A 111,352-nucleotide genomic window follows, 5' to 3' on the forward strand; every position below is an offset into this window, starting at 1 on the left:
CAGCCTGCTATCGGATGGGCCAGCCCGGCTCTACCTGATGAAGCACGACGACAACATGCATTCGGCCGGCGGCATGTTCTCCAGCGCCAACGACATGGTTCGCTGGCTGCAGCTGAACCTCGCCGCCGCCCGCGGCGCTCGCTCCGCTCTGCCCGCCGAAATCGTCGCTGCCACTCACCGTCCGATCGCCCAAGTCGGCAGCCGCTTCGAGGGTTTCCAGCGCAGCGGCTACGGTCTCGGCTGGTATTCGGGCGATTATGGCGGCGAGACTCTCTACCACAGCTTCGGAAGCTATGTCGGCGCGCGCGCCCATGTCTCCTTCATGCCCGCCCGCGACTTGGGCGTTGCCGTTCTGGTCAACGACCAGGGTGCAGGCTTCGTTCTTGCCGACGTGCTCGCGGCCTATGTCTATGACTGGTTCGGGCTTGGCGCGGAAGCGGCCGACCGGTCGGCGCGGGCCAAGATCGAACGGATCGCCGCCGAGGTCCCGCGCCGTCGCGCACGCCTGGCCGCCGTCCGGGCGGAGCGGGCTTCGCGTCCGTCGACGCTGACTCTTCCGACTGCCGCTTATGCCGCCCGCTATTGCAATGCCGATCTGGGCACGATCGCCGTCGCCGAACGCAACGGCCGACTGACGATGACCATGGGGCGGTTGAGCGCCGACCTCGAAGCCTCGACGGCCGCCGACGCCGTTCGGGTGGAACCGATCCCCGGCAATGGCGAGGAACTGCGGTTCCGGGTCGAGAACGACCAGGTGACCGGCCTCGAACTTCGAAACGAGGCTTTCACTCGCTGCGGATGAGGTTGGAGATGCGGGGAAACAAGACGATCGAAACCGAGGCCAGCGTCGACGCCTTTCTCGACTCGATCGCCGATCCCCGGCAGCGCGAGGAGGCGAGGGAGGTGCGGGCGCTGATGGAGCGGGTTTCCGGCTATCCGGCGCGAATGTGGGGCCCCAGCATCGTCGGCTTCGGAAGCTATCGCTACCGTCACGAGAGCGGCCGCGAAGGCAGCATGAGCCGGATCGGCTTCTCGCCCCGCTCGAAGGAGCTGGTGCTGTACATTTTCGGCGGCTTTCCTCGCTACCAGCCCCTGCTCGACCGGCTCGGCAAGGTGAGGACCGGCAAGTCCTGCCTGTACGTCAAGCGCCTGGCCGACATCGACCGGGACGTTCTCGAGGCGCTCGTCCGGGAATCGCTCGACCATATGCGCGAAGCCTATCCCGAAGACGCCTGATCATTCATCGCGCCTTCAGCTTTCGGGGCCGACAGCTTGATTGCGACCGGCCGAGCGTTCCGAGCGACAGTTAAAGCTTGCATCCTGCTACAAACGTGGCATGCTACAGGAGTAGCAAGGTGAGCAAGATGATCGATTCCCTTCCAAGACGCGAACGCGAGATATTCGAGATTTTGTGCAGCGCCGGCGAGGCGACCGCCGCCGAAGTGCGCTCGGCAATGGCCGATCCGCCCAGCTATTCGGCGGTCCGGACGCTTCTGGCGCGGCTCGAGGGGCGGGGCCTGGTCAAGCATCGAACCGTCGACCAGGCCTATGTCTACCAGAGCGTCCCGCAGCCGGCGAAGGTGCGCGAATCGGCCTTGAAGCAGATGGTGAAGACCTTCTTCGACGGTTCCGCCGCAAGCGCCGCCACGGCTCTGCTCGGGCTCACCAAGAGCCTTTCGCCCGAGGAAGCGGCGGCGCTCAAGCGGGCGATCGACGAAGCCAAGGCCAAGGATCCCGGGGAATGACCGCCGACTTCTTCCTGGAAATGGCGTGGAAGTCGTCGCTGATCGCCGCCGCGGCGCTCGCTCTCGCCTGGGCGCTTCGGTCGCGTTCGCCCGCCGACCGGGCGATGGTGCTTCGCGCCGGAGTCGGTGCTTTGCTCCTGCTTCCGCTGATCGCCTATGGCGTTCCGGCGCTGGAGATCGAAGCCTGGGCCGCGCGCGAGCTCCCGGCCGCCGCCGCCGCCCGGACTCCGCAGACCGAATTCGCCCTGCCGATGCTTGCCAGCCTTCAGCCGGCGGACACCAGCATCTGGGACGATCCGACGCCGCTGATCCTGATCGCCTATTTCGCCGGCCTGGGCATGGCCGCCGCCCATCTCTTCGCGGGCGTCCTGACGCTTCGCCGCTGGACCGCGGCGTCGAGGGAGGTCAGCTGCCCGGAATGGCTCGCCGCCTTCGACAAGGTGCGCTGGGCGGCGCCGCGCGGCGAGAAGATCCGGCTGCTGGTGTCGGAGGAGCTCGGCTCTCCGGTCAGCTGGGGATGGTTCAACCCGGTGATCCTGATCGATCCCGACACGCTCGATCAGCCGGAGGACGCCCAGGCCATTCTCGCCCATGAAGTGGCTCATGTCGCCCGCCGCGACTGGCCGGCGCTGATCCTGTCGCGCCTGGTCGCGGCCTTGTTCTGGTTCAATCCGCTCGTCTGGAAACTGGAACGGGAAGCGGTTCAGCAGGCGGAGGAAGCGGCCGACTGCCACGCGCTCGATTGCGTCGAGCCGTGCCGCTACGCCGAAACCCTGCTGGGCTGGGCCAAGACCCATGGCGCCCTTCCGGCGAACAGCATCGCGCCGAGCGGAAGCGCGCTTGCCCGGCGGCTGCGCTCGATCCTGGACGGCAGCCTTCGCAGCCGTCCATCGGGCTCCGCCTGGACGGCCTTCGCCATGCTCGCCTGCCTCGGCCTTGCCGCTCCGGTGGCGGCGCTGGAGCTGGTCGAAGCGCGGCCCGCCGCGCCCCAGGCTCCGGCCGCGCCCGTCGCGCCCCCGGCTCCGGTCGCGCCCTCGGCGCCCGCCGTTCCGACGGCACCGGCCGCGCCCTCGGCCCCGGCCGTGCCGGCAACTCCGGTTGCGGCCTTCACCGTCACCGCTTCGGCTCCGACCGCTCCACCGGCTCCGGTCGCGCCGGTTGTGCCGGACTCGGTCCGGCCGCCGCTGCCGCCCGCTCCGCCGGCTCCGCCGGCCCCGCCGGCGCCGCCCGCGCCTCCGGCCCCGAGCGCCGAAGCCCGGCCGACCATCCCTGTCGACGCTCTGGTGGCGATGCGGATCCACGGAGTCGAGGCCGGCGACCGAGCCCGGCTGGCGCGGATCGGCCCGCAATTCGCCCGGCTGTCGGCCGACCAGATGGTGGCGATGCGGATGCACGGAGTCACTCCGGAATTCGTCCGCGGAATGGTCGAGGCCGGCTATCGCAACGTCAGCCCCGACCAGCTCGTCGCCCTGCGGATCCACGGCGTGAGCGTCCGGCGGGCCCGCAAGGCAGGCGAGCGGGGCGCTCGGCCGTCGGTGGATCGCCTCGTCGAAATGGCCATTCACGGCGAGCCTTGAGGGGGAAGACGGGGATGCTCGGCAAGCTTCTGTTCGCAGGCGTGACGGCGGCGGCTCTGGCGCAGAGCCAGCCGGCGCCTTCCGCCCCTGCCGAAACGCTGCCAGTCCAGTGGGAGGTCGAGCCTTCCGACAGCGCCGGCAAGATCCAGCTCAGCCTTCGCCAGCGAAGCGGCAACGGCTTCAGCCACATGTCGTCGGACTATCCTCCGGACCAGCTCGATGGGCTCGATCCGGGCCGGGACGGGCCGGCGCGATTCCGGATCGTCCGCGAAGCCGGAACGCTCGATTGCGAGGGTCGTCTCCGCGGCGGACGCGGCTCGGGCGAATGCCGGTTCGCCGCGGACTCCGGCTATGCCGCGGCTCTCGAACGGCGGGGGATCGGCCGGCCGACGCTTCGCGAGCAATATCAGCTGGCCCTGCACGATGTCCGGATCGCCCTGATCGACGAACTCGAGCGGCAGGCCTATCGCGACCCGAGCGTCGACGAGCTGGTCGCGCTCGCGATCCACGGCGCCACTGCCGACTATCTGAGGGCGCTCGATTCGGCCGGCTTTCGAGCCGGAGATCCGGACCAGCTCGTCGCGATGCGGATCCATCGGGTGACCCCCGAATTCGTCGCCGGCCTGAGCGCGCTCGGCGGCGACTATGCCCGGCTCGGCGCCGACGATCTCGTCAACCTCCGGATCCACGCCGTCGGGCTCGACTTCATCCGCGAACTCGCCGCGCTCGGCTATCCGGCGCCGTCGGCGGAAGAGCTGGTGTCGATGCGAATCCACGGAGTCACTCCGGAATTCATCCGCGGCATGGCCGAGGCGGGCTATCGCGGGATCAGCCCCGAGCAGCTGATCAGCCTGCGGATTCACGGAGTGACGCCGGAATATGCGCGGCAGGCGAACCTGCGCACCGGAAACTGATCGATTCGAAGGGGAAGGGTGATGGACGTCGGATTCTTCGCGGAAATGGCCTGGAAGTCTGCCCTGATCAGCGGCGCCGCCCTTCTGCTCGCTTATGTTCTGAGATCCCGCTCCGCCGCCGACCGGGCGCTGGTGCTCCGGATCGGAGTCGCCATGCTCCTGCTGCTTCCGCCGATCGCCCTCGCTCTTCCGGCGCTCGAGATCGCCGCCTTCGCGCCCGACTCGCCGCCGCCGATCCCGCTCACCGCTTCCGAACTCGAGCTTCTGGCGCTCGCCGCCTCGCTTCCCCCGGCGCCCGAGCCGACCCTTTGGGATGATCCCGAGTCGCTCATCCTCCTCGCCTATGTGGCTGGGCTGGCGCTGGTCGGCTCGCGGCTGCTGGCGGGATTGTGGACCCTGCGCCGCTGGACGGCCGCGGCGAGACCGGTGAACTGCCCCGAATGGCTCCTCGCCTTCGAACGGGTGCGCTGGGCCGCTCCGAACCCCGACTCGGTCCGGCTTCTTGTCGCCGACGGGGTCAGGTCGCCGCTGAGCTGGGGCTGGCGCCGTCCGGTGATCCTGATCGATCCGGGCACACTCGCCGATCCCGCGGATTCCGAGGCCATCCTTGCCCACGAAATCGCCCATGTCGCCCGCCGCGACTGGCCGATGCTGATGCTTTCGCGGATCGCCGCGGCCCTGTTCTGGTTCAACCCTCTTGTCTGGCTGCTGGAGCGCGAAGTCGTCCAGCAGGCGGAGGAAGCGGCCGATTGCGAGGCGGCGCAGCGGGTCGAGCCGATCCGCTATGCCGAAACGCTTCTCAGCCTGGCCCAGGTCAACGGCGCCGTCCCCGCCAACAGCATCACGCCTTCGGCCCGGGCCCTGGCGCGCCGGGTGAAGGCGATCCTCGACCGGCGGCTTCGCGAGCGGCCTTCGGGATCGGCCTGGACCGCGCTCGCCATCCTTCTTTGCCTCGGAATCGCCGCTCCGGTGGCGGCGATGAAGCTGGTGGCGCAGGCCCAGGATTCGCCTTTGCCTGCCCCGAGCCCCGCGGCGGAAGCGGCGCCGGGCGTGCCCGAAACGCCCGCTCCGCCGGCCGAACCGCAGCCGCTGGAACATGTCGTCGTCGCCGTTCCCGAGATTCCGGACGTCGCGCCGATCGTGAACGAGACGCTCGCGGCCGTGATTCCCCAGATCCCTGCGATCGTCGCCTCGGCGACGGCGGCGATCCATCCCCATGCCGCCGAGGAAGCGCTCCGCTCCGCCGAGGAGGAGATGCGCCGGACTCGTCGCCTCAGTGAGCGCGAGATCGAGGCGGCGATGCGCGAGGCCCGGCGGGGAATGGCGCAGGCGCGGATAGAGATGCGCTCGATCGATCGCGCCGAGATCGAACGGGCCATGCGCGACGCCCAGCGCGAGCTGGCCCGCGCCCGGATCCAGGCCCGGACCGTCGATCGTGCGGAAGTGGAACGAGCGTTGAGCGACGCTCGCCGGCAAGCCGCTCGGGCGCAGGTGCAGGTTCGGACGGTGGATCGGGCTCGGATCGATCGGGCGATGCGCGAAGCGCAGCGGTCCGCGCAGCATGCGCGAGTCTCGATGGCCCATGGGGCCGAGGGGATGAGGCGCGGTGCCGAAAGCATGGAAGACAATGCCCGGCGGATGGACGAGCAAGCCGATCGGCTGAGCCGCGACCCGGCCTTTCGCGAAAGGGCGATCGCCGAGGCCCGGCAACGGGGCGAGACCGTGACTCACGAGGATCTGATCGAGGCCGCCGAAGGCCTTCGCCGAGGGGCCGAGGGGATGCGCGAAGGCGCCCGCGAAATGCGCCAGGCCGCCGAGCGGATGGGCAGCGGCCGGAGCTGAAGCCCCGGCCAAGGCGCCCTCTCCACCCGCTACTCCGTCGTTGCCACGGACCCTCCGTCGGCCCTAGCCGTTGATCCAGCGGAGGGGGGCCGTCCGAAGGGAGTTGCAGTGACCGAGAAGCGGGCCTTTATCAACGCCGTGGCCGGCGCCGTGCCGGAGAATGACGTCCACCGGCTGTTCGTCGACTGGGCCGAGGGCCAGATCGAGGATCCGCGCCTGCGCAAGCTGTTCCTGCGCATGGCCGACCGTTCCGGAATCGAGCATCGCTGGTCGGTGCTTCCGCCGGCCCCGGGCGGACTGCCGCACAACCAGCCGGGCGGTTTCTATCATGGATCATCCCCCGCCACCTCCACCCGGATGGTTCGCTATGCCGAAGAGGCGCCGAAGCTTGCGCTTCGCGCCATCGACAGGCTCGCCGAGGAAGTTTCGCTGGACGGCGTCACCCATCTCGTCGTCGCCAGCTGCACCGGCTTCGTCGCTCCGGGAATCGACCAGATCATCGCCCGGCGGCTCGGCCTCGACCATGTCGAACGGACTTTGGTCGGCTTCATGGGCTGCTATGCCGCCGTCTGCGCGCTTCGGACGGCCTATCATATCGCCCGCTCGGATCCCTCGGCCCGGGTGCTGGCGGTGACGGTCGAGCTCTGCTCGCTCCATCTCCAGGAAACGCAGCAACTGGAATCCCTTCTCGCCATGCTCCAGTTCAGCGATGGGGCGGCGGCCGCCCTGGTCACGTCCGAGCCAGGCGGGTTCGAGATGAGCCACCTTTTCTCCAACGCGCTCGAGGATTCGGCCGAGCTGATCCAGTGGAAGATCGGCGATACCGGGTTCGAGATGACCCTGTCCGGCGAAGTTCCGGCCCGGATCCAGCACGCGCTCGAGGATGAGGGAGTGCGGGCGAAGCTGTTCAACGGCTGGTCCCCCGACCAGGTCGACAGCTGGGCGGTGCATGCGGGCGGCCGATCGATCCTCGATGCCGTGGAAAAGGGGCTGGAGCTGCGCCAGGGCGCGCTGTTCGCGTCCCGCGATGTCCTCGCCCGCTTCGGCAACATGTCCTCGTCGACCCTGATGTTCGTCCTGGCCCAATTGCTGGAGCAGCCGGACGTCAGGCGCGGAGTCGCGATCGCCTTCGGGCCCGGGCTTTCCGCGGAGGGTTTTCATTTCGAGCGGTCCGGTCCGGGTCCGGCCGGGCTGGCCCAGGGAACGGCGTGACCCTGAAGCAGAGGGTCCATCGTGCCGAGCAGATGGACGATCCCTCGCTCGACCCCGCCACCTACGGCCGGGTGCTGGCCGACCTGGCCAGGGTCAACAGCTGGACCTTCGGACGGCTTCCGACCCTGGCCTTCCTTCGCCGGGCTGCCGCCGGAATGACGGCGTTCCGACTGCTCGATGTCGGCTTCGGCCAGGGCGACATGCTTCGCGCCATCGCCCGCCGGGCGCTTCGGGAGGGCCTGGCCGTCGAGCTGATCGGAGTCGATCTCAACCCTCGAAGCGCCGCGATCGCCCGTTCGGCGACTCCGCACGACTGGCCGATCGACTATCGGACCGGCGACTATCGCGACGTCGCCGGACCGATCGACTTCGTCATTTCGAGCGCGGTCGCCCATCATATGACCGATCCCGAGATCCACGATTTTCTTCGATTCATGGAGTCGAGGGCCGAGCGCGGCTGGATCATCAACGACCTGCATCGCGGCGCCCTGGCCTATCATGGCTATCCGCTGCTCGCCCGACTGATGCGGTGGCACCGGATCGTCCGCGAAGATGGCCGGCTGTCGATCGCCCGCGGCTTCCGGCGACCCGACTGGCAGCGGCTGATCGAGGAATCCGGGATCGATCCGGCGGCGCCGAAGATCGTCCGCCGGGCCCTGTTCAGGCTGTGCGTCGAACGGCTGCGCTGATCGTCGGCGGCGGGCCGGCCGGCTGCGCGGCGGCGATCACGCTCGCGCGCGGCTACGCCAAGCCCCTGCTGGTCGAACGGAGCACGAGCGAGCGCGACATCGTCTGTGGCGGCTTCCTCGGCTGGGATTCGCTGGCGGCCCTGCGCCGGCTCGGGATCGACGTGGAGGCGCTTGGCGCCCGCCCGATCCGCCGCCTGCGGCTGGTCGCCGGAAACCGGATCGTCGAAGCCGATCTGCCGGAACCGGCGGCGGGGCTTTCGCGCCGCCGGCTCGACCAGGCCCTGCTTCGCGTGGCCGAAGAGGCGGGCGCCTGCGTCCTTCGCGGGCGCTCGGCACGAAGCGTTGAGGGTGGCATCGTCCGGCTCGACGACGGCGAGCGGATCCAGCCGGACGCTCTGTTCCTCGCCACCGGCAAGCATGAGCTTCGCGGCGTCGCCCGCGAGATCGGCCGCCGGCCGGTATCGGTCGGGCTTCGCGCAACCCTGCAAGGTCGGGCCGATCTGACCGAGGCGCTGGACGGGACGATCGAGCTCCACCTTTATGACGGCGGCTATGCCGGCCTGCTCCTCCAGGAGGACGGATCGGCCAACCTCTGCCTCACCGTCGACCGAAAGCGGATGGCGGGTGGCCCGGACGCCCTGCTCGAACGACTCGCAGCGGAATCGACGCTGCTCAGGGAAAGGCTCGGAGGCGCCGGGCCGGACTGGGACGCGGTCTCGGGCGTGCCTTATGGCTGGCGGGCAAGCCGCACCCGGCCGGGTCTTTACCGGGTCGGAGACCAGGCGGCGGTGATTGCCAGCCTCGCCGGCGACGGAATCGCGGTTGCGCTCGCCAGCGGGGTCAAGGCGGCCCAAGCCTGGCTGGTCGGCGGCGCTTCCGGCGCGGGCGCCTTCCAGACCGGCTTCGCCGCCGAGGCGCGTCGGCCGGTTCTGGTGGCCGAGCTCCTTCGCCACATGGCGGCCCGAAAGCCCTTCCGGGAAATCATGATTCGTCTGGCGGGGGTTCCGGGCCTCGCCGCCGCCGCGGCGCGGCTGACCCGGATCGGCTAGCGGCCGGTAATCGCCGCCGGCGCGTCGGAGCGCCATTGGCCCGACTGGCGATATTCCTCGCGGACGGTGGATTCGGGCAGGTTGTTGATGGCCCAGCGCGGGTCCTGCGGAATGTCCGAAGGCAGAGCGACGCTCGCCCGGACCGCCGCCGCACTGGTCGGCGGAGCGAGCCGTTCGGCGATGGCGGTGGGGATGTCCGTTCGGCGCGGAAGAAGCATGGTCGGCCGAGGCATCGGCTCCCTTCCGGCATAAGCGTCGGTGAAGGCGCCCTGTTCGCCGCCGGGGCCGGGAAGCCGGTAGAAATTATGGGCTCCGATGACGACCGTCCTGGCGAGGCGCGGGGCCCAGGAAGGCGAGACGGCATGGGTATGATAATGGGTCGAAAGCCCCACCGGAGCGAAGCTTCGCCCGGAAAGGGCTTCGGCGGCGAACTGGCGGGCGCGGGCCCAGGCGATCCCGACCGGGCGGCGAGCCAGCGATCCGTCGCAGGTGAAGGTGAACTGGCAGCCGCCTCCCGGCCTCATCGGGCCCTGGTAGACGACTCCGCAAATGCTGTCGGGCCAGGCCGGGTGGCGGACCCGGTTGAGGACGACCTGGGCGACCGCGCGCTGGCCGGACTCGCTCTCGGAAGCGGCTTCGTAATAGATGGCCTGGGCGAGGCAGTCGAGCGAACGCAAGCGGTCCAGCGCCGTCCGTCCTTCGAAAGCGAGCCCCGGCGCGGATGGACCGGGCTCGGCAAGGATCGACTGGACGGTGTTCAGGGGCTGCGCCGGTGGCCGTTCAAGGCCGGCGGGTTCGACGAGGCCGAGGGCGAGAGGGAGCCGTGCTTCCGGTCCGATATCGCTCGCCGAAGGAACGCAGGACGTGCTGCCCAGAGCGAGCCCAAGGCAAACGAGCGGCAGGGCGCCGCCGCCGAGACGGCGATAGGCTTTCTTCCACCTGTGAACGCCCAACTGCATGCCTGCTTCCGTCCTCGGGACGAGGCTTCGGACAGGCAAATAATCCCAGTGATCCGCCCGCGCGCGCCTTGATTTCGACGCGTCCCACTAAGGCACAGAAGTGCAGGAAATGTTGATGACCGGGGCTGCACCCGGATCAGGAGGCGCGGGTGGTGCTCTGCCGGCTGGGAGTGCTCGCTTTCTTCTGCTCGCCGTGAATGGCTTCGCCGCTCACGCCCTTGTCGCGCTCCGAATCCCGAAGCGTCGGATTGCGGTTGTTGTTCTTTCCTTCGGCGCCGCTGTGTTCGCGCATGGCTGATCTCCCATGTGATTCGTCGGACCAACGCCTCCCTGGCGAATGCGTTGCGTCGTCCGCCCCGCTGGTCGAGCCGTGAACGCGCTTCGTCGACGCGCACGTGCCTTTGCCGAAACGATCCCCAGGATCATCGAAATCGAGACGCGTGGGCGGACGGACCAGGCGAAGGAGGATCCAGCGGTTCGCGGAAGGAACAAAACGCCCCCCGTTCCTGCCGCGGCCGCGAAACCTCGAACGGCCCTCGCAAGGCCAGATTTTGGAGTGATGGAAATGTTTGTTCGTCCGATCCTCGCCGCCGCAGCTGTTTCTGCCGCCTTCGCCATGACCAGCCTCGCCGCCGGTCCGGCCAGTGCCCAGTCGATCACCTCTGTTCCGGTCGCCATCGGCGATCTCAACCTCGCCACCGCCGCCGGGCGCGAGGCGCTCGACGGCCGAATCGCCTTTGCCGCCCGCCGCCTGTGCGGCGATTATTCGCACCTCGAACTCAAATGGGCGTCGATGAGCCGATCCTGCCAAGCCGAGGTCATCGCCGCGGCGCGGGCACTGCGCGACACCGTGGCCGAAGGCCAGGGTTTCGCCAGCAATGGAGTAAGCCGAGCTGCCAACTGAGCCCACCGCGCAGCAAGGCTTGCTGGGAGGTGACGGTGCCCCGCCGTCACCTCCCTTTTTGTTCGGTTTCAGGAAGGCGACGGGTCAGGCGCGGCCGGCGAACCGCTTGACCTCCTCGACATAGGAGCGGCCGATCCGCTGTTCGCCGCCATCCTTCAGCCGAGCGGTCCAGTGTCCGGCCTCGTCGCGGTAGAGCCCGACGATCGTGTCGCGCCGGAGGATCACCGAGCGATGCACTCGGATGAACCGGGCCGGATCGAGGTCCACTTCCAGCTTGGCGATCGTCCGGTGGATGAGCCAGCTGCGCCCTCCGACATGAAGACGCATATAATCGCGCTCGGCAGTGATCCGCTCGATGTCCGAGGCGGCAATCCGGACGAGACCGCTATGGTCCGGTACCCAGAACTCCTCCACATAGGCTGAAGGGGACGAGCCGCCGGAGCGATCCCCGGAGGCATGGACGCGAACCCGATCGAGCGCTCGAGCGAGGCGATCGAGCTGAACCGGCTTCATCAGATAGTCGATCGCGGCGACATCGAAGGCCGCAACGGCGAAATTGTCGAACGCAGTCACGAACACGACGGCGGGATGGACGCTCGAGGCGGACAAGGCGCGTGCCACGTCGATCCCGTCCATTCCCGGCATGGCGATGTCGAGAAGGACGACGTCGGGAGCCACGGCCTCGGCGATCCGGAGGGCGGCCTCGCCTTCATTGGCGGTTCCCACCACCGTGACCTCCGGACAGCGGGCGAGGAGAAGCTGGAGCCGCTCCACCGCGAGCGGCTCGTCGTCGACGACCATGACCCGCAGCGGCGCCTGAAGGGCTTCAGCCATTTCTCGTCACCGGCATGTAGAGATGGACGGTAAAGCCGCCGTCCGGATCGGCTCCGGCCAGGCAGCCGGCGCGCGAGCCGTAGCGGGCGGTCAGGCGATCGCAGACGTTCCTGAGGCCGACTCCGGTGCCGCACCCTTCGCCATCGCCGGCCTTCCACTCGCCATCATCCTTGACCTTGATGTGCAGCCGGCCCGCCTCCTCATAAGCGGAAATGCGCACCGTGACCGCCTTGCGCGACCGGGCGACGCCATATTTGACGGCATTCTCGACCACCGGCTGGAGGATGAGGACCGGCACCCGAGCCGAAAGCAGCGGATCGGGAACCTCGACTTCGACATGGAGCCGATCGGGAAAACGGATCTGCTCGATGTCGAGATAGAGACGCTGCAGCTTGATCTCCTCTTCCAGCGCAAGGTCGGCGGTGGGATCGGCCGAAAGCGTCGCCCGGAAGAAGGTGGACAGGTTCATCAGCATCCGCTCGGCGACGTCGGTCTTCTGGCTGAGGATCAGCGACGACAGCGAGTTCAGCGTATTGAACAGGAAGTGCGGGTTGATCTGGTAGCGAAGCGCCCGAAGCTGGGCTTCCTGGGCCTCCTGGGCGAAGACGGAAGCGCGCCGGTCGGCGGCGCGGAGCTGGCTCGCATAGCTCATCGCGACATAGAAGGCGGCCCAGGCGGCGAACAGAAAGTACCAGGAAAGGGAGGTTTCGAGGACCGACCGAGCCGCCATTTCCAGCGGGCTCCAGCCCATGGCGTGGCGCTCCTGTTCCATCTTCACCGCGTCGAGCGGCGCATAGACATAGAAGGCGAAATAGTTCGCCGACGAGAAAAGGAGCGAAGCGGGCAGGCACAGCAAGGCGGCAGCGACGATCTTCGAATTGAGGCTCCGTCTCGCCACCAGCCGCATCGCCAGGTAAACCAGCAGGGTCAGAACCACTCCGACCGCCACCACCGCCGAGCGCCTGGCGAGCATCGCCCAGAAATCGGGATATTGAAGCACCAAAGCGCGAAGCGTGATCAGCGCCATGTAGAGCAGCCAGAAAGCGAGGATCGACTTCAGCGCGATGCCGAGGTCCGGCAGGCGGCGAGTGTCGCTTTCGGCAAGCAGTCTGTCCATGCCGTCTGTTAACCGAGGAGCAATGGAAAAGCCTTCCTGCCCCGGGTCGTTTGCAGAATTGCCCGACGAGTTGGTCGAAAAACTCCTGAGTCGGCGGCGGTAGCCGAACGCATCGGCCTCACCGAGCGCCGGCTCCATTTCCGGTTCCTGTCGATTCCCACCCACCGATTCTCGCATAGCATGGCGAGTGCAGCCGCGTCAGCAGGCCCGCCCAGATGCTTATCCACAGCTAATTTCCTCCCGTTCGAAACGTTGCGCCGGCGAAAGAACCCTCGAATGTCCGCGATTCGCGCTGCTGCGCCTGTTGCGTTGGTGGACAGCGGCCGATCGTTCCGGCGCAACTCCGTAGTTTTCACGGTTGCGAGCGAAGTCGAACTCTGATTCAATTCTGAACGGGGAGCGAGGTCTTGGTTAACGGCTTTGAAAGCCGTTTTGGGGCATGATCCTCGCAAGGGCAAAAGGAGTGGGATCATGAGTACGAGAACTCGGCCCGCCAGCGGAGCGGTGGCACTGGCTGAGATGAAAGAGTTTGCGGGCTTTTCCAAGGGCACGCAGCGTTACATCCGTCGTTCGCTCGATGTCGGGCTCGACCGGCGCGATGCCGTGAAGCGCTGGTCGCGCGATCCGGCCGAGGCCGCGGGGATCCGGGCGCAGGAGCGCGTCTACCGCCGGCTCGACCATATTCGGGCCTATGTTCCGGACGATAGCGGCCTTGATGCGATGGAGCCGCTGATGGCGCCGCTCGTCACCATGACCGCCTTCGATCTCGGACAGGACCGGCTGACCTGCTTCGCTTCCTACCGCTTTCTTTACGAGCGGCTGATCGGCGCGAGCGTCCGTCCCTGGCTTCCCGCCGCCTTCTGCGCCGCTGCGGCCCTTCCGCATCTTCATCCGGATCGCCGGCGAATCCTGCTCCAGTCGATCAGCGAGGCGGCCGCGACCGCTCCGGGCTGGTCGAATCGCGAGCCTGTCTTCTTCCCCGAATGGGTGGAAAAGGTCGACATGACCGTCGCCGGCTGACGCCGTTCCTCCCGTTCCACTTCCAGCGGCGGGCTTCGTGCCCGCCGCTTTTCTTTTGCGAGCCGGCCCGGCCCTCGACCATGGTTCGGAAAGGCCGGCGCCCTTTCCGGCTCAGCCGAGCCTCGCCAGCACTTCCTCGGCGAACTGGGTGAGGGTGTCGTCGCGGGCGCCCATGATGACGATCCGGTCACCGGGCTCGGCGAGCTCGAGCAGCCGCTCGCCGCAGGCCTGGCGCTTCGGAAGATGTTCGGCGCGATGGCCGAAGGCGCAGACTCCGTCGACGATCTGCGCGGTGCCGACGCTCCGGTCGGTCGTTCCGCCATAATAGACCGGGTCCGGCATCACGAGCACGTCGTCGATCCGCATTTCCCGGGCGAAGGTGGCGATCAACGCCTCCTTCATCGTCCGAAGCGGGCCATAGCCGTGCGGCTGGAAGAAGAGCAGCAACCGGCCGGGAAAGCCGTGAAGGGTCCGGAGCGTGGCGGCGATCTTGTCCGGATTGTGCCCGAAATCGTCGATCACGCTGATCCCGTTGGCGGTGCCGACCAGTTCGAAGCGTCGGCGAAGTCCGGCAAAGCCGGTCAGGGCCTCGGCCGCCTCGGCCACTTCGAGTCCGGCGGAATGGCAGGCGGCGAGGGCGGCGAGCGCATTTTCGACATTGTGCCGGCCCGGCACCTGAAGCCGGACCGGAACGCTTCGGCCCCGATTCACGAGCGTGAACGAAACCGCGAAAGGCTCCTCCTTCAGCTCGGCCCCGAAGAAATCCGCCGAATCGTCGACCAGCGAATAAGTGCGAAGCCGCTCCGCCGGCAGAGTCGCGGCGAGGAAGCGGGTCTCGTCATCGTCGAGGTTCAGAACCACCGTTCCCGCCTTGCCGGCAAAGTCCCGGAACAGTCGGCGAAGCTCGTCGAGCGACTTGTGATCGAGCGTGATATTGTTGAGCACCGCCACTTCCGGCCGGTAGAGGGCGATCGATCCGTCGCTTTCGTCGACCTCGCTCACGAAGACGTCGCCGGCCCCGACCAGGGCGCTTGCGAACGGCACCTCGGGGCTGACGAAATTCTTCATCACGGCGCCGTTCATCACCGTCGGCGAGCGGCCGGCGGCGTGGAGGATCCAGCCGATCATTCCGGTGACCGTCGACTTGCCGCTGGTTCCGCCGACGGCGATCCCGGTCGAGGCGGCGTTGAACAGCTCGGCAAGCAGTTCCGGGCGCGACAGCCGCGCAGCTCCCAATTGCTTGGCCTTGACCACGTCGGGCACGCTTTCCTCGATCGCCGCCGACGTCACCAGGATCTGGTCGCGGCTCGTCAGGCCGCTGCCATCCTGCGGGAAAAGCGCGATTCCGCGCTTCTCGAGAAACTCGAACTTCGGCGCCAGCCGGCCCTGGTCCAGGGTCCGGTCGGAGCCTGCCACCTGATGGCCGCGCCCGCGTACGATCATCGCCAGCGGAAGCATGCCGCTGCCGCCGATCCCGCAGAAGAAATAGGATTTTGCCTCGCCCATCGCGCTGCCCTATTGGCCTTTGCGGGGCTTTTCAAACAGGTTGGCCAAGCGCATGAGAATTGGGGTGGTGGCGCCGAGCTCGCGCTTCGAGAAGGAAGCGGCGAAGCGCGTGAGTGCGCTTGCGGCCAGGCATTTCCCGAAGGCCGAAATCGTCTTCCACCCCAATTGCTTTCTCGCCCACAATCATTTCGCCGGCCCCGACGCCGCCCGAACCGCCGCCCTGGTCGATTTCGCCAACGATCCCGGCTTCGATGCCGTCTGGTTCGCCCGAGGCGGCTATGGTGCCTGCAGGATCGCCGAAGAGGCGCTCGCCCAGCTCGGCACCGAAGCCCGCGACAAGACCTATCTCGGCTACAGCGATGCCGGATTCCTTCTCGCCGGCCTTTACCGAGCCGGCTTTCCCCACCTCGCGCACGGGCCGATGGCTCAGGACGTGATGCGCCCAGGAGGCGAGGCGGCGATCCTTCGAGCGCTGGCCTGGCTCGTCGATCGCTCGCCGAGGGCGCTCGAGCCGGAGCTGGAAAGCGATCGGCCCCATGCCGCCTTCAACATCACCGTGCTCAGCCAGCTGCTCGGCACCGGGCTCGAGCCCGACCTTTCCGGCCACATATTGCTGCTGGAGGAGGTGGCCGAGCAGATGTACCGAACCGACCGGGCCCTGTTCCACATCACCGCCAACGCCTCGATCCGTCGAGTCGCGGGAATCCGCCTCGGCCGGTGCAGCAACGTGCTTCCGAACGAGCCGGATTTCGGCGAGAGCGAGGAGGAGGTCGTCCGGCACTGGTGCCGGGCCTCGGCAATCCCCTATCTTGGCCGCGCCGATATCGGGCATGACGTCGGCAACCGGATCGTTCCCTTCGGGCGGCCTTGATCATTCGTTCCAGGGATTTGCACCCGCCACGGGCTTTCGGCACCCTTTCTCTCTCATGGCCATTGCAAAGCGGTCGCCTTTGCCTCTATCGCAGGGCAGGACTCACAGGGAGGGAAGTATGGCACAAGGAAGGCAGAGCGGTTTGCAGCGGCCGGTGACCCCGTCGAAAGAGCTTGCCGAGATTACGGGACCCGACCCGCTTCCGCGCAGCCAGGTCGTCAGCAAGATCTGGGACCATATCAAGAAGAACGATCTTCAGGACCCCAAGAACAAGCGCGAGATCGTCGCCGACGACAAGCTCCGCGCCATTTTCGGCAAGGACCGAGTGTCCATGTTCGAGATGAACAAGCACATCTCGCGGCACGTCAGCTGAAGTAGAATGACTGTGGGCGGCTGCGACGCCGCTCGCATCTCCACCAAAAGGCGATTGCTGGACGCTCTCGTGGCGCTGGGTATTAGGCCCGGCGACCTCGTCATGGTTCATGCTTCGCTTCGCAGGATCGGCCTCGCTCGCGCCGTCTTCGGCGAAAGCGGGGCCGAACTGATTCTCGACGCTCTCGAGGACGCGGTCGGCCCGGGCGGCACCCTGATGATGCTGCTCGGCACCGACTATCCGCAGGACTGGGTCAATCACCGGCCGGCGGCGGAGCGCTCGGCGCTGCTCGCCGGAACCGAGCCGTTCGACTTCCGCTCGGCGCCGGCCATGCCCGACGTCGGCTGGCTGGCCGAGGCCTTCCGCCGTCGCCCGGGTACCGTCGTCAGCGACAATCCGAGCGGTCGCTTCGGAGCGCGGGGCGCCCGGGCGGAGGCGCTGGTGAGCGGCCAGCCGTGGAACGATTATTACGGTCCGGGATCACCGCTTCAGAAACTCTGCGAATGGGGCGGGCGGGTCCTGCGGCTCGGCGCCGATCCCGACACGGTGACCGCCCTTCATTATGCCGAATATCTCGCGCGGATTCCGAACAAGCGACGGACTCGATGGCATTATCTGCTGAAGTCGGCGGAGGGGGCGAGGCTCGCCTGGGTGGATTGCCTGGACGACAATGAGGGGATCGCCGACTGGGACGGCGAGGATTATTTCGCCGCGATCCTCAAAGCCTATCTCCAGACCGGTCGCGCCGCTCGAGGAAAGGTGGGCGAGGCTTGGAGCGAGCTGATCGAGGCTTGCGACATCGTCGAATTCGGTGCCCGCTGGATCGAGCGGAACCTGGCCTAGCCGCGCCAGCGAAGCCCGAGCCAGAGCGTCCGCGGAGTCGCCCGCTCGACGATTCCGGCTCCGGAGATGCCGGCAACGATCCGAGCGTCGGAGAGGTTTTCCGCGCGCGCTTCCAGCGCCAGTCCCCGCCCGAGGGGCAGGACGGCAAGGGCGTCGAAGACGAGTGCGTCGGGGATCCGCTGGCGATTGAGATCGTCTTCATACTGGTTGCCGAGATAGCGCGCGGTGAGGGAAGCGAGCGCGCCGCCCGTTCCTTCCCAGGCGAGAGTCGCCGAGGCGCTGTGGCGAGGCGCCTGGGCCGGCCTCAAGCCGTCCAGGGCCGAAGCGGGACCGTCCGAGCGCACTTCGGCATCGGCGAAGCTGTACCCGCCGGACAGCCGCCACGGCCCAAGCGCCATGCTCGCATCCAGCTCGATTCCCCGGCTTGTGATCGCCTCAACGTTTCGGCGCTGGCGATATTGCCCACCCGCCGGAACGAAGCCGACCCCGGGGAATGCGCCGGGGCCTTCTCCGAGCGTGACGTTGGATATCGCCTGATCGAGACGGTTGGCGAAGACGGTGATCCCGACCCTCGCGAAATCGGCCGGTCGAAAATCGAGGCCCGCCTCGATCCCCTTCAGCCGTTCGGGGGCAAGCGCCGGATTGGCCGCGGTGGCGTCGGTTCCGACCCTGAAGGGACGATACAGCTCGTTGAGGGTCGGGAGCCTCCAGCCGAGATAGGCGGCGGTGCGCAGGGTGAGCCGGTCGGTCGCTTGCCAGGCCGCGCCGGCTCGGCCGGTCGGCTCCCAGCCGCTTCGGTCGGCGAAGCGGGCGTCGGTGAGCAGCGCCCCCGTGGCAAGGGTTCGTTCGCGCAGCAGACCCTTTTCGATCCACCAGCGATCGAGCCTTCCCCCGGCGGTGATCGTCAGATCCCCCGGCTGCCAGGAAAACTCGGCAAAGGCGCCGAGCGTTCGCGTTCGACCGCCGGCGACGCGAGCGCGGGACGGCTCGCCACCGACGAAAAGATAGAGTTCCTGAGTCCGTCCCTCCGTTTGACGCGCATCGGCGCCCACGCGCAATTCGACCGGGCCGGTCAGCGGGCGAAGTTCGAAGCGCGCGCCGAGACCGGTCGAAGGGACCGAATATTGATCGAGGGCGAGGCTGGCGGCGGCGCGCCCGGCGCCGACGGCCGCAAAGCGGTTCGAGAAATCACGAAGCTGCACATAGGCGACGGCGGCAAAGGGCAGTCGTCCGTGGCCGACAAGTCGAAGCGACGCGTCGGCGCCTTCCGTGGAAATATCCGTGAAGGCGGTGCCGCGCTCGCGCTCGTCGGTGAAGGCCGAAAGACTGGCCTGAAGCTCCAGAGCGGTTGCGACGGGAGTCACCGCACGCAGGGCGACGCTGCCCTGACGATAAGGAGAGCGCCGATCGGCCGGGCCACGCTGGCTGGCGATCACCGGCACGAACCCGTCGCCCTGAGCCCAGGCGGCGGAAACGGTGACGAAGCCGGACCCCACCGCAAGGCCGATCCCGGCATGCCCGTCGACGCTGTCCCGGCTGCCATAAGCGATCGAGGCAGAAAGGCCTTCCACTTCCGCCGGGGCGGCGCTGCTCAGCTCGATCGTTCCGGCGAGTGCGCCCGGGCCGCTCGCGCCGGTGCCGCCGCCGCGGATCACTCGAACCTGGCCGAGTCGGCGCGGATCATAAGCGGGCCAGCTGATCCAGCCGCCGAACGGGTCGGTCTGCGGGACTCCGTCGAGGATCAGCAGCGCCCGGCTCGACGCATTGCCGCCGAGCGCCCGAAGCGTCGCTCCCTGACTCGTCGGGTTGGCGGTGCGCGAGTCCGAGCGCCGGAACTGCTGGAAGCCCGGAACGTCGCGAAGGAGATCTTCGAGCCGGTTGGAAGGCGAATAAGCGAGCCGGTCGCGGCCGATCGTGACGACGTCGTAGACCTCTTCTCCGGCCGCAGTGCCGAGGCCGCGGCCGGTGACGATTATCGCCTGTTCCTGGGCGAAGGCCGGGAAAGCGAGCAGGAGCGAGGGGAGGAGGAGCGCTGAGCGGATCACGTCCTCCCCCTTACAACAACAAGCCGAGCCGGCGAGTCAGTGATCGGCCTTCATCCCGGCTCGCCGTTGGTCACTCGCCCGAAGACTGCGCCTGGGCGGCGGCTTCCAGCTGTTCCTTGGTCAGGGAGATGACCAGGCCGAGATTGTTCTTGCCGAAGCTGCTCAAGGGAAGCTTGGCGCGGACTTCCCCGGTGGCAACGACGGCTCCATCGGCATCCACCGATTCGACCGTCCCGACCGATCCGCCCCGTTGGTCGACAACGGCAAGACCGGCGCGGATGTCGGCCGCGGTTGCCCGGGTGACCGGACCGGCGGCCTCGGTTCCACCGGGCGCTGCGTTGCCGTCGGCGCCCGACTGCTCTTCGGGCTCGGTCCGAGTCTCGGCCTGGGCCGGCGGATTGGCGCGCGCGGCCTCTGCGGCATTCTCGCTCGGCGGGCGTTCGGTCGGCGGAGCCGAATCGGGCACAGCCTGCTGAGCCGGCCTTGCGGTCTCGCTGGCGTCCGGCTGGGATTCTTCCGTCGGCTGCGCCGGCGAGCGCTGGTTCGGGTTTGCGGCGGGAGCGCGGGTCTGCGCCGCCGGCGGGTTCTGGCGGTCGTTGCCCTGAGTCGCTTCCTGAGCTTTCGACGCGGCCGGCAGTGCGATCAGCGCGACCGCCGCCAACATGCTGAACTTCAATTTCATTTCCTATCTCCAGACTGGGATCTGGAGCTTCAACGACCGAGCGGCTGCCGGAGCCGCCCGGTTGCGATGGATTGTGCCCGACCAACGACCACTGGCTCCGGCCGAGCCGGCACCCGGATCGTCAGGTCAGAGCACGTACTTGCTGAGATCCGTGTTGCGCGCGATGTCGGCAAGCTGGCGCTCGACATAAGCGGCATCGACCGTCACCGTCTCGCCGCGGCGCTGCTCCGCTTCGAAGCTGACGTCTTCGAGCAGCTTCTCCATGACCGTCTGGAGCCGACGGGCGCCGATATTCTCGACTTCGGCATTCACCTCCGCCGCGAGCCGCGCCAGCGCCCGGATGCCGTCCTCGGCAAAGCGGATCTCGACGCCTTCGGTCGCCAACAGCGCCCGATACTGCTCGGTGAGGCTTGCCCGAGTGTCGGAAAGGATCCGGACGAAATCCTCCTCGGTCAGCGCCTTGAGTTCGACCCGGATCGGAAGCCGGCCCTGAAGCTCGGGAAGCAGGTCGCTCGGCTTGGCGACGTGGAACGCGCCCGATGCGATGAACAGGATATGGTCCGTCTTCATCGGCCCGTATTTGGTCGCGACGGTGGTCCCTTCGATCAGCGGCAGAAGGTCGCGCTGAACGCCTTCGCGGCTGACCGAGCCGCCGCGAACGTCGGAAACGGCGATCTTGTCGATCTCGTCCAGAAAGACGATCCCGTTGGCCTCCGCATCCCGAAGGGCGGTCCGATTGAGGTCGTCGGGATCGAGCCTCTTGTCCGATTCCTCCTCGACCAGCTTTGCCAGCGCCTCGCGAACGGCCATCTTCCGGCGCTTGCGCGGTTGCTGCCCGAGCGCCTTCCCCATCAGCTCGGACAGGTTGATCATCCCGACCTGGCCGCCCATGCCCGGGATTTCGAACGGTGTATTCGGCTGCTCGACCACCTCGATCTCGACCTCGCGGTCGTTGAGATGGCCTTCGCCGAGCATCCTTCGAAAGCTTTCGCGCGTGGCGGCGCTGGCGTCCTTGCCGGTCAGCGCGTCGAGAAGCCGCTCGATCGCCGCCGCTTCGGCCGCGCCGCGAACGGCTTCCCGGCGCCGCTCGCGTTCGAGCCGGACCGCTTCCTCGACCAGGTCGCGAGCGATCTGCTCGACGTCGCGGCCGACATAGCCCACCTCGGTGAACTTGGTGGCCTCGACCTTCACGAAAGGCGCATCGGCAAGCCTGGCGAGGCGGCGGCTGATCTCGGTCTTGCCGCAGCCGGTCGGGCCGATCATCAGGATATTCTTCGGCGTGACTTCGTCGCGAAGCGCCTCCGGAAGCTGCTGGCGCCGCCAGCGATTGCGCAAGGCGACGGCAACCGCGCGCTTGGCCTCGTCCTGACCGATGATGTGGGCGTCGAGCGCGGCGACCACGGCCTTGGGTGTGAGGGTTTCGTTCATGCTGCCTGCTGCTCTGGAGGGCGTCGGCTGCGGATCGGAAGCTCCCGCATTTCCGGGGATCGAAGATTGATAATTCATCCCCCGCTACATGTGAGGCGGGAAGGGCCAGTTCAAGCGGTGCAGCGGAAGCCGGCGAACAGCCGCCGATGCGAGTCGAGGATCCGATCGATCGCTTCGGGTTCCGGCTCGGTCGACCATTGGTCGAGCTCGAACGTGCCGCCGAGGAGAATCCCGTCCGGACGCGGGAACATATAGCCTGCCCGGGTCGTGAAGGCGTAGCGGATCTCCGGCTGGGGGAGGAGCACGGCAAGCTGCCCGCGCGCCGGGCGAAGCTGGGTATCGCCGAACAATTCGCGAGCACCGAGCCCGGTACAGTTGAACACCAGCCGCTCGGGCAAGGCCGCGACTTGCGCCGGAATGGCGAACCGCCGAACCACGACCCGGCCGCCCGCCAGCTGGACGTCGCGGATCAGCTGGCGAAGGAAACGTCCGGTTTCGACATAGAGCGTGTCGTAGCGCGCGAGATTCCGCACCGGAAAGGGATGCTCGTCCGGCGCCAGCATCCGGTTCACCGGCGGAAAGGTGGGAAGCAGCGCCCGCTCCGGAGTGCCGCCATTCTCGCTGTAGGTGGGCAGCCAGCGGATGCCGTAATCGTCGCCCACCATGATCTGGAACCGGCGCCAGCTGTAATCGGCAGCGGCGAGATATTGCCGGCGCCATTCCGGAGTGACTTCGCTGTTCCGGAAATGGGCGAAGGGATGCCATTGCCCGCCGGCAATGTCGGACGTCGTGTCGGGCGGAAGCGCCTCGGCATAAAGGGTGACGGGAAAACCCGCCTCCTGAACGAGCCTCGCCGTCGTCAGGCCCATCACTCCGGCCCCGATCACGGCCACGGGTCCCTGATGACCTTGAAGACCGAGAGCCGTCGCAAGCTTCGAGCTCCCCCAGCTCAAGGTGATTCCCGCGCCGCCATGGCCGTAATTATGAACCAGCCGCTTGTCGCCGAGCGGCTCGGCCCGGACGACGAACCCGGCCGAGCGATAGGGACGAAGTCCGGCAAGGGTTCGAATCACCCGTTCGCGAGCCACTTCGACCTTGGGGAGGCAGCCGCGGATCGGTCGGATCGAGGCGGGCGCCCGGGAGAGGGTGGAAGCGCAGCCCGGAAGCAGCAGGCCGGCGAAAGCGAGGCTGCTGCCCCCGACGAGGGTTCGGCGATCGAGCTCAGGCACCAGCCGAGAATAGCCGATCCTGCCGTCGGCGGCACGTCCCGATCATCGGCCCGCCCAACGCAGCGCGGGCTCCAGCCACTCCGCCAGCGGCCGATAGAGGAAACCGTGGCCAAGGCCGGTCTCCAGCCGGACCTCCTCGTAACGCCCGAGCCGGGGCGAGTTCAGGGCCAGGTCGCCGCAGCTTCCGACAAGCTCGTCCGAGGCCTCGAAGAGGGACAGCACCTCGCCGTTCAGCCTCGGACCATGGGTTCGGACGAGCCAGGGACTGCACCCCGCGACAAGAACGTAACGCACCTTGGGCGCCTCGACCCGGCTGGAGACGAGCGCCGCGATGATCGCCCCCTTGGAAGCGCCGACCAGCGTGATCCGGGACGGATCGACGCCGCGAGCGATCAGCGTTCGGACCTGCCCGGCGACCTGGTCGGCATAAGCGGCGGGATCGGTGTCGCGAGGCCGAACCTCGCTGATCACGTCGAAGCCGCGCTCCGCAAAGGCGGCGAGGATTCCGCGATATTCGTAGGGGCCGTGAACCGGGCTGACCGCCTGGGGGCCCTGGTCCTCGACGATCCGGCCGTGCAGGTAGAACAGATAGCGCCTCGAATCCGGCTCCGCGGCGGTTGCCGGAGTGAAGCCGGCCAGCAGCGCCAGCAAGGCGGATGCGAGGGTTTTCGAAGCGCGGCCGGGTAGCGCCGGGCGGACTTGGCCCAGGCGCTTGAAGGGCAGGAGCAGGCGGTCGTTCGGACGTCGGCCGCCCACGATCGGCGCTGCATTGTCGGGCATCGGCTTCTCCTTCCCCCCGGCTTGTCCCCTGCTCGAGCGGTCGCGGCAAACGAGGATAGCTAGAACCTGCCCCAAAATTTCTTTGGCTTTCGCCGGCGGCGAGGGACGTTAGAAGCGGCCCGGGGAGGCAGTCGAATGATCCGGCCCTATCTGCCGCTGAACGGGCTTCGCGCCTTCGAGGCCGCCGCTCGCCATCTGAGCTTCACCCGGGCGGCGGTGGAATTGTGCGTCACCCCCGCCGCGCTCGGCCACCAGGTCAAGGCGCTGGAGGAGCGGCTCGGCGTTCCGCTGTTCCGCCGGCTTCCGCGCGGCCTCGCCCTGACCGACGAGGGCCAGGCCTTGTTGCCGGTGCTGTGCGAATCCTTCGATCGGATGGCGGCGCTGCTCGACGAGTTTCGCGGCGGCCGGGGACGGGAAGTGCTGTCCGTGGGCGTGGTGGGAACCTTCGCGCTCGGCTGGCTGCTGCCGCGACTGGAGCGGTTCGAATCGGCCAATCCGGGCGTCGACCTTCGCCTCACCACCAACAACAATCGCGTCGACATCGCCGAGGAAGGGCTGGATTATGCGATCCGCTATGGCGACGGCGCCTGGCACGGCACCGACGCCATCCTGCTCTTCGACGCGCCGCTGACTCCGCTCTGCGCACCCGAAGCCGCCGAGCGTCTCGGAGCGCCGGACGATCTGCGGCGGGAAACGCTTCTTCGTTCCTATCGAGCCGGCGAGTGGACGGCCTGGTTCGAAGCGGCGGGCGCCGAGCAGCCGGCCCTGACCGGACCGGTCTTCGATTCGGCGGTGCTGATGGTTCGCGCCGCGCTCGATGGCCATGGGGTCGCGCTGGCGCCGCCGGTCATGTTCGAGCCGGACTTGCGGCAGGGCCGTGCCGTTCGGCCGTTCGAAGCCGAAGTGAGCCTGGGCGGTTACTGGCTGACCAGCCTCAAGTCGCGCAAGCCGACCGGAGCCATGGCCGCTTTCCGGGACTGGATCGTCGCCGAGGCGGTTGGCCGCGCCGCTTAGGAGGCGGCGCCCTCGATCGTCTCCACGGTGAGATTCTCGTTGGTGTAGACGCAGATGTCGGCGGCGATCTTCATCGCCTTGCGAGCGATCGTCTCGGCATCCTCTTCATAGCCGAACAAGGCGGTCGCGGCCGCAAGCGCGAAATTGCCGCCCGATCCGATCGCGGCGACGCCCGCCGCCGGCTCAAGGACGTCGCCATTGCCGGTCAGGATCAGAGTCACGTCCTTGTCGGCGACGATCATCATCGCTTCCAGGTTGCGAAGATATTTGTCGGTGCGCCAATCCTTAGCGAGCTCGACCGCCGACCGCATCAGAGCGCCATGATATTGTTCGAGCTTTCGCTCCAGCCGCTCGAACAGGGTGAAGGCATCGGCCGTCGCGCCGGCGAATCCGGCAATGACCTTGTCCCCGCCAAGCCGCCTGACCTTGCGCGCATTGGGCTTGATCACCGTCGACTGAAGCGACACCTGACCGTCGCCGGCAATCACCGCCTTGCCGTTCTTGCGCACGCCGATGATCGTCGTTCCGTGCCAGCTTTCCATATCTGCTCCCGCTCGTTTCCTGGCGGCTATCTGGGTGGCCGGCGACCGGGCTGCAATGTCAGCCGGCCTCCGCGACGATCCGAAGCCACGCCGCCTCGTCGATCACTTCGATTCCGAGCTCCTGCGCCTTCTTGAGCTTGGAGCCGGCGCCGGGTCCGGCGATCAGCAGGTCGGTCTTGGCGGACACCGATCCGGCCACCTTGGCGCCGAGCGCTTCGGCCTGGGCCTTGGCCTCGTCGCGCGAAAGCGCCTCAAGGCTGCCGGTGAAGACGAGGGTCTTGCCGGATACCGGCGAAGACTTGGTCTCCCAGACCACGTCCTGCGGTTCGACGCCGGCGGCGAACAGGTCCGACAGGACCTCGCGATTGTGCGGCTCCTCGAAGAAGTCGCAAAGCGCTCCGGCCACTTCGCCGCCAATGCCCGGAGTCTCGATGATCGCTGCGGCGGCATCGTTGCGGCGCTTGCGGAACTTCTCGTCGCTCTCGCCCAACGCTTGTGGAACTTGCGCCCGGGCGGCGGCGGCGCGATCGATCATCGCCTGGAAGCTGTCCCAGCTCCGATAGCGGCGGGCGAGGTCGCGGGCGGTGACTTCGCCGATATGGCGGATGCCCAGCGCATAAAGAAAGCGGTCGAGCGGCGGCCTGCGCTTGGCATCGATCGCGGCAATCAGATTGGCCGCCGAAATCTCGGCCCAGCGCTCGCGGGCGAGCAGCTGGTCTTTGGTCAGGCGGAAGATGTCGGCCGGCGACTGGAGCAGGCCATCGCGGAAGAAGCTTTCGATATGGGTGATCCCGAGCCCTTCGATATCGAGCGCATGGCGGCTGACGAAGTGGCGAAGCCGCTCGACCCGCTGGGCAGGGCAGATCAGGCCGCCGGTGCAGCGGACGTCGACCTCGCCTTCCTCGCGAACGGCGTCCGAACCGCATTCGGGGCAGCTGTCGGGGAAGATGTAGGCCGGTCGTTCGGCCTCGGGCGTACGGTTCTCCAGCACCTGCGGAATGACGTCGCCGGCGCGCTGGATGAGGACCCGGTCGCCGGGCCGAACGCCCAGCCGCTCGATCTCGTCGCGGTTGTGAAGGGTGGCGTTGGTGACGGTGACTCCACCGACGCTTACCGGCTTGAGCCGAGCGACCGGAGTCAGCTTGCCGGTCCGGCCAACCTGGATGTCGATCGCGAGAAGCTCGGTTTCGGCCTTCTCCGCCGGGAATTTGTGGGCGATCGCCCAACGCGGAGCGCGGCTGACGAAGCCGAGCCGCTCCTGCCAGTCGAGCCGGTCGACCTTGTAGACGACGCCATCGATGTCGAACGGCAGGTCCGCGCGTTTCGCCTCTATGGTTCTGTAGTGGCCGAGAAGTTGAACCAGATCGGTGAACCGGTCGAGGTCGGCCGAGATCGGCACCCCCCAGTCGGCAATCGCCTTCATGACGTCGAACTGGCTGTCGGCCGGCAGGGCCGAAACCTCGCCCCAGCCATGGGCATAGAAGCGCAGCGGCCGCGACTCCGTCACCGACGCATCCTTCTGCCGAAGCGAGCCTGCGGCCGCGTTGCGGGGGTTGGCGAACTGGCGCGCCCGGGCCGGATCCTCCGCTTCGGCGAGCAGCCGGGCGTTCAAGGCCGCGAAGTCCGCCTTGGACATATAGACTTCGCCGCGAATCTCGAAGACGTCCGGGACCTTTCCTTCGAGCCGCTTCGGCACGTCGGCAATCGTCCGGACATTGTCGGTCACAACCTCTCCGGTGCTTCCGTCGCCGCGGGTGGCGGCGAGGACGAGCAGACCCTTCTCGTAGCGGAGCGAGCAGGACAGGCCGTCGATCTTGGGCTCGGCCGTCAGGGCGAGTTCGGCATCCGCGGGCAGGTTGAGGTAGCGGCGGACGCGTTCGACGAACTCGCCGACCTCCTCGTCGGCAAAGGCATTGTCGAGGCTGAGCATCGGCCGGGCGTGGCGGACCTTGGACAGGTGCGCCGCCGGCGCCGCTCCCACCTGCCGCGACGGGCTGTCGTCCCGCACCAGATCCGGAAACAGCGCCTCGAGCTCCGCATTGCGCCGGACCAGGGCGTCATATTCGGCGTCGGAAATCTCCGGCGCATCCTCGCTGTGATAAAGGCGGTTGTGGCGCGCAATCTCGGCGGCGAGACGCTCAAGCTCGGCGGCGGCTTCGCGTTCCGTCATGCCGCCTCCAGCAGCCGGGTGGCCTGTGCCCTTGCTTCCTCGGTGATCTGAGCGCCGGAAAGCATCCGGGCGATCTCCTCGCGTCGGCGGGCGGGGTCGAGGGGCTGGACGCTGGTCCGGGTGACCAGCCCATTATGGCTCTTCTCGATGAGCAGGTGAGTGAGGCCGCGGGCCGCGACCTGGGGAGAATGGGTGACGACGATCACCTGGCCGTCCTCGGCGAGACGGTGAAGCCGCTCGCCGATCGCGCTGGCGACGGCGCCGCCGACGCCGCGGTCGATCTCGTCGAAGATGATCGTTCGAGCGCCGCCCTGCTCGTGGAGCGCGACCTTGAGAGCGAGGATGAAGCGGGAAAGCTCGCCGCCGCTGGCGATCCGGACCAGCGGCCCGAACGGCGCGCCGGGATTGGTCGAAACCTGGAACTCGACTCGGTCCCGGCCGGCCGCGGAGGGTTCGGAATCGGCGACGATGGTCCGGAACTGGGCGGAATCCAGTTTCAGCGGCGCGAGTTCGGCCGCCACGGCGCGGTCGAGCCGCTCCGCCGCTGCCCGCCGCTGTTCGCTCAGCCGCTCGGCTTCGCCGTCATAGGCCGCCCTGGCGGAGGCGAGATCGGCGGACAGCGCGGCGAGCTGTTCCTCGCCCGCCTCGATCGACTCGAGCCGCGCCGCCAGTTCGTCCCGAAGCGCCGGAAGAGCGTCGGGATCGACCTTGTGCTTGCGCGCCGCCCCCCGGATGTCGAACAGCCGGCTCTCGGCCTCCTCGAGCTTCGCCGGATCGAAGGCGAGCGCCTCCCGCGCCCGCTCCAGCGCATCCTCGGCCTCGGCCGCTTCGATGACGGCGCGGTCGAGCGCGGCGAGCGTCGCCCCGAGCAGCTCATGCTCGCCGGCGATCCGGTCGAGCCTTCGAGCGGCCTGCCGGAGCAAGGCGAGACCGCCCTCCGATCCCTGGAGAAGGCCTTCGACGGCGGCGAGCTCCTCGCCCAGCCGAGCGCCGGCCTGCATCGTCGCCCTCAGCTCGGCAAGCGCCTGCTCCTCCCCGGGCTTCGGATCGAGCCGCCGAAGCTCCTCGAGCGAATGGGCAAGCCATTCCCGGTCCCGTTCGGCCTCTTCCCTGAGGCGCCGGGCCTGTTCGAGACGGTCCTCCAGAGCGCGCACCGTCTGCCAGGAAGCGGCGGCGGCGCTGGAATCGATCCGGCCATAGGCATCGAGGAGAGCGCGGTGGCCGCGCGGGTTCAGGAGCCCGCGATCGTCATGCTGGCCGTGAACCTCGACGAGCAGGGCACCAAGTTCGCGCAGCAGGCCCGCAGAGACGGACTGATCGTTGACATAAGCGCGGCTGCCGCCGTCGGCCTTGACGATCCGGCGGATGACGAGCGGTTCGCCGGGCTCGCCGGCCAACCCGTTCTCATCGAGAAAGGCGAGCGCGGGATGGTCCGGCGGCAGCTCGAAGCTCACGCTGACGGTGGACTGAGGCTGGCCGCTCCGGACGAGCCCGCTGTCCGCCCGCATGCCCAAAGCCAGACCGAGAGCGTCCAGAAGGATCGACTTTCCCGCGCCGGTTTCGCCCGTCAGCACGCCGAGACCCGAGCCGAACTCCAGGTCGAGCGTTTCGATCAGAACCACGTCGCGGATGGAGAGGCCAGTCAGCACCCCTCGTCTCTGCCACTGCGCGGTTCAGCAGATCAAGACGTTGGCGTGGCTGTCGCGGTCTGCTGGGCGGGAGCGTTGCGCTGAACCAGCTCATAGGCCCGCTGATACCAGCGGCTTTCCGGATAATTGGCGCCGAGAACCGCCGCAGCGCGACGGGCTTCCTCGGGAATGCCAAGAGCGAGATAGGATTCGGTAAGCCGCATCAGAGCCTCGGGCGCATGGCTGGTGGTCTGATATTCGTCGATCACCGTCCGGAAGCGGCTGACCGAAGCAAGCCACTGCCGGCGCCGCTGGTAGAATCGGCCGATCTCCATTTCCTTGCCCGCAAGATGGTCGCGAACGAGGTCGATCTTCAGCCGGGCATCGGCGGCATAGTCGGTGGTCGGATAGCGGCGGACGAGTTCGCCAAGAGCGTCGAGCGCCTGGCGGGTTATCGCCTGGTCGCGGGTGACGTCGCGGATCTGTTCGTAATAATTGAGGGCGATCAGATAATGCGCATAAGGCGCGTCGCGATTGCCGGGGTGAATCGAAAGGAAGCGCCGCGCCGAATCGATCGACTTGGTATGATCGCCGGAGGCATAATAGGAAAAGGCGCTCATCAGCTGCGCGCGGCGCGCCCAGACCGAATAAGGATGCTGGCGTTCGACTTCGTCAAACAGAGCCGCCGCGGGAAGATAGCTTCCCCGCTGCATCCGTTCCCACGCTGCATTGTAGAGCGTGTTGACGTCGCGGGCGACGTAGCGCGTGTCGACGCTCGTCCGGCCGCCGCCCAGCCCCAGGGACTCGCAGGCGGAAAGCATAGGCAGCGCCGCGGCGAGGGCGAGAATGGCGATCGGACGGGACAATCTTTGCATGGCGGGCTTCTTAGCGGAGGGTTGGGACGAGGCCAAGCGAACTTCGGGGAGAACAGCCGAGTGCCGATGAACCCCGCTTTAACCCTGTGTCAGGCCGAAGATGCTAGGGCCCGACCAATGCTTCGAGTGCTTACGCTGTCGACCCTTTTCCCCCATGCGCTCCGGCCGACGCTGGGAGTGTTCGTCGAACGCCAGACGCTCGGTCTCGCCGCCCAGCCGGATGTCGAGGTCGAGGTCGTCTCGCCGCTGGGGCGTCCGGCCTGGCCGCTTGCGCTTCATCCCCATTATGCCGCCGCGCAAAGCTTGCCGCCTTTCGAGAAATGGAAAGGCCTGACCGTTCACCGGCCCCGTTTCCGAACCTGGCCCGGCTGGGGGCAGCGGGCGATGGCGGGATCGCTGGCGGCAGCCTTGCTGCCGCTGCTCCGCGACATGCGGCGGCGTTTCCCCTTCGACGTGATCGACGCCGAATTCTTCTGGCCGGACGGTCCGGCGGCGGTGGAGCTTGCGAGCGCGATCGGGGTTCCCTGTTCGATCAAGGCGCGCGGGAGCGACATCGAGCACTGGGGATCGCGCCGCGGCATCGGCACCCAGATCGTCGAGGCGGGGCGCCGTGCCGACGGGCTGCTGGCGGTCAGCGAGGCGCTGAAACAGGACATGGCGAGGCTCGGAATGCCGGAGCGGAGCATCCGGGTTCATCGCACCGGGATCGACCTCGACCGGTTCCGCCCGGTCGACCGGGAAGCGGCGAAATCCGCGCTGGGAACCGGTGGGCCGTTACTGGTGACCGCCGGTGCCCTGATTCCCCGCAAGGGGCAAAGCTTCGCGATCGAGGCGCTTCGCCATGTCCCGGGCGCGACCCTGCTCCTGGTCGGCGACGGGCCGGACCGATCCGCGCTCGAACGGCTCGTCCAGACGGCCGGACTGGAGGGCAGGGTGCGATTCCTCGGAGCGGTGCCCCATGAGCGGCTGCCGGACCTGCTGGCGGCGGCCGACGTGGCGGTCCAGCCCAGCGCGTTCGAAGGCATCGCCAATGTCTGGGTGGAAGCGCTCGCCTGCGGAACCCCGGTCGTGACCTGCGACGTCGGCGGCGCGCGCGAGGTGATCGCCGAGCGCTCGGCCGGGCGGCTGGTGGCGCGCGATTCCGAGAAGATCGCCCGGGCGGTTCGCGAGTTGCTGGTCGAGCCGCCGCCTCAGGAAAGGGTGCGGCGCTCGGCTTTGTCCTTCAGCTGGCAGAGGAACAGCGACGAGCTCGTCGATCATCTGCGCTCGCTCGTCAGAGCGGCATGATCGCTGCAGCAATCCATCTTTCTTCGGAGCGAAGCAGTCCCCAGGTCCTGGCCGCGGCCCGGCTGTCCATCGCTTCGATTCCGATCCCCCGCTGCTGGAGCGCCTGAACCAGCGAGCGCGGCGGGAAGATGGTCGAAGCGCCGGTGCCCAGGATCAGGAATTCCGGGGCGGGATCGAGCGCAAGCAGCGGCCCGAGATGGTCGAGCCCGAGCTCGGCAAGGGCCGGGGCCTGCCATTCGGCCGCGCCCTGCGGCGTCAGCAGGACGGCGCGATAGGTCTGCCCGTCGACCGAGAAGCCGCCCTCCGAAAAGCCGCGGACCAGCGGTCCGCTGGCTGCGGGCGTGCGCTCAAACCTTGGCGCCATAGCTCTCGTTGCGCGGCCCCCGCTCGGCCCGGCTGACCGGGTCCTTCGGAAGGAAGCTGTCCGAAGTGACCTTGAGCCAGATCAGCCAGGGCGCCGCGATATAGGTGGTCGAATAGGTGCCGATGATGACGCTGAAGACCAGGGTCGCGGTGAAGCTGAAGATCACTTCGGGCCCGAAGGCGAAGAGCGAGCCCAGCGCCAGAAGCATCGACAGGTTGGTCGCCACGGTTCGCGAAAGCGTTTCGTTGACCGAAAGGTTGATCAGCGGCCCGATCACCATCTTGCGGTACTTGCGCAGATTCTCCCGGATCCGGTCGTAGATGACGATCGTGTCATTGAGCGAATAGCCGATCAGGGTCAGCAGCGCGGCAACGACGTTGAGGTCGAATTCGAGCTGGGTCAGCGCCAGGAAGCCGAGCGTGATCGTGACGTCGTGGAACAGCGAGAAGAGCGCACCGACCGCGAACTGCCATTCGAAGCGGAACCAGATGTAGATGGTCACGCCGAGCATTGCGAACAGGAGCGCCAGAGCGCCGGCCTTGAACAGCTCGTCGGAAACCTTGCCGGAGACGGTTTCGACCGAATCGATCCGGACCCCGGGATAGGCTTCGGTCAGCGCACGGCGAACGTCGGTCGCCGCGGCCGCGGCGGCGGCGTCGCCGCCTTGGTCCGGAAGTCCCATCCGGATCAGGATTTCATGGCCGCCGGCCGCGGAGCCGCCAATTTCGATCGGACCCGAACGGCTTTCCTGGACCGAGGCGGAGCCATGGCCGAGCGCTCCGATCCGGTCGCGCAGGTCGTCCAGTTCCGGCTGCTGCTGAAAGGTGGCGCGGATCATCTGTCCGCCGACGAAATCGACTCCGAAGTTCAGCCCCTTCATCGTCAGCAGGGCGATCGATCCGGCGATGAGCAGAGCCGAAACGACGAAGGCCAGGCCCCGCCAGCGAAGGAAGTCGATGTTCGTGTTGTCGGGAATGAGCTTGAGGAGACGCATCAGATCACCAGTTCCTTCGGCCGCTTGCGCAGCCAGAGCGACACGAACATCCGGGTGACGGTCACGGCGGTGTAGACGGAGGTGACGATCCCGATCATCATCACGACGGCAAAGCCGCGGATCGGTCCGGAACCGAAATAGAAGAGCAGAACGCCGGCGATGACGTTGGTGACGTTGGCGTCGAAAATCGCCGACTGCGCTTCCTTGTAGCCATGCTCGATCGCCTGCATGACGTTCCGCCCCCGTCTCTGCTCCTCGCGGATTCGCTCGTTGATGATCACGTTCGCGTCGACCGCTGCGCCGACGGTCAGGACGAAGCCGGCGATTCCGGGGAGCGTCAGCGAGGCGGGCATGATCGCCAGGATGCCGAGGATCAGGGCGACGTTCAGGAGGATGGCGACGTCGGCATAGAGTCCGAAGCGGCCGTAAGTGAGCAGCATGTAGAGGAGAACGAGGCCGCTGCCGATCGCCATGGCGATGATCCCGAGCCGGATCGAGTCACGCCCCAGATCGGGGCCGACGGTCCGCTCCTCGATGATGGTGAGATCGACCGGCAGTCGGCCGGACCGCAGCGAAATGGCAAGCTGGTTGGCGCTTTCGACCGTGAAATTGCCCTCGATCTCGGCGGAGCCGCCAAGGATCGGCTCCCGGATATTCGGTGCCGAAAGAACGACATTGTCGAGGATGATCGCGAACGGCCGGCCGACATTTTCCTGGGTCACCCGAGCGAAGCGCCGGCTTCCGGTGCCGTCGAAGCGGATGATGACGACCGGGGCGCCGGTCTGCTGGTCGAACGATTGCTGGGCGTCGGCGATCTGATCGCCGGTGATGATCGCCCGGCGCTGGACCGCGATCCGGCCGTTGGCGCCGCCTTCCGGATAGGGCAGGACCTGACTTCCGATCGGAGCCCTGCCGGACTGGAGCTGCTCGGGCGTGGCGCTGAGGTCGACCAGCTTGAATTCGAGCCGGGCGGTGCGGCCGATCAGCGATTTCAGCGCTTCCGGATCCTGGAGCCCCGGAACCTGGACGACGATCCGCTCGCGACCCTGCCGGATGATCGTCGGCTCGAGCGTTCCGAGCGCGTTGATCCGCCGATCGATCACTTCGCGGGCGACGTCCATCGCCTGGTCGATCGCCTGGTTCAGGCCGGCCTCGGTCTGGGTGAGCGTGATCCGGTTATTGTCGACCGCAACGTTCCACTCGCGCTGGTTGCTGAATCCGGACGGCTGGGTCTGGGCTCGGGCGATCTCGACCGCGGCATCTGCCTGGGCAGGATTGCGAACGACGAAGCTCAGCCGATTGTCCGCGGTCGAAACCTCGCCGATGGCGATGTCGTTGCGCCGGAGCTCGCGGCGGAGGATGTCCTCCATATTCTCGAGCCGCTGGCGGGCAACGCCGCTCGTTTCGGCTTCGAGCATGATCTGGCTGCCCCCCGCAAGATCGAGTCCGAGACTGACCTTGGGCGCAAGCCAGGTCGGCATCCGATCGGTGACCTGCGCAGGGAGGAAGCTGGGTATCGCGAGATAGACGCCGACGACCAGCGACAGCGTGACCAGCACCAACTTCCAGCGGGGAAAATCCAGCATTGCCGAGTCAGTCGTTCGCGGGCTTGGTGCCGTGCGGGCGAATGTCGCTCAGCATCGACTTGACGACTCGAACCCGTACGCCCTGCGCAACTTCAAGCTCGACCTCATTCTCGTCGACCTTGGTGACCTTGCCGATCAGCCCGCCGGTGGTGACGGCGGTATCGCGCGGCTTCACTCCGGCGATCATCTGCTGGTGCTGCTTCATCCGCCGCTGCTGCGGCCGGATCAGGAGGAAGTAGAAGATGACGAAGATGAGCAGCAGCGGGAAGATCTGGACGAAGAAGCTTGCGGCTCCTCCGGATGCGGCGCCGCCGCTCGCGGCATAAGCTGGGGATTCGAACATCTTGTCCTACCTGGAAAAACTTCCGGTGAAGCGACGGAGCGCCGGCCGGATGGACCACTCCGAACGCCCGCCACGCGGAGGGCTTTCGAAAATGATGGTCGGAGCGACTGGATTCGAACCAGCGACCCCCACACCCCCAGTGTGATGCGCTACCAGGCTGCGCTACGCTCCGACCGAAGCCGGGCATTTAGGCAGGGGCGGCCCCGATGGCAAGCATCGCGCCCGCGCCGTTCCGGGACGGTTCAGCGGCGGGCCGGGGCTTCGGCGGCCGATCCTGCGCGAACGATCGGACCGTAAAGCCGGCCGATCCCGATCAGGGCCACTCCGAAGCCGAGGAAGGAGAGAATCCGGAGCACGCCTTGCAGAGCCGCGGCGTCGACCAGGAAAAGCTTCGAAACGGCGATCACGAGGAGGAGGAGAGCGGCCACCCGAAGGCTTCGCTCCTTGAGTCGAAGGCCAGCCCCGACCAGCAGGATGGCGAGCGCCGCCCAGGCGATCGACAGGGCGTCCTCCGGAACCAGATCCGATGCGGCATGGGTCCACAAGCCAGTGGCGGTCAGAGCGGCCAGCAGCTTGGCCGCGCCCTTGTCCGTATCGCCCGGGCGACGCCAGGTCGCGATCAGCGAGGCTGGCCCGACGGCGAGCAAGGCGAGGAGGAGTGCCCAGAGCGCCTGCGGCAGGAATTCGGGAATCGACCAGCGAAGCGCAAGGACCGGACCCGCGAGGCCGAGGCAGGCGAGCGTTCCCCAGAAGGAGTCGCGGCGCTGGATCGCCACGGCCAGTCCGCCGCCGCCGAACACCAGCAGGAGAGCCGCCGTGCCCAGGGGCAGCAACGGATCCTGGCCTATTGCAGCCCTGAGCGGGATCAGCACGAGGCCGATCAGAAGGACCAGGAGAGGCGCCCAGGGATCGAGTGAGCGAAGCCGGGCGAGCGCGACCGACGCCGCTGCCGCCGCCGCGAACTGGATCCAGGGCGCGGGCCCGACATCCTCGCGAAGCATGAGCATGGCGATCTGGAGCGCGGCGATGGTGAGCGCCGGAACCTGGATCTCGGCTCGCGCGGTCGGGGCGGCGGCGGCGATTCCCAGGAGCAGAACGAACCAGCCGGCCGCGACCGCGTCCGGGACGGGCCCGAACAGGAGCGTGAAGGTCCAGGCGAAGCTTCCGAGCACCGCCATCACGGCGAGCCACAGCCAGCCGCGGCGGAGCGCCAGTGCGAGCACCGCAAGATCGAGCATGGCGAGATAGCCGAGCAGCGGCAGCGCTCCGAGCCGCTCCCCGAGCAGAAGCGGCACCGCGAACCCACCCGCCAGCCCCAGCGCCGCGGTCGGAGCGCCATGCCGAAGCGAAAGTCCGAGCGCCGCGGCGGTCAGCGCCACCATCAGGGTCGAAGCCGTCGCCAGTGAAAGGAAAGCGTGGAGGATGTGGCTGCCGTAGATGGTGGCATAGAGCACGGCGAGGCCGGCACCGACCAGAGCCTGGGAAACCCGCGGATCCTCCTCGAAGCTCCGGCTCCGGCGCGCCCATTCGCCGCCGCCGAGCAGAAGCAGGCCGAAGAGGCCGGCGGCCGTCATCCGGATTTCGGGGGTGATCAGCCCGATCTCGATCGAGTAACGGACCAGGAAGATGGCGGCGAGGATCAGCGCCACGCCTCCGGTCCAGATCAGCAGCCGCCCGCCGACGAGCCGTTCGAACAGCCCTGAAAGCGTGTCCCCTTCTTCCGGCTTATTCTCTGGTTCCGCTTGCTTCTGCGGTTGGCCCTCGGCTGAGGGGGGAGCCTCGATCGCCGCCGTCCCTCCGTGATCGAGCGCTTGAGCGCCGCGGCCGCTCGGGGCGAGCCCCTCCACTCGGCGCTCGAGCGCCTCGATCCTCCGCTTCAGCGCGGCGTTGGAAAGCCAGAGGGCGGCGAGCCCGCCAAGAAGGAGAAGGAAGAGAAGCCCCATGTCCTTCCTGCCTAAAGCTCGCTGACGGGCCTGTCAGCGCCCAATCGCCGATCAGATCCGAGCGAGAGCGACCTGCGTGACCTCCCCGTCCCAGGCGGCGCGGGCGCGGGCGAGGTTGCGATCGGCGGATTGCTCGTCGCCCAGCCGGCGATCGGCCAGCGACAGGGCATAAAGGGCCAGCGGATCGTTGGGCCAGCGGCGAAGCGATGCGAACAACTGGTTGCGCGCGTCCTCGAAACGTCCGGAAGCGATCAGGGCGGCGGCCAGGCTGCGCCGAACCGAATACCAGAAAAGGGGCGGATCGTTGCCGAAGCGGGCGGCAAGCTGGCGTTCCATCGCCTTGCGATAGGCGATCGCCGCCGCCGCCGGATCATCGGCGAGCATCGCCGCCCGACCCTCGATCACATGCTGGAATATCTCGGCAAGAGCGCTTCCGCGCGGCCCGAGCGCCGGCGCGTCGCTGCCCTCGCGAAGCGCCGCGATGGCGAGAGCCTCGGCGCGAACCCGATCGGCATGGCCGCGGCGGGCGAGCGCTTCGCCGCGGGCATAATGGAGCATCACCCGATCGAGGACGTGCGCGGGCGTCGGCCGGGCGAGCAATTCGTCGACATCGTCGTGAAGGCCGCTGGCATAGTAGAGGGCCGATCCGAGCAGCCGCGACGCCGGCTCGACCTCGCCGGCGAGATAGGTGCGGCGATACTGGTCGGCGACTCTCGCGGCCGTCGCTCCATCGCCATGAGCGATCGCGCTGTTGATCGCGAAATGCATGTTGTGACGGTTCAGATAGTAACGATAGGCCGAGCGGGGTGGACGGACCCGCTCCGAATAGTCGCGATCGGCGGCGATCGCCGCGACGTTCGCGGCGGCGGCGTCGGCATAGCGGCCGACTCCATAATAGCTGTGCGACGGCATGTGGACGAGGTGGCTCGCCTTGGGCGCGATCCGTGCCAGCCGATCGGCATGGGGCACGGCAAGATGCTGGCGGTCGATCCAGTCGGTGAGATGGATGTAGAAATGGATGGCCCCGCCATGCCCGGGATTGCGCGCGAGCACCCGCTCCAGCAGCCGCTGGCTCAAGGCGCCCGGCTGCATGTCCTGCGACACCTGCATCCGGGCATCGGCGGCCATGATCGAGATCGTGTCGTCCTGAGGCAGGCGAAGCGCGGCCGACTCCATGAAGGCGGCATAGGCGGACTGGTTGAAGCTTTCGCCGTCGCGGGTTCGAAGAGCCATGGCCCGAACCAGCAGCAGGTCGCGCTCGCCGAGGCCATCGGCAAGCTCGACCGCTCGGGCGGCCGCGGCCCGGGCCGCGGCCAGTTCCTCGGTGCGCGGCTGCAGGTTGATGGTGGGCGAGCGTGCCCAGGCCTCGCCGAAGAAGCACAGGGCGCATTCGGGATCGAGCCGCTGCGCCTGCTGGAAGGAGCGGACCGCTTCCGCCTCGTCGAAGGCCCAGACCAGCCGGACGCCCTGGGCGAACCAGGCCTTCGCTTCAGGATTGTCGCTGTCCGCTTCGAGCCCGGCATAGCCGAGCCCGTCGAGCAGAACCGGCGGCGGCTGCTGCTCGCCAGCCGCCTGTTTCGCGATCGTCTTTCCATCGAGGCAGGATTCGTCGGGCAGGAGCGGTGCCGCCAGCTTGGCGTCCGACGCGGCCTGGGCGGAGAAGGCCGTCGTCGCCAGCGCCGCCGCGACCAGTATCTGTTTCGTCCTGCGCATCCAAGTCCCCGATGTGACGATGCAAAGTAACGCGGCCGATCTCCGGCGCAAATTCATTTTCGGTGCAGGATGGATTCCTTAGGATCGGGCGGAGGAGGAAGTCCGATGAAGGTCGCGTTTCTTCTTGCCGGGCTGATGGTGCCGCTGGCGGCGTCGGCAGCGCCCGAACCGCAGGCCCCGGAGCCGCGCTCCAACCCATCCGAACCGCTGTTCGCGACGCCGAACGTCTATCGAAATCCCGCCGGCTGCGAGTCGATCCCGAAGCAGGTCGCCGGAGAGGATCGGCGCTATGGTTCGACCCGGCTCGACCGGCAGCCCCCCGGCCGCTTGTTGTTCGCCGTCGGACGCACCGTCGACGGCTGCCCGGTGGCCGCTTTCGTCCATGAGGAACGCGCCCGTCGCCGCTAGCGCGAGCCTGCCCCCCCCAGCTTCGAGCTCCGGTTCAGCGGCGCTTGCGCATCACCAGGGTCGGCCACTCCCCTCGGCGGATGGTGAAGAGCGGCCGCATTCCCTGGCGTCGATAGGCGGCGGCGACGCGCGGCGCCTGATGCTCCAGTAGACCGGCCAGGAGCAGCCGCCCGCCCGGCGCGAGAGCGCCGGCAATGTCCTCGGCCAGGGCAATCAGCGGCCCGGCCAGGATATTGGCGGCGATGAGGTCGTAGGGCATTCGGGCGCGGAGCCGGCGATGGTTCATCCCTGCCGCGACGACGAGCTCGATCTGCCCCGGGCCGAGGCCGAGGCGGATGGCATTCACCCGGGCATTGTCGGCCGCCACTTCGATCGCCACCGGATCGATGTCGGACGCGATCGCCCGGGCGGAGGGCCAGAGCCTGAGCCCGGCAAAGGCCAGGAGTCCGGTCCCGGTTCCGATGTCGGCGATATTGGCGAAGTGCGCGCCTTCCCGCTTCAGCCGGTCGAGGGCGATCAGGCAGCCGGTCGTCGTTTCGTGCTGGCCGGTTCCGAAGGCGCGTCCCGCCTCGATCTCGAACGCCAGCGAGCCCGCCGGCGCTTCGCCTCGGCGGGACGGCGTGTGGACGAAAAATCGTCCCGCCCGGATCGGCTCCAGTCCCTGCTGGCTGAGGCTCACCCAATCCGCTTCGTCCACCCGCTCGACGACCGGCTTCGCGGTCGCCGCGCTCGGCAGCAGCGCCTGGATCTGCCGAAGCATCGGCGCTGTCGGCCTGCAGTCGAAATAGGCTTCCAGCTGCCAGGCGTCCGGAGTGGAAGGATCGGGTTCCCGAGTCACCAGAACGGGCGGGGAATCGAGTTCGGCGAAGGGAGCGATATCCTCCGAAAGCGCTTCGGCCTCCGCCTTGGTGCAGGGAAGGGTGACCTTCCAGGTTCCCTGCGGTCCCGGGACGCCTTCAGCGGACAAAGCTGGCGCCGTTGACGTCGATCACCGATCCGGTCGCGGACGGCGGAGCCTGGGTCGCGAGCCAGCGCACCGTTTCCGCCACCTCGTCGGTCGTCGCCGGCCGGCCGATCGGAAGGTCGCCCAGAGCGGCGATCCCGCCCCGGCTCTCGAGATAGTCTTCGACCATCCCCGTGACGGTGAATCCCGGACAGACGGTGAAGGCGTAGATCCCTTCGCCGGCATAAGCGCGGGCGATCGACTTCGTCATCGCGACCATTCCTCCCTTGGAGGCGGCATAATGCCAATGGTCCGGGCTGTCGCCGCGATAGGCGGCCCGGCTGGCGACGTTGACGATTCGACCGCCTTCGCCACGCTCGCGGAAGTGGAGCACGGCGAGCCGGCACAGCTCGGCGGAGGCGTAGAGATTGATCCTCATCGTCCGTTCCCACTGCGCCAGCCACTGCTCATGGGAAAGGTCGAGCGGCGCGGCTTCGAACACGCCGGCATTGTTGACGAGCACGTCGATCCGGCCGTCGAGTCGATCGAGCGCCTGCTCCCACAGATCGAGCGCTGCGCCGGGCTCCGACAGGTCGGCCGCCGCCAATCCCTGGCCGCCCCGGGTGGAATGGCCGACGACATTGTGGTCGGAAAGCGCTTCGGCGATCGACGCGCCGATTCCCCGGCTCGCGCCGGTGACGAGAATGTTGAGCGGATGGGTCATGCCAGGCCCGATAGAGCCTGAGCGTTCGAGGTGGAAGCGCCGCGTTGAAGCGGCTCTGTCTACTCCGGCCTGAGTCGAGGCCGGAAGAGGGACGTCAGGCGGCGAAGGTCTGGACGAACCGTCCCGCCGTGGCCTTGAACTTCGCCATCTGCTCGTCGACCTCGGAGAAGCTCTTTTCGACCTCGTCGATCTCGCTGGCGACGCTTTCCGTGTCGGTTCGGATCGCGGCGATGGTGGAGGACATGGAATCGGCGGCAAGTGCCGTTTCGTCGACGGCGGCGGTGATCATCGTCACCGTCTGGGCCTGCATTTCCATCGCCTTGCGGATCCGGTCGGCGCTGGTCTGGACTTCCTCGACCGTCGACTGGATCGAATCGTTCGCTTCCACCGTCTGCCGGGTCGCGCTCTGGATGGCGGCGATCTTCGTGGCGATGTCGTCGGTGGCGCGGGCGGTCTGGTTGGCGAGGCTCTTCACTTCCTGAGCGACCACGGCGAAGCCGCGGCCGGCGTCGCCCGCCCGAGCCGCCTCGATGGTGGCGTTGAGCGCCAGGAGATTGGTCTGGCCGGCAATGTCGCGGATGAGCCCGAGGATGGATTCGATCGCCTCGACATGAGCCGACAGGGCCTGGCTGACATTCACCGCCTTGGACGCCTGTTCGCCGGCGCGAGTCGCCACTCCAGCGGCGACCTCTACCTCGTTCCTCGCTTCCTCGATCGCCATGATCAGTCCGGCCGCGGTCTGTGCCGCTTCGCGCATGGCCACCGCCGACTGTTCCGCGGCCGCGGCCACTTCCGAGGTCTTGCCGAGCATGCCGCGGGCGGCCTGGCTCGCTTCGGCGGTCTGGGTCCGAACCCGCCGAGCGCCCGAAGCGGTGCGCTCGACCACGCTCATGATTTCCTTGTTGAACTCGGAACCCTGGGCGCTTCGCCGGTCACGCTCGGCGATCGCGCGGAGCCGATCGAAATGGGCGGTATAGACGTCGACTTCGAGCAAGGTGGCGCGCATGCCCGAATGGCCGAGCCGTTCGCGCCGTTCCCAATCGTCGCCAACCTTGCGGTCGACAATCTCGCGGCCCTTGTTCGAGGCGGCGGCGATTCCGGTGAAGAGGGTCGTCAGCGGGACATCGGCCTTGGTCGCGGAAGCGACATATTCGCCGACCATCTCGACCCAGGCCGGATCGCCAAGGTTGCGATACTTGGCTTCGACATAAGGAAGGATGCGCTGGGTGAGCGCCTCGATCTTGGCCGGATCCAGCGGCGCCGGAAGATTGGGGCAGCGCGCATATTCGATCCAGAACTGGCGGGCGACTTCGGCCTTTTCGTCTTCGATCAGCGACCAGATTTCGCGACAATCGGCGGCGAGGGTGCCCTCCGGGTCGAAGAGCCTCAACCGCGCCTGGAAATCCAATTCGTCCCGCCGCTCGACCATGGGTGCCATTTCCTCATGCTTCCTTTGCGGCGAAGCGATACGGCGCAATTGGTTAAGATGGTGTTAGCCATCGACGCGGGTGGGACGGAGCCCCGGGGCAAAGATCGACCCGCCAGGGCGCGAAGCCGGCGATTGCCGAAGGCCTGCCAAGCCACCTTGCAACGGGCCGCGCGAGGACTAAAAGCGGGCGAGCCTTACAGGGGGCCCTTCGAATATGCACCGCAATCCCAATCGCCCGATGTCGCCCCACCTCACCATCTGGAAGTGGGGGCCGCACATGCTGGTTTCGATCCTCCACCGAGTCACCGGATCGGGGCTCTCGGTGGTCGGCGGAGCCGTGCTCGTCTGGTGGCTCGTCGCTGCCGCGACCGGTCCCGAGGCCTATGCCGGCTTCACCGAATGGGCTCGCCACTGGATCGGGGTCGTGATCGGCGTCGGCCTTTCCTGGGCCTTTTTCCAGCACACGCTTTCGGGCCTGAGGCACCTCGTGCTCGACATCGGGGCCGGCTACGAGCTTTCCACCAACAAGCGCTGGGCGCTGGCGACGGTGCTCGGCTCGCTGCTGCTCACCGCGGCGCTGTGGGCATGGATCATCTTCGGGAGGGGCGCATGAGCACCGTGTCGGGCGAACAGGGACAGAGCGGGCAGGGCATGCCCACGGTGACTCCGCTGGGGCGCGTTCGCGGGCTCGGATCGGCGCGGTCCGGGGCGCATCATTGGTGGCTCGAGCGGCTGACCTCGGTGGCGACCTTCGTCCTGTCGGTCTGGCTGATCGTTTCGCTGCTTCGGCTTCCGGACCTGGGCTATGCCACCGTCACCGACTGGCTTTCCCAGCCCTTGGCGGCGGTGCCGATGCTGCTCCTGATCGTGTCGAACTTCTGGCACTCGAAACTGGGATTGCAGGTGGTGATCGAGGACTATGTTCATGAGGACGGCGCCAAGCTGTTCTGGATCACCCTGCTCAATTTTCTCATCATCTTCGGCGGGGCGCTCGCCGTCTTCGCCGTCCTTCGGATCGCCTTTGCGGGGAGCGCGGCATAATGGCTTCGGCAGCCTACAAGATTATCGACCATGTTTATGACGTCGTCGTGGTCGGCGCCGGCGGGTCGGGTCTGCGCGCGACGATGGGCGCCGCCCAGGGCGGCCTCAAGACGGCCTGCATCACCAAGGTTTTCCCGACCCGGTCGCACACGGTGGCGGCCCAGGGCGGCATTTCCGCCAGCCTCGGCAATATGGGCCCGGACCATTGGACCTGGCACATGTACGACACCGTCAAGGGTTCCGACTGGCTCGGCGACCAGGACGCGATCGAATATATGGTCCGCGAGGCGCCGGCCGCGGTCTACGAGCTCGAACATTTCGGAGTGCCGTTCAGCCGCACCCAGGACGGGCGCATCTATCAGCGCGCCTTCGGCGGGATGATGCAGAATATGGGCGACGGCCCGCCCGCCCAGCGGACCTGCGCGGCCGCCGATCGCACCGGCCACGCCATGCTCCACGCGCTCTACCAGCAGAGCCTGCGCTACGACGCCGACTTCTTCATCGAATATTTCGCGCTCGACCTGATCATGGATTCGGAGGGCGCCTGCCGCGGCGTCGTCGCCTTGTGCATGGAGGACGGCTCGATCCACCGCTTCCGCGCCCATGCCGTGGTGCTCGCGACCGGCGGCTATGGCCGCGCCTATTTCACCGCCACCTCGGCCCATACCTGCACCGGCGACGGCGGCGGAATGGTGCTTCGGGCCGGGCTCCCGCTTCAGGATTGCGAGTTCGTCCAGTTCCACCCGACCGGAATCTACGGCGCCGGAGTCCTGATCACCGAAGGCGCGCGCGGCGAAGGCGGCTATCTCACCAATTCCGAGGGCGAGCGCTTCATGGAGCGCTATGCGCCTTCAGCCAAGGACCTGGCGAGCCGCGACGTCGTTTCGCGATCGATGGCGATCGAGATCCGCGAAGGCCGCGGAGTGGGCCAGCACAAGGACCATATCTACCTTCACCTCGACCATATCGCCCCAGAAATCCTGGCGGAGCGTCTTCCCGGGATCACCGAATCGGGCAAGGTGTTTGCGGGCGTGGACCTGACCCGGCAGCCGCTGCCGGTCACCCCGACCGTGCACTATAATATGGGCGGGATCCCGACCAACTTCCACGGCGAAGTGGTGACCCTGAAGGACGGCAATCCCGACAGCGTCGTCCCGGGCCTTTATGCGGTGGGCGAGGCCGCCTGCGTCTCCGTTCACGGCGCCAATCGCCTCGGATCGAACAGCCTGATCGATCTCGTCGTCTTCGGCCGGGCGACCGGGCTCAGGCTCAACGAGACGCTGAAGCCCGGTGGCGCTGCGGCGCCGATGCCGAAGGACGGTGCCGATCTCGCGCTGGCCCGGCTCGACCGGTTCCGCTTCGCCGATGGCGGATCGCCGACCGCTCAGATCCGTCTGGAGATGCAGCGGACGATGCAGGCGCATTGCGCCGTGTTCCGGACCGACGAGCTGCTGCGCGAAGGCATCGAGAAGCTGGCCAAGACCTATGAGCGGATGCAGGACATCCGGGTCACCGACCGGAGCCTGATCTGGAACACCGACCTGATCGAGACTCTGGAGCTCGACAATCTCATCGCCCAGGCGAGCGTGACCATTGCCGGTGCGGTGAACCGCAAGGAAAGCCGCGGTGCCCATGCGCATGAGGATTATCCGCAGCGCGACGATGCCAACTGGATGAAGCACACCATTGCCTGGTTCGAAGGCTGGGGCGGGCAAGGCGGCAATGTCCGGATCGATTATCGTCCGGTGCACGAATATACCCTCACCGACGAGATCGACTACATCAAGCCCAAGGCGCGGGTTTACTGATCCGGCGGGAGGCAAAGCGGCGGTCTCGAGCTGCCGCTGATCCTTCGCCGGATTTCTTCGTCCACAGCCAACGGTCGCGTTTCCGTATCGGGTGTCAAGCGGCAGGACTGATTGGACGGCTTGCTCCGCCTGATGTGATGCGAAGCGTTGCTGGTCGAAGCGACCGCGCCGTTCGCCGAAATCTCCCGCGAACGGCACGCTGCCTCGCTAAGATCGTCCCGCGGCGGACGATCAGAAGCGGGGATCCGCAATGCGAAGACTCATCCTGGCAATGTCGCTGCTGCTGGCCTGCGCCTGTGCCCCCGCCGAGTCCAATCCCTCGGCCGGATATCATCTGATTCCGGGAACTTTCGAACCGAACCGAGGTCCGGATGGCAACAGCATCTTCCTGGACGCGCCGGAGGGATTGATCCTCGTCGACACCGGCCGCCATCCCGAGCATGTCGAACGGCTGCTACGCTTTGCAAGCGAGCGCTCGCGACCGATCGTCGCGATCGTCAACACGCACTGGCATCTCGACCACAGCACCGGCAACCGCGAGATCCGAGCGGCCTTTCCGGAAGCGGAGGCTTATGCCAGCGACGCGATCGAGGGCGCGCTCACTGGCTTTCTGCGGCGCAACCTCGATGCGGTGCGTCGGCGGCTTGAGGCGGGAGAGATCCCCGACGCACATCGGGCGGAGGTCATGCGATTCCTGGCCACGATGGAGGATCCCGGGCCGCTTCGCCCGACCCGGCGGATCGCGCAATCGACGTCCCTGACGATCGGCGGACGGCGGCTCGAAGTAAACCTTGCGCGATTCGCCGCGACCGAAGGCGACATCTGGATCCATGACCCCGTCGCTGGCCTGGTGATCGCCGGCGATCTCGTGGTCACGCAGGTGCCGTTCATGGACACGGCCTGCCCGGAAGGCTGGCAAGCGGCGCTCGATACCATCGCCGCCACACGCTTCACGACCTTGATCCCAGGGCACGGCTCGCCGATGACCCGTTCCCAGTTCCTCCAGTGGCGAACGGCGTTCGCCAATCTGATCGATTGCGCCGGCTCCGTCCGATCGAGGGTCGAATGTATCGCCGGCTGGCGGCGTGACGCGGCACCGTTCATCCCTGAAGGTCGCGAATCGACGACCGACGAATATGTCGGCTACTATATCGACACCCGGCTGCGCTCCGGGCCGGATGAGCGTGAGCGTTACTGCCGATAGGAGGCCGGTCCTCCGCCACCAAGGGTCGGGCTGCCAGCCATTTCAGCAAATGCTCAGAACTTGCTCATGCGGTTCACCGGCTTCGCCGCAATGACGATCAGCCTTATCGCACGGCCTTTGAAGTTGACGATGAACCGTGCAATTCCTAGGACGAACTGAGCAAAAGAGGAGCTGCCGAGCATGAACGTCCTTTCCGCCGAACGCTCTCCAGCCTTCAAACTCGGCCTCGCCCTGTTCATCGGCTTCCTCCTTTCCTTTCCGCTCTTCAGCGTCTGGCTGCTGGTCTACGATCACAAGCAGCAATCCGAATTCGCTCAGGCGTCGATCGCCGAAGGGTGGGGCGGCCCCCAGACCCTGTCCGGGCCGTTGCTCGTCATCCCCTACCGCTCCACCGTCACCGAGACGGTGACGGAGGGCACCCAGCAGGTCACCCGGTCGCGCGAAGTTCAGCGCGAGCTGACCTTGTCGCCCGAGCGGGTCGACCTCACCACCGACCTGAACCCGGACGCCCGCAAGCGTTCGATCTACGAAGTCGTGGTCTACGAGGCGGCGGTGAGCGGCCGGGCCCGCTTCGCCATTCCGCAGGACCTTGCCCGCTTCGGCGTCGCGATCGAGGACATGGACCTCAGCCGGGCGGAACTGCGCTTCGGGCTTTCCGACCCGCGCGGCCTCGGCCCCAATCCGCGGGTGATGCTTGGCGACCAGCCGCTCGGGCTTCAGCCGGGCGGCGGGAACGGGGCCGGCTTCTTCGCCTGGGTGGACGCGGGGGCACTGGCCGCGGGACCGATGATCGTCGACTTTTCCTTCGCCTTTCGCGGCAACCGCTCGCTGGCTCTGGCGCCGCAGGCCGGCGACACGCGCTGGCGGCTTCGCTCCCCCTGGCCGCATCCCTCCTTCCAGGGCAGCTTTCTTCCCGCCAGCCGGGAGCTTGGCAGCCAGGGCTTCGACGCCGTCTACCGGGTCGGCAATCTCGCGCTTGGCCAGTCGCTGGTTTCGACCGGCGCCGCCGACGCGCCCGGACGTGCCCCGCCGCCGCCCCCCATGGTCGCCGACTATGGAGCCGACCGGCCGGAGGCGGCGCCGGGGCAGCATCTCGCCCAGGTGAGCCTGGTCCAGCCCGTCGACCTTTATTCGCGAGTCAACCGCGCCGCCAAATATGGCTTCCTGTTCATCGGCTTCACCTTTCTCGCCTTCCTTCTGTTCGACATTATCGGCGGGGTTCGCGTTTCCGGGGTCGAATATCTGCTGGTCGGCGCCGGGCTGGTGCTGTTCTTCGTGCTTCTGCTGGCCTTTGCCGAAGTGATCGGCTTCACCCCCGCTTACCTGCTCGCCTCGGCGGCGATCACCGGGCTCAACACGGCCTATTCGGCGGCGGTGCTGAGGAGCTGGAAGCGGGCGGCCTATATCGGCCTCCTGCTCGCTTCGCTCTACGGCGTTCTCTACGTCCTGCTCAGCCTCGAAGCCTATTCGCTGCTGATCGGTTCGCTGATGCTGTTCGTCGCGCTCGCCGGGGTCATGTACCTCACCCGCAACATCAACTGGGGCGGGCGCAGCGACGGGGATCGGGCGCCGCAGCCGGCGGACGCTTGAGCCGGCGGCACTCTCTGCCTACTGCTCCCCGCGCCTGAGCCGGGAGCCGCCGAATGAGTGCCGTCTGGAATTCGAACATCGTCGAAGAGCGCGAAAGCTTCGTCACTCATCTCGAATGCTCGATGACCGGCGAGCGTTACGAGGCCGACCAGGTGCACGGCCTTTCCCGCGCCGGACGCCCGCTGCTCGTCCGCTACGACCTGGACGGAGTCGCCCGGAACCTGACCCGCGAAAGGCTTTCGGCGCGGCCGGCGGACATGTGGCGCTGGCGCGAGCTTCTGCCGGTTCGACGGGTCGAGAATGTCGTCAGCCTCGGCGAGGCGGCGACTCCGATCATCGCCTTGCCGAAGACCGCGGCCCGGCGCGGCGCGACCCGGCTGCTGGTCAAGGATGAAGGGCGGCTTCCGACCGGCTCCTTCAAGGCCCGGGGGCTCGCCATGGCGGTGTCGATGGCGAAGGCGCTGGGGATCGCGAAGATCGCCATGCCGACCAACGGCAATGCCGGCGCCGCGCTCGCCGCTTATGGCAGCCGGGCGGGGATCGAGACGATCGTGCTCTGCCCGGACGACACGCCCGAGATCAACGTCCGGGAAATCGCCGCCCAGGGGGCGCGGGTCTATCGGGTGAACGGACTGATCGACGATTGCGGCAAGATCGTCGCCGAGGGGGCGGCGCAGGGACTCTGGTTCGACCTGTCGACGCTCAAGGAGCCGTACCGGATCGAGGGCAAGAAGACGATGGGACTGGAGCTTGCCGAGCAGTTCGGCTGGGCGCTTCCGGACGTGATCTTCTATCCGACCGGCGGCGGCACCGGGCTGATCGGCATGTGGAAGGCGTTCGACGAGCTCGAGCGGATCGGCCTGGTCGGACCGAAGCGGCCGCGGATGGTGGCGGTGCAGGCGGAAGGCTGCGCGCCCATGGTCAAGGCCTTCGAGGAAGGGGAGGAGCATGCGCCGCGCTGGGAAGATGCCCATACCGTGGCGGCGGGCATTCGCGTTCCACGGGCCGTCGGCGACTTCCTGATCCTTCGCGCCGTCCGCGAGAGCGGCGGTTTCGCAATGGCCGTTTCCGACGAGGCGCTGATGGCGGCGGTGGATGAAGCGGTCCGGGAGGACGGACTTCTGCTCTGCCCGGAAGGCGGCGCGACTTTGGCGGCATGGCAGCGGGCGCTCGATCAGGGGCTGGTCGGCAAGGACGAGACGGTCCTGCTCTTCAACTGCGCGACCGGCCTCAAATATCCGATGGCGGACCGGTCACGGCGGCTCGACCGTCACTCGGCGATCGACCTCGCCTCGCTCTAGCTTCGGTGCGAACCTAGCCGAGCAGCGGGACGACCCGTCGGATCTTGGCGCAGATCCAATCGATATCGACCCGGAACCGCTCCAGCAGCGCCTTTTCGTCGAGGCCGGCGACGGCGCTGACCTGAGGCGCGGAAAGCGACAGGCGAAGCGTCGGGGCCCAGTTCCCGTCCGCGCCGCGAAGACAGCGGACGGGCTGCCCGACATGGCACGATTCCGCGGCGATCATCTTGTCGCGCGGATCGGTGAAACGATCCGACATGTCGCTGTAGAGCATGGTGTAGACGGCCTTGGCTTCGTCGATGCTCAATTCCTTGCCTGTGTTCGGGTGCGTCGCGGTCAGCCGGAAGGTGAAGAGCATCGTCCGGTCGAGCGGATGAAGCCGCTCGTCTGCCGAACCGGACTCGGGCAGCCACTGCAGCGGCGCGTCGGCGGGAAGGTTGCGCACCGCCTCGCCGAAGGCGGCAATGGCCCTGTTCACCGTCTCCTCAGGATAAGCGAGCAATCGGGACAGTTCGAAGAGGCCGCATTCCAGCCGAAGAAGAAGTCCGAAATTGGTGACGGGGGGCAGAACCTCGTCCATCGCGCGCCAGGACGATGGCATCTCGCCCCGGGCGAAGAAGTGACCCAGCCCTTCGGGCGCGGCCGGACCGTTCCGCATCCGGACGGCGATCGGGCCCGGAACGAGCGCGAAGGCGCTGAACGGCGGCCCGCCGATGAACTTGGAGCCGGTGACGAAGACGATCGCGCCGAGAGCAAGATAGTTCCGGACCATGCGCGGCGAGATCCGCCCCTGACAGGCGTCGACGATGATGTCGATCCTGTCGCCGAAGCGGGCGGCGAGCCGCTCGAGCGCTTCGGGGGACGGGGCGATCAAGCCGGTCTTGGAGCGATGGACCGCATGAAGCAGCGGCCGTTCCCCGGCGGCGATCGACCGTTCCAGGGTTTCGGCCAGCGCCGCCTCGCGCTCGCCCGGCTCGCGCAGGCTTCCGTCCGGATTGCGGATGGTGACCGCTTCGGTGGCGATCGCGCCGGGCGAGAAGCCGGGCACCGGATCGCCGGTGGTCACTTCATGGCCAAGCGCGGTCTGCGGTGCGAAGTAGCGCCCCTGCTGGGCATTGAGGCAACCGCTTCCGACCTCGTCCACCTCGACGATGATGTTGCGAACCTTGCGGCCGTCCCGCAGGGCCGTCGCCAGGACGAGATATTCGAGATCGGTGCCCGAAGGGCCGAAGGCGATGTCGATCTCCCCGTCGAGACCGTAAAGCGTGCGCAGCCGTTGCCGCGCTTCTTCCATCGCTTCGGCATAGACGAGAGGCACGGGCTGTTCGAGCGCGCGTTGCTGAAGCCGGAAATGGAAGGCGCGTGCCTGGGCGAAGGCGCCCGCCGAAACGGTGCTCGCCGTCGACGAGGCATAGCTGATCGCCGGCATCGGCTTGGGGGCGCAGCCATAAGTGTTGAGTCCGCTCTGCTCGTCGAGCGTGATCCGAGCGTCTCCGCCGAGCGCCATCAGTTCCGCGGTGGGCAGTTGAAGGCCGCCGTCGGCGACGACCTTCGCCCCCGAACCGGCCATGTTGCCTTTGAGGGCGTGCGCCAATATGGCGCTCTCCGCAGCGGTGCTCATGCGCGACCCTCTAGCACCGAACGACCTGTATTCAACGAACTGGAACGTGCATGCCTGAGCTGAAGCCGCTCCGAATACCCCAGGCGGTCAAGGACGAACTGCGGGTGATGTTCATCGCCAAGCATGCGCGTGGAGCGGGCGAGGTTCACCAGGTCGACGGCAATCACGCCGTCTACCATCACGAGATCGCGACGGTGATGGCCGGTCTCTTCCGGAACCTGACCATTGCCAACCGCTTCGAGGAGCTGTTCGAGCGACCCCAGGTCGACTTCATCTTCTCGCTTCTCAATCGCGGCGGCTTCCTCAATTCGGAGATGCTGGCGCCGCTGCTGGCGACCCGGCACGGAATTCCCTTTCTCGGCGCCTCGCCGATCCTTCGCGGTCTCGGCGACGACAAGCATCTGATGAAGATGGCGGCCCGTCACCGCGGCGTTCCGACCGCGGACTGGGCGATCTTCCGCCGCGGCGCCCCGGTCGAGCCGATTTCCGGCTGGAGCGCCGATCGCTATGTGGTCAAGCCCAACGCTTCCTCGGCCAGCTGGGGCGTTGCCGCCGCGTCGAGCTGGGACGAGCTTCGGGACGAGATCGCCCGGATCCACGAGGAAGGCCATGATGCGATCGTCGAGCCGTTCCTCGCCGGGATCGACGTCGAAATCCCGGTGATCGGAATGGCAGGGCCGACGATCCTGCCGATCATGACGTTCGAGCATGATCCCAACGTGCTTCGCACCTATGAGGAGAAGCGCGGCTTCGAAGCGTCGCGCGCCCAGCTCGTGCCGCTGGAGGAGGGCCCGCTCGCCGACGAGCTGCGAAGCCATACCGAAAGGCTGATCCCCGAATTGTGGCCGTTCGATTATGGCCGCTTCGAGTTCCGGGTGAATCGCCAGACCGGAGAGGTGAAGTTCCTCGAGGTCAATCTCCAGGCCAATATCTGGTCCAAGCGCGTGATCGGCCAGTCCGCCGCGCTTGCCGGACTCAGTCATCCGGAGCTGATCGAGACGGTGGTCTGTCACAGCCTCGTCCGGCACGGACTCGTTCGATCCGAGGACGTGCGTGCCGGCTGAGGCCGACCTCCCGTTCACCGCCATCGTCCTGGCGGCGCAGCGCGCCGGACGGATCGATCCGCTGGCGGCACGGGCCGGGGTCACCCACAAATGCCTGGTGCCGATCCTCGGCCGGCCGCTGATCCAATATGTGCTGGAGGGGCTCGCGCCGGTACGCGGGCTCCAGCGCATCCGGATCTGTGTCGAGCCCGAGGTCCTGGAGGCCGTCCGGGCCGTTCCCGGCACTCGCGGCGAGTTCGGAGTCCCGGTCGACTTCGTTGCCTCCGCGCCGACCCTGACGGAAAGCGCCTATGCCTCGGCGGAGGGCGTCAGCGGCGCCATCCTGTTCACGACCGCCGACAATGTGAACCTGACCCCGGCCGCCGTGGCTCGGGTGATGGCACCGATCGCGGCCGGCGCGGACGGCGTTCTCGCCCTTGCCAGCCGCGAGGCGGTGCTCACGGCGCGCGAGGAGCCGCCCTCGGCCGACAACCGGCGAGTCGGGCCTTACCGATTCGCCGACGGGCGTTTCTCCAACTGCAACCTTTACGCGATGGTCGGGCCCGAGGTCCTGCAGATGGCGGAGGCGTTCCGGCAGGGCGGCCAGTTCTCCAAGAAGATGCGCCGGCTCATCGGCTTTGTCGGCCTGTTCAACGTCCTGCTCTACAGCCTGCGCGTGCTCACCCTCGATCAGGCGATGCGTCGGCTTTCCAAGCGACTCGGCCGGAAAGTGGTGGCGGTCGTTCTGGAAGACGGCACCCAGGCGGTCGACGTCGACAATCCCCGTTCCTACACGGCCGCCGAGACGATCCTGAAGAAGCGGCCGGTCCAGCCGGCCTGAAGCGGCAGGCGGCGAGGCTTGCCTCCCGGTCAGCAATCTCTGAAGCGGAGTTCGCGCATCAGCGGAGCCACGGATTCGAGCGAGGGCAGCGCCTGGAGTGCTTCCCGGACCTTTGCCGCCCGTCCGGCCGAATGCGTTTCCGAAAGGCAGCCGTCGAACTTGGCCCAGACCTGTTCGGCGCTGAACGGCCGGACGGAGCTCCCGACGGCGTTCGAGACGGACGCGGCCAGGGAGCGGCCGTCGGCGAGGACGATCTCGACATCGGTCCGGACTCCGCCTTCGGCCTCGTCGATCGGCACTCGGCGGATCCGCGGATAGAGCGCGCGCAGGTCCGGTCGCCGGACCATCGTTTCCGAAAAGTGGGAAAGCCGGCAGTCGCCGTCGACGAGAAGAACCGCCAGGGCGAATTCCAGCGAGAATTTCGCCTGGAGCGGAGTCGAAGGGTCCGAATACATCAGATTGTTGAGATGGGGGCGGGGCGCTCGAACGATGACGGCCTCGACCTGGCCGGCAACGAAGCCGTCGGACCGTTTGAGTTCGAGAAGAGCGTCCATCGCGCGATGGGCGCTTGCGCAATTGGGGAATCGCTTCACCTTGAGCCCGGGCTCGAGCAGAAGCAGTGGCTGCCCGATCCGGTCGGTTTCGAACTTCAGCTCGGGAAAGCCCTGGACGTCGGGACCGACCATCAGCCGGGCCATTCCGGTGGGGCCGTCGAGCGCTTCAAGTCCGGCATCGATCCCCTGGGCGGTCAATGCGGCGGCCAGAACCCCGGACTGGGCGGCGAGTCCGGCATGCATCGGCTTGGTCATGGTACCGAATTGCGACATGAAGCCTCCCGCCATGCTGGTCGCAATCGACAAAGCGTGGGCCGCCGCTTGTTCGTCGAGCCGGAGAAGCCGGGCGCAGGCCGCAGCCGCGCCGATCGCTCCCACCGTCGCGGTCGAGTGCCAGCCGCGATTGCGGTGGACGGGGTTAAGCCCCTGGCCGACCCGGCCGAGTATCTGCAGTCCGGCGACATAGGCGTCCAGGCAATCGCTTCCGGAGGTGCCCGAAGGCTCGCCAAGCGCCAGGATCGCCGGGACCAGCACCGCGCTGGCATGGGCCTTTCCGGGGTCGAAATTGTCGTCGAAGTCGAGCGCGTGGGCCGAAGTTCCATTCACCAGGGCGGCCAGAGGCGGGGAAAGGGCGGCTCCCATGCCGACCACCGAGGAATCGCCGCCGCCCCAATCCTTGGCCGACGCAAAGACTCGGACCGGCGCCGCTTCGGCCGAGCCGCGGACCATCACTCCGAACAGGTCGATGAAGGCGCGATACGCCGCCTCGACCGCCTCGTCGGGCCAGTCGGAAGGCGTTTCGGCGAGCCATCGGCCATAAGCGAGGATCGGGTTGGCGCTCATCCGCCGCTGCATAGCGAGGCCGCTCCCGCCGGGGCAGAGCATTTCGCTCTTCCGGAGCAGGCCTCGACCATGTATCCCGCCCTCCAGGCAGAGAGGTAAGGCATGGCCGAATTCACGCTTCCGAAGAACAGCAAGATCACTGGCGAGGGCCGCACCCATCCGGCGCCCGAAGGCGCGAAGCGCGTGAAGCGGTTCAAGATCTACCGCTACGATCCGGACAGCGGCGAGAATCCCCGCTACGACACGTTCGCGATCGATCTCGACGATTGCGGCCCGATGGTCCTCGACGCCCTGATCAAGATCAAGGGCGAGCAGGATCCGACCCTCACCTTCCGCCGCTCCTGCCGCGAGGGGATTTGCGGCTCCTGCTCGATGAACATGGGCGGCCGCAACGGCCTCGCCTGCACCACCGCGATCGAGGATCTGAAGGGCGACATCCGGATCACGCCTTTGCCGCACATGGACGTGATCAAGGACCTCGTCCCCGACTTCACCCATTTCTATGCGCAATATGCCTCGATCGAGCCGTGGCTGAAGACCAAGACTCCGGATCCGTCGGGCAAGGAAAGGCTCCAGTCGCCGGAAGACCGGGCGAAGCTCGACGGCCTTTACGAGTGCATCCTTTGCGCCTGCTGCTCGACTTCCTGCCCCAGCTACTGGTGGAATTCGGATCGATTCCTCGGGCCGGCCATCCTTCTCCAGGCCTATCGCTGGCTCGCCGACAGCCGCGACGAGTATAAGGGCGAGCGGCTCGACGAGCTTGAGGATCCGTTCCGGCTCTACCGCTGCCATACGATCATGAACTGCGCGAACGTCTGCCCCAAGGGGCTCAATCCGGCCAAGGCGATCGCGGAAACCAAGAAGATGCTTCTCGAGCGCGCCGTCTGACGGCTGTGGAGCCCTTATGATCCGGACCTTCTGCACTGTCTTGATCGTCGCCGCCGGCCTTTCGCTGGCGGCCTGCAACACCGTTCGCGGGCTTGGGCAGGACCTTCAGTCCGTCGCCGACGAAGTCGATTCCGAGACCTGAACCTCGCCGCCTCGGGCTTGATCCCTGCTCTGGAAGCGCCTTGAAAGGGCGGGGCTTTCCCGCCACTGCACCGGCATGGATCTGCCCCCTCATGTCGGACATGCGCCTGACCCGGACCATCCGGGCTGGTGGACCTGGGAACTGCCGAACAACGGCTACCATTCGACGATCGGCAAGCTGCTCGTTCGCTCGGACGGGCCGGGAAAAGCGACGTGCCGGATGTTCCCGGAAGAGCATCATGGCAATCTCGGCAACATGGTCCATGGCGGCGCCATCCTGACCTTCATCGACATGGCCTTCTTCGCCGGGGGCAAGCTCGCGGGCGGAGACGTCCTGCCTTCGGTGACTCTCGATTGCGCCGCTCAGTTCATCCGTGCGGGGCGGATCGGCGTGCCGATGGATGCCGAGGTCGAGCTTCTGCGCGAAACGCCTCGGCTGGCTTTCCTTCGCGGTCGGATCATCCAGGAAAACGAAACCGTCGCCGCCTTTTCCGGAACCCTGCGAAAGATCGCCCGGAGCCGATGACCGCGGTCGCGGAGCGCTATCGTGAACTGGTGGGGGCGGGCGAGCTTCGGCCGGACCCGGACCAGGAGCGAGCGGCCATGGCGCTCGACGCGCTGGCCGCCAAGCTGGAGGCGCAGCCGCGGCGGGGAAGCCTGATCTGGCGCCTTACCGGCCGCTCGGAACGCCCGCCCGCCGGGATCTACATGTGGGGCGGCGTCGGGCGCGGCAAATCCATGCTGATGGACCTGGCTTTCGACTGCATCGCCTTTTCACCCAAAAGGCGGGTCCATTTCCACGAATTCATGCTGGAGGTGCACGAGCGGCTGCGCGTCGAGCGGTCGAAGGAGGCGGGCGATCCGATTCCGCCGGTGGCGCAGGCGATCGCGGCCGAGGCGAAGCTGCTCGCCTTCGACGAGATGGTGATCAACAACAGCGCCGACGCGATGATCCTTTCGCGGCTCTTCTCGCAGCTGCTCGCATCGGGAGTGACGGTGATCACCACGTCGAACCGGCCGCCTCGCGACCTTTATCTCGGCGGCCTCAACCGCGAGCTGTTCCTGCCTTTCATCGACCTGGTCGAGCGCGAACTGGAGGTGCTGGCCCTGAACGGACCGGTGGATTACCGGCTCGAGCGGCTCGGCGGAATGCCGACCTGGTACGTCCCGAACGGGCCGGACTCCTCGCAGGCGCTGTCCGAGGCCTTTTTCCGACTTACCGACTATCCCGTCGAGGATCGCGCCCGGGTGCCGAGCGAGACTCTCCAGGTGCCCGGCGGACGGACGGTTCACGTTCCCAAGAGCCTGAAGGGCGTCGCCGTCTTCTCGTTCAAGAGGCTCTGCGGAGAAGCTCGAGGAGCCGCCGACTATCTCGCCATCGCCCGCCATTTCCACACGGTGATCATCGTCGGAATTCCGAAGCTCGGTCCGGAGAACCGGAACGAGGCGGCGCGCTTCGTCACCTTGATCGACGCGCTTTACGAGCACAAGGTCAAGCTGCTGGCGGCGGCCGACGCGGCGCCCGAGCGGCTCTACACTTCCGGCGATGGCGCCTTCGAGTTCGAGCGCACGGCGTCGCGACTCATCGAAATGCAGTCCCGGGATTATCTTGCCGCCGGGCATGGGCAACCCTGATGTTCATCTCCGGTAAAGCTTCGGTGTGAGCAGATGGCTCATTGATCATTGCAGGAGATTTGCGATGATTTCGACGCTGTTCCTCGCTGCTATTGCCGCCAACTCTCCTGTTCAGGCACGAATTACTGACATTGATCTTGAAAGACCGGTCGGTCTTGCCGGCAACTGGTACAACAGGGTCCATGTGGAACTCGAAAGCGCCGACGAGCGTCAGATCCGTCTCTGTCCCACCGACATTTCCGTCCTAACCGAGCGGCGCGTCGGAGAGGGATTCGTGCCGGTGGACCGCTACCGCGCTCACGCCATGAGGCTGGAAGCCGAGAGTTATACCGCCTCGTGCCAGAATGTTTCCCTTGAGCGCGGACAGCCGCAGACCGTCACCTTCTTTGTGGGTGGGGTGCCGGGCGGACGTCACCGCGGCGAGGACCGTTACACGCTGGAGCTGGACTCCGACGTCTCCGGCTTCCGTCTCGTGAATGAGGTGTCGACTCTGGCGCCCTGAGTCTGGACCGACTCGGCTTCGCACCGCGTACCCGCCGAAAACCGAATGCTCATGGTTGCTCCCCGCGGCGCAGCGGTCTAAGCGGCGCCCACGTCCCGGCTGCGTCCTGCAGCCCCCTCGCTTTTGGAACTGGAAAGGGTGGAGGGCCCCATGGCTCGCAACAAGATCGCGCTTATCGGTGCCGGCAATATCGGCGGAACGCTTGCTCATCTCGCTGCGGCGAAGGAACTGGGCGACATCGTCCTGTTCGACGTCGTCGAAGGCGTGCCGGAGGGCAAGGCCCTCGATCTCGCCCAGTGCGGCCCGGTCGAAGGGTTCGACGCCAGGCTCAAGGGCACCCAGGATTATGCCGACATTGCCGGCGCCGACGTCATCATCGTCACGGCCGGAGTCGCTCGCAAGCCCGGAATGAGCCGCGACGACCTGCTCGGAATCAACCTCAAGGTGATGAAGGCGGTCGGCGAGGGAATCAAGGCGAACGCTCCCGACGCCTTCGTCATCTGCATCACCAACCCGCTCGACGCGATGGTCTGGGCGCTTCGCGAATTTTCCGGCCTTCCGCACCACATGGTGGTGGGCATGGCGGGCGTCCTCGACAGTGCCCGGTTCCGCCATTTCCTCGCCGAGGAGTTCAAGGTCTCGGTCCAGGACGTGACCGCCTTCGTGCTCGGCGGCCATGGCGACACGATGGTGCCCGTGGTCGAATATTCGACCGTCGCCGGAATCCCGATCCCCGACCTGATCAAGATGGGCTGGTCGACCCAAGAGCGGATCGACTCGATCGTCCAGCGCACCCGCCAGGGCGGCGGCGAGATCGTCGCGCTTCTCAAGACCGGCTCGGCCTATTACGCGCCGGCCACCAGCGGGATCGAGATGGCCGAAGCCTATCTCAAGGACAAGAAGCGGCTTCTGCCCTGCGCCGTGCACCTTACGGGGCAATATGGAGTCGACAATCTCTATGTCGGCGTTCCCTGCATCATCGGTGCGGGCGGAGTCGAACGGATCGTCGAGATCGAGCTGAACGAGCAGGCCAAGGCCAATTTCCAGGTCTCGGTCGACGCGGTCAAGGAACTGCTCGAAGCCTGCAAGGGGATCGACAGCTCGCTCGCCTGATGCCCGAATCCGACCCCTTCTTGCCCGCTGCTCGCTCGCCCGTCGGACCGTCGGCGGAGGGCGGGCTGCCAACCGCCCGTCAGCAGCGGCGGGAGCCGCCTTGCCGCAGCGGCGTTGGACCAGGGACTACCCGCATTCTGACCGGAAACCCGCCTGGCGAGCGTTCCGGCCATGGCCGTCCTGTCGCGGCCGACCAAGCCATCGGAGGTTTTTGAGTGTCGATCCTCGTCAATGCGAATACCCGAGTCATCACCCAGGGAATGACGGGTGAAACCGGGACCTTTCATACCGAGCAGGCCATTGCCTATGGCACCAAGATGGTCGGCGGAGTGACGCCCGGAAAAGGGGGGCGCACCCATCTCGGCCTGCCGGTGTTCGACACCGTCGCCGAAGCCTGCCGCGAGACCGGGGCCGATGCCAGCGTGATCTACGTTCCGCCGCCCTTCGCCGCGGACTCGATCCTTGAGGCGGTGGAAGCCGAAATTCCGCTGATCGTCTGCATCACCGAAGGCATTCCCGTGCTCGACATGGTCCGGGTGAAGCGGGCGCTCGACGGTTCCAGGTCGCGGCTGATCGGCCCCAACTGCCCGGGCGTGCTCACTCCGGGCGAGTGCAAGATCGGAATCATGCCGGGCAACATCTTCCGCAAGGGCAGCGTCGGGATCGTCAGCCGCTCCGGCACCCTGACCTACGAGGCGGTGTTCCAGACCAGCAACGAGGGCCTGGGCCAGACCACCGCCGTCGGGATCGGCGGCGATCCGGTGAAGGGCACCGAATTCATCGACGTCCTCGAAATGTTCCTCGCCGACGACGAAACCCAGTCGATCATCATGATCGGCGAGATTGGCGGCACCGCCGAGGAGGAAGCCGCCCAGTTCCTGGCCGACGAGCGCCGCAAGGGCCGGTCCAAGCCGACGGTCGGCTTCATCGCCGGCCGAACCGCGCCGCCGGGACGCCGAATGGGTCATGCCGGCGCGATCGTTTCCGGCGGCCAGGGCGGCGCCGAAAGCAAGATCGAAGCGATGGAGGCGGCTGGAATTCGCGTCAGCCCGAGCCCATCTGAGCTTGGCAGGACGCTGGCCGAACTTTTGAAAGGCTGACGGATAAGCTAGAGGCGCGGCGCGTTGCCTGTCTGGCAAGTGGAAGGCGGAAGACAAGTGGAGAATTTCGAGCGCGAGCCGGGCCCAAGCTGGGCGCGCGACAATTGGCCGCTGATCGAGCTCGACGAAGTCAATTCCGGGCTCGACCCGACTCGCAGCACCATCGAGAAGGTCGCCGCCAAGGCGAAGGAACGGGCCGCGGCGGCCGGTGCCAGCGCGGCGGACGTCGAGCAGGCGGCGAAGGATTCGATCCGGGCGATGATGCTGATCCGCACCTATCGGGTGCGTGGGCATCTTGTCGCCGATCTCGACCCGCTCGGCCTCTACCAGCGGGACATTCCCGCCGACCTGACGCCCGAATTCCACGGCTTCGCCGGCGAGGCGCTCGACCGCACCATCTATCTCGACGGCACGCTGGGGTTCGAAACGGCGACGGTTCGCGAGATCGTCCAGGTGCTTCGCCGCAACTACTGCGGCAAGGTCGGCCTGGAATATATGCACATCAACGACCTGGAGGAACGACGCTTCCTTCAGGAGCGGATGGAAGGGCCGGAGGCGGAGATCCGGTTCACGCCCGAAGGCAAGAAGGCGATCCTCGCCAAGGTCATCCAGGCCGAGCAGTGGGAGAAGTTCCTCGCCCGCAAATATGTCGGCACCAAGCGTTTCGGCCTGGACGGCGGCGAATCGATGGTTCCGGCGCTCGAGGCCGTGATCAAATATGGCGGCCAATATGGCGTGAGCACGATGGTGATCGGCATGGCCCATCGCGGCCGCCTCAACGTCCTCGCCAACGTCATGGGCAAGCCCTATCGGGCGATCTTCAGCGAATTCGCCGGCGGCGCCAGCAATCCGGAGGATGTCGGCGGGTCGGGCGACGTCAAATATCATCTCGGCACCTCGTCCGATCGCGAGTTCGAAGGGATCAAGGTTCACCTGAGCCTGCTTCCGAATCCGAGCCATCTCGAGGCCGTCAATCCGGTCGTTCTCGGCAAGACCCGGGCCACCCAGGTGGCCTGCGGCGACAGCGAGGGCGACAGCGTCCTTCCGATCCTGCTTCATGGCGATGCTGCCTTTGCCGGCCAGGGCATCGTCTGGGAGTGTCTCGGCTTTTCCGGACTCCCCGGCTACAATACCGGTGGCTGTCTCCACTTCGTCATCAACAACCAGGTCGGCTTCACCACCTCGCCGCAATTCGCCCGTTCCTCGCCCTACCCGTCGGACGTGGCCAAGGGCATCCAGGCGCCGATCCTCCACGTCAATGGCGACGATCCGGAGGCGGTGACCTTCGCCTGCAAGCTGGCGATCGAATATCGTCAGCGGTTCAACCGCGACATCGTCATCGACATGTGGTGCTACCGCCGCTTCGGCCACAATGAGGGCGACGAGCCGAGCTTCACCCAGCCGCTCATGTACAAGGAAATCCGCCGCCACGCGCCCATTTCCGAACTCTATGCCGCTCGGCTCGAGCAGGAAGGCGTGATCGAAAAGGGCTGGGTCGAGCGCGAGGTCGCGGAATTCACCGCCGTTCTCGATTCGGAGTTCGAGGCCGCGAAATCCTACCTGCCCAACAAGGCCGACTGGTTCGAAGGCGCCTGGGCGGGGCTCAGCAAGCCGCAGACGGCGATCACCGATCGCCGCAACGCCGCCACCGGAGTGTCGGAAGAGATGGTCCGCGACGTCGGCCGGATCCTCACGACCATTCCGGAGGATGTCGCCGTCCACAAGACGCTGGCGCGGATCATCGACGGCCGGCGCGAGATGTTCGAAAGCGGCGAAGGCTTCGACTGGGCGACGGCCGAAGCGCTCGCCTTCGGCACCCTCCTGCGCGAAGGCCATCCGGTGCGCCTGTCCGGCCAGGACAGCGGCCGCGGCACGTTCAGCCAGCGTCATGCCGTCTGGGTCGACCAGGAAAATGGCGCCAAATATATTCCGCTGACCAAGGTCGGCCCGGCCCGTTTCGAGGTCCGCGACAGCCCGCTCTCCGAATTCGGCGTGCTCGGCTTCGAATATGGCTGGTCGCTCGCCGATCCGCAGACCCTTGTCCTGTGGGAGGCCCAGTTCGGCGACTTCGTCAACGGCGCCCAGCCGATGATCGACCAGTTCATCTCGGCCGGCGAGGCCAAGTGGCTTCGCGCCAGCGGCCTCGTGATGCTTCTTCCGCACGGCTATGAGGGCCAGGGGCCGGAGCACAGCTCAGCGCGCCCGGAGCGGTTCCTGCAATTGTGCGCGGACGACAATATGCAGGTTGCCAACTGCACGACCCCGGCCAACTATTTCCACCTCCTCAGGCGGCAGATGCATCGCGATTTCCGCAAGCCGCTCGTCGTCCTGACCCCCAAGTCGCTGCTTCGCCACAAGGCGGCCGTATCGAGCCTCGCCGAATTCACCGGCGACAGCCATTTCCGGCGCATCCTGTCGGATCCCAACCCGCCGCGCGACGAGGATGTCCGGCGCCTGATCCTGTGCACGGGCAAGCTTGCCTACGAGCTCATCGAGGCACGCGACAAGTCCGGAGCGGGCGACATCTCGATCGTCCGCATCGAGCAGCTTTATCCGTTCCCGGGCGAGGCCCTGCTTGCGCGACTGAAGCGGATGACCAACCTCGAAGAGGTGGTCTGGGCGCAGGAAGAGCCGAAGAATCAGGGCTATTGGACCCATGTCGAGCCGCGGATCGAGCGGCGTCTCGTCGAGGCCGGGCTCAAGCCGAAGCGGCCCATCTATGCCGGTCGCGAGGCTTCGGCCTCGCCGGCGACCGGCCTTGCCAGGCGCCACGCAGCCGAGCAGGCGGCGCTGATCGCCGAGGCGCTGGGCCGGGATTCGACTCCGCTTGCCACCGGCAGCGACAACCCATCCGCCCAAAGAAAAGCCAGCTGAAGGGAAAAGAATGGCCAGCGAAGTCAGGGTTCCGACGCTCGGGGAGTCGATTACCGAAGCGACCCTGGGCCAGTGGCTGAAGAAGCCGGGCGATCCGGTGAAGGCCGACGAGCCCATCGCCAGCCTCGAGACCGACAAGGTCGCGGTCGAGGTCAATGCGCCGGTCGCCGGAGTGATGGGTGAGCAGCTCGTCGCCGAGGGCGACAATGTCGAGGTCGGGGCGGTGATCGCCCGGATCGAGGAGGGCGGCTCGGCCGCGGCGGCGCCGGCGAGCGAGCTTCCGCAATCCTCGCCGACGAATCCGGCCGGACCCGGAGAGAATGTCGAAGCGAGCGGCGAGCAAGGGGAGCGCTTCGATGCCGACGCGCCGCATCTCACCCTTTCCCCGGCGGTTCGCCGGATCGTGCTCGAGCACCATCTCGATCCGTCGAAGATCAAGGGCACCGGCAAGGACGGTCGCCTGACCAAGGACGACGTACTCGCTGCGGCCAAGGCGCAGCGCGCCGAAGCGCCCGCTGCCGCTCCGTCGCCTCCGCCGCCACCGCCTGCCGCGGCCGCGCCCCGATCCGCCGGGGCCGGCGAGCGGCGCGAGGAACGGGTCCGGATGACCCGGCTTCGCCAGACCGTCGCCCGCCGCCTCAAGGAGGCCCAGAACACCGCGGCGATGCTGACCACCTTCAACGACGTCGACATGACGGCGGTGATGGAGGCGAGGAACCGCTACAAGGACCTGTTCGAGAAGAAGCATGGCATCCGGCTCGGCTTCATGAGCTTCTTCGTGAAGGCGGCCGTGCTCGCGTCCCGCGACATTCCGGCGGTGAACGCCTTCATCGAAGGCGACGAGATCGTCTATCACGATTATGTCGACGTCTCGGTCGCCGTCTCGGCGCCGCAGGGCCTGGTCGTTCCGGTGATCCGCGATGCCCAGGCGCTTTCCTTTGCCGAGATCGAGAAGACGATCGCCGATTTCGGCAAGCGGGCCAAGGAAGGCACGCTCAGGATCGACGAGATGCAGGGGGGTACCTTCACCATCTCCAATGGCGGCGTGTTCGGATCGCTGCTGTCGACCCCGATCATCAATCCGCCCCAGTCGGCCGTTCTCGGCATGCACCGGATCGAGGAGCGGCCGGTGGTACGCGATGGCCAGATCGTGGTCCGGCCGATGATGTACCTGGCCCTTTCCTACGACCACCGACTGATCGACGGCCGCGAAGCGGTCACCTTCCTCGTCCGGATGAAGGAAGCGCTCGAAGATCCGACGCGGCTCCTGATCGACCTTTAGGAACAGATGAATGGCAGAAACTGACTTCGACCTGATCGTGATCGGCGCCGGCCCCGGCGGCTATGTGGCGGCGATCCGAGCGGCGCAGCTTGGGCTGAAGACGGCCTGCGTCGAAAGCCGCGAAACGCTGGGCGGTACCTGCCTCAATGTCGGCTGCATCCCGTCCAAGGCGCTGCTTCACGCGTCCGAGCTGTTCGAGGAGGCCAATCACGGCGCCCTCGCCAAATGGGGCATTCGAACGAGCGGCGTCGAGCTCGACCTCGAAGCGATGCATTCCGGTCGCCGCGAAGCGGTGAAGGGCCTCACCGGCGGCATCGAATTCCTGTTCAAGAAGAACAAGGTGACCTGGCTGAAAGGCCATGCCCGGTTCACCGGCCGCAACAGCATCGACGTTGCCGGAACCGCCTATCGGGCGAAGGATTTCGTGATCGCCACCGGCTCTTCGGTGACTCCGCTGCCCGGGGTCGAGATCGACCAGGAGCGGATCGTCGATTCCACGGGCGCGCTGGAGCTCGGCAAGGTTCCAGACCATCTGGTCGTGATCGGTGGAGGAGTGATCGGGCTCGAGCTCGGTTCGGTCTGGCGGCGTCTCGGCGCCAAGGTGACGGTGGTCGAGTTCCTCGACCAGATCCTTCCCGGAATGGACGGCGAAGTCCGCAAGGAAGCGAACAAGATCTTCAAGAAGCAGGGCTTCGAATTCCGGCTGTCGACCAAGGTCACTCGGGCGGAAAAGACCGAATCGGGTGTCGCCCTGACCGTCGAGCCCGCCCAGGGCGGAGCGTCGGAGACGATCGAAGCGGACGTCGTCCTGGTGTCGATCGGCCGGCGCCCGAACACCCAAGGGCTCGATCTCGAAAAGGCCGGCGTTCAGGTGAATGGCCGCGGCCAGATCGAGGTCGATCACGAATTTCGTACCGGGGTCGAGGGCATCTACGCGATCGGCGACGTGACTCCGGGCCCGATGCTCGCCCACAAGGCCGAGGATGAGGGCATTGCCGTTGCCGAAATCCTCGCCGGCCAGATCGGAATCGTCAATCACGAGGTGATCCCCAGCGTCGTCTACACCATGCCCGAAATCGCCGGGGTCGGCCTTACGGAAGAGGACGCGAAGGCTCAGGGCTATGAGGTGAGGACCGGCAAGTTCCCGATGCTCGGCAACAGCCGCGCCAAGACCAATCGCGAGCCGGACGGCTTCGTCAAGGTGATCGCCGAGGCGAAGAGCGACCGGGTCCTGGGCGTGTGGATGGTCGCGTCAGTCGCCGGAACGATGATCGGCCAGGCCGCCCAGGCGATGGAGTTCGGCGCCACGTCCGAAGACATCGCCTATACCTGCCACGCCCACCCGACCCACAGCGAAGCGCTCAAGGAAGCGGCGATGGCGGTGAACGGCAAGCCGATTCACGTCTGAGGGACTGGACTCCGTCCCTGTGCGCTCGCCCGCGGGCGTTCAGGGATGGTCGTGCGCCATGTCGAATTCGCGCACCCGCCGCTTCTGGCGGGCGGAGTCGACCAGCCGTCGAAGGGCTTCGCGGCGCGACTGCGCCATTTCCACATGACGGATGACCAGGTCGCCGGCGCGGGTCGTCTCGTCGCTCGAGCTGATGCAGATCGTGCCGATCCCGGCCCATTGATTGATCAGGGTGAAGTCGAGCCGGACGTCCTTGACCCGGTAGAGCTCGATCTCGTCGATGCTCTTGAACAGGATTCCGCGGCGGATGATCAGCCTTTCCTCGGTGATCACATAGGTGGCGGCGAGGTTCTGGACCCACTTGACCGCCACGACGAGGATTCCGACCAGCGTCAGCAGCAGCGGCCACAGGCCGAACTCGCCCGCGGGAAGAACCAGCACGAGGACGATCCCGCCGACGATCAGAGCGATCGTGCCCCAGCCTGCGAGACTGCCCTTCAGCCATCCCAAGGTCGATGAGCGGAACGTGTCGAGCTCGGCTTCCATGATGACCCTCCCCAATTGCTCGGGCCGTTCTGACATGGCTGGCGGCAAAAGGCCACGGATGCGGGCGCGAAGCATCGGCGGCGGAGGCTCGCGGGTCAGGCTCGCGCCAAATGGGTCTTCGGCCCGAAGGGCAGGATATTTTCGAGTTCGGCGAGGGCCGGAACGCCGTCCGGCCGGTGGCCGTGCCGCATCAGGTGAACATGGCGGACGATCTCCGCCTGCTGCTCCAGTCCATAACGTTCCAGCGGCCATTCGGGCCGGAAGCGATAGCGGTAGCGGCAGAAGGGATGCCGCATCAGCACCAGGTACCAGCGGCCGCGCCTCTGCGACTGCCAGACATGGGTCATTTCGTGCAGGAACAGGGCCTGCAAGCCGGTTCGCTCGGAAGCGTAATCGTCGCTCCACAGCGTCCCTTCGGGATGAACCCAGATATGGCCGTCAGGGGCCATGATCGCCCGCTTCGGGTGGAAGGGGAACCATTTGCGCCGGTGCAGCCGAACCGCTTCATAGTCGATCGCTGAACCGAAGATCGAGGCGGCAAGGCTGCGCTCGCCTTCGGTGAGCGGTCGCCCGTCAGTGCGCGGCATGGCCCCCGCCCGGGCCGCGAACTTCCGCCTCCACCGTCACCGGCGGCGCCGGATCGAAGCGGAAGGTGAGCGCGATCCGGTCGCCGGGACGAACCGCCGGATCCAGGTCGAACGCCATTCCGTGACGGCCGCCCGGCTCGAACGTCAAAGCTTCGTCCGGCGAGAAGCTGGCGTCGGCGAGCGGGCGCATCCGGCTCATCCCGCCTTCATCCACCGTCTCGTGAAGCTCGATCCGTCCGGCGCGCGGACTTTCGATGGCGACCAGACGGGTGGGATCGGTGTTCGTTCGAAGCGTGAAATAGACTCCGCCGGGGCGACCGGCCACGGCGGGGAGAGTCACCACCGGCTGCTCGACCGTCACTCGAGGTTCCTGTGGAGAAGAATTGCAGCCCTGCAGGGCAAGCAGCGCGATCAGCATTGGAACAAGGCGTTTCATGTCCGCGCCTTAGGCCAGGGCCGCTTCTTGTCGCAACAGAAAGGCCCCCTATATCGCCTCCGAAACACCTGTGCGTCGCCTTGACGGGACAAGCGGGTGGGAGAGTTTTGTCAGGGGCATAAGAGGTTTAGAACATGGCAAGAGTGATCGGAATCGATCTCGGCACCACCAACAGCGCGGTTGCCGTCATGGAAGGCGGCAAGCCGAAAATCATCGAGAATGCGGAAGGTGCCCGCACCACCCCCTCCGTCGTCGCTTTCACCAAGGACGGCGAAAGACTGATCGGCCAGCCGGCCAAGCGCCAGGCGGTCACCAATCCCGACAACACCATCTTCGCGGTCAAGCGCCTGATCGGCCGGCGCTTCGACGATCCGGTGACCAAGAAGGACACCGAGCTCGTCCCCTACAAGATCACGCGCGGACCCAATGGCGACGCCTGGGTCAATGCCGGCGGCAAGGACTACAGCCCGTCGCAGATCTCGGCCTTCACTCTCCAGAAGATGAAGGAAACCGCCGAGGCCTATCTGGGCGAGACCGTCACCCAGGCGGTGATCACGGTTCCAGCCTATTTCAACGACGCTCAGCGGCAGGCGACCAAGGATGCCGGCCAGATCGCCGGCCTCGAAGTGCTTCGGATCATCAACGAACCGACCGCGGCCGCGCTCGCTTACGGCCTCGACAAGCAGGACGGCAAGACGATTGCCGTCTACGACCTTGGCGGCGGCACGTTCGACATTTCGATCCTCGAGATCGGCGACGGCGTGTTCGAGGTGAAGTCGACCAATGGCGACACCTTCCTCGGGGGCGAGGATTTTGACGCCAAGCTCGTCGACTATCTCGCCGACAAGTTCAAATCGAAGGAGAATATCGACCTTCGCAATGACCGCCTCGCGCTTCAGCGCCTCAAGGAAGCGGCGGAAAAGGCGAAGATAGAGCTTTCCAGCGCCCAGACCACCGAGGTCAACCTTCCCTTCATCACCGCCCGCATGGAAGGCGGAAGCTCGACTCCGCTTCACCTCGTCGAGACGATCAGCCGCGCCGACCTGGAGCGGATCGTCGCCGAGCTGATCAAGCGCACGCTCGAGCCCTGCCGCAAGGCGCTGGCCGATGCGGGCGTCAAGGCCAATGAGGTGGACGAGGTCGTCCTCGTCGGCGGAATGACGCGCATGCCCAAGGTTCGCGAGACGGTGAAGGATTTCTTCGGCAAGGAGCCGCACACCGGAGTCAATCCGGACGAGGTCGTCGCGATGGGCGCGGCGATCCAGGCCGGCGTTCTCCAGGGCGAGGTCAAGGACGTTCTCCTGCTCGACGTCACTCCGCTGTCGCTCGGAATCGAGACTCTGGGCGGAGTCTTCACCCGGATGATTGACCGCAACACGACCATCCCGACCAAGAAGAGCCAGACCTTCTCGACCGCCGAGGACAATCAGAATGCGGTGACGATCCGGGTCTTCCAGGGCGAGCGGGAAATGGCGGCCGACAACAAGCTGCTCGGCCAGTTCGACCTGGTCGGAATTCCGCCGGCGCCGCGCGGCGTGCCGCAGATCGAGGTCACGTTCGACATCGACGCCAACGGCATCGTCAACGTTTCGGCCAAGGACAAGGGCACCGGCAAGGAGCAGCAGATCCGGATCCAGGCTTCGGGCGGCCTTTCCGACCAGGACATCGAGAAGATGGTCCAGGAAGCCGAGCAGTTCGCCGAGGAGGACAAGAAGCGTCGCGAGGCGGCCGAGGCGAAGAACAATGCCGAAAGCCTGATCCATTCGACCGAACAGCAGCTCAAGGAGCATGGCGACAAGGTCGACGCTTCGCTGAAGTCCGAGATCGAGGCGGCAATCCAGGAGACCCGAACCGCTCTCGACGGCGGCGACACCGCGGCGATCCAGCAGAAGGCGCAGGCGCTCGCCCAGGTGGCGATGAAGCTCGGCCAGGCGCTTTACGAGAAGGAGCAGGCCTCGGCCGCCTCTCCGGGCGGTGAAGGCGGTTCCGGCCAAAGCGGCGGCACCAGCAGCGGCGAAGACGACGTCGTCGACGCCGAATTCTCCGAGGTCGACGAAGACAGCAAGGGCTGATGCTTATGCGACGCCCGCCCCTCTGGGTCCTTGATCGAAAGGGGCGGGCGCTTCGCTTCGGGGGTTCGTCAGCGTCATGATGGCTGAAAGCGATTATTACGAGCTGCTCCAGATTCCGCGCGACGCGGACGAGCGGACGATCAAGGCGGCGTTCCGGAAGCTGGCCCTGGAATGCCATCCGGACCGCAACGGCGGCTGTCCCGAAAAGGCCGAAAAGTTCAAGGCGATCAACGAAGCCTATGATTGCCTGAAGGACCCGCAGAAGCGCGCCGCCTATGACCGGTTCGGCCATGCCGCGTTCCGCAACGGCGGCTTCGGCAATGGCCAGGGCGGCGCCCAGGATTTCGGCTCCTTCGCCGACATTTTCGACAATATTTTCGGCGAGTTCATGAGCGGCGGCCAGGACCGGCGCCGCAACGTGCTCCGCGGATCCGACCTTCGCTACGACCTCGAGATCAATCTCGAGGACGCCTATCATGGCCGCGAGGTCCAGCTTCAGGTCGACGGCACGGTGCGCTGCGAACCGTGCGACGGTTCGGGCGCCAAGGCCGGCACTTCCGCACGCACCTGCAATCTGTGCGGCGGGCGCGGCCAGGTGCGCGCGCGCCAGGGCTTTTTCGTCGTCGAGCAGACCTGTCCCTCATGCCGGGGTGTCGGCGAGACGATCGCCGATCCCTGTCCGACCTGCCGCGGCGAGGGCCGCGCCGAGAAGCGCAAGACCTTGACGGTCAACATCCCCGCGGGGGTCGACGAGGGGACTCGGATCCGGCTCGCCGGCGAAGGCGAGGCGGGGGTTCGCGGCGGTCCGCCGGGCGACCTCTACATCTTCCTCCACATGGCCCGGCATTCGATCTTCCAGCGCGAAGGCACGACCTTGTTCGCGCGCTGCCCGATCAGCTTCACCACCGCCGCCTTGGGCGGCTGCATCGAGGTTCCGGGGCTCGACAAGCAGAAGCACGAAATCAAGATCCCGGCCGGAATCCAGTCGGGCAAGCAGATCCGCCAGCGCGGCGCCGGAATGCCGGTCATGGGTGGGCGCGGCTATGGCGACATGGTCATCCAGGTCGAGGTCGAGACTCCGACCAAGCTGACGGCCAAGCAGCGCGAATTGCTGGAAGCCTTCCGGGAAACGGAAACCGGGGAGGAATGCCCGGCCTCGAAGGGTTTCTTCAAGAAGCTCAAGGAAGCATTGGGCGGCTAAAAGGCTCGACGGCGGGCTTCGCCTGGGGCGAGAGGACGACTGTTCGGCTTCAACAGCCTAGCCGCGCCGGGGGATTTCCAGTCCACGCTGAACCGCCGGCCGGGCGAGACCGCGTTCCAGCCAGCCGGCGACGTTCCGGAAATCGTCGAAGCCGACCAGATCGCGCGCCTCGTAGAAGGTGACGAGATTGCGCACCCAGCCCAGGGTCGCGACGTCGGCGATGCCGTAATCGCCCATGATCCAGTCGCGCCCGTCGAGACGGCGATCGAGCACGCCGAGCAGCCGCCGGGATTCGGCGACGTAGCGCTGGAGCGGCCTCTTGTCCTCGATCTCGCGGCCGGCGAACTTGTTGAAATAGCCGACCTGCCCGAACATCGGCCCGATGCCGCCCATTTGAAACATGACCCACTGGATCGCCTGGTAGCGCTCGGCAGGATCGGCGGGCAGGAGCTGACCGGTCTTGTCGGCGAGGTAGAGCAGGATCGCGCCCGATTCGAACAGAGCGAGCGGCCTTCCGCCGGGGCCGTCCGGATCGAGGATCGCGGGGATCTTGCCGTTGGGGTTCAACGACAGGAATTCAGGCGTGTGGCTTTCGTCCTGGCCGATATCGACCAGGTGCGGCTCGTAAGCGAGGCCGATCTCCTCCAGCATGATCGACACTTTCACGCCGTTGGGCGTGTTCAGCGAATAAAGCTGGAGCCGGTCGGGATGCCTGGCCGGCCAGCGCCTGGTGATCGGGAAGCCGGAAAGATCGGCCATTCGAATCCTCCTTCAGATCCGCTCGGCCGGCACGGGATCTTTGCTAGTCGGCCGAGCCGAAGACCCGAGCGAAGATGGTGTCGACATGCTTGAAATGGTAGTCGAGGTCGAACCGGGACTCGATTTCTTCCGCCGACAGAAGCGCCGTCACTTCAGGATCGGCCTTCAGCAGCTCGAGCAGCGACAGGGTCCCGTCGCTTTCCCAGACCTTCATCGCATTGCGCTGGACGAGCCGATAGCTGTCCTCGCGGCTGGCGCCGGCCTGGGTGAGCGCGAGAAGGACTCGCTGCGAATGGACGAGGCCGCCCATCCGGTTGAGGTTCTTCGCCATTCGATCGGGATAGACGACGAGCTTGTCGACCACTCCGGTCAACCGGGCGAGGGCGAAGTCGAGCGTGATGCAGGCGTCGGGCCCGATATAGCGTTCGACCGAACTGTGGCTGATGTCACGTTCGTGCCAGAGCGCGACATTTTCGAGCGCCGGAGTGACATAGGCCCGGACCATCCGCGCCAGTCCGGTGAGATTTTCGGTCAGCACCGGATTGCGCTTGTGCGGCATGGCCGAGCTGCCCTTCTGGCCGGGCGAGAAATATTCCTCGGCCTCGAGCACTTCGGTTCGCTGGAGGTGACGGATTTCGGTCGCGAGGCGCTCGATCGAGGAAGCGACGACGCCCAGCGTGGCGAAGAAGTGGGCATGGCGATCGCGCGGGATCACCTGGCTCGACACCGGCTCGATGCTCAGGCCGAGCTTCGCCGCGACATGCGCCTCGACCCGGGGATCGATATTGGCGAAGGTTCCGACGGCTCCGGAGATGGCGCAGGTGGCGACATCCTCGATCGCCCGGACCAGCCGATCGCGATTGCGCCGGAACTCGGCAAAGGCCTGAGCGAGCTTGAGTCCGAACGTGACCGGCTCGGCATGGATTCCGTGGCTCCGGCCGATCGTCGGCGTATATTTATGCTCGCTGGCGCGCCGCTCGATCGCTTCGAGCAGGCTGTCCAGGTCCTCGACGAGGATTTCGGCGGACTGCTTCAGCTGCACCGCCAGGCAGGTGTCGAGAACGTCGGAACTGGTCATGCCCTGGTGAAGGAAACGCGCTTCCGGGCCAACCTGTTCGGCCACCCAGGTCAGGAAGGCGATCACGTCATGCTTGGTCACCGCCTCGATCGCATCGATCGCGGCGACGTCGATCGCCGGGTCGGTGCGCCACCAGGCCCAGACCTTGTCGGCGGCCTCCCGGGGGACGATTTCGAGCTCGGCCATCGCGTCGAGCGCATGCGCCTCGATCTCGAACCAGATGCGATATTTGTTCTCAGGCTCCCAGATCGACGTCATCCGGGGGCGGGCATAGCGAGGGACCATGGCGGGGCTTTATGGTCCGCCGCCCGGCGGCGCAACCTAGCGCGCCGCCAGGAAGAAGAGATGGGGCCCGATCCGCTTGACCGGCTCGACTCCGCGCGACCAGCGCGGCGCCACGTCCACCGTATGGTAGAAGAGGGCGCCGCCGGTCGGATCATCGGACCGGCCGGCGAGAATCTCTTCGGCGATCCGCCTCGCCGCCCGCCACATCCGGAAATCGTGGCTGTCCTCGGACAATGCGTGGATGTTCTGGATCGCGGCGAGGTTGGGATCGCCGGGGTTCCAGCAGCTGAACTGCCAGGCTTCGCTGACCGTGTCGGTGACGAACGGGCCATGACGTCCGCCGGAATTCCAGCGATTGGCGATGACGTGCCCGACCGCGCGCATCGCTTCCTCGCCTTCGCCGCGCGCTTCGCCCCACATCGTCAGCGCCATCCAGTGCGCGTCGACGACGTCGACGGAGTTCGAGGGGATCTCCGGCGCCGCAGCTTCGGCAGGCGGTTCGGACGGCGACTCGGCCCCGCCCAGGCTCATCCGCCATTCGTTCCAGCTCATCACCGGCGGTTCGGCGGCTTGGGACGGGCGATCGGCGGCCGAGTCGGGTCCGCCATGCGCCTGGGCGGCGAAGATCAGCATGCCGGCCAAGGCGGCGGTTGCGACGGTCCGTTTCATGATTCGAAGCCCGTTCCCCGCGCCCTTATAGCGCATTGGTGACGTTTCGGCGTCTAGATCAGCCCCATCGCGCGGAGGCTGGAATGGCCGTTGGCGCCGACGATCACATGGTCGTGCAGGGTGATCTTGAGGTGGCGGCAGGCCTCCGCCAGGTCGCGGGTCAGTCGCACGTCCTGCTGGCTGGGCGAAGGATCGCCGCTCGGATGATTGTGAACGATGATGATCGCGGTGGCATGAAGGTCAAGCGCCCGCCGGACGACCTCGCGGATATAGACGGCCGATTCGTCGACCGAGCCTTCCCACATCGCTTCGTTCGCGATCAGCGCATTCCTGGAATTGAGGAAGAGCACCCGGACCCGCTCGACGGACGCGTGCGCCATGTCCGCCCGCAGATAGTCGAGAAGCGCCTGCCAGGAGCCGAGCACCGGGCGCTCCGAGACCCGGCTTTCGAGCAGCCTCAGAGCGGCCGCCTGGGCGATCTTGATGGCGCCGATCTGAGCCTCGGTGAGGCCGGATCGGGCGAGTGCCTCCCCGTCGGCCGAGAGCAGGGCGCCGAAGCCTCCGAATTTGCGGATCAGCGCCTTCGCCGTCGCCTTGGTATCCGTCCGCGGAACCGTGACCGTCAGCAGGAATTCGACGAGTTCATGATCGAGCAGAGCGTCCGGCCCGCCTTCGATGAGGCGCCGTCGCAGCCGGGCGCGGTGCCCGCTTCCATCGGTCGAGGCGTCGGCCATAAGCGTGGATTAAGGTGCGCTGTGGCGTTAGGCAAACGTCCGCAGAAACGTGACGGCTCCGGAACGCCCCGGGCCGGTGAAGGTTGATCGGACGGAATTTCGCAAGGCCGACGAGTGGAAGAGCAGGACATCCAGCCGATAAAGCGGCGGCGGCGCTGGGTGCGCGCAACGCTGCTCGTCACGCTCCTGCTTCTGCTGGCGGCGCTGGCCGCCATCTGGCTGATGCGCGTCCGGCTGGCTTCGGACTATATCGACGACGAACTGGCCCGACGCGGGGTCCAGGCGACCTACGACGTCAAGCGGATTGGCCTCGGCACCCAGATCTTCGAAAATCTCGTGATCGGCGACCCGCGCAACCCGGACCTGACCGCGCGCGAGGTGCGCGTCCAGATCCTGTTCGGGCTTGCCGGACCTCGGGTGGGGCTGATCACCGCCCGCGGAGTCCGAATGATCGGCCGAGTTCGCGACGGCCGGCTCAGCCTCGGTGAGATCGACCGGCTTCTCCCGCCGCCGAGCGGACTGCCTTTCCGATTGCCGGACCAGCCTGTGGACATTGCCGATTCGGCGATCGCGCTCCACACCCCGGCAGGCTTGCTGGCGCTCTCGCTGAACGGCCGAGGCAATCTGTCCGACGGCTTCCGCGGAAGAATGGCAATGGTTTCGCGCAATCTTCGACTCGGCGAATGCGCGATCGCCCGTCCGGTCGGCAATGTCGCGGTCGCGGTCGACGATCTGAGGCCGAGCTTCCGCGGCCCGCTGGCGATCGCCAGCCTGCGCTGCGAGGACGACCTGGCGGTGGAGCGCCCGCTCTTCACTCTCGATGCGACGCTTTCACCGGGGATCGATTCCTGGCGAGGGCAGACGGACATTCGCGCCGAACGATTCGCCGCCGGTCCGCATAACATGGCCGACCTGCAGGGCCGTCTCGTCTTCGCCGGCAATGCCGAGCGCACCGGCGGCCAGGTCGAGATCGGTTCGGCCGCGACCGCGATCGACGCCTTCCGCTCCGACCAGACCCGGTTCGCCGGCCGTTACGTGGTTTCGCCCCGGCATGGCGACCTTCGGCTCGACGGCGAGCTCTCCGTCCGGGGCCTTTCACTCGCTGGCGGGGAACTGGACGCCATCGCCCGAACCCTGCGTTCTGCCGAGGGAACGCCGGTCGGGCCCGCCGGCGCCATTCTGGCCGAAGCGCTGACCCGCGCCGGTCGCGGCGGTGCGCAGGGATCGGCCGACCTCCACATCCTCGCCCTCGGCGGCGCCGGCTCCGTCCGCCTGGAAAGTCTTCGACTGGACGCGCAAAGCGGCGCCCGGCTCGCGGGCGAGCGGCTGGTCTATCGCTGGCCAGGCGGCGATATCGAGCTTGACGGCGATCTGGCGCTGTCCGGCGGCGGCTTCCCCGAAAGCCGGCTGCGCCTCGAGAGACAGCGCGGCGGATGGAGCGGACTGGCCCGGGTGGCGCCGATCAGGACTCGCGATTCGCGGCTGGCGCTCGCCGACATCCGCTTCAGCGTCGGCGACGGAGGTGAGACAAACTTCCAGACGGTCGCCTCGCTGGACGGTCCGTTCGAGGGCGGCGAGGTGACGGGACTGGTCCTGCCGCTTCGGGGGCGCTTCGGACCGCGGGGGCTGGCGATCGGCGAAGGCTGCGTTTCCGCCTCGTTTCGAGCCCTTCGCTACGAGAACCTCCAGCTTGGCCCTTCGCGCCTGCCTCTCTGTCCGGTCGGTCCGGGCCTGGTCTGGCAGGGAAGGGGCGGCGTCCAGGCCGGGGCCGAGCTTCGCTCCCCTCGCTTTGCCGGCCGGCTCGGCCAGTCGCCGATCCAGCTGGCAGCGGGGCGGCTTCGAGTCGGGCTCGACGGTTTCGAGGCGACGGATTTCGCCGCCCGGCTCGGCTCGCCAGACTCTGTCAATCGACTCGATGTCGAACGGCTGGAAGGCCGCTTCACCCGTTCCGGAATCGCCGGGAGCTTCGCCGGGCTTTCCGGAAAGGTCGCCAACGTCCCGCTGCTTCTCGGCGAGGGAAGCGGTCGCTGGACCCTGGCCGGCGGCGAGCTGGACATCGGCGCTCGCATCCGGGTCGCCGACGAGCAGGCGCCGCCGCGTTTCTACCCGCTCGTCAGCGACGATTTCCGGCTTCGGCTCGTCGACAACCGGATCCACGCGACCGGCTGGCTCAGCCATCCGGGAAGCGGCACAAGGGTGACCCGGGCTTCGATCGACCATGATCTCGACAGCGGTGCCGGCGCGGCCCGGCTCGAAGTTCCCGCCCTGACCTTTTCCGAGGGGTTCCAGCCCGAGCAGCTGACTCCGCTCACGGTCGGTGTCGTCGCTCTGGTCGATGGGACGGTCACCGGGGAAGGCCGGATCGAGTGGGATTCGGAAGGAAGCCGAAGCCGCGGCATCTTTTCGACCGCCGACATGGACCTGGCTGCCCCGTTCGGCCCGGTCGAGGGGCTGTCGACGACGATCGAGTTCACCGACCTGCTCGGACTCACCAGCGCGCCCGGACAGGTGGCGCGAATCGACCTGATCCGGGCGGGCGTCGACGTCTATGAGGGCGAGGTCCGGTTCCAGCTCCGGCCCAATTACCATGTGGCGATCGAGGCCGGCCGCTGGCCGTTCGCGGGCGGCGAGCTGCTGCTTCAGCCCACCCTTCTCGATTTCAGCCAGGAATCGACCAAATATCTCACCTTCCAGGTGATCGGGCTCGATGCTGCCCGATTCATCCAGCAGATGGAATTTTCGAACATCGCGGCCACCGGCACGTTCGACGGAATCGTTCCGATGCGGTTCGACCAGAGCGGCGGCCAGATCGTCGACGGCCGGCTTGCCGCCCGGGAAGGCGGCGGCACCCTGTCCTATGTCGGCGAGCTGACCGATCGCGACCTCGGGCCTTACGGCATCCTCGCCTTCAACGCCCTCAAGTCGCTTCGCTACAGCAAGTTCGACGTCACTCTGAACGGCGCCCTGGGCGGCGAGTTCATCACCATCATCGATCTCGACGGAATCGCTCGCGATCCGAGCCTGACCACCTTGCCGTCGGGCGGCGGGATCATGCAGGCGGTGGCGGGCCGGGTGCTTCGCCAGGTCGCCCGGATCCCGTTCGAATTCAACATCCGGATCGAGGGCCAATTCCGTGCCCTGATCGCCACTGCGCGCTCGTTCGAGGACCCGACGCCGCTGATCCAGGCGGTGCTTCCGCAAGCGCTTCGCGATGGTTCCGCCACCGTTCCAGACGTTCAGGATGATGAAAGCGAGCCTGTGCAATGAATTCAGCCATATTGACGCAAGAGGATCGCGATGCGAGCCGGACTGCAATGCAGCTGTTGGGAAAGTTTCTCGTCGTCGGGCTCCTTCCGGCCCTTCTCACCGGCTGCGTCCAGGTGAGTGCGCCGGAGCGGCCGATCGAGATCAATCTCAACATCAACATCCGCCAGGAAGTGGTGGTTCGGCTCCAGGAGGATGTTCGGGAGTTGATACAGCGAAACCCAGGAGTGTTCTGATGACCCGCTCGATGAAACTGATGATTGCCGCCGGGCTGGGCCTCGCTCTGGTGGCGGGCGGAACCGCCTATGCGTTCGCGGCTCAGGGCGGCGATGCCGCCGCCGCCCAGCTTCGTGCCACCGGCCAGGTGGGCGAGCAGGCGGACGGCTATCTCGGGATCGCCGGTTCGGCGCCGGCCGATATCCGGGCGCAGGTCGACGCGATCAACATCCAGCGCCGCGCTTATTATACCGACCTCGCCGCCCGGCGGGGGGCGACGATCGAGGAAGTGGCCGCAAGCACGGCGTGCGAGCTGCTTCGCACCCGGGTCGGCCCGGGTCAGAAATATCGCCTCACCGACGGCGTCTGGCGTACCCGCAACGGCAACGAGCCGGTGCCGCTTCCGAGCTATTGCGGCTGAGCCAAGCCTTCGAAGCTAAAGCGACAACGCCATCGCAGCGCAGCATCGCTGCTGTTGACTTGCCGGAAGCCCATTCCTAAAGGAACCGCGCCTTGGCGGGTTCGTTCGCCGGCATGTCCCTCGCCCTGATGAGTCCCTGGTTTGCGGCGGCTTGTTCCACGGGAGTTTGGCATGGCGGAAAACGAACCCCGGCAGGACCCTGGTCTTCCGGAAGATGCGAGGCTCGCCTCGCTCGATGAGCGGCTGAAGCGAGCGCAGGCTGAGGAAGCGGCAAGGACCGGCCGGACTCGGACTCGAGCTGACGATGATTATCGGCTCGGAAACCGGGTTCTTGCCGACCTTATCGGGGGCCTTGCAGGCGGAGCTCTGATCGGCTGGCTGCTCGACCGCTGGCTCGGGACTTCGCCCTGGCTCCTGCTCGCGCTGATGTTCCTCGGAATAGCGGCGGCGTTCAGGAACATCATTCGGATTTCAAGCAAACGCCCGGACTGATTTCGGGCGTTTGGACTATCGGACGGGAATCACAGCGTGGCGGCCGAAGAAGGCAAGATTGACCCGATGCACCAGTTCGAGGTGCAGACCATCTTCGAAGGGTTCACTGTCGGCGGGCATCAGATCGCGTTCACCAATTCCGCTCTGTGGATGGTGCTCACGGTCGCGGTGCTGTGGATCTTCATGCTCGGCGGAATGAAGCGCGAGCTGGTTCCCGGCCGCTGGCAGGCGGCGGTCGAGGGCGTGACCGGCTTCATCTCCAACATGATGACGACGAACATCGGGCCGGAGGGGCGGCGATATACGCCTTACGTCTTCTCGTTGTTCATGTTCATCCTGGTCGCCAACCTGCTCGGCCTGCTCCCGGTCGGGCTGGTCGGGCTTCACCCGTTCACCGTCACCAGCCACCTGACGATCACCGCGGTGCTGGCGATCGTGTCCTTCGCCATCGTTCTCGGCGTCGGGTTCATCCGTCACGGCTTTCATTTCTTCTCGCTGTTCGTTCCGCACGGCGCGCCCTGGTGGATGCTTCCGATCCTGGTTCCGGTCGAATTCGTCTCGTTCATGGTCCGGCCGTTCAGCCTCGGCCTTCGACTCTTCGTCGCCATGACCGCCGGCCACATCCTGTTGAAGGTGCTCGGCGGCTTCGTCATCAACGGCTTCAATGCCGAAGCCGCCTGGGTGCCGGTGATCGTCAGCATTCCGAGCTTCCTGCTGATGGTGGGAATCAGCGCCCTCGAGCTGCTGGTTGCCGTGATCCAGGCCTATGTCTTTGCGCTTCTGACCTCGCTCTATCTCAACGACGCGGTCAACTTGCACTGATTTCCAAGTCGCTATTTTCAACCGTTTACACGAAGGGAGTTTTAACATGGACGCAGAAGCAGCAAAGCTGTTGGGTGCCGGTCTTGCGGCGATTGGCGTTGGCATGGCCGCGCTTGGCGTGGGCAACGTCTTCGGCTCGTTCCTCGAGGGCGCGCTTCGCAATCCGGCGGCTGCCGATGGCCAGCAGGGCCGGCTGTTCATCGGCTTCGCGGCCGCGGAGCTGCTCGGCCTGCTCGCCTTCGTCGTCGCGATGATCCTGCTCTTCGTCGCCTAAGCACGAAGAACAACGCCGTTCGCCCCTCGCCCGGCGGGGGGCTTCGTCGAGAAGGGCTGGGCTTTCGAGCCCAGCCCGAACGGGAATGGGACTGAAATGCCTCAGATCAGCCAAATCTCGGAAATCTTCGCGTCGCAGCTCTTCTGGCTCGTCGTGACCTTCGGCCTCATCTATTTGGTGATCGGCCGTGGCATGCTGCCGAAGATCAGCGCCACGGTAGAGGCGCGGGAAAGCAAGATTTCGTCGGACCTCGCGGCTGCCGAGGCCGCTCGGGCCGCCGCGGACTCGAACGAGGAGGCGTATCGGGCGCGCATGGAAGCCAACCGGGCCGAGGCGCTGAAAGTCACTCAGGCCGCCAAGGAGTCCGCTCAGCGCGAAGCCGAGCAGCGGATGAAGGCGGCGGATTCGGAGACGGCAACCCGGGTCGCGGCGGCCGAAGCCCGGATCCGCGAGGCCAGCGATTCTGCAATGGCGGAGATCGAGTCGGTGGCGGCCGAGGCCGCACAGGAGATCGTTGCCCGGCTCACCGGGATGAAGGTCAGCGAGACCGAGGCAAACCAGGCAGTAAAGGCGGCGCTGGCACATGGCTGAAGCAACTGCGCCGGTCGCGTCGACCGAGCAAAATCTGATCGAAGCCTCGACCAAGGGCGAGCAGGGCGCAATGCCGCATACCGGCGAACATGCGCTGACGACGGCGGCTGACGAGGGCCACGGGGTACCCCCGCATGCCGAACCGAGCGCGCTCGGCCTCGACGCCACCGCCTGGGTGGCCCTGGCGATGGCTGTGGTCATCGCGATCATGCTCTGGAAGAAGGTTCCGGCCGCGATCGGCGGGGCGCTGGACAGGAAGATCCAGGGCATTCGCGAGCAGCTCGACGAGGCGGCTCGGCTTCGCTCCGAAGCCGAAGCGCTGAAGGCGGAATATCAGGCTAAGGCCGCCGCCGCCGAAGCGGAAGCGGCGACGGTGATCGAGCGCGCCCGCCAGGAGGCGGAGCAGATCGTCGAACAGGCGCGCACGGACAGCGCCGCCCTGGTCGAGCGCCGAACCCGAATGGCCGAGGACAAGATTGCGGCGGCCGAGCGCGCCGCCCTCGATCAGGTCCGCGCCAAGGCCGCGAGCGCGGCAACCGCCGCGGCGGAGCGCCTGATCCGGGAGCGCCTCGATGCCGGCGCCGACAAGGCCATGATCGACGCGACCATCGCCGAGCTCGCCCGCCCGCGCTGATCCGGTTGCAAGCACGGTTACGGGCCGCGGCCGAATCCCGACGCCCAAGCCGAACGATCGCCCGGAAGGCGCCGGCTAGCGCGGTATCGGCGGCAGCGGCACCGGTCGGCTGACGATTTCCGGTGCGAAGAGGCCAGGGCGGCCGACAAAGCGGGCGCAGGGCCGGCTATCCTCCCACGCCCGGTGGGGAATGGCGGCATTGAGAAGGAGCGACATTTCGGGGTCGGAAGACAATTGGCTGCCGACCAGTCCTGCCAGCGGCTCGCCACCGAAATAGAGCGGCACGGTCTCCGTCGGTCCGTCGGGCGAGTCGCAATCGAACACCGATAGATCCACGGTGCCGCCCTGATCCATGACCGCCCTCAGCGATCCGGCGCGTACCTCCAAGTCGAACAGGGCGGCGTCGGTCCCGACCTCCGGTTGCTCGAACATCGCCCAGCGCGTCGGAGTGACCTCGCCAAGATCGAGTTCGACCTTTCCGCAGCCCGCAAGGACGAAGGCGGAGACGAGCAGGGCCGCGGCGAGGCGCATGAGTCGAGACTATACTCGTTGCGGAACCGGTTCAATCGAAGCCTTTCCCTGAACCGGGCGCTGTTCGGACGGCGGCCCTTCAGGGCCGCCGGCGAACGATTGCGAGTGCGGACTAGCGAAGCAGGCTGAGAACGTCCTGCTGGCTCTGGTTGGCCTGGGCCAGCATGGCGGTGGAGGCCTGGCTCAGAATCTGCGCCTTTGCGAGATTGGTCGACTCGATGCTGAAATCGGCATCCTCGATCCGCGAACGCGAGTCGGAAAGATTGGTGACTCCGTTGCTGAGATTGTTGATGACGGCGTCGAGCCGGCTCTGTGCCGCACCGAGCGTTGCCCGAACCGTGTTGATCGCCCCGAGATTGGCGTCGACATTGGCGATCGTGGTCGTCGCATTGGCGACGGTGTCGACGGCGAAGTCGGCGGCCTCGAAATTGTCGCTGTCCAGAAAGGCCTTGGCGATGTTCACGGTTGCAGCCGCCTCGGGGCCGGCCTGGATGATGATGTCGTCGCCGGTCGTGTCCGTCGAAGCGAAGTCGAACACATTCACTCCGTTGAACTTGGTGTTGGCGAGAATATCCACCACCTGCGCCTGGAGCTGGGCCGCCTCGGCATGGAGATTGGTCCGGTCGGTCGAGCTATAGGTGCCGCTCTTGCTCTGCACCGCGAGCTCGCGGATGCGCTGAAGCATGTTGCTGACTTCATTGAGAGCGCCTTCCGCCGTCTGGGCGAAGGAAATGCCGTCATTGGCGTTGCGGATCGCCTGGTTCATGCCGCGGATCTGCGAGGTCATCGACGAAGCGATGGCGAGGCCGGCGGCGTCGTCCTTCGCGGAGTTGATGCGCTTGCCGGTCGACAGACGCTCCTGCGCCATCCTCAGCGCCTCGTTGGCGAGGCGGCCGCCATTCTGGGCGCGAAGCGCAGCCGTGTTGGTGTTGATAACCGTCATTGTGCCCCCCTTTCAAGATCAGCCGCACCACTGCGGACGGGGGGAGTAACGGCAGCGCCGAAACAAAGTTAACAACCGACTAGCCAATTCCCCGTGAAACCCGCAGATTGGCCATCAAGTCCATGGACTTAGGGCATGCGGTCAGCACGGCGTTGCGAAGCGTTCAGACCGGCGCCTATATGGAAGTTCCGGATTCCGGCGCCCTGGGCTCGAGCGACGGCAGCCAATATTTGGATATGGAGAGAGAAGAGTGAAGGCATTCCTTATGGCAGGCGCGGCCGCGATTGCGCTCGGCGCGTGCGCGACGACGAACGGCAGCGAAGTCTCCAGCGCGGCAGCGGCCGAGCCGGTCCGCCAGGCATCCGTGCCCGTTCCCGACAATATATTGCTCGCCGACTGGACGGGGCCGTTCGACGGCGTTCCCCCCTTCGACCGGGTTCGTCCGGACCTGTTCCCCGAAGCCTTCCAGTTCGCGATCGACGAGCAGCGCCGAGAGATCGAAGCGATCGCCGGCAATCCCGCTGCACCGACCTTCGCCAACACGATCGAGGCGCTCGAACGGACCGGAGACCGGCTCGATCGGGTCGGCGCGGTTTTCGGCGTGATGATTTCGAACATGGCAACGCCGGAATATCAGGCGCTTCAACGCGAATGGGGCCCGCGCCTCGCCGCCGCCTTCGACGAAATCATCCTGAACCCGCAGCTCTTCCAGCGGGTCAAGGCAGTCTATGACGCGCGCGAAAGTTCCGGCCTCAACGCCCAGCAGCAGCGGCTGGTCAAGCGGATCTACGACCAGTTCGTCCAGCGCGGGGCCAATCTGACTCCCGAGCAGAAGCAGCAGCTTTCCGCCTACAACCAGCAGCTCGCCCGGCTGTTCGCCGAGTTCAGCGAAAAGGTTCTCGCCGACGAGTCGACCTTCATCACCGCCACCGAAGCGGAGATGGCGGGCGTTCCCGACGACGTGAAGGCCGCTGCAGCCGCCGCGGCCCGCGAGCGCAATCTGCCGGCGGGACAATATGCGATCGTCAACACCCGGTCGGCGGTCGACCCTGTGCTCACCTTCGCCGACAACCGGCCGCTGCGAGAGCGAGTCTGGCGTGCCTTCGTCAATCGCGGCGACAATGGCGGCGCCAACGACACCAACGAGACGATCCGTCAGATCGTGAAGCTTCGCGCCGATCGGGCGCGGCTTCTCGGCTATCCGACCCATGCGCACTGGCGGATGCAGGACACGATGGCCGGAACGCCGCAGCGCGCCCAGGAACTGATGATGCGCGTCTGGCCGGCGGCCGTGGCACGGGTTCGCGAGGAAGTGCGGGAACAGCAGGCGATCGCCAACCAGCTCGGCCACAACATCACGATCGAGCCCTGGGACTACCGCTACTATATGGAGAAGGTCCGCCAGGAGCGGTACAATCTCTCCCAGGACGAGATCAAACCCTATTTCCAGCTCGACAACATGATCGAGGGCATGTTCTACATGGCCGGTCAGCTTTACGGGCTGCGCTTCACCGAGAATACCGGCCAGGTGCCGGTGTGGCATCCGGACATCCGCACCTGGCACGTGACGGACGCTCAGGGCCGCGATGTCGGGGTCTTCTACGGCGACATGTTCGCCCGGACCGGCAAGCGCTCGGGCGCCTGGGCAACCACCTACCGAAGCCGTTCAGGGCTGCTCGGCGACCGGATCGTGCTGGGATCGAACAACAACAATTTCGTCAAGCCGGGCCCCGGCGAGCCGGTGCTGATCAGCGTCGACGACGCCGAAACCCTGTTCCACGAATTCGGCCATGCGATCCACTATTTCCTGTCCGACACCCATTATCCGACGCTCGCCGGAACCCCGCGCGACTTCGTCGAATATCCCAGCCAGGTGCATGAAAACTGGGTGCTGACGCCGCAGATCCTGAACCGTTTTGCGAGGCACTACCAGACGAATGAGCCGATCCCGCAGGCTTTGGTCGATCGAATCCAGGCGACCCAGCAGTTCAACCAGGGCTTCGCGACGGTCGAATATCTGTCGTCGGCGCTGGTCGACATGGCGCTCCACCTTCGCCCCGACGGAGTCGTCGATCCCGATGCGTTCGAGCGCGAGACGCTGGAGCGGATCGGAATGCCGCGCGAGATCGTGATGCGGCACCGACTGCCGCACTTCAATCACCTCTTCTCGTCCGACGCTTATTCGGCCGGCTATTATTCCTACCTCTGGTCGGAAACGATGGACGCCGACACCTGGGCGGCGTTCGAGGAGACCGGCAATGTCTGGGACCCGGAAACGGCGCGGCGCTTCGCCGAATATCTGCTGTCGACCGGAAACGAGACCGATCGGGCCGAAGCCTATCGCCAGTTCCGGGGGCGCGACCCGGACGTGAACGCGCTGCTCAGGAAGCGCGGCTTCCCGACCGGGCAGTAAGAAGAAGGGCGGCGCCTCCCGGGAGGCGCCGCCCTCGATCTTCGTGGAATGTCGCCGAAGCTATTGCTGGGTCGGCGCACTGTCGACGAGCAGGTCGAGCTGCTCGCGGCACTCATTCTCGATCAGCGCCTGGGCGACGCCCTGCATGTCGGCGGGCGCCGACGGAAGCATCCTGAACGTGATCCGCGACGGAACCGCGATCCCCGGATGCTGAAGGCTGTATTCGGCGCCCCCGGAAATGGCGAGGTCCGACGGCCAGGCGATGGTCGCTCGACCGGCCGGCCACTCGACCTGGCGGCTTCCGCCCGGACCGCTGATCGTCAGCGTCGCCGTCTCGCTCGGATCGGGGCGCCACAACATCACGTTGGTCGGATTGGCGAGGCACATATTGCCGCTCTGGGTGACGTCGACATGCCAGATGGTCGTCGGGCTGCTCGGAACGATTCCGGCGCTGCGCACCGCCCCGATCCGGGCGCGACGGCCGTCCGAGGTGGCGACCGTTCGGGCCGCCGTCTGCTGCGACGACGCCAGGTTGTAGGTGCCGGCACCGCGGAAGGTCCGCGTTCCGCGCGAGTCGAGGACGACCAGAGTGTCGCCGTCGCGCAATGTGACTCGAGCGTTGTCGGGCAGTGAGCGGCCCGGCGGATAGCTCTTCGCCGAGGGGCCGGCGGACCGAACGACGAGGACGTTGGCGGCCGCCGAAGCGGCGGCGGTGACGAACAGCGCGCCAATGGCGAGGCGGCGGATCGAAGCTCTACTTGGAACCCAAGACAAAATACCCTCCCGGACCTGCTTCCCTGATCCTATAGACGAATTCCTGGAGCGCTGCATCCTCCTTGTTGAGGGCGGCAATCTGCTCGATTTCGGCGAGCGCCGAAGCGTCGCCGCCGTCGAAGCGGAGCCAGAGCGCATTCAGTCGAGCGCGGATTTCCGACGCCATGTGCGGCACCGGTTCCCACACTTCGACCGGAGTCGACCGGCCGCTGACGACGATCCGGCCCATCGGCCGGAACACGTCCAGGGTGGATTCCCGCTTCGCTTCGCTGCTGACCAGGATCGTCGTCTTGAGCGCCTTGTTGGCCGATTCGAGCCGAGCCGCCGTGTTCATTCCGTCGCCGAGCGCCGTATACTGGATCCGGTCCTTGCCGCCGAAATTGCCGACCACCGCCTCGCCGCGATGAAGGCCGACTCGAGTCCGGCCGATCGGCGGAATGTCGTCGCCGGCGGTGCGGGCGAATTCCTGTCCGCATTCGTACATCGCCATGGCCGCCCTCGCTGCGCGATCGGCATCATCCTCGCGAGCGATCGGAGCGCCCCAGAAGGCGACCACGGCATCGCCGACGAACTTGTCGATCGTTCCCCCATGCCTGAGCACCGTTTCGCTCATCAGGTCGAGATAGCGGTTGAGCAGTGTGGAAAGCTGTTCGGGGGTGATGGCGTGGCTCAGCTTGGTGAAGCCTTCCAGATCCGTGAACAAAGCGAAGATCTGCTTCTTTTCGCCGCTGAGGGCGAGTCGGCCGGGATCGCGCATGATTTCGCTGGCGACATCGGCGGGAAGATATTTGCCCAGCGCGGACTGGGCGAAGCGGCGCTGTTCCGAACCGACGGCGCGGGCGGCGGTGCCGACCCCGACGAAGGCGAACAGCCAGCCGACCGCCCAGCCGGCGGCCGGAAGATCGATCGTGTCGACATCGATCGACTGGAGGTGGAAGGGGAGATAACCGAAAAAGGCGAGCTGAAGGACGAGGGCAAGACCGAGCTTCCAGCCGCGCAGCTCGAGCAGGCTGCTGAGCGCTCCGGAAATGACGACGCCCAGGGCCGCGAGCCAGAGCGCCCAACCCGGAAGCCGAGCCGGCATCCGTCCGTCGAGCAGCTGGGCGAGCATCTGGGCGTGGACTTCCAGCCCCTTCATCCAGCCATAGTCGAACCGGGTCAGAGGCGTTTCGAAATCGTCGAGATCGTGGATGTCGCCGCCGATCAGAACGTAGCGGCCGCGTATCTGCTCCGCCAGCCCCGCTTCGACGGCGGCTCGGGCCTCGGCCGGCAGCTCGCCGGTTTCGAGCTGGGCAAGCACTTCGATGGACAGTTTGGGGAAACGCCCAGCGTCCGAATCGGCCGGAAGCTGGAAATCGATGCTTCCGCCATATTCACGAAATTCGGGATGGATCGGCGCCATGGCGGTCGTCAGCAGCGGCGGAAGGCCGTCATCCTGGCGAGTCCAGCGCCGGATCACACCATCCTCAAGGTCGGGTTCCATCCGGATGCTGGCCGGCCGCACCAATGGCGAGCCGACCCGGTCGAGGAAGCCGCGCAGAAATTGTTCCTGCCAAGGCTCCATCTGGTCCGGATTGGTCGCGGCAGTCGCGAAGGCGAGGTAGGTGGGCGTGCGCAGGCCCTGAAAGGCGCGGATCAGCGCCTCGTCCTCCGGCTGGGACTGATCGATCAATATGTCGATCCCGATCGCCCGAGGACCCATCCTGTCGAGCGCGGTCAAGGCCTGGGCGAGCATCTGGCGATCCAGCGGCGAACGCTTGCCCAGGAGCTCAAGCGTGGCGTCGTCATAGACGACCAGGGTGATGCGCGAATCCGGCTCCTCGACGACTTCGGCCGTGCTCTTCAGGCGCAGGTCGTAGAGCGCCCGCTCCGCATCGCTGACGAGCGGCAGCTCCCAGCCGGCGCGGGCGACGTAGAGACCGAGGAGGAGGAAGAGCAGGGTGCCGACCAGGCGAGCCGGTCCGACCTGCCGGAAGGCGCGCCTCAGCCTTTCGTTCCAGCCGCTGGTTGCCGCTTGCGTCATTTTCCCCCTCGGCCCAGCCTAGGGGATCGGCATCGGCGCGCAACCCCCTAGCGGGCGCCGGCCTTCAACGCCTGCGCCCAGGCCAGTTCCGCGAGCGGCTCCAGCCGCTTCACCATCTCGCCCGCATGAGCCGAGGAGGCATTGCCCCGGACCAGCCTTCCCTTGATTCCGTGAACGATCCCGGCGAGTCGGAAAAGATTGAAGGCCATGTAGAAATCGAGGTCGGGAATGTTGTCGCGGCCGGTTCGGCGGCAATAAGCGGCAACATAGTCGGCCTCGGACGGGATGTTCAGTGCCGAGAGGTCGCGGCCGGCAAGCGCGTCCGGCATTCGATACATCATCAGGTGATAGCTGAAGTCCGCGAGCGGGTGGCCGAGGGTCGACAATTCCCAGTCCAGCACGGCCAGCACTTCCGGCCGATCCGGATGGAAGATCATATTGTCGCAGCGGAAGTCGCCATGGATGATCCGCGGCTGCGGCTCGTCGGGAGGCACGTTGTCCGGCAGCCATTCGACCAGACGGTCCATGGCGGGAACGCGGCCAGCCTCGGCATCCTGCTGATATTGCTTGGACCAGCGCGCGATCTGCCGAGCGAAATAATTGCCCGGCTTGCCATAATCGCCCAGCCCCGCCGCCTCGGGATCGATCCGGTGAAGCGCGGCGATGGTCGCGTTCATCGCGTCGAAATAGGCCGGGCGATCGCCAGCCTCCAGTTCCGGCAAAGCGGGGTCCCAGAAGATGCGGCCCTCAACCATCTCCATCACGTAGAAAGCGGTTCCGATCACTTCCTCGTCGAGACAGAGGGCATGGCTCCTCGCCACCGGGAAACCCTGCCCGCCCAAGGCCGTGATCACGCGATATTCCCGGTCGACCGCATGCGCCCCGGGCAGAAGGGGACCCGGCGGCTTGCGCCTGAGCACATAATTCCGTGACGGAGTGATCAGCTTGTAGGTCGGATTGGATTGGCCGCCCTTGAACTGCTCGACCCTGAGCGGCCCGGCAAAGCCTTCCACATTCGCGGTCAGCCAGGCTTCCAGCCTTGCCTCGTCGAAGCGATGGGCGCTGCGCACCTCGCTTGTGCCGCTGTTCTGCGCACTCCTGTCCACTCCCCACTGGCTAGACGGCGCCGCAGGGGAGGTAAAGAGCCGGAAGAAACAGCTTGGTAAACAGAGGGTTCCCAAACACGGTAAATTTTTTTCTAACCATGCGACATGTCCGCCGATTTCCAGGGACTAAGGCCAGCGAGGGAGGTTTGAACGCTCTTCCCGGGGGGAGTCAGCGAAGGGTGCCAGCACGGCATCCCAAGTCGGCTCACGCGCCGGGCGGTTTCTTGGCCGAGCCGTGGGCGTTCACCGCTTTCCTCTTGTCGGTACCCGACTATCAGAGGGGAATATCAATGAAGAAGAAGATCGAAATCGGCGCGATCCCGGAGCTGAAGACCAGCGTCGGGCTGCACGGTTCGTTGAAGCAGAAGGAGGTCGGCGGACCTCTCTGCCTCGGCGCCGTCCTCGCCATCTTTATCGCCCTTTGAGGCGTGACAAGGGCGGAGGGTGCGTGCACCTTCCGCCCACTTTTTTGAACTTTCCGGAGCTTTCGAGATGATTCCTGGCGCGGCTCTGGCTGCCTGGCTGACCGATCGGGACGCCCAGAAGCGGTCCTACGAAACCGTCGAAGCCTGCGCCCGCAAATGGAGCCGTCACCGGCTGCTGAACGTGCTGGAACGGGACATGACCCTGCTTCGGGACCGAACGGCGGCGAACGTCCTGGCGCTGGCACGCGACTTTATCGACGCCGCCGGTGAGCTTGACGAGATGATGGCGGAAATGATCGCCCTCTGCCGGGCCGATCCCTTTTTCCGGCCGCCGATGCACCCGATTTCGAGCGAAATTCACAACGGGCTTCTGCTCTACAACCATCCCGACCTATCGATCGCGTTGGGAGTCAGCGGGGTCGAGATGCTGGCGGCGAAGAAGTCGGTCAAGAATCGCGCCGCTTCCATCGCCTTTACGGGCGTCACGACACTGTTCCGTTACGTCAAGGCCGGGGGCGCCACCATCTCCTTCTGGGAGGCGCCGGCGATCGAGGACGGGTTCATCGCCTCCGATGCGGGAAGCTGTCGCCTCACCGGCCGCCGACGGATCGAGGATGGCGAGGAGATATTGATCGACGGGCGCCGCCAGAGCTTCGTGATCGAGCATGCCGAAGGCGACATGCTCTTCTTCCAGGCGATCGTCCGCGCCGGCGCGGCGCCGCTTGCCGCGGAATATGACAGCAGGAGCCTGGCCTTTCTGAGCGCCAGCAGCACCGACGAGGCGAGCTCTCGGGTCCAGATGATGGTTTCACTGCTCCGAACGATGGAGCGCGATGACGCCTTTCCGGTGCTGGAGGAACTGCTCGACAATCCGAATTTCTACACGCGCTGGTACATCATGCGCGAAATGTTGGCGATGGATTCGGAAGGTTCGGCGCCCGCCTTGAGGCGAATGGCCACTTCCGATCCCCATCCCGAAGTCCGTGCCGCCGCTCAGCAGACTCTGCAGCTCTTCTTCGGAGAGGAGCTGCAAGCGCCGATGGAGACCCGAAGTGCCGCGCATCATTGACGCTCCCACCGACGAGAAGCTGGAGCTTGCCGAACTCGTCGAGCTTCTCGAGACCGGCGATTTCGACAGCCAGGACGAAGACAATTTCGCGTCCTGGGGGCCGGCGCTGAAGAAGCTCGCCAACAACCGCACCTTTCTCGGCGACCTGATGATCGAGGAGCTGAAGCAGCGCTGCGAAGGGCAGGTTCGCGAAAACCAGTATAGCGCCCAGGTGGTGATGCTTCACAGCCGGTCGCGCCGCTTCATGATGCGCGCCAATTTCTGGCCCGCCGTCAAGGACAGCGTCATCCGCCATAGCGGCACCGATCCCTTCTTCTACGGCGTGCCGCACGACCATAATTTCTCGTTCCTGACGGTCGGCTATCTCGGGCCGGGCTATTGGAGCGACTATTACGAATATGATTATGGCGACGTCATCGGCTATCCCGGCGAAGCGGTGAACCTGCGGTTCGTCGAGAAATCGAGGCTCGAACCCGGCAAGGTCATGCTCTACCGGGCGCACAGGGACATTCACCTGCAGCTTCCGGCCGACGAAATGAGCGTCTCGCTCAATATCGTCGAAGCCTCGCACAGCTCCGCCTTTCGCGACCAGTATCGGTTCGACGTGGACAATGGCCGGGTCGACGGGATCATGACCCGAATGTCGCTGGAGCCGATGCTGGCCGTTTGCGCCCATTATGGCGACCCCAACGGGCTCGACCTGATCGCGGAATTCGCGGCTCGCCATCCGAGCGACCGGATCCGCTGGTGCGCGCTTCGGGCGAAGGCCTCGGCCGCGAGGAGCCTCGACGAGCGCATCGCCATCTTCGAGGAGGCGTCGCGATTGCCGAACCTGCTGGTCAGCGCGATGGCGAGGCGGGAGATCGAGCGGCTCGAGGCCGGTCGCGCCTGGATCGAGGACAGGCCCGTCCTTCAGGCCCTTCAGCCGGCTGCCTGAATCCTCCGCCCGTTGGCGGACCCGGGAGAGTCGTGATATAAGCTGCGGTGGTGGGCTGTTCTCGAAGGAGATCGCCATGGCTGCTCGCAAGATCGCCCTGGCCGCCCTTTTGTTGGCGGCACCAATCCCGGCTTTCGCCGGTGTCCAGGTCGTCGGCAGTTCCGATGCCCGAATGTGCTTCGAAGCGGCGGAGTCGCCGATGCTTCCGCAGCCGAGACACCTGCGCTATTGCGACGACGCGCTGCTCAGGGCTCAGCTCACCGCCTATGAAACCGTCGCCACTCATGTGAATCGCGGAATCCTTCGGCTCCGGCGTGGCGCGGTGGACGAGGCGATCGCCGATTTCGACCGGGCGATAGCGCTCGATCCGAACCAGCCGGAAGCCTATCTCAACAAGGCGACCGCAGTGATGCGGCGGGACAATCCGGTCGAAGCCGCGCGATTGTTCACCGTCGCGCTGGAGCGCAACACCAGCCGACCCCATCTCGCCCATTACGGCCGGGCGGTCGCCAACGAGGCGCTCGGCAATGTCGGCGCTGCCTATCGCGACTATCGCCAGGCGAGCCTGCTCGCGCCCGAATGGAACGAGCCGCGACAGGATCTGCAGCGTTTCCGGGTGGTGCCTCGCTAGGAGACAGCGGGTCGAATCGCGACGGGGAGTAACGGGGCCGGCGGTCGCCCGATCGGCATCTCACCGGCCAGGGGGCTCGACCGGTCCTGATCGGGCAAAAGCATGGTTCCGCTTTCCTCCTCGAGGCGTTAGCGAAGCGCCAGAAGGAGGAAAGCAACCATGCCCTTCAGGCTACCAGACCTGCCCTATTCCAAGGAGGCGCTCGGCGACTTCATGTCGGCCGAAACGCTGGATTTCCACCACGGCAAGCACCACAAGGCCTATGTCGACAAGACCAATGCCATGGTCGGCGACAAGGGCCTGGACGGACGGCCGCTGTCGCAGGTGATCCTCGCCGCCAAGGAGCGCGGCGACTCGCCTTTGTTCAACAACAGCGCCCAGATCTGGAATCACAGCTTCTACTGGCAGTGCCTCGCGCCACCCGAAGGCCAGCGCCCGACCGGCCAGCTCGCCGAGCTGATCGACGAGGCGTTCGGATCGACCGATGCCATGCTCGCCAAGCTCAAGGAGGAGGCGGTCGGCCATTTCTCCAATGGCTGGGCCTGGCTGGTGCTCGACCGGGACCAGCTTCGGATCACTTCGCTCCACGATGCCGACACGCCGGTCGCCTATGAGGGCATGAAGCCCTTGCTGACGCTCGATGTGTGGGAGCATGCTTATTATATCGACTATCGCAACGAACGGCCGCGCTTCGCCGAAACGGTGCTCGGCAACATCATCAACTGGGAATTCGTTGCCCAGAATCTCGACGGCAATGGCGTGAGCCGAGCGGACCAGGAAGGCTAGTCCGACCGATCCGCACAGGAAACAGAGCGGCGGAGCCTGCAGGCGGCATGATGGCCGCCGGTCGGCTCCGCCGCTTTTCTCAATGACGCACGAGCGCGTTCAGGTCTTGAGGCGATAGCCGGTGCGGAAGATCCAGTAGACGATCCCGAGGCACAGAAAGAAAAAGCCGAGAGTCGCGGCCAGGCTCAGGGCCACTCCGACGTCGGACGTCCCGTAGAAGCTCCAGCGGAAGCCCTCGATCAGATAGACGATCGGGTTGAAATGGGTGATCGTCCGCCAGGGCTCATCGAGCATCGAGATCGAGTAGAAGGCGCCGCCGAGGAAGGTCAGGGGAGTCACGATCAGCATCGGGATGAACTGGATCTGCTCGAAATTCTTTCCCCACACGCCAATGATGAAGCCGAACAGGCAGAAGGTGACGGAAATCAGCACCAGGAAGGCGATCATCCAGACCGGATGTTCGATCCTGATCGGAACGAACAAGGCGGCCGTGGCCAGGATCACCAGGCCGAGGACGATCGATTTGGTGGCCGCGGCGCCGACATAGCCGATCACCGTTTCGAGCGGCGAAACCGGGGCAGACAGTAGCTCGTAGATCGTGCCGGTGAACTTTGGAAAGAAGATCCCGAAACTGGCATTGAAGATGCTCTGGGTGAACAGCGACAGCATGATCAGCCCGGGGACGATGAAGGCGCCATAGGGAACGCCGCCGGTCGCATCGACCCGGATGTTGCTTCCGATCGCCGCACCGAACACGACGAAGTAAAGCGAGGTCGTGATCACCGGCGTGACCAGGCTCTGCCAGAGGGTTCGAAGCGCCCGCGCCATTTCGAAGCGATAGATCGCCCATACACCATGATGGTTGAAGCTCACCGGGCCGCCCCCTGAACGAGATTGACGAAAATTTCCTCGAGCGAGCTTTGCCGGGTGTTCAGATCCTTGAATCCGATTCCGGCGTCGCTCATTCGCCGAAGCAGCGACGGCACCCCGGTCCGCTCGGCATTCGCATCGAACACGTAGACCAGTTCATGGCCCTCGGCCCTGAGCTCCAGCTTCCATTCGGATAGATCGGGCGGAATGGCGGCGAGCGGCTCGGCCAGGTTCAAGGTCAGCTCCTTCTTGCCGAGCTTCTTCATCAAGGCGTTCTTTTCCTCGACGACCACCAGCTCGCCCTTGCTGATCACCCCGACCCGGTCCGCCATCTCCTCGGCTTCCTCGATATAATGGGTGGTGAGGATGATGGTGACTCCGCCTTCCCGAAGCTCCCGAACCAGATTCCACATGTCGCGCCTCAGCTCGACATCGACTCCGGCGGTGGGTTCGTCGAGGAACAGGATCTCCGGTTCGTGGCTGAGCGCCTTGGCGATCATCACCCGGCGTTTCATGCCGCCGGACAATTCCATGATCTTCGCCTTGCGCTTGTCCCAGAGCGAGAGGTCCTTGAGGATCTTCTCGACATAAGCGGGATTGGGCGGACAGCCGAACAGGCCGCGACTGAAGTTGACCGTCGCCCACACGCTTTCGAACGCGTCGGTGTGGAGCTCCTGCGGGACGAGGCCGATCTTGCGGCGGGCGATCCGATAGTCGCGGCGATGGTCGTGCCCGTCCACCAGCACCGTCCCGCCCGTCGCCGTGACGATCCCGCACACGATGCTGATCATCGTCGTCTTGCCGGCGCCGTTGGGGCCGAGCAGGGCGAATATCTCGCCCTTGTGGATGTCGAGATCGAGCGGCTTCAGCGCCTGAAGCCCCGACGCATAGGTCTTGCTCAGCCCCCTGATCGAAATGACCGGCTCCATATTCCCCCTCATCCTATTGAGTCGGCGGCAGCGGCGGCTCTTCGCGCGACTCTTCCAGGGCGAAGCCGTGCCGCATCAGCATCGGCAGGTTGCCCATCATGAACAGGAAGGTCGCCGGAAGGAAGAACCACAGCTTGAAACCGATCCAGAAATCCGTGCTGGTCGACCGCCAAACCGCTTCGTTGAGGATCGCCATGACGATGAAGAAGATCACCCAATTGCGGGTGAGCAGGTACCATCCCCGGTCCGTCAGCCCCGGATAGATGGTGCCGAGCACCATCTTCAGCAGGTTACGCCCCGTCGCCATTCCGAACATCAGCAGTCCGGCGACCACCAGATAGTAGATGGTCGGCTTGATCTTGATGAAGGTCTCGTTGTGGAGCCAGATGGTCAGGCCGCCGAGCACGACCACGGTCAGCCCCGAGAACCAGAGCAGGGGCGAGATGTGCCGATATTTGAGCTGCGAAACCAGCATCGCCGCCATCATCGCCACCATGAAGGCGCCGGTGGCGACGAAGATCTTGATGGCGTCCGGGACCGGCGCGAAGAAGTTGGTGAGGAAGAAGACGAGCAGCGGGCCGAGATCGATCATCAGCCGGGCGCCGGCGCCCGGACCCGAAGCGGCGTCTGCCGGCCTGGATGGTTCGTTCATACCGCCACTCCCGCAATCGCTCGCGCCGCTTCGGCCGGGTCGAACGGGCGAAGATCGTCCATTCCCTCGCCCACTCCGATCGCGTGGATCGGAAGCGCATATTTGTCGGCCGCGGCGACCATCACGCCGCCGCGGGCGGTGCCGTCCAGCTTGGTCATGACCAGGCCGGTGACTCCGGCCACCTCGCGGAACACTTCGATCTGGGACAAGGCATTCTGACCGGTGGTGGCGTCGAGAACGAGCACGACATCGTGCGGCGCGGCCGGGTTGAGCCGGCCGAGGACGCGCCGGATCTTGGCCAGTTCGTCCATCAGATGCTTCTTGTTCTGGAGCCGCCCGGCCGTGTCGACGATCAGCACGTCAATGCCTTCGGCCGTGGCTTTCTTGACCCCGTCGAACACGATCGCCGAACTGTCGGAGCCTTCCGGCCCGCAAATGATCGGAACTCCGGCCCGATCGGCCCAGATCCTCAGCTGTTCGATCGCGGCGGCGCGGAACGTATCGCCGGCAGCGAGGAGCACCGAATAATCCTGTTCCTGAAACAGGTGGGCGAGCTTGGCGATCGTCGTCGTCTTGCCCGATCCGTTCACTCCAACGACCAGGATCACCTGCGGGCGCGGGAAGGCATCGATCTCCAGCGGTTCGGCAACCGGCCGGAGGATCTTCTCCAGTTCCTGAGCGACGACCTCGCGAACCGCCGTTTCGGTGAGTCCGCGCTCGAAACGTTCGCCGGCCAGGCGCTCCCTGATCTTCGCCGCCGTGGCGGGGCCGAGGTCGGAGGCGATCAGCGCTTCCTCGATCTCGTCGAGCGTGTCCTCGTCGAGGCTTCCCCTCACGAAAAGTCCGGTCAGATTGTCGCCGAGCCGGTCGGAGGTCTTCTGGAAGCCTGCCCGCATGCGCTCGAACCAGGGCGTTTCGGTCACTTGGAGCACCTTGCTGTTGAATCGATCTTTCCCCGGGAGGGGTCGGCGCCAGGCCGTGGGCATGGCGCACCCGCCGGCGCGAGGCCCGGTACGCCGATCAGGGCATTGTCCGAAACGGCGGTCACCCGCACGTCGACGATCGAGCCGACGGCTCCGCCCTCCAGCCGGACCGGCGCGAAATTCTCGCAATGGCCGTTTCCGTCCCGCTCGACGAGGACCTTCTGGCGAGTCCCCACCAGCGCGTTCAGCCATGCAGTCCGGCGGCGCCCGCTCGCCTCCCGCAAGCGTCTCGCCCGTTCCTTGACCAGTGGCGGCGGAACCTGAGGCATGCGCGCCGCCGGCGTTCCGCGCCTGGGCGAGAAGGGGAAGATATGGCCCATCACGATGTCGCAATCGTCGATCAGGCGAAGCGAATTCTCGTGCATGGCCTCCGTTTCCGTCGGGAAGCCGGCGATCAGGTCGGCGCCGATCGCGATTTCCGGCCGCTTCGCCTTCAGCCGGGCCACCGTCTCGACGGCCTGGACCCGGCTGTGGCGCCGCTTCATCCGCTTGAGGATCATGTCGTCACCGGCCTGGAAGCTCATATGGAGGTGCGGCATGAAGCGCGGCTCGCCGGTGGCAAGGTCGAACAGCCGATCGTCCATCTCGATGCAGTCGAGCGAGGAGAGCCTCAGCCGCGGAAGCTCCGGCACGTGGCGGAGGATACGCTCGATGAGCTGTCCGAGCGTCGGTGAGCCGGGAAGATCCGGGCCGTAGCTCGTGACGTCGACTCCCGTCAGGACGATTTCCTGGAAGCCCTCGCCGACGAGCGCCCTGATCCGTTCGACGACGAGGCCGGCCGGGACCGAGCGGCTGTTGCCGCGGCCGAAAGGGATGATGCAGAAGGTGCAACGATGGTCGCAGCCATTCTGAACTTCGACGAAGGCTCGCGAGCGCTCGGCGAAACCTTTGATCAGATGCGGCGCGGTTTCCCGGACCGTCATGATGTCGGAAACATGCACGCCCGAGGCTTCCGGAAGGAAGCTTCGGAAGTCGAACTTTTCGCGATTGCCCAGCACCTGGCTGACTTCGGGCATGGCCGCGAACCGCTCCGGCTCGACCTGGGCGGCGCAGCCGGTGACGATCACTCGGGCCTCGGGGCGAGCGCGCTTCGCCTTCCGGATCGCCTGGCGGGTCTGGCGGACCGCCTCGTTGGTGACGGCGCAGCTGTTGACGACGACGAGATCCTGCTGGTCGCCGGCCAGCTGCCGGATCGTCTCGCTTTCGGCCGAATTGAGCCGGCAACCGAGGGTGATGACCTCGAGGCTCATGAGGGAAGCTCGCCGGTGAAGACATGAGTGGCCGGGCCGCTCATTCGGACCGATTTGCCGGGCGCCCAGTCGATCGTCAGGGTTCCGCCGGGAAGTCGGACTTCGACCGGTGAGCGCAATTTGCGGTACCTGATCGCGGCGACGGCAGTCGCGCAGGCGCCGGTGCCGCAGGCCCGGGTCAGCCCCGAGCCGCGCTCCCAGACTCGCAGATCGATGGCCGCCGCTCGGCCGGCATCGCTTCGGATCGTGGCAAGGTTGACGTTGACGCCCTCCGGAAAAAGCGGATCCTTCTCGATTGTCGGGCCAAGCCGCGCCAGATCCACGGTCGCCTCATCCTCGACGAAGAAGATGACGTGCGGATTGCCGACATTGACCGCGGCGGGATTGCGCAATTCCTCCCAGCCGACCGGCATCGCCGCCGTGTCCATCGCATAAGCGAGTGGAATATCCTCCCAGCCGAAGCGGGGTTCGCCCATGTCGACGGTCGCCGCCGAGCCATTGGCGGAGGCGCGGATGATTCCGCCTTTCGTTTCGATGCTGCTGTCCCCGCCTTCGAGCAGGGCGACGCAGCGGGAGGCGTTGCCGCAGGACTCGACCTCGCCGCCATCGGCATTCCAGATGCGCATCCGGACGTCGGCGACTTGGGATGGTTCGAGCAGGATCACCTGGTCGCAGCCGATCCCGGTGCGCCGGTCGGCAAGGGCGCGCGCGCGGTCGCCATCCATCTCGACCGCGCCGTCGCGAGCGTCGAGGATGACGAAATCGTTGCCGAGGCCGTGCATCTTGCGGAAGCGGATCATTGCGCCCGCGATCTAGGGAGCGGGGGCGTCCAAGTCCACCTCAGCGGCTCCGGGGCAGGGGACAATCGTCGCCGGGACAGCGGTCCGGAACATGTCGATCGTACCGCCTGGCGGCGACGGCTCACTTGCCTTTCCTTGCCCCCGAGGCTATGCGCCCCCACATCCCGTTCACGGGTGAGTGCTGAAGCGCCACGAGCGCACGCTGGCCGGCGAGTTTCGCCCGCCGGCGCTTTTGCGTTTGGGCCATGAGGCAAGGAGCGAGTTTGATGTTCGAAAGTCTGGGCGATCGCCTTTCCGGCGTGTTCGACCGCCTGCGCGGTCGCGGCGCCCTGACCGAGGCCGACGTGCGAGCGGCGATGCGCGAGGTCCGGATCGCCTTGCTCGAAGCCGACGTTGCGCTTCCGGTCGTCCGCGCCTTCGTCGACAAGGCCACCGAACAGGCGGTTGGTCAGCAGGTGCTTCGATCGGTCACCCCCGGACAGCAGGTCGTCAAGATCGTCCATGACGCCCTGGTCGAGATGCTCGGTACCCAGGAGGCCGGGCTCGACCTTGCGGTGACTCCGCCTGCCGTCGTGATGATGGTCGGTCTGCAGGGTTCGGGCAAGACGACCAGCACCGCCAAGATTGCCAAGCGGCTCACCGAAAAGGAACGCAAGAAGGTCCTGATGGCCTCGCTCGACGTCGCCCGCCCGGCGGCGCAGGAGCAGCTCGCCGTGCTCGGCCGGCAGGCCAATGTCGCGACCCTTCCGATCGTTCCGGGCCAGGCTCCGGTCGACATTGCCCGGCGAGCGATCAATGCAGCGCGGCTTCAGGGCTATGACGTCCTGATGCTCGACACGGCTGGACGGCTTCACGTCGACCAGGCGCTGATGGACGAGATGAAGGCGGTTGCCGAAGTCTCCCAGCCCCAGGAAGTGCTTCTCGTCGCCGACGCGATGACGGGCCAGGACGCGGTCAATGTCGCGAAGAGCTTTGTCGACGAGATCGACCTGACCGGAGTCGTTCTTACCCGGCTCGATGGCGACGCCCGGGGCGGCGCGGCGCTGTCGATGCGCGCCGTCACCGGCCGACCGATCAAGTTTGCCGGCGTCGGCGAGGGGCTGGAGCAGATCGAGGCCTTTTCGCCGGAGCGGATTGCCGGCCGGATCCTCGGCATGGGCGACATCGTCAGCCTGGTCGAGCGCGCCCAGGAAACGATCAAGGCCGACGAGGCCGAGGCGCTCGCCCAGAAGATGGCGAAGGGCCAGTTCGATCTGAACGACCTTCGCTCCCAGCTTCAGCAGATGCAGCGCATGGGCGGCCTTGGCGCCTTGGCTTCGATGCTTCCCGGCATCGGCAAGATGAAGAACCAGATCAACCAGAGCGGCGTCCTCGAAGGCAATGTGCTGGGCCGGCTCGATGCGATCATCACCTCCATGACTCCCAAGGAGCGGGCGAAGCCCGAGCTGATGAACGCCAAGCGCAAGATCCGCGTCGCCAAGGGCTCGGGCACGACCGTCCAGGAAGTGAACAAGCTTCTGAAGATGCACCAGGAAATGGCCACGGCCATGAAGAAGATCCGAAAGATGGGCGGGCTTGGCAAGCTCGGCGCGCTGTTCGGCGGCGGCATGGGCGGGCTGGGTGGCCTTCCCCCAGGCGGGGCGGGGCTCCCGCCCGGCGGGCTTCCCGGCCTCCCCGGCCCCGGCGGAGCGCCGTTCAACCTTCCCGGCAAGTTCAAGAAATAGGTTTCTGAAGAAAGGAAATATCCATGGCAGTTGCAATCCGGCTTTCCCGGGGCGGCGCGAAGAAGCGGCCCTATTACAAGATCGTCGTGGCGGATTCCCGCACCGCCCGTGACGGCAAGTTCATCGAGCGTATCGGCAGCTACAATCCGATGCTGCCCAAGGATTCGCCGGAGCGCGTGAAGCTCGACGTCGAGCGCGCCCGCCATTGGCTGAGCGTCGGCGCCAAGCCGTCCGACCGCGTCCTTCGCTTCCTCGACGCCGCCGGAGTCCAGGAGCGCCCGGCCCGGAGCAACCCGAAGAAGGGTGAGCCCGGCGAAAAGGCGAAGGAGCGCGCCGAGGAGCGCGCCGCCCGCGAGGCCGAGGCCGCCGAGGCTGCCGCCGCTGCTGCGGCCGAAGAGGCTCCGGCCGAAGGTGGCGAAGGCGAGGCGACCCCGGCCGACGAGGCTCCCAATGAGGGCCAGTCCACCTCCGAGCCGGTGGAAGGCGCCGACGAAGCCGCTCCCGCCGAAGGCGCCGAGAAGGCCGAGTAAGCCGGCTTGACCGAAAAACAGGTGACCCTCGCCGCCATCGCCGGCGCTCACGGCGTCGGCGGCGAGGTGCGCCTGAAACTCTTTGCCCAGAGCGTCGACAGCCTGAAACGGCATCGCCGGCTGTTCGCCGGCGACCGGCCGTTGACCTTGAAGTCCGTTCGCGGCGCCCAGAAAGGGGCGATCGCCACTTTCGCGGAAGTAGACGACCGCAATGCCGCCGAAGCGCTTCGCGGGCAGTTGCTGACTGTTCCCCGATCGGAGCTTCCTCCGCTCGAGGAGGGGGAATATTATCATGCCGATCTGATCGGCCTGACCTGCGAGAACCGCGAAGGCGAAGCGATCGGCAAGGTGGTTGGGGTCGAGGATTTCGGCGCCGGCGACCTGTTGGAGGTGGAACGGCCCGACGGCCGCCGCTCGCTGATCCCGTTCAGGCCCGGAATCGCCGATCTCGCCGATGGCAGGATCGTGCTTGATCCCGTGTTTCTCGCCTAGCGGAGCAGCGGCTGTAACCTGGCGAGATCGTTGCGGATGGTGGTCGCGGCAACTCCGCCTTCGCCCATGGCGTGGCTGATCTGGTCGAGCCCGATCACCACATCGCCTGCGGCATAGATTCCCGGGACATTGGTGCGCTGGTGATCGTCGACGGTGACGCAGCCGGTGTCGGCATTGAGCGCGACTCCGATCTGTTCGGCGAGCTCGGTATGGGTGTCGGATCCGAGCGCCGGATAGATGCTGTCGAAGGTATGGTGGCCTTCCGCCGTTTCGACGACGATGCATTCCTTCTGGACCGCGACTCCCCGTGAGGGCCCGTCCACAGTGCGGATGCCATAGTCGCGAAGCCGCTGCTGGTCCTTCTGGTCGAGATCGTGAGCCTTGTCCGGAGCGATCAGGGTGACGTCGGCGGTATAGCCGCGAAGGAATACGGCTTCGGCGACTCCATGGCTGCCGCTGCCGATCACTCCGACCGTTCGATCCGTGACTTCATAGCCGTCGCAGATCGGGCAGTAGCGGATCAATCCCCGCGCAAGCGCTTCGTCGTGAAGCTCCTCGTCCATATCCGGGCGCCGGTTGCGCACTCCGGTCGCGAGAAGGATCGTCCGGGCCTTTGCCGACCCTTCCCCCCATTCGGCGGAAAAGCCACCCTCGATCGTATCGAGGCGAGTGACTCGCGCGTTGCTGAAGGCGACTCCATATTTCTCCGCCTGGGCGCGCATCCGAGCGAGCAGTTCGTTGCCGGAGATTCCGTCGGTGAAGCCGGGAACGTTGCGCGTGCAGGGGATCCAGCTGGCGCGGCTCCGGCCGGAGTCGACGACCCGCACCGACATGTGGAAGCGGGACAGGTAGATGGCCGCGGTCAGCCCCGCCGGGCCTCCGCCGACGATCAGGCAGTCATAATCCAGGTCGCTCATTCGCGTCACAGCGCGGCAGCGGCGGACCGGTTCCCTCGCCCCGAACCGCTGGCGCAGTTCGCTTCCTCGCGCTAGGTCCCGGAGGAGCGTTGGGAGGAGGGGTCGATGAAGATTCTGGTCGCCGCAGTGGCGAGTCTGCTTTTGCTTGAAAGTCCGGTGGCCGCGCAGGCGCCGAACGAAGCCTCGGCCCAGGAGGCGCGGAGCCTCAGCGAGGTCCTCGCCGCGATCGACCGGCGGTTCGAAACTTATCAGAGCGAGCAGCCGGTGCCCGGGCTGGTCTGGGGCGTGGTGATGAACGGGCAGCTCGTCCATGTTCGAGCCTTCGGAAGCCAGGAGCCGAATTCGCCTCGGCCCGTCACCGCCGACAGCCTGTTTCGGATCGCGTCCATGTCCAAGGCGTTCACCGGCCTCGCGATCCTGAAGCTGCGCGACGAAGGGCGGCTGAGGCTGGACGACCTTGCCGAGCAATATGTGCCGGAGATGCGCAACTGGCGCTATCCGACCGCGGACTCGCCGCGCATTCGCATCCGTGACCTGCTCGCTCACGTGCCGGGCTTCGTGACGGACGATCCCTGGGGCGATCGCCAGCAGATATTGAGCGAGGCCGATTTCACTCGGATGCTCCGGGACGGCGTCCCCTTCACCCAGGCGCCGCAGCTGCGGATGGAATATTCCAATTTCGGCTATGCCCTGCTCGGGCGGATCATCACCAACGCTTCGGGGCGACCCTACAAGGACTATATCGAACAGACGATCATGCGTCCGCTCGGGATGAATTCGAGCGGGTACGAGATCGCCGAATCGCCGCTCGACCGCCGGGCGATCGGCTATCGCTGGGAAAATGACTCCTGGCTTCGCGAGCCGGACATGCGCCACGGCACCTTCGGGGCGATGGGCGGAGTCCAGACCAGCGCCAACGATTATGCCCGCTGGATCGCCTTCCTGCTCTCGGCCTGGCCGGCGCGCGACGATCCCGAGGCCGGACCCGTGCGCCGGGCGACGGTGCGGGAGATGGGGCAGGGACTGAACTTCGCAACTATCTCTTCGCGCCCATCGAGCGGCGGCGACCCATGTCCGATGGTTCAAGCTTACGGCATGGGTCTTATCGCGCTTCAGGACTGCAACTTCCGTCAGATGCTCACCCATAGCGGCGGCTATCCCGGCTACGGTTCGTTCATGGTGATTCTGCCGGATCATTCGACCGGCCTGTTCGCCTTCACCAACCGAACCTATACCGCGCCCGCCCGGCTGGTGATGGAGGCTGCCCAGGACCTTCTTCGCGCCGGGCAATTGCCGACCCGCGAGATTCCGGTGAGCGAGGCGCTCGCTTCCACTTACCGGGCCGCCGGCGCCGCCTGGCAGGCGGGCACGATCGAACCGGCCCGAAACCTTCTGGCGATGAACTTCTTGATGGATCGGTCGTCCGAGAACTGGACCCGTTATCTGGCGGACCTTCGGGAACAGGTCGGCACCTGCCGGACGGACGCGCCGATCGTTGCGACCGGCGTCCTGTCCGGCAATTTCGCCTGGACGTGCGATCGCGGGCGGCTTCAGGGCCAGCTGCTGCTTGCTCCGACCAGCCCGCCGACGATCCAGGCCCTGCGCTTCCGGCCGGTGCTGGATCCGCCGGCGCAATGAGGAGCTTTGAGGAGGCGCGCGTGAACAGGAGAGGGCCATGATTGCGATCCCTCGCGACTGGCTGAGGGCGAACTGGTTCGTTGCGGCCGCGCCGCTGCTGCTTCTGACCGAATGGCTCGTCGTCCGCGACGTCGGCTCCGAGGTGGGCCGCCATCTGGAGGCGGTGGTGCTTTTCGACCTTTGCATCTTCGTGCCCGCCCTCTTCGTTTTTTGCTACCGCGCCACCCTGCCGCTCGGGCAGCTGATCCTGCGCACCGCAGCCTTGGTCTGCCTGGGCATCTACGTCGCCGGCTGGCTCGTCCCCGCCGAAGCTCAACGTCTGCTGCCGCAACTCGCCTGGGCGCGCATCGCGGGATTGGTCGTTCTCGCGCTCATCGAGCTTCGCCTGCTGCTCGCCATGATCAACTTGGTTTATCGGAAGAATCCGACGGTCGAACAGGTTCAGGCCGCGAGCGGCGCGCCGGCCTGGATCGCCCGCCTGCTTCTGATCGAAGCGCGCTTCTGGCGCGCGGTCTGGAAGCTGATCCGCCGGCGCTGACAGGCCGCGCTTCGCGACATGAGCTGGGCCGCAACCATCCTCACGCTCTACCCGGACATGTTCCCGGGTCCGCTGGGGCACAGCCTCGCCGGGCGGGCGCTGGAGGAGGGGATCTGGTCCCTCGAAACGGTTCAGATCCGCGACTTCGCGACCGACCGGCATCGGTCGGTCGACGACACGCCGGCCGGGGGCGGAGCCGGAATGGTGATGCGGGCCGACGTGCTTGCCCGCGCCGTCGATGCCGTTCTGGAACGCCGTCCCGAGGCGCCGCTCCTGGCCATGACTCCCCGCGGCGAGCCGCTGACCCAGAACCGCGTTCGCGAGCTTGCCGGCGGGGACGGCGTGTCGATCCTGTGCGGGCGTTTCGAGGGAATCGACGAGCGGCTTTTCGAGGCACGACCCATTGTTCCGGTGTCGATCGGCGACTATGTTCTTTCCGGCGGCGAGACGGCGGCTTTCGTCCTCCTCGACGCTTGCGTTCGGCTGCTTCCCGGAGTAATGGGCCAGCCTTCCAGCGGAGAGGAGGAGAGCTTCGAAAGCGGCCTTCTCGAATATCCGCATTATACCCGACCTTATGAATGGGAAGGGCGCACGATCCCCGAAGTGCTGCGATCGGGGGATCATGCGAAGATCGCCGCCTGGCGAAAGGCCAAGGCGGAAGAGGTGACACGGCTAAGGCGGCCGGACCTTATCGAGCGCCACGGGGGCGCACGAAGGCCACCGCCCTCTGGCGCGCAGCGCGAAGACGAAGAGAGCAAGACATGAACCTGATCCAGCAGCTCGAGGCCGAGCAGATCGAAAGCCTGACCCAGGCGCGCGCCATTCCCGAATTCCGCCCCGGCGACACTCTGCGCGTCGGAGTGAAGGTGGTCGAAGGCGACCGCACCCGAATCCAGAATTTCGAAGGCGTCTGCATCGCCCGCGCCAACAAGGGCCTGGGCAGCTCCTTCACCGTTCGCAAGATCAGCTTCGGCGAGGGCGTCGAGCGCGTCTTCCCGCTTTATTCGCCGAACGTCGACTCGATCGAAGTCGTCCGCCGTGGCGCCGTCCGCCGGGCTAAGCTTTATTATCTGCGTGGCCGGACCGGCAAGGCCGCCCGAATCGCCGAGCGCCGCGATACGCGCACCGCACCCGAGCCGAAGGCCGCGGCCCGGACCGCAACTCCGGAAACGGAGACCGCCGAAGGCTGAACCTGCCGCGCTGACAGCAAGATGAGAGGCGGTCGCCCCGGCGGCCGCCTTTTTCTTTGGGTGCGCTCACGATATATCTTGAACCGGATTTACGCTGAAGATATATCGCAGCCAATCGAAGGAGTGATGAGATGGGCATGCGATTCAGGATGCAGGGCTGCGGTCCGCGAGGCGGTTTCCCGGAAGGGCTGCTGGCCATGGCCTTCGGCGGCCGTGGCTGGGGCAAAGGCTGGGGCGGTTGGGATGGCGAATGGGGCGGGCGTCATGGCGGCGGACGCAGTCGCCGGCGCGTCTTCGATGCCGGCGAGCTTCGCCTGGTCCTTCTCAGGCTGATCGCCGACCAGCCGCGCCACGGCTATGACCTGATCCGGGCGATCGAGGAGATGACCCACGGCGTCTACGCGCCGAGCCCCGGAGTGGTCTATCCCACCCTCACCATGCTTCAGGACATGGGACTGATCGAGGAGCAGCAGTCGGAAGGCTCGCGAAAGGTTTTCGCCGCCACGGCCGAAGGCAGGGCGCATCTCGACGAGAAGGCGGAGGAGATCGAATGTCTCCTGGAGCGGCTGGACGATCTCGGCAGCGATCAGCGCCGAGCGGGCGGTGCCCCGATAAAGCGCGCGGTCGGCAACCTGCTTTCCGCCTTGTGGCACCGATCCACCCGCGAAGATGTCGACGAACAGAAGCTCCACGAAATCGCTGCCATCCTCGACGAAGCGGCGCAGAAGATCGAGCGTCTGAAATGAGCGCCGCAACGAGCAACGCTTCGGTGCGGACCGGAAACGGCGCGCGCTATCTGCAGCAGCTTTGCAAGCATTGGTCGCACAACCTGCAGGTCGACTTCACCGCGGACCAGGGGCAGATCGTCTTTCCCCACGATGCGCGCGGCGCCGACTGGCCGGGCGAAGGGGTCGTCACCCTGAAGGCCCGCGACGACCGGCTCGACTGTCGGATCGAAGCGTCGGCGCCGGGGCAGCTCGAAGCCCTGAAGGGCGCGCTCGAGCGGCATCTCGACCGCTTCGCCTTCCGCGAAGCGCCGCTCGGTTTCGAGTGGCGGGACGAGGAGGGAAGGTCGACCTCGGGATGATCCGCCATGGCGGCGGGTCCTACCGCCCGCGGAAGAAGCCTCCCAGAAGCCCGCGAACGATCTGGCCGGCGATCCGGTTGGTCAGCTGTCGCTGGACCGAGCGTGCGAGCTGACGGGCCATCTGCTCGTGGACCGGAGCGTTGCGGGCTCGCTCCCGCTCCGCTCGTTCCTGTTCGCGCCGTGCCTTTGCAGGCGACTTCTCGGCCTGGGCCGCGGCTGCCGCCGAGGCAGCCTGTCCGGCCCGCCTGGTGAGGATCCCATGCGCACTCTCCGGATCGACAGCCTGGCCATATCTGTCGCCGATCGGTGACAGGGACTTGAGGATCGCCCGCTCGTTCGCTCCGAGAGCGCCGGTCCGCGACCAGGGAGGCGGACCAGCACCCGTTCAACCGGAGTCGGCGCGCCGTCGCCGTCGAGGACCGAAATCAGGGCTTCGCCGGTACGAGTTCGGTCAGGGCCGAGGCGCCATGTCGCCCCCCAAATCGGCCCATCAGGGGATCGGCGTCGGCTTCTGACGGCCGCCGTCGCGGTGCTGGCGGATGATCCGCAGATAGGAATCGACCAGTTCCTGATTGACCTCGTCCCAGCCGTAGCGGCGGCTCGCCTCGCAGCCCGCTCTGCCGGCCGTCCGGCGAGCTTCCTCGTCCTCGCAATAGAAAGCGAGGGCGTCGGCGAACCGGTCGCAGGCGCCAGGCCGGATCAGTCTCCCCGTGACCTTGTCCTCGACCAGGCTTTCGCTGCCGGTGGCCCTGGCCGCGACGACCGGCAGTCCGGCCGCCATCGCCTCGAGCGTGACGTTCCCGAAAGTCTCCGTCACCGAAGGGTTGAACAACATGTCCATGGAAGCGACCGCCCGCCCCAGATCCGTTCCGTCCTGGTGACCGGTGAAGATCGCCTGGGGCAGCCTCTTTTCGAACCAATCCCGGGCCGGCCCCTCGCCGACGACGAGCACCTGATGGCGGACCTGGCGGCGGGCAAGACGATCGATCGTGTCGGAGAAGACGTCGAGGCCCTTTTCCATTACCAGCCGGCCGACAAAGCCGACCACCGGAGTCCCGTTGGCGATCCCGATCGACTTTCGCCACGCCTCGTCGCGTCGGCCGGGATTGAAGATCTCCCGGTCAATCCCCCGGGTCCAGATGCCGACATCATAGTTCATCCGCTGGTCGCGAAGCAGCTGGGCCATCGAGTCCGAGGGGGCGAAGATGGCGTCGCAGCGGCGATAGAAGCGGCGAAGAACGGCGAGCACCGCCGGCTCGAGGAAGGCGAGTCCGTAATAGCGCGGATAGGTTTCGAACCGGGTGTGGACCGAAGCGACGACCGGCAAATCCCATTTGTGCGCCAGAGTCACGGCGCGATGGCCGAGAATCTCCGGGCTCGCGACATGGAAGATGTTCGGCCGGAACGCCTCCAGGTCCCGCTTGACCCGCCGCGGGATCGCATAGCCGACCTTGTATTCGGGTCGGCGCGGGATCGGGAAATAGGGGATGTGGACGAGATCGCCCCTGGGTTCGAAGGCGGGCTCCTTCACCGTCGGCGAATAGGCCCTCACCGTCGCGCCCTGGCGGATCAGATAGTCGGCCAGGCGGTTGAGCGCCTGGTTCGCCCCGTCCCGGACATAATTGTAGTTGCCGCTGAAGATCGCGACCCGAAGATCCCTGGCGTCCATCAGGGCTCGTCCCGCCGTGGATGATCGCGATGGAAGCGGCGGAACCTGCGGATGCCGACGATTGCGGGCAGGATCAGCAGCGCCAGAAGCAAGAGGACGAAGATTTCCTTCATGGTCCCTCTAGAGCGAATTCAAACCGACTTCGCCAGCCCCGGGTCGTACGGCCGTGAAAAGCGAAAGCGCCCCGCCGCACCGGGCGGCGGAGCGCTTCACTTGTCCAGCCTCGGGCTCACTCCTGTTCGGAGCCGGCCTGCAGATATTCGCCGGCGTCAGCGTCCGTCCCGTGGCCGCTCGGGGCGACCTGAGCGAGAGGATCGGCCTGGATGGCCGCCTCGCGTCCCTGGGCGAGCTCGGCAGCATGCTCTTCGTCGGCGCTGTTCGGCGCGTAGAGGGCCTGCTGAAGCGAGCGCTGCTGGGCGCGAAGCGCCGCGTCGCGCGACGAAGCCGCGATCCGCATCCGCTTCATGCCCGCGCCGGTACCCGCCGGAATGAGCCGGCCGACGATGACATTCTCCTTGAGGCCTTCCAGGCTGTCGACCTTGCCCTGCACCGAAGCCTCGGTGAGGACCCGGGTCGTCTCCTGGAACGACGCCGCCGAGATGAAGCTTCGGGTCTGAAGGCTCGCCTTGGTGATTCCGAGGAGAACCGGCTTGCCTTCGGCGGGCCGGCGCTTCAGCGTCTTCAGCTTCGCATTGGCCTCGTTCATCTCCTGGCGGTCGACCTGCTCGCCGACCAGGAAGGTGGAATCGCCCGAGTCGGTGATCTCGACCTTCTGCAGCATCTGGCGAACGATCACCTCGATGTGCTTGTCGTTGATCTTCACGCCCTGGAGTCGATAGACTTCCTGGATTTCGGCGACGAGATATTCCGCCAGTGCCTTGACCCCGAGCACCTCGAGGATGTCGTGCGGATCGGGGCTGCCGCCGATCAGATTGTCGCCGCGCTTGACGAAGTCGCCTTCCTGAACGTCGATGACCTTGGACTTCGGCACCAGATACTCGACCGGCTCGCCCCCGTCCTCGGGGATGATCGCGATCTTGCGCTTCGCCTTATAGTCCTTGCCGAACGCGATCCGCCCCGAAACCTTGGCGATGATCGCATTCTCCTTCGGCTTGCGGGCCTCGAACAGCTCCGCCACCCGCGGCAGACCGCCGGTGATGTCGCGGGTCTTGGCGGCTTCGCGGCTGACTCGGGCAAGCACTTCGCCCGCCTCGACCCGCTGGCCGTCCTCGACCGAAAGCATCGCGCCCGGCGCCAGCATGTAGCGCGCGGCCTCGCCGCTCTCCTCGTCCAGAAGGGTGATCCGCGGACGCAGGTCCTCCTTGCTCCGGGCAGAGCCGCGGAACTCGGTGACGACGCGCTGGGCGATGCCCGTCGCTTCGTCGGTCTGCTCGGTCAGGGTCTTGCCCTCGACCAGGTCCTGGAACTTCACGACGCCGCCCTTTTCGGTGATCACCGGCATCATGAACGGATCCCACTCGGCCATCCGGTCGCCCTTGGAGACGATATGGCCATGGTCCACCATCAGGTGGGCGCCGTACGGGATCCGATGGGTCGCCCGCTCGCGCCCGTCCATGTCGACAATGGCGAGTTCGCCGTTGCGGGCCATGGCGATCCGCCGACCGCGGGGGTCGATGATCGTCGGCAGGTCGCGAAGCTCGACGGTGCCGTCCACGGCCGCTTCGAGGCTCGACGTCTCGTTGAGCTGGGCGGCGCCGCCGATGTGGAAGGTCCGCATCGTCAGCTGGGTGCCCGGCTCGCCGATCGACTGAGCGGCGATCACTCCGACCGCTTCGCCGATGTTCACCGGCGTACCGCGGGCGAGGTCACGCCCGTAGCACTTGGCGCACACGCCCATCTCGCTCTCGCAGACCAGCGGCGAGCGGATGTTGACGGACTGGATCCCCAGCTCGTCGATCTTCAGCGCAGCGGCCTCGTCGATCAGCTCGCCTTCGCGGGCAATCGTCTCGCCCGACTTGCCGTCGACCACGTCCTCGGCCGGGGTGCGGCCCAGGATCCGCTCGCCGAGCGAGGCGATCACCGCTCCGCCCTGGACGATCGCGCGCATGTCGAGGCTGTTCTCGGTGCCGCAATCCTCCTCGACGACGACGCAATCCTGGGACACGTCGACCAGTCGGCGGGTCAGGTAGCCCGAATTCGCCGTCTTGAGCGCGGTGTCGGCAAGACCCTTTCGGGCGCCGTGGGTGGAGTTGAAATATTCAAGGACGGTCAGGCCTTCCTTGAAGTTCGAGATGATCGGCGTTTCGATGATCTCGCCCGACGGCTTGGCCATCAGGCCGCGCATTCCGGCGAGCTGCTTCATCTGGGCCTGCGAACCACGGGCACCGGAATGGGCCATCATGTAGATCGAGTTGATCGGGGCCATGCGTCCGGATTCGTCCTTCGGCTGCGCCTTGATCTTCTCCATCATCGCGTTCGCCACCTGGTCGCCGCAGCGGCTCCAGGCGTCGATCACCTTGTTGTACTTTTCCTGCTGAGTGATCAGGCCGTCCTGATATTGCTGCTCGTAATCCTTCACGAGCGCCCGGGTCTCCTCGACCATCGCTTCCTTTTCGAACGGGATGATCATGTCGTCCTTGCCGAAGCTGATCCCCGCCTGGAAGGCGTGACGGAAGCCCAGCGCCATGATGGCGTCGGCGAACAGCACCGTCTCCTTCTGGCCGGTATGGCGGTAGACGATGTCGATGACGTCGGCGATCTCCTTCTTGGTGAGGAGTCGGTTGATCGTCTCGAACGGCACCTTGTGGCTCTTCGGGAGGGTTTCGCCGAGCAGCATCCGGCCCGGAGTCGTCTCGAAGCGCTTCATGTAGACATTGCCGTTCTCGTCCGTCTGCGGGACGCGGCTGATGATCTTGGTGTGAAGCGTCACGGTGCCGTTGAACAGCGCCTGGTGAACCTCGGCCATGTCGGCCAGGATCGAGCCTTCGCCCGGCTCGCCCTCGCGCTCCATGGACAGGTAGTAGAGACCGAGCACCATGTCCTGCGAAGGCACGATGATCGGCTTGCCGTTCGCGGGCGAAAGGATGTTGTTGGTCGACATCATCAGGACGCGCGCTTCGAGCTGGGCCTCGAGGCTCAGCGGCACGTGAACGGCCATCTGGTCGCCGTCGAAGTCGGCGTTGAAGGCCGCGCAGACCAGCGGGTGAAGCTGGATCGCCTTGCCTTCGATCAGAACCGGCTCGAACGCCTGAATCCCGAGGCGGTGGAGCGTCGGCGCCCGGTTGAGCAGGACCGGATGCTCGCGGATCACCTCGTCGAGGATGTCCCAGACTTCCTTGCGCTCCTTTTCGACCCACTTCTTCGCCTGCTTCAGGGTCATGGAAAGACCCTTGGCGTCGAGACGCGAGTAGATGAACGGCTTGAACAGCTCGAGCGCCATCTTCTTGGGAAGGCCGCACTGGTGGAGCTTGAGCTCCGGACCGGTGACGATGACCGAGCGGCCCGAATAGTCGACGCGCTTGCCGAGCAGGTTCTGGCGGAACCGGCCCTGCTTGCCCTTGAGCATGTCGGACAGCGACTTCAGCGGACGCTTGTTGGCGCCGGTGATCGTCCGGCCGCGACGGCCATTGTCGAACAAGGCGTCGACCGCTTCCTGAAGCATGCGCTTCTCGTTGCGGACGATGATGTCCGGAGCGCGAAGCTCCATCAGCCGCTTCAGACGATTGTTGCGGTTGATGACCCGGCGGTACAGGTCGTTGAGGTCGGACGTCGCGAAGCGGCCGCCGTCCAGCGGGACGAGCGGGCGAAGCTCCGGCGGGATGACCGGAACGACGTCCAGGATCATCCACTCCGGACGATTGCCGGATTCGAGGAAGCTCTCGACGACCTTGAGCCGCTTGATGATCTTCTTCGGCTTCAGCTCCGATTTGGTCTCGGCCAGTTCCTTGAGAAGGGCTTCACGCTCCCCCTCCAGGTCGAGGTCGATCAGCATCTGCTTGACGGCCTCAGCGCCGATCCCGGCCGAGAAGGCGTCCTCGCCATATTCGTCCTGGGCGTCGAGAAGCTCGTCCTCGGTGAGGAGCTGATACTTTTCGAGCGGGGTGAGGCCCGGCTCGATGACGACATAGGATTCGAAATAAAGGATCCGCTCGAGCTGCTTCAGCTGCATGTCGAGAAGCAGGCCGATCCGGCTCGGAAGCGACTTCAGGAACCAGATGTGGGCGACCGGCGCGGCCAGCTCGATATGGCCCATCCGCTCGCGGCGGACCTTGGAAACGGTCACCTCGACGCCGCACTTTTCGCAGACGATGCCCTTGTACTTCATGCGCTTGTACTTGCCGCACAGGCACTCATAGTCCTTGATCGGACCGAAAATCCGGGCGCAGAACAGGCCGTCGCGCTCGGGCTTGAACGTCCGGTAGTTGATCGTTTCCGGCTTCTTGATCTCGCCGAACGACCAGGAACGGATCCGCTCAGGCGAAGCGATCCCGATCTTGATCTGGTCAAACGTCTCCGGCTTGACGACCGGATTGGCGAAGTTGGTCAGTTCATTCATCTTTCAAATCCCTTTCCGGGGAATTCTGTCTCGGGACGGGTGGGGGAGGGGCGTTTCCGCCCGACCCCTTATTCCGCCGCCTCCGCGAAGTCCTCGTCGGCGTCGTCGGCCAGGCTGTTCAGCTCGACGTTGAGGCCGAGCGAGCGCATTTCCTTGACCAGCACGTTGAAGCTTTCCGGAATTCCGGCCTCGAACGTGTCGTCGCCCTTGACGATCGCCTCGTAGACCTTGGTCCGGCCGATCACGTCGTCCGACTTGACCGTCAGCATCTCCTGGAGCGTGTAGGCGGCGCCGTAGGCCTGGAGCGCCCAGACCTCCATTTCGCCGAAACGCTGGCCGCCGAACTGGGCCTTGCCGCCCAGCGGCTGCTGGGTGACGAGGCTGTACGGTCCGATCGAACGGGCGTGGATCTTGTCGTCCACGAGGTGGTGGAGCTTCAGCATGTAGATGTAGCCCACCGTCACCTTCCGGTCGAAC

At 66.4% G+C, this 111,352-nt stretch carries 108 protein-coding genes, 1 tRNA gene and 1 pseudogene (2 of these 110 running past the window's edge); 60 read left to right on the forward strand and 50 right to left on the reverse strand.

The window, feature by feature from the left end; translation table 11 throughout:
• From ACRYLT_RS07885 to ACRYLT_RS07925, 9 genes are all read left to right on the forward strand, one after another.
• Positions 1-802 carry the 3' portion of a serine hydrolase domain-containing protein gene (locus ACRYLT_RS07885; RefSeq protein WP_482663536.1) on the forward strand. It extends 866 nt beyond the left edge of the window, so only the last 802 of its 1,668 coding nucleotides appear in the window; its start codon lies off the left edge, out of view; it ends in the stop codon at positions 800-802.
• 8 nt (positions 803-810) lie between these two features.
• The gene (locus tag ACRYLT_RS07890) at positions 811-1,236 is read left to right on the forward strand and encodes a DUF1801 domain-containing protein (RefSeq protein WP_482663537.1); all 426 of its coding nucleotides are present in this window, start codon (positions 811-813) and stop codon (positions 1,234-1,236) included.
• 128 nt (positions 1,237-1,364) lie between these two features.
• The gene (locus tag ACRYLT_RS07895) at positions 1,365-1,745 is read left to right on the forward strand and encodes a BlaI/MecI/CopY family transcriptional regulator (RefSeq protein ID WP_482665422.1); all 381 of its coding nucleotides are present in this window, start codon (positions 1,365-1,367) and stop codon (positions 1,743-1,745) included.
• Positions 1,742-3,322, forward strand: a complete 1,581-nt coding sequence (locus tag ACRYLT_RS07900) for a M56 family metallopeptidase (RefSeq protein WP_482663538.1) — start codon at positions 1,742-1,744, stop codon at positions 3,320-3,322. Before ACRYLT_RS07895 ends, ACRYLT_RS07900 begins: the two co-directional genes overlap by 4 nt.
• A gap of 14 nt (positions 3,323-3,336) precedes the next feature.
• Positions 3,337-4,236, forward strand: coding sequence for a hypothetical protein (locus ACRYLT_RS07905; protein ID WP_482663539.1), 900 nt, complete (start codon positions 3,337-3,339; stop codon positions 4,234-4,236).
• A gap of 21 nt (positions 4,237-4,257) precedes the next feature.
• Positions 4,258-6,078 (forward strand): M56 family metallopeptidase, encoded by a 1,821-nt coding sequence (locus tag ACRYLT_RS07910; RefSeq protein WP_482663540.1) that lies wholly within the window; start codon positions 4,258-4,260, stop codon positions 6,076-6,078.
• A gap of 108 nt (positions 6,079-6,186) precedes the next feature.
• On the forward strand, positions 6,187-7,290 hold the full coding sequence (locus ACRYLT_RS07915; protein WP_482663541.1) for a type III polyketide synthase: 1,104 nt from the start codon (positions 6,187-6,189) through the stop codon (positions 7,288-7,290).
• A gap of 32 nt (positions 7,291-7,322) precedes the next feature.
• Positions 7,323-7,979, forward strand: a complete 657-nt coding sequence (locus ACRYLT_RS07920; RefSeq protein WP_482665423.1) for a methyltransferase domain-containing protein — start codon at positions 7,323-7,325, stop codon at positions 7,977-7,979.
• Entirely contained in the window at positions 7,958-9,028 is a 1,071-nt protein-coding gene (locus ACRYLT_RS07925) for an NAD(P)/FAD-dependent oxidoreductase (protein ID WP_482663542.1), read from the forward strand. Before ACRYLT_RS07920 ends, ACRYLT_RS07925 begins: the two co-directional genes overlap by 22 nt.
• Here ACRYLT_RS07925 and ACRYLT_RS07930 read toward each other — a convergent pair.
• Together ACRYLT_RS07930 and ACRYLT_RS07935 are read right to left on the reverse strand one after the other, a co-directional pair.
• The gene (locus tag ACRYLT_RS07930; RefSeq protein WP_482663543.1) at positions 9,025-9,987 is read right to left on the reverse strand and encodes a cell wall hydrolase; all 963 of its coding nucleotides are present in this window, start codon (positions 9,985-9,987) and stop codon (positions 9,025-9,027) included. The two genes, ACRYLT_RS07925 and ACRYLT_RS07930, sit on opposite strands and share 4 nt — an antisense overlap.
• 136 nt (positions 9,988-10,123) lie before the next feature.
• Positions 10,124-10,279: a hypothetical protein gene (locus ACRYLT_RS07935; RefSeq protein ID WP_482663544.1), complete on the reverse strand. Its 156-nt coding sequence runs from the start codon at positions 10,277-10,279 to the stop codon at positions 10,124-10,126.
• A 273-nt stretch (positions 10,280-10,552) separates the two neighbouring features.
• Between ACRYLT_RS07935 and ACRYLT_RS07940 the strand changes: the two genes are divergently transcribed.
• Positions 10,553-10,891 carry a UrcA family protein gene (locus tag ACRYLT_RS07940; RefSeq protein WP_482663545.1) on the forward strand — a complete coding sequence of 113 codons (339 nt, stop codon included), beginning with the start codon at positions 10,553-10,555 and terminating at the stop codon, positions 10,889-10,891.
• Between the two features lie 84 nt (positions 10,892-10,975).
• Here the strand turns inward: ACRYLT_RS07940 and ACRYLT_RS07945 are convergent, their stop codons facing one another.
• Positions 10,976-11,725 (reverse strand): LytR/AlgR family response regulator transcription factor, encoded by a 750-nt coding sequence (locus ACRYLT_RS07945; protein WP_482663546.1) that lies wholly within the window; start codon positions 11,723-11,725, stop codon positions 10,976-10,978.
• The gene (locus ACRYLT_RS07950; protein ID WP_482663547.1) at positions 11,718-12,842 is read right to left on the reverse strand and encodes a sensor histidine kinase; all 1,125 of its coding nucleotides are present in this window, start codon (positions 12,840-12,842) and stop codon (positions 11,718-11,720) included. Before ACRYLT_RS07950 ends, ACRYLT_RS07945 begins: the two co-directional genes overlap by 8 nt.
• Before the next feature lie 471 nt (positions 12,843-13,313).
• On the opposite strand from ACRYLT_RS07950, the gene ACRYLT_RS07955 reads away from it, so the two are divergent.
• Positions 13,314-13,862, forward strand: a complete 549-nt coding sequence (locus tag ACRYLT_RS07955; protein WP_482663548.1) for a hypothetical protein — start codon at positions 13,314-13,316, stop codon at positions 13,860-13,862.
• Between the two features lie 111 nt (positions 13,863-13,973).
• Here the strand turns inward: ACRYLT_RS07955 and ACRYLT_RS07960 are convergent, their stop codons facing one another.
• Positions 13,974-15,368, reverse strand: a complete 1,395-nt coding sequence (locus ACRYLT_RS07960) for a UDP-N-acetylmuramate--L-alanine ligase (protein WP_482663549.1) — start codon at positions 15,366-15,368, stop codon at positions 13,974-13,976.
• A 67-nt stretch (positions 15,369-15,435) separates the two neighbouring features.
• On the opposite strand from ACRYLT_RS07960, the gene ACRYLT_RS07965 reads away from it, so the two are divergent.
• The 3 genes from ACRYLT_RS07965 (at position 15,436) to ACRYLT_RS07975 (ending at position 17,455) form a co-directional block, all read left to right on the forward strand.
• The gene (locus ACRYLT_RS07965) at positions 15,436-16,239 is read left to right on the forward strand and encodes an LD-carboxypeptidase (RefSeq protein WP_482663550.1); all 804 of its coding nucleotides are present in this window, start codon (positions 15,436-15,438) and stop codon (positions 16,237-16,239) included.
• A 118-nt stretch (positions 16,240-16,357) separates the two neighbouring features.
• Positions 16,358-16,612 carry an SWIB/MDM2 domain-containing protein gene (locus ACRYLT_RS07970; RefSeq protein ID WP_482663551.1) on the forward strand — a complete coding sequence of 85 codons (255 nt, stop codon included), beginning with the start codon at positions 16,358-16,360 and terminating at the stop codon, positions 16,610-16,612.
• Between the two features lie 69 nt (positions 16,613-16,681).
• The gene (locus tag ACRYLT_RS07975) at positions 16,682-17,455 is read left to right on the forward strand and encodes an AAC(3) family N-acetyltransferase (protein WP_482663552.1); all 774 of its coding nucleotides are present in this window, start codon (positions 16,682-16,684) and stop codon (positions 17,453-17,455) included.
• On the opposite strand, the gene ACRYLT_RS07980 is transcribed toward ACRYLT_RS07975, so the two are convergent.
• The 5 genes from ACRYLT_RS07980 to ACRYLT_RS08000 all read right to left on the reverse strand — a co-directional run bounded on the left by ACRYLT_RS07980 (position 17,452) and on the right by ACRYLT_RS08000 (position 23,619).
• Positions 17,452-19,500 (reverse strand): TonB-dependent receptor, encoded by a 2,049-nt coding sequence (locus ACRYLT_RS07980; RefSeq protein ID WP_482663553.1) that lies wholly within the window; start codon positions 19,498-19,500, stop codon positions 17,452-17,454. The two genes, ACRYLT_RS07975 and ACRYLT_RS07980, sit on opposite strands and share 4 nt — an antisense overlap.
• Before the next feature lie 70 nt (positions 19,501-19,570).
• Complete coding sequence (locus tag ACRYLT_RS07985; RefSeq protein WP_482663554.1) at positions 19,571-20,182, reverse strand: hypothetical protein; 612 nt, start codon at positions 20,180-20,182, stop codon at positions 19,571-19,573.
• Between the two features lie 126 nt (positions 20,183-20,308).
• Positions 20,309-21,610 (reverse strand): ATP-dependent protease ATPase subunit HslU, encoded by a 1,302-nt coding sequence (gene hslU / locus ACRYLT_RS07990; protein ID WP_482663555.1) that lies wholly within the window; start codon positions 21,608-21,610, stop codon positions 20,309-20,311.
• A 110-nt stretch (positions 21,611-21,720) separates the two neighbouring features.
• Positions 21,721-22,839 (reverse strand): FAD-dependent oxidoreductase, encoded by a 1,119-nt coding sequence (locus tag ACRYLT_RS07995; RefSeq protein WP_482663556.1) that lies wholly within the window; start codon positions 22,837-22,839, stop codon positions 21,721-21,723.
• A 42-nt stretch (positions 22,840-22,881) separates the two neighbouring features.
• Complete coding sequence (locus ACRYLT_RS08000; protein ID WP_482663557.1) at positions 22,882-23,619, reverse strand: hypothetical protein; 738 nt, start codon at positions 23,617-23,619, stop codon at positions 22,882-22,884.
• Positions 23,620-23,754: 135 nt separating this feature from the next.
• Between ACRYLT_RS08000 and ACRYLT_RS08005 the strand changes: the two genes are divergently transcribed.
• Positions 23,755-24,633 carry a LysR substrate-binding domain-containing protein gene (locus ACRYLT_RS08005; protein ID WP_482663558.1) on the forward strand — a complete coding sequence of 293 codons (879 nt, stop codon included), beginning with the start codon at positions 23,755-23,757 and terminating at the stop codon, positions 24,631-24,633.
• Here the strand turns inward: ACRYLT_RS08005 and hslV are convergent.
• The 4 genes from hslV to ACRYLT_RS08025 are packed head-to-tail and all read right to left on the reverse strand — an operon-like array spanning position 24,630 to position 29,848.
• The gene (gene hslV, locus ACRYLT_RS08010) at positions 24,630-25,175 is read right to left on the reverse strand and encodes an ATP-dependent protease subunit HslV (protein ID WP_482663559.1); all 546 of its coding nucleotides are present in this window, start codon (positions 25,173-25,175) and stop codon (positions 24,630-24,632) included. The two genes, ACRYLT_RS08005 and hslV, sit on opposite strands and share 4 nt — an antisense overlap.
• A 58-nt stretch (positions 25,176-25,233) precedes the next feature.
• Positions 25,234-27,345, reverse strand: coding sequence for an NAD-dependent DNA ligase LigA (ligA, locus tag ACRYLT_RS08015; protein WP_482663560.1), 2,112 nt, complete (start codon positions 27,343-27,345; stop codon positions 25,234-25,236).
• Entirely contained in the window at positions 27,342-28,994 is a 1,653-nt protein-coding gene (gene recN, locus ACRYLT_RS08020) for a DNA repair protein RecN (protein WP_482663561.1), read from the reverse strand. The genes ligA and recN overlap by 4 nt, the downstream gene beginning before the upstream one ends.
• Positions 28,995-29,026: 32 nt before the next feature.
• Positions 29,027-29,848 carry an outer membrane protein assembly factor BamD gene (locus ACRYLT_RS08025; protein WP_482663562.1) on the reverse strand — a complete coding sequence of 274 codons (822 nt, stop codon included), beginning with the start codon at positions 29,846-29,848 and terminating at the stop codon, positions 29,027-29,029.
• Positions 29,849-29,965: 117 nt separating this feature from the next.
• Between ACRYLT_RS08025 and ACRYLT_RS08030 the strand changes: the two genes are divergently transcribed.
• A complete protein-coding gene (locus ACRYLT_RS08030; protein WP_482663563.1) occupies positions 29,966-31,135 on the forward strand; it encodes a glycosyltransferase in 1,170 nt (389 codons plus the stop codon).
• Here the strand turns inward: ACRYLT_RS08030 and ACRYLT_RS08035 are convergent.
• The 7 genes from ACRYLT_RS08035 to ACRYLT_RS08065 all read right to left on the reverse strand — a co-directional run bounded on the left by ACRYLT_RS08035 (position 31,122) and on the right by ACRYLT_RS08065 (position 38,078).
• Positions 31,122-31,499: an Mth938-like domain-containing protein gene (locus ACRYLT_RS08035; protein ID WP_482663564.1), complete on the reverse strand. Its 378-nt coding sequence runs from the start codon at positions 31,497-31,499 to the stop codon at positions 31,122-31,124. The genes ACRYLT_RS08030 and ACRYLT_RS08035 overlap by 14 nt on opposite strands.
• On the reverse strand, positions 31,483-32,493 hold the full coding sequence (gene secF, locus ACRYLT_RS08040; RefSeq protein ID WP_482663565.1) for a protein translocase subunit SecF: 1,011 nt from the start codon (positions 32,491-32,493) through the stop codon (positions 31,483-31,485). The genes ACRYLT_RS08035 and secF overlap by 17 nt, the downstream gene beginning before the upstream one ends.
• Positions 32,493-34,079, reverse strand: a complete 1,587-nt coding sequence (gene secD / locus ACRYLT_RS08045) for a protein translocase subunit SecD (RefSeq protein ID WP_482663566.1) — start codon at positions 34,077-34,079, stop codon at positions 32,493-32,495. The genes secF and secD overlap by 1 nt, the downstream gene beginning before the upstream one ends.
• Before the next feature lie 7 nt (positions 34,080-34,086).
• On the reverse strand, positions 34,087-34,422 hold the full coding sequence (gene yajC / locus ACRYLT_RS08050; protein WP_482663567.1) for a preprotein translocase subunit YajC: 336 nt from the start codon (positions 34,420-34,422) through the stop codon (positions 34,087-34,089).
• Between the two features lie 95 nt (positions 34,423-34,517).
• Positions 34,518-34,594: transfer RNA gene (locus tag ACRYLT_RS08055), tRNA-Pro, on the reverse strand.
• A 70-nt stretch (positions 34,595-34,664) separates the two neighbouring features.
• A complete protein-coding gene (locus ACRYLT_RS08060) occupies positions 34,665-36,365 on the reverse strand; it encodes a DUF2339 domain-containing protein (RefSeq protein WP_482663568.1) in 1,701 nt (566 codons plus the stop codon).
• Positions 36,366-36,416: 51 nt separating this feature from the next.
• Positions 36,417-38,078 carry a hypothetical protein gene (locus ACRYLT_RS08065; RefSeq protein ID WP_482663569.1) on the reverse strand — a complete coding sequence of 554 codons (1,662 nt, stop codon included), beginning with the start codon at positions 38,076-38,078 and terminating at the stop codon, positions 36,417-36,419.
• Between the two features lie 105 nt (positions 38,079-38,183).
• Between ACRYLT_RS08065 and ACRYLT_RS08070 the strand changes: the two genes are divergently transcribed.
• Positions 38,184-38,486 (forward strand): hypothetical protein, encoded by a 303-nt coding sequence (locus ACRYLT_RS08070; protein ID WP_482663570.1) that lies wholly within the window; start codon positions 38,184-38,186, stop codon positions 38,484-38,486.
• A 34-nt stretch (positions 38,487-38,520) separates the two neighbouring features.
• On the opposite strand, the gene ACRYLT_RS08075 is transcribed toward ACRYLT_RS08070, so the two are convergent.
• The 3 genes from ACRYLT_RS08075 to ACRYLT_RS08085 all read right to left on the reverse strand — a co-directional run bounded on the left by ACRYLT_RS08075 (position 38,521) and on the right by ACRYLT_RS08085 (position 41,591).
• The gene (locus tag ACRYLT_RS08075; RefSeq protein WP_482663571.1) at positions 38,521-39,453 is read right to left on the reverse strand and encodes a 50S ribosomal protein L11 methyltransferase; all 933 of its coding nucleotides are present in this window, start codon (positions 39,451-39,453) and stop codon (positions 38,521-38,523) included.
• Positions 39,443-40,153, reverse strand: a complete 711-nt coding sequence (locus ACRYLT_RS08080; protein ID WP_482663572.1) for an SDR family NAD(P)-dependent oxidoreductase — start codon at positions 40,151-40,153, stop codon at positions 39,443-39,445. The genes ACRYLT_RS08075 and ACRYLT_RS08080 overlap by 11 nt, the downstream gene beginning before the upstream one ends.
• 94 nt (positions 40,154-40,247) lie before the next feature.
• Positions 40,248-41,591, reverse strand: a complete 1,344-nt coding sequence (locus ACRYLT_RS08085) for a methyl-accepting chemotaxis protein (RefSeq protein ID WP_482663573.1) — start codon at positions 41,589-41,591, stop codon at positions 40,248-40,250.
• 205 nt (positions 41,592-41,796) lie between these two features.
• Between ACRYLT_RS08085 and sdhC the strand changes: the two genes are divergently transcribed.
• The 4 genes from sdhC (at position 41,797) to ACRYLT_RS08105 (ending at position 45,635) form a co-directional block, all read left to right on the forward strand.
• The gene (gene sdhC, locus ACRYLT_RS08090) at positions 41,797-42,195 is read left to right on the forward strand and encodes a succinate dehydrogenase, cytochrome b556 subunit (RefSeq protein ID WP_482663574.1); all 399 of its coding nucleotides are present in this window, start codon (positions 41,797-41,799) and stop codon (positions 42,193-42,195) included.
• Entirely contained in the window at positions 42,192-42,623 is a 432-nt protein-coding gene (gene sdhD, locus ACRYLT_RS08095) for a succinate dehydrogenase, hydrophobic membrane anchor protein (protein ID WP_482663575.1), read from the forward strand. The genes sdhC and sdhD overlap by 4 nt, the downstream gene beginning before the upstream one ends.
• Positions 42,623-44,431, forward strand: a complete 1,809-nt coding sequence (gene sdhA, locus ACRYLT_RS08100) for a succinate dehydrogenase flavoprotein subunit (RefSeq protein ID WP_482663576.1) — start codon at positions 42,623-42,625, stop codon at positions 44,429-44,431. Before sdhD ends, sdhA begins: the two co-directional genes overlap by 1 nt.
• Before the next feature lie 250 nt (positions 44,432-44,681).
• Complete coding sequence (locus tag ACRYLT_RS08105) at positions 44,682-45,635, forward strand: MBL fold metallo-hydrolase (protein ID WP_482663577.1); 954 nt, start codon at positions 44,682-44,684, stop codon at positions 45,633-45,635.
• Between the two features lie 53 nt (positions 45,636-45,688).
• Here ACRYLT_RS08105 and ACRYLT_RS08110 read toward each other — a convergent pair whose 3' ends face one another.
• A complete protein-coding gene (locus tag ACRYLT_RS08110; protein WP_482663578.1) occupies positions 45,689-45,817 on the reverse strand; it encodes a hypothetical protein in 129 nt (42 codons plus the stop codon).
• Between ACRYLT_RS08110 and creD the strand changes: the two genes are divergently transcribed.
• Positions 45,816-47,225, forward strand: a complete 1,410-nt coding sequence (gene creD, locus ACRYLT_RS08115; RefSeq protein ID WP_482663579.1) for a cell envelope integrity protein CreD — start codon at positions 45,816-45,818, stop codon at positions 47,223-47,225. The genes ACRYLT_RS08110 and creD overlap by 2 nt on opposite strands.
• Positions 47,226-47,278: 53 nt before the next feature.
• On the forward strand, positions 47,279-48,526 hold the full coding sequence (locus tag ACRYLT_RS08120) for a threonine synthase (protein WP_482663580.1): 1,248 nt from the start codon (positions 47,279-47,281) through the stop codon (positions 48,524-48,526).
• 13 nt (positions 48,527-48,539) lie between these two features.
• Here the strand turns inward: ACRYLT_RS08120 and ACRYLT_RS08125 are convergent, their stop codons facing one another.
• Positions 48,540-50,147 (reverse strand): hypothetical protein, encoded by a 1,608-nt coding sequence (locus tag ACRYLT_RS08125; protein ID WP_482663581.1) that lies wholly within the window; start codon positions 50,145-50,147, stop codon positions 48,540-48,542.
• 50 nt (positions 50,148-50,197) lie between these two features.
• Between ACRYLT_RS08125 and ACRYLT_RS08130 the strand changes: the two genes are divergently transcribed.
• Both ACRYLT_RS08130 and ACRYLT_RS08135 read left to right on the forward strand, forming a co-directional pair.
• Complete coding sequence (locus ACRYLT_RS08130; protein WP_482663582.1) at positions 50,198-51,211, forward strand: D-alanine--D-alanine ligase family protein; 1,014 nt, start codon at positions 50,198-50,200, stop codon at positions 51,209-51,211.
• Positions 51,201-52,031: an NTP transferase domain-containing protein gene (locus ACRYLT_RS08135; RefSeq protein WP_482663583.1), complete on the forward strand. Its 831-nt coding sequence runs from the start codon at positions 51,201-51,203 to the stop codon at positions 52,029-52,031. The genes ACRYLT_RS08130 and ACRYLT_RS08135 overlap by 11 nt, the downstream gene beginning before the upstream one ends.
• Before the next feature lie 29 nt (positions 52,032-52,060).
• Here the strand turns inward: ACRYLT_RS08135 and ACRYLT_RS08140 are convergent, their stop codons facing one another.
• The gene (locus tag ACRYLT_RS08140) at positions 52,061-53,428 is read right to left on the reverse strand and encodes an MmgE/PrpD family protein (protein ID WP_482663584.1); all 1,368 of its coding nucleotides are present in this window, start codon (positions 53,426-53,428) and stop codon (positions 52,061-52,063) included.
• 102 nt (positions 53,429-53,530) lie between these two features.
• Here ACRYLT_RS08140 and ACRYLT_RS08145 point away from each other — a divergent pair, with 102 nt between their 5' ends.
• The 10 genes from ACRYLT_RS08145 (at position 53,531) to lpdA (ending at position 64,371) form a co-directional block, all read left to right on the forward strand.
• On the forward strand, positions 53,531-54,316 hold the full coding sequence (locus ACRYLT_RS08145; RefSeq protein WP_482663585.1) for a succinate dehydrogenase iron-sulfur subunit: 786 nt from the start codon (positions 53,531-53,533) through the stop codon (positions 54,314-54,316).
• Between the two features lie 16 nt (positions 54,317-54,332).
• The gene (locus tag ACRYLT_RS08150; RefSeq protein ID WP_482663586.1) at positions 54,333-54,458 is read left to right on the forward strand and encodes a hypothetical protein; all 126 of its coding nucleotides are present in this window, start codon (positions 54,333-54,335) and stop codon (positions 54,456-54,458) included.
• 75 nt (positions 54,459-54,533) lie between these two features.
• Positions 54,534-54,983 carry a PaaI family thioesterase gene (locus ACRYLT_RS08155; RefSeq protein ID WP_482663587.1) on the forward strand — a complete coding sequence of 150 codons (450 nt, stop codon included), beginning with the start codon at positions 54,534-54,536 and terminating at the stop codon, positions 54,981-54,983.
• Entirely contained in the window at positions 54,980-56,092 is a 1,113-nt protein-coding gene (gene zapE / locus ACRYLT_RS08160) for a cell division protein ZapE (RefSeq protein ID WP_482663588.1), read from the forward strand. Before ACRYLT_RS08155 ends, zapE begins: the two co-directional genes overlap by 4 nt.
• 64 nt (positions 56,093-56,156) lie before the next feature.
• Positions 56,157-56,594, forward strand: a complete 438-nt coding sequence (locus ACRYLT_RS08165; RefSeq protein ID WP_482663589.1) for a hypothetical protein — start codon at positions 56,157-56,159, stop codon at positions 56,592-56,594.
• Positions 56,595-56,744: 150 nt separating this feature from the next.
• Positions 56,745-57,707 (forward strand): malate dehydrogenase, encoded by a 963-nt coding sequence (mdh, locus tag ACRYLT_RS08170; RefSeq protein WP_482663590.1) that lies wholly within the window; start codon positions 56,745-56,747, stop codon positions 57,705-57,707.
• A 215-nt stretch (positions 57,708-57,922) separates the two neighbouring features.
• Positions 57,923-58,807: a succinate--CoA ligase subunit alpha gene (gene sucD, locus ACRYLT_RS08175; RefSeq protein WP_482663591.1), complete on the forward strand. Its 885-nt coding sequence runs from the start codon at positions 57,923-57,925 to the stop codon at positions 58,805-58,807.
• Positions 58,808-58,864: 57 nt separating this feature from the next.
• Positions 58,865-61,681 (forward strand): 2-oxoglutarate dehydrogenase E1 component, encoded by a 2,817-nt coding sequence (locus ACRYLT_RS08180; protein ID WP_482663592.1) that lies wholly within the window; start codon positions 58,865-58,867, stop codon positions 61,679-61,681.
• Positions 61,682-61,691: 10 nt separating this feature from the next.
• Positions 61,692-62,963 (forward strand): 2-oxoglutarate dehydrogenase complex dihydrolipoyllysine-residue succinyltransferase, encoded by a 1,272-nt coding sequence (odhB, locus tag ACRYLT_RS08185; protein WP_482663593.1) that lies wholly within the window; start codon positions 61,692-61,694, stop codon positions 62,961-62,963.
• Positions 62,964-62,973: 10 nt separating this feature from the next.
• Positions 62,974-64,371, forward strand: a complete 1,398-nt coding sequence (gene lpdA, locus ACRYLT_RS08190) for a dihydrolipoyl dehydrogenase (RefSeq protein ID WP_482663594.1) — start codon at positions 62,974-62,976, stop codon at positions 64,369-64,371.
• 39 nt (positions 64,372-64,410) lie between these two features.
• Here lpdA and ACRYLT_RS08195 read toward each other — a convergent pair whose 3' ends face one another.
• The 3 genes from ACRYLT_RS08195 to ACRYLT_RS08205 all read right to left on the reverse strand — a co-directional run bounded on the left by ACRYLT_RS08195 (position 64,411) and on the right by ACRYLT_RS08205 (position 65,940).
• Positions 64,411-64,917, reverse strand: a complete 507-nt coding sequence (locus tag ACRYLT_RS08195) for a PH domain-containing protein (RefSeq protein ID WP_482663595.1) — start codon at positions 64,915-64,917, stop codon at positions 64,411-64,413.
• Positions 64,918-65,012: 95 nt separating this feature from the next.
• Positions 65,013-65,504, reverse strand: a complete 492-nt coding sequence (locus tag ACRYLT_RS08200; RefSeq protein ID WP_482663596.1) for a vgr related protein — start codon at positions 65,502-65,504, stop codon at positions 65,013-65,015.
• Positions 65,491-65,940: a copper chaperone PCu(A)C gene (locus ACRYLT_RS08205; protein WP_482663597.1), complete on the reverse strand. Its 450-nt coding sequence runs from the start codon at positions 65,938-65,940 to the stop codon at positions 65,491-65,493. Before ACRYLT_RS08205 ends, ACRYLT_RS08200 begins: the two co-directional genes overlap by 14 nt.
• A gap of 134 nt (positions 65,941-66,074) precedes the next feature.
• On the opposite strand from ACRYLT_RS08205, the gene dnaK reads away from it, so the two are divergent.
• Positions 66,075-68,012, forward strand: a complete 1,938-nt coding sequence (gene dnaK / locus ACRYLT_RS08210) for a molecular chaperone DnaK (protein ID WP_482663598.1) — start codon at positions 66,075-66,077, stop codon at positions 68,010-68,012.
• A gap of 76 nt (positions 68,013-68,088) precedes the next feature.
• Positions 68,089-69,213 (forward strand): molecular chaperone DnaJ, encoded by a 1,125-nt coding sequence (gene dnaJ, locus ACRYLT_RS08215; protein WP_482663599.1) that lies wholly within the window; start codon positions 68,089-68,091, stop codon positions 69,211-69,213.
• 57 nt (positions 69,214-69,270) lie between these two features.
• Here the strand turns inward: dnaJ and ACRYLT_RS08220 are convergent, their stop codons facing one another.
• From ACRYLT_RS08220 to radC, 4 genes are read right to left on the reverse strand one after another with little or no spacing between them, the layout of a single operon-like run.
• Positions 69,271-69,972: a glutathione S-transferase N-terminal domain-containing protein gene (locus ACRYLT_RS08220; protein WP_482663600.1), complete on the reverse strand. Its 702-nt coding sequence runs from the start codon at positions 69,970-69,972 to the stop codon at positions 69,271-69,273.
• 43 nt (positions 69,973-70,015) lie between these two features.
• Positions 70,016-71,335 (reverse strand): adenylosuccinate lyase, encoded by a 1,320-nt coding sequence (gene purB / locus ACRYLT_RS08225; protein ID WP_482663601.1) that lies wholly within the window; start codon positions 71,333-71,335, stop codon positions 70,016-70,018.
• A gap of 36 nt (positions 71,336-71,371) precedes the next feature.
• Positions 71,372-72,004 (reverse strand): cell wall hydrolase, encoded by a 633-nt coding sequence (locus ACRYLT_RS08230; RefSeq protein ID WP_482663602.1) that lies wholly within the window; start codon positions 72,002-72,004, stop codon positions 71,372-71,374.
• Positions 72,005-72,057: 53 nt separating this feature from the next.
• A complete protein-coding gene (gene radC, locus ACRYLT_RS08235) occupies positions 72,058-72,738 on the reverse strand; it encodes a RadC family protein (protein WP_482663603.1) in 681 nt (226 codons plus the stop codon).
• A 114-nt stretch (positions 72,739-72,852) separates the two neighbouring features.
• Between radC and ACRYLT_RS08240 the strand changes: the two genes are divergently transcribed.
• The 8 genes from ACRYLT_RS08240 to ACRYLT_RS08275 all read left to right on the forward strand — a co-directional run bounded on the left by ACRYLT_RS08240 (position 72,853) and on the right by ACRYLT_RS08275 (position 79,452).
• Positions 72,853-76,005: an intermembrane phospholipid transport protein YdbH family protein gene (locus ACRYLT_RS08240; protein ID WP_482663604.1), complete on the forward strand. Its 3,153-nt coding sequence runs from the start codon at positions 72,853-72,855 to the stop codon at positions 76,003-76,005.
• Between the two features lie 47 nt (positions 76,006-76,052).
• Positions 76,053-76,238: a YnbE family lipoprotein gene (locus tag ACRYLT_RS08245; RefSeq protein ID WP_482663605.1), complete on the forward strand. Its 186-nt coding sequence runs from the start codon at positions 76,053-76,055 to the stop codon at positions 76,236-76,238.
• Entirely contained in the window at positions 76,238-76,639 is a 402-nt protein-coding gene (locus ACRYLT_RS08250) for a YdbL family probable chaperone protein (RefSeq protein ID WP_482663606.1), read from the forward strand. The genes ACRYLT_RS08245 and ACRYLT_RS08250 overlap by 1 nt, the downstream gene beginning before the upstream one ends.
• Before the next feature lie 171 nt (positions 76,640-76,810).
• Positions 76,811-77,131 (forward strand): AtpZ/AtpI family protein, encoded by a 321-nt coding sequence (locus ACRYLT_RS08255; RefSeq protein WP_482663607.1) that lies wholly within the window; start codon positions 76,811-76,813, stop codon positions 77,129-77,131.
• 36 nt (positions 77,132-77,167) lie between these two features.
• Entirely contained in the window at positions 77,168-77,953 is a 786-nt protein-coding gene (locus tag ACRYLT_RS08260; RefSeq protein WP_482663608.1) for a F0F1 ATP synthase subunit A, read from the forward strand.
• A 46-nt stretch (positions 77,954-77,999) separates the two neighbouring features.
• A complete protein-coding gene (locus ACRYLT_RS08265; protein WP_482663609.1) occupies positions 78,000-78,227 on the forward strand; it encodes a F0F1 ATP synthase subunit C in 228 nt (75 codons plus the stop codon).
• Positions 78,228-78,323: 96 nt separating this feature from the next.
• Positions 78,324-78,818 carry a F0F1 ATP synthase subunit B family protein gene (locus tag ACRYLT_RS08270; RefSeq protein ID WP_482663610.1) on the forward strand — a complete coding sequence of 165 codons (495 nt, stop codon included), beginning with the start codon at positions 78,324-78,326 and terminating at the stop codon, positions 78,816-78,818.
• Positions 78,811-79,452 carry a F0F1 ATP synthase subunit B family protein gene (locus tag ACRYLT_RS08275; RefSeq protein WP_482663611.1) on the forward strand — a complete coding sequence of 214 codons (642 nt, stop codon included), beginning with the start codon at positions 78,811-78,813 and terminating at the stop codon, positions 79,450-79,452. Before ACRYLT_RS08270 ends, ACRYLT_RS08275 begins: the two co-directional genes overlap by 8 nt.
• A gap of 75 nt (positions 79,453-79,527) precedes the next feature.
• On the opposite strand, the gene ACRYLT_RS08280 is transcribed toward ACRYLT_RS08275, so the two are convergent.
• Positions 79,528-79,983: a hypothetical protein gene (locus ACRYLT_RS08280; RefSeq protein ID WP_482663612.1), complete on the reverse strand. Its 456-nt coding sequence runs from the start codon at positions 79,981-79,983 to the stop codon at positions 79,528-79,530.
• Between the two features lie 112 nt (positions 79,984-80,095).
• A complete protein-coding gene (locus ACRYLT_RS08285; protein ID WP_482663613.1) occupies positions 80,096-80,926 on the reverse strand; it encodes a flagellin N-terminal helical domain-containing protein in 831 nt (276 codons plus the stop codon).
• Between the two features lie 250 nt (positions 80,927-81,176).
• On the opposite strand from ACRYLT_RS08285, the gene ACRYLT_RS08290 reads away from it, so the two are divergent.
• A complete protein-coding gene (locus ACRYLT_RS08290; protein ID WP_482663614.1) occupies positions 81,177-83,339 on the forward strand; it encodes a M3 family metallopeptidase in 2,163 nt (720 codons plus the stop codon).
• 60 nt (positions 83,340-83,399) lie between these two features.
• Here ACRYLT_RS08290 and ACRYLT_RS08295 read toward each other — a convergent pair whose 3' ends face one another.
• From ACRYLT_RS08295 to ACRYLT_RS08305, 3 genes are read right to left on the reverse strand one after another with little or no spacing between them, the layout of a single operon-like run.
• Positions 83,400-84,113 carry a hypothetical protein gene (locus tag ACRYLT_RS08295; RefSeq protein WP_482663615.1) on the reverse strand — a complete coding sequence of 238 codons (714 nt, stop codon included), beginning with the start codon at positions 84,111-84,113 and terminating at the stop codon, positions 83,400-83,402.
• Positions 84,094-86,136 carry a CHASE2 domain-containing protein gene (locus ACRYLT_RS08300; protein WP_482663616.1) on the reverse strand — a complete coding sequence of 681 codons (2,043 nt, stop codon included), beginning with the start codon at positions 86,134-86,136 and terminating at the stop codon, positions 84,094-84,096. Before ACRYLT_RS08300 ends, ACRYLT_RS08295 begins: the two co-directional genes overlap by 20 nt.
• Before the next feature lie 47 nt (positions 86,137-86,183).
• Positions 86,184-87,242 (reverse strand): phosphotransferase family protein, encoded by a 1,059-nt coding sequence (locus tag ACRYLT_RS08305; RefSeq protein WP_482663617.1) that lies wholly within the window; start codon positions 87,240-87,242, stop codon positions 86,184-86,186.
• A gap of 290 nt (positions 87,243-87,532) precedes the next feature.
• Between ACRYLT_RS08305 and ACRYLT_RS08310 the strand changes: the two genes are divergently transcribed.
• The 5 genes from ACRYLT_RS08310 (at position 87,533) to ACRYLT_RS08330 (ending at position 91,090) form a co-directional block, all read left to right on the forward strand.
• Positions 87,533-87,667, forward strand: a complete 135-nt coding sequence (locus ACRYLT_RS08310) for a hypothetical protein (protein ID WP_482663618.1) — start codon at positions 87,533-87,535, stop codon at positions 87,665-87,667.
• Positions 87,668-87,734: 67 nt separating this feature from the next.
• Entirely contained in the window at positions 87,735-88,736 is a 1,002-nt protein-coding gene (locus tag ACRYLT_RS08315) for a HEAT repeat domain-containing protein (protein ID WP_482663619.1), read from the forward strand.
• On the forward strand, positions 88,720-89,673 hold the full coding sequence (locus ACRYLT_RS08320) for a transposase (protein ID WP_482663620.1): 954 nt from the start codon (positions 88,720-88,722) through the stop codon (positions 89,671-89,673). Before ACRYLT_RS08315 ends, ACRYLT_RS08320 begins: the two co-directional genes overlap by 17 nt.
• Before the next feature lie 76 nt (positions 89,674-89,749).
• Positions 89,750-90,304: a tetratricopeptide repeat protein gene (locus ACRYLT_RS08325; RefSeq protein ID WP_482663621.1), complete on the forward strand. Its 555-nt coding sequence runs from the start codon at positions 89,750-89,752 to the stop codon at positions 90,302-90,304.
• A 159-nt stretch (positions 90,305-90,463) separates the two neighbouring features.
• Positions 90,464-91,090 carry a superoxide dismutase gene (locus tag ACRYLT_RS08330; protein ID WP_482663622.1) on the forward strand — a complete coding sequence of 209 codons (627 nt, stop codon included), beginning with the start codon at positions 90,464-90,466 and terminating at the stop codon, positions 91,088-91,090.
• A 99-nt stretch (positions 91,091-91,189) separates the two neighbouring features.
• Here ACRYLT_RS08330 and ACRYLT_RS08335 read toward each other — a convergent pair whose 3' ends face one another.
• From ACRYLT_RS08335 to dapF, 6 genes are read right to left on the reverse strand one after another with little or no spacing between them, the layout of a single operon-like run.
• Entirely contained in the window at positions 91,190-91,963 is a 774-nt protein-coding gene (locus ACRYLT_RS08335) for an ABC transporter permease (RefSeq protein WP_482663623.1), read from the reverse strand.
• Positions 91,960-92,889, reverse strand: a complete 930-nt coding sequence (locus tag ACRYLT_RS08340) for an ABC transporter ATP-binding protein (RefSeq protein ID WP_482663624.1) — start codon at positions 92,887-92,889, stop codon at positions 91,960-91,962. Before ACRYLT_RS08340 ends, ACRYLT_RS08335 begins: the two co-directional genes overlap by 4 nt.
• A gap of 13 nt (positions 92,890-92,902) precedes the next feature.
• Complete coding sequence (locus ACRYLT_RS08345; protein ID WP_482663625.1) at positions 92,903-93,541, reverse strand: inner membrane-spanning protein YciB; 639 nt, start codon at positions 93,539-93,541, stop codon at positions 92,903-92,905.
• On the reverse strand, positions 93,538-94,437 hold the full coding sequence (gene ftsY, locus ACRYLT_RS08350) for a signal recognition particle-docking protein FtsY (RefSeq protein WP_482665424.1): 900 nt from the start codon (positions 94,435-94,437) through the stop codon (positions 93,538-93,540). Before ftsY ends, ACRYLT_RS08345 begins: the two co-directional genes overlap by 4 nt.
• A 23-nt stretch (positions 94,438-94,460) precedes the next feature.
• Positions 94,461-95,774: a tRNA (N(6)-L-threonylcarbamoyladenosine(37)-C(2))-methylthiotransferase MtaB gene (gene mtaB / locus ACRYLT_RS08355; RefSeq protein WP_482663626.1), complete on the reverse strand. Its 1,314-nt coding sequence runs from the start codon at positions 95,772-95,774 to the stop codon at positions 94,461-94,463.
• Positions 95,771-96,574: a diaminopimelate epimerase gene (gene dapF / locus ACRYLT_RS08360; RefSeq protein WP_482663627.1), complete on the reverse strand. Its 804-nt coding sequence runs from the start codon at positions 96,572-96,574 to the stop codon at positions 95,771-95,773. The genes mtaB and dapF overlap by 4 nt, the downstream gene beginning before the upstream one ends.
• 266 nt (positions 96,575-96,840) lie before the next feature.
• On the opposite strand from dapF, the gene ffh reads away from it, so the two are divergent.
• From ffh to rimM, 3 genes are read left to right on the forward strand one after another with little or no spacing between them, the layout of a single operon-like run.
• Complete coding sequence (gene ffh, locus ACRYLT_RS08365) at positions 96,841-98,298, forward strand: signal recognition particle protein (protein WP_482663628.1); 1,458 nt, start codon at positions 96,841-96,843, stop codon at positions 98,296-98,298.
• A gap of 23 nt (positions 98,299-98,321) precedes the next feature.
• Complete coding sequence (gene rpsP, locus ACRYLT_RS08370; RefSeq protein ID WP_482663629.1) at positions 98,322-98,828, forward strand: 30S ribosomal protein S16; 507 nt, start codon at positions 98,322-98,324, stop codon at positions 98,826-98,828.
• A 6-nt stretch (positions 98,829-98,834) separates the two neighbouring features.
• Entirely contained in the window at positions 98,835-99,320 is a 486-nt protein-coding gene (gene rimM / locus ACRYLT_RS08375; RefSeq protein WP_482663630.1) for a ribosome maturation factor RimM, read from the forward strand.
• Here the strand turns inward: rimM and ACRYLT_RS08380 are convergent.
• Complete coding sequence (locus ACRYLT_RS08380; protein WP_482663631.1) at positions 99,317-100,237, reverse strand: NAD(P)/FAD-dependent oxidoreductase; 921 nt, start codon at positions 100,235-100,237, stop codon at positions 99,317-99,319. The two genes, rimM and ACRYLT_RS08380, sit on opposite strands and share 4 nt — an antisense overlap.
• Before the next feature lie 105 nt (positions 100,238-100,342).
• Between ACRYLT_RS08380 and ACRYLT_RS08385 the strand changes: the two genes are divergently transcribed.
• From ACRYLT_RS08385 to ACRYLT_RS08410, 6 genes are all read left to right on the forward strand, one after another.
• Positions 100,343-101,875 carry a serine hydrolase domain-containing protein gene (locus ACRYLT_RS08385; protein ID WP_482663632.1) on the forward strand — a complete coding sequence of 511 codons (1,533 nt, stop codon included), beginning with the start codon at positions 100,343-100,345 and terminating at the stop codon, positions 101,873-101,875.
• A 37-nt stretch (positions 101,876-101,912) separates the two neighbouring features.
• Positions 101,913-102,413 carry a hypothetical protein gene (locus ACRYLT_RS08390; RefSeq protein WP_482663633.1) on the forward strand — a complete coding sequence of 167 codons (501 nt, stop codon included), beginning with the start codon at positions 101,913-101,915 and terminating at the stop codon, positions 102,411-102,413.
• A gap of 18 nt (positions 102,414-102,431) precedes the next feature.
• Positions 102,432-103,178: a tRNA (guanosine(37)-N1)-methyltransferase TrmD gene (trmD, locus tag ACRYLT_RS08395; protein WP_482663634.1), complete on the forward strand. Its 747-nt coding sequence runs from the start codon at positions 102,432-102,434 to the stop codon at positions 103,176-103,178.
• Positions 103,175-103,603, forward strand: a complete 429-nt coding sequence (rplS, locus tag ACRYLT_RS08400) for a 50S ribosomal protein L19 (RefSeq protein WP_482663635.1) — start codon at positions 103,175-103,177, stop codon at positions 103,601-103,603. Before trmD ends, rplS begins: the two co-directional genes overlap by 4 nt.
• Positions 103,604-103,740: 137 nt before the next feature.
• Complete coding sequence (locus tag ACRYLT_RS08405; protein ID WP_482665425.1) at positions 103,741-104,349, forward strand: PadR family transcriptional regulator; 609 nt, start codon at positions 103,741-103,743, stop codon at positions 104,347-104,349.
• Positions 104,346-104,690, forward strand: a complete 345-nt coding sequence (locus ACRYLT_RS08410) for a DUF2218 domain-containing protein (protein ID WP_482663636.1) — start codon at positions 104,346-104,348, stop codon at positions 104,688-104,690. Before ACRYLT_RS08405 ends, ACRYLT_RS08410 begins: the two co-directional genes overlap by 4 nt.
• A 19-nt stretch (positions 104,691-104,709) precedes the next feature.
• Here ACRYLT_RS08410 and ACRYLT_RS08415 read toward each other — a convergent pair.
• From ACRYLT_RS08415 to rpoB, 4 genes and pseudogenes are all read right to left on the reverse strand, one after another.
• A pseudogene (locus tag ACRYLT_RS08415) lies at positions 104,710-105,048 on the reverse strand (helicase HerA-like domain-containing protein); the annotation flags it as partial.
• A gap of 132 nt (positions 105,049-105,180) precedes the next feature.
• Positions 105,181-106,359: a glycosyltransferase family 4 protein gene (locus ACRYLT_RS08420; protein ID WP_482663637.1), complete on the reverse strand. Its 1,179-nt coding sequence runs from the start codon at positions 106,357-106,359 to the stop codon at positions 105,181-105,183.
• Between the two features lie 229 nt (positions 106,360-106,588).
• Complete coding sequence (gene rpoC, locus ACRYLT_RS08425) at positions 106,589-110,875, reverse strand: DNA-directed RNA polymerase subunit beta' (protein WP_482663638.1); 4,287 nt, start codon at positions 110,873-110,875, stop codon at positions 106,589-106,591.
• Positions 110,876-110,943: 68 nt separating this feature from the next.
• Positions 110,944-111,352: the 3' portion of a DNA-directed RNA polymerase subunit beta gene (gene rpoB, locus ACRYLT_RS08430; protein WP_482663639.1), read on the reverse strand. Its footprint extends 3,752 nt past the window's final position; the window shows 409 of its 4,161 coding nt (coding positions 3,753-4,161); its start codon lies off the right edge, out of view; the stop codon is at positions 110,944-110,946.

The organism is Sphingosinicella sp. SM1-17 (genome assembly GCF_056821765.1).

Excerpts from the sequence above, each read along its gene's own strand:
- ACRYLT_RS08275 (WP_482663611.1), top strand. The coding sequence starts at position 78,811 with ATGGCTGAAGCAACTGCGCCGGTCGCGTCGACCGAGCAAAATCTGATC.
- ACRYLT_RS07950 (WP_482663547.1), bottom strand. The coding sequence starts at position 12,842 with ATGGACAGACTGCTTGCCGAAAGCGACACTCGCCGCCTGCCGGACCTC.
- ACRYLT_RS08150 (WP_482663586.1), top strand. The coding sequence starts at position 54,333 with ATGATCCGGACCTTCTGCACTGTCTTGATCGTCGCCGCCGGCCTTTCG.
- purB (WP_482663601.1), bottom strand. The coding sequence starts at position 71,335 with ATGGTCCCTCGCTATGCCCGCCCCCGGATGACGTCGATCTGGGAGCCT.
- ACRYLT_RS08105 (WP_482663577.1), top strand. The coding sequence starts at position 44,682 with ATGCGAAGACTCATCCTGGCAATGTCGCTGCTGCTGGCCTGCGCCTGT.
- lpdA (WP_482663594.1), top strand. The coding sequence starts at position 62,974 with ATGGCAGAAACTGACTTCGACCTGATCGTGATCGGCGCCGGCCCCGGC.
- ACRYLT_RS08120 (WP_482663580.1), top strand. The coding sequence starts at position 47,279 with ATGAGTGCCGTCTGGAATTCGAACATCGTCGAAGAGCGCGAAAGCTTC.
- ACRYLT_RS07920 (WP_482665423.1), top strand. The coding sequence starts at position 7,323 with ATGGACGATCCCTCGCTCGACCCCGCCACCTACGGCCGGGTGCTGGCC.
- ACRYLT_RS08060 (WP_482663568.1), bottom strand. The coding sequence starts at position 36,365 with ATGGGGCTTCTCTTCCTTCTCCTTCTTGGCGGGCTCGCCGCCCTCTGG.
- ACRYLT_RS08145 (WP_482663585.1), top strand. The coding sequence starts at position 53,531 with ATGGCCGAATTCACGCTTCCGAAGAACAGCAAGATCACTGGCGAGGGC.
- ACRYLT_RS08070 (WP_482663570.1), top strand. The coding sequence starts at position 38,184 with ATGAAGGTCGCGTTTCTTCTTGCCGGGCTGATGGTGCCGCTGGCGGCG.
- sdhC (WP_482663574.1), top strand. The coding sequence starts at position 41,797 with ATGCACCGCAATCCCAATCGCCCGATGTCGCCCCACCTCACCATCTGG.
- ACRYLT_RS07940 (WP_482663545.1), top strand. The coding sequence starts at position 10,553 with ATGTTTGTTCGTCCGATCCTCGCCGCCGCAGCTGTTTCTGCCGCCTTC.
- ACRYLT_RS07935 (WP_482663544.1), bottom strand. The coding sequence starts at position 10,279 with ATGCGCGAACACAGCGGCGCCGAAGGAAAGAACAACAACCGCAATCCG.
- hslV (WP_482663559.1), bottom strand. The coding sequence starts at position 25,175 with ATGGAAAGCTGGCACGGAACGACGATCATCGGCGTGCGCAAGAACGGC.
- ACRYLT_RS08300 (WP_482663616.1), bottom strand. The coding sequence starts at position 86,136 with ATGACGCAAGCGGCAACCAGCGGCTGGAACGAAAGGCTGAGGCGCGCC.
- ACRYLT_RS08340 (WP_482663624.1), bottom strand. The coding sequence starts at position 92,889 with ATGGAGCCGGTCATTTCGATCAGGGGGCTGAGCAAGACCTATGCGTCG.
- rplS (WP_482663635.1), top strand. The coding sequence starts at position 103,175 with ATGAACCTGATCCAGCAGCTCGAGGCCGAGCAGATCGAAAGCCTGACC.
- ACRYLT_RS07930 (WP_482663543.1), bottom strand. The coding sequence starts at position 9,987 with ATGCAGTTGGGCGTTCACAGGTGGAAGAAAGCCTATCGCCGTCTCGGC.
- ACRYLT_RS08030 (WP_482663563.1), top strand. The coding sequence starts at position 29,966 with ATGCTTCGAGTGCTTACGCTGTCGACCCTTTTCCCCCATGCGCTCCGG.
- ACRYLT_RS08255 (WP_482663607.1), top strand. The coding sequence starts at position 76,811 with ATGGCGGAAAACGAACCCCGGCAGGACCCTGGTCTTCCGGAAGATGCG.
- ACRYLT_RS08065 (WP_482663569.1), bottom strand. The coding sequence starts at position 38,078 with ATGCGCAGGACGAAACAGATACTGGTCGCGGCGGCGCTGGCGACGACG.
- ACRYLT_RS08270 (WP_482663610.1), top strand. The coding sequence starts at position 78,324 with ATGCCTCAGATCAGCCAAATCTCGGAAATCTTCGCGTCGCAGCTCTTC.
- ACRYLT_RS08080 (WP_482663572.1), bottom strand. The coding sequence starts at position 40,153 with ATGACCCATCCGCTCAACATTCTCGTCACCGGCGCGAGCCGGGGAATC.
- ACRYLT_RS08265 (WP_482663609.1), top strand. The coding sequence starts at position 78,000 with ATGGACGCAGAAGCAGCAAAGCTGTTGGGTGCCGGTCTTGCGGCGATT.
- ACRYLT_RS07955 (WP_482663548.1), top strand. The coding sequence starts at position 13,314 with ATGAGTACGAGAACTCGGCCCGCCAGCGGAGCGGTGGCACTGGCTGAG.
- ACRYLT_RS08285 (WP_482663613.1), bottom strand. The coding sequence starts at position 80,926 with ATGACGGTTATCAACACCAACACGGCTGCGCTTCGCGCCCAGAATGGC.
- mdh (WP_482663590.1), top strand. The coding sequence starts at position 56,745 with ATGGCTCGCAACAAGATCGCGCTTATCGGTGCCGGCAATATCGGCGGA.
- hslU (WP_482663555.1), bottom strand. The coding sequence starts at position 21,610 with ATGAACGAAACCCTCACACCCAAGGCCGTGGTCGCCGCGCTCGACGCC.
- ACRYLT_RS08125 (WP_482663581.1), bottom strand. The coding sequence starts at position 50,147 with ATGAGCACCGCTGCGGAGAGCGCCATATTGGCGCACGCCCTCAAAGGC.
- ftsY (WP_482665424.1), bottom strand. The coding sequence starts at position 94,437 with ATGCGGGCAGGCTTCCAGAAGACCTCCGACCGGCTCGGCGACAATCTG.
- yajC (WP_482663567.1), bottom strand. The coding sequence starts at position 34,422 with ATGTTCGAATCCCCAGCTTATGCCGCGAGCGGCGGCGCCGCATCCGGA.
- ACRYLT_RS08165 (WP_482663589.1), top strand. The coding sequence starts at position 56,157 with ATGATTTCGACGCTGTTCCTCGCTGCTATTGCCGCCAACTCTCCTGTT.
- radC (WP_482663603.1), bottom strand. The coding sequence starts at position 72,738 with ATGGCCGACGCCTCGACCGATGGAAGCGGGCACCGCGCCCGGCTGCGA.
- ACRYLT_RS08005 (WP_482663558.1), top strand. The coding sequence starts at position 23,755 with ATGATCCGGCCCTATCTGCCGCTGAACGGGCTTCGCGCCTTCGAGGCC.
- ACRYLT_RS07905 (WP_482663539.1), top strand. The coding sequence starts at position 3,337 with ATGCTCGGCAAGCTTCTGTTCGCAGGCGTGACGGCGGCGGCTCTGGCG.
- dnaJ (WP_482663599.1), top strand. The coding sequence starts at position 68,089 with ATGATGGCTGAAAGCGATTATTACGAGCTGCTCCAGATTCCGCGCGAC.
- ACRYLT_RS07910 (WP_482663540.1), top strand. The coding sequence starts at position 4,258 with ATGGACGTCGGATTCTTCGCGGAAATGGCCTGGAAGTCTGCCCTGATC.
- ACRYLT_RS08410 (WP_482663636.1), top strand. The coding sequence starts at position 104,346 with ATGAGCGCCGCAACGAGCAACGCTTCGGTGCGGACCGGAAACGGCGCG.
- ACRYLT_RS08345 (WP_482663625.1), bottom strand. The coding sequence starts at position 93,541 with ATGAACGAACCATCCAGGCCGGCAGACGCCGCTTCGGGTCCGGGCGCC.
- ACRYLT_RS08230 (WP_482663602.1), bottom strand. The coding sequence starts at position 72,004 with ATGAAACGGACCGTCGCAACCGCCGCCTTGGCCGGCATGCTGATCTTC.
- mtaB (WP_482663626.1), bottom strand. The coding sequence starts at position 95,774 with ATGAGCCTCGAGGTCATCACCCTCGGTTGCCGGCTCAATTCGGCCGAA.
- dapF (WP_482663627.1), bottom strand. The coding sequence starts at position 96,574 with ATGATCCGCTTCCGCAAGATGCACGGCCTCGGCAACGATTTCGTCATC.
- ACRYLT_RS08280 (WP_482663612.1), bottom strand. The coding sequence starts at position 79,983 with ATGCGCCTCGCCGCGGCCCTGCTCGTCTCCGCCTTCGTCCTTGCGGGC.
- ACRYLT_RS08315 (WP_482663619.1), top strand. The coding sequence starts at position 87,735 with ATGATTCCTGGCGCGGCTCTGGCTGCCTGGCTGACCGATCGGGACGCC.
- ACRYLT_RS08405 (WP_482665425.1), top strand. The coding sequence starts at position 103,741 with ATGCGATTCAGGATGCAGGGCTGCGGTCCGCGAGGCGGTTTCCCGGAA.
- zapE (WP_482663588.1), top strand. The coding sequence starts at position 54,980 with ATGACCGCGGTCGCGGAGCGCTATCGTGAACTGGTGGGGGCGGGCGAG.
- ACRYLT_RS08140 (WP_482663584.1), bottom strand. The coding sequence starts at position 53,428 with ATGAGCGCCAACCCGATCCTCGCTTATGGCCGATGGCTCGCCGAAACG.
- odhB (WP_482663593.1), top strand. The coding sequence starts at position 61,692 with ATGGCCAGCGAAGTCAGGGTTCCGACGCTCGGGGAGTCGATTACCGAA.
- ACRYLT_RS07895 (WP_482665422.1), top strand. The coding sequence starts at position 1,365 with ATGATCGATTCCCTTCCAAGACGCGAACGCGAGATATTCGAGATTTTG.
- ACRYLT_RS08380 (WP_482663631.1), bottom strand. The coding sequence starts at position 100,237 with ATGAGCGACCTGGATTATGACTGCCTGATCGTCGGCGGAGGCCCGGCG.
- ffh (WP_482663628.1), top strand. The coding sequence starts at position 96,841 with ATGTTCGAAAGTCTGGGCGATCGCCTTTCCGGCGTGTTCGACCGCCTG.
- rpoC (WP_482663638.1), bottom strand. The coding sequence starts at position 110,875 with ATGAATGAACTGACCAACTTCGCCAATCCGGTCGTCAAGCCGGAGACG.
- ACRYLT_RS08025 (WP_482663562.1), bottom strand. The coding sequence starts at position 29,848 with ATGCAAAGATTGTCCCGTCCGATCGCCATTCTCGCCCTCGCCGCGGCG.
- trmD (WP_482663634.1), top strand. The coding sequence starts at position 102,432 with ATGAGCTGGGCCGCAACCATCCTCACGCTCTACCCGGACATGTTCCCG.
- ACRYLT_RS08385 (WP_482663632.1), top strand. The coding sequence starts at position 100,343 with ATGAAGATTCTGGTCGCCGCAGTGGCGAGTCTGCTTTTGCTTGAAAGT.
- rpsP (WP_482663629.1), top strand. The coding sequence starts at position 98,322 with ATGGCAGTTGCAATCCGGCTTTCCCGGGGCGGCGCGAAGAAGCGGCCC.
- ACRYLT_RS08200 (WP_482663596.1), bottom strand. The coding sequence starts at position 65,504 with ATGCCGCGCACTGACGGGCGACCGCTCACCGAAGGCGAGCGCAGCCTT.
- ACRYLT_RS07945 (WP_482663546.1), bottom strand. The coding sequence starts at position 11,725 with ATGGCTGAAGCCCTTCAGGCGCCGCTGCGGGTCATGGTCGTCGACGAC.
- ACRYLT_RS08000 (WP_482663557.1), bottom strand. The coding sequence starts at position 23,619 with ATGCCCGACAATGCAGCGCCGATCGTGGGCGGCCGACGTCCGAACGAC.
- ACRYLT_RS07890 (WP_482663537.1), top strand. The coding sequence starts at position 811 with ATGCGGGGAAACAAGACGATCGAAACCGAGGCCAGCGTCGACGCCTTT.
- ACRYLT_RS08130 (WP_482663582.1), top strand. The coding sequence starts at position 50,198 with ATGCCTGAGCTGAAGCCGCTCCGAATACCCCAGGCGGTCAAGGACGAA.
- ACRYLT_RS08245 (WP_482663605.1), top strand. The coding sequence starts at position 76,053 with ATGCAGCTGTTGGGAAAGTTTCTCGTCGTCGGGCTCCTTCCGGCCCTT.
- secF (WP_482663565.1), bottom strand. The coding sequence starts at position 32,493 with ATGCGTCTCCTCAAGCTCATTCCCGACAACACGAACATCGACTTCCTT.
- ACRYLT_RS08420 (WP_482663637.1), bottom strand. The coding sequence starts at position 106,359 with ATGGACGCCAGGGATCTTCGGGTCGCGATCTTCAGCGGCAACTACAAT.
- secD (WP_482663566.1), bottom strand. The coding sequence starts at position 34,079 with ATGCTGGATTTTCCCCGCTGGAAGTTGGTGCTGGTCACGCTGTCGCTG.
- ligA (WP_482663560.1), bottom strand. The coding sequence starts at position 27,345 with ATGACGGAACGCGAAGCCGCCGCCGAGCTTGAGCGTCTCGCCGCCGAG.
- ACRYLT_RS08220 (WP_482663600.1), bottom strand. The coding sequence starts at position 69,972 with ATGGCCGATCTTTCCGGCTTCCCGATCACCAGGCGCTGGCCGGCCAGG.
- ACRYLT_RS07970 (WP_482663551.1), top strand. The coding sequence starts at position 16,358 with ATGGCACAAGGAAGGCAGAGCGGTTTGCAGCGGCCGGTGACCCCGTCG.
- creD (WP_482663579.1), top strand. The coding sequence starts at position 45,816 with ATGAACGTCCTTTCCGCCGAACGCTCTCCAGCCTTCAAACTCGGCCTC.
- ACRYLT_RS08310 (WP_482663618.1), top strand. The coding sequence starts at position 87,533 with ATGAAGAAGAAGATCGAAATCGGCGCGATCCCGGAGCTGAAGACCAGC.
- sdhA (WP_482663576.1), top strand. The coding sequence starts at position 42,623 with ATGGCTTCGGCAGCCTACAAGATTATCGACCATGTTTATGACGTCGTC.
- ACRYLT_RS08205 (WP_482663597.1), bottom strand. The coding sequence starts at position 65,940 with ATGAAACGCCTTGTTCCAATGCTGATCGCGCTGCTTGCCCTGCAGGGC.
- ACRYLT_RS08155 (WP_482663587.1), top strand. The coding sequence starts at position 54,534 with ATGGATCTGCCCCCTCATGTCGGACATGCGCCTGACCCGGACCATCCG.
- dnaK (WP_482663598.1), top strand. The coding sequence starts at position 66,075 with ATGGCAAGAGTGATCGGAATCGATCTCGGCACCACCAACAGCGCGGTT.
- ACRYLT_RS07900 (WP_482663538.1), top strand. The coding sequence starts at position 1,742 with ATGACCGCCGACTTCTTCCTGGAAATGGCGTGGAAGTCGTCGCTGATC.
- ACRYLT_RS07960 (WP_482663549.1), bottom strand. The coding sequence starts at position 15,368 with ATGGGCGAGGCAAAATCCTATTTCTTCTGCGGGATCGGCGGCAGCGGC.
- ACRYLT_RS08325 (WP_482663621.1), top strand. The coding sequence starts at position 89,750 with ATGGCTGCTCGCAAGATCGCCCTGGCCGCCCTTTTGTTGGCGGCACCA.
- ACRYLT_RS08195 (WP_482663595.1), bottom strand. The coding sequence starts at position 64,917 with ATGGAAGCCGAGCTCGACACGTTCCGCTCATCGACCTTGGGATGGCTG.
- ACRYLT_RS08110 (WP_482663578.1), bottom strand. The coding sequence starts at position 45,817 with ATGCTCGGCAGCTCCTCTTTTGCTCAGTTCGTCCTAGGAATTGCACGG.
- ACRYLT_RS08035 (WP_482663564.1), bottom strand. The coding sequence starts at position 31,499 with ATGGCGCCAAGGTTTGAGCGCACGCCCGCAGCCAGCGGACCGCTGGTC.
- ACRYLT_RS08250 (WP_482663606.1), top strand. The coding sequence starts at position 76,238 with ATGACCCGCTCGATGAAACTGATGATTGCCGCCGGGCTGGGCCTCGCT.
- ACRYLT_RS08085 (WP_482663573.1), bottom strand. The coding sequence starts at position 41,591 with ATGGCACCCATGGTCGAGCGGCGGGACGAATTGGATTTCCAGGCGCGG.
- ACRYLT_RS07985 (WP_482663554.1), bottom strand. The coding sequence starts at position 20,182 with ATGAAATTGAAGTTCAGCATGTTGGCGGCGGTCGCGCTGATCGCACTG.
- ACRYLT_RS08390 (WP_482663633.1), top strand. The coding sequence starts at position 101,913 with ATGATTGCGATCCCTCGCGACTGGCTGAGGGCGAACTGGTTCGTTGCG.
- ACRYLT_RS08330 (WP_482663622.1), top strand. The coding sequence starts at position 90,464 with ATGCCCTTCAGGCTACCAGACCTGCCCTATTCCAAGGAGGCGCTCGGC.
- sdhD (WP_482663575.1), top strand. The coding sequence starts at position 42,192 with ATGAGCACCGTGTCGGGCGAACAGGGACAGAGCGGGCAGGGCATGCCC.